The sequence below is a fragment of the Planomonospora antibiotica genome, assembly GCF_014647955.1.
Lineage (GTDB): Bacteria > Actinomycetota > Actinomycetes > Streptosporangiales > Streptosporangiaceae > Planomonospora > Planomonospora parontospora.
In genome coordinates, this window is record NZ_BMQE01000018.1 from 1 (window position 1) to 114,605 (window position 114,605).

General features: G+C 72.4%; 100 protein-coding genes and 1 pseudogene (1 of these 101 running past the window's edge). 66 read left to right on the top strand and 35 right to left on the bottom strand.

Annotation, left to right across the window (positions count from 1 at the left end; translation table 11 throughout):
* Nucleotides 1-402: 402 nt before the first annotated feature.
* From IEZ06_RS17870 to IEZ06_RS17900, 7 genes are all read left to right on the top strand, one after another.
* Nucleotides 403-1,722 carry an ammonium transporter gene (locus tag IEZ06_RS17870; RefSeq protein WP_189237847.1) on the top strand — a complete coding sequence of 440 codons (1,320 nt, stop codon included), beginning with the start codon at nt 403-405 and terminating at the stop codon, nt 1,720-1,722.
* On the top strand, nt 1,719-2,057 hold the full coding sequence (locus IEZ06_RS17875) for a P-II family nitrogen regulator (RefSeq protein ID WP_068895019.1): 339 nt from the start codon (nt 1,719-1,721) through the stop codon (nt 2,055-2,057). Before IEZ06_RS17870 ends, IEZ06_RS17875 begins: the two co-directional genes overlap by 4 nt.
* Nucleotides 2,058-2,060: 3 nt before the next feature.
* Complete coding sequence (locus tag IEZ06_RS17880) at nt 2,061-4,355, top strand: [protein-PII] uridylyltransferase (RefSeq protein ID WP_189237848.1); 2,295 nt, start codon at nt 2,061-2,063, stop codon at nt 4,353-4,355.
* A 221-nt stretch (nt 4,356-4,576) separates the two neighbouring features.
* Nucleotides 4,577-7,636, top strand: a complete 3,060-nt coding sequence (locus tag IEZ06_RS17885) for a nitrate- and nitrite sensing domain-containing protein (protein ID WP_189237849.1) — start codon at nt 4,577-4,579, stop codon at nt 7,634-7,636.
* Complete coding sequence (locus tag IEZ06_RS17890; protein WP_068895025.1) at nt 7,633-8,055, top strand: roadblock/LC7 domain-containing protein; 423 nt, start codon at nt 7,633-7,635, stop codon at nt 8,053-8,055. Before IEZ06_RS17885 ends, IEZ06_RS17890 begins: the two co-directional genes overlap by 4 nt.
* Nucleotides 8,056-8,139: 84 nt before the next feature.
* Nucleotides 8,140-8,502: a DUF742 domain-containing protein gene (locus IEZ06_RS17895; protein ID WP_189237850.1), complete on the top strand. Its 363-nt coding sequence runs from the start codon at nt 8,140-8,142 to the stop codon at nt 8,500-8,502.
* The gene (locus IEZ06_RS17900) at nt 8,483-9,070 is read left to right on the top strand and encodes a GTP-binding protein (protein WP_373293877.1); all 588 of its coding nucleotides are present in this window, start codon (nt 8,483-8,485) and stop codon (nt 9,068-9,070) included. The genes IEZ06_RS17895 and IEZ06_RS17900 overlap by 20 nt, the downstream gene beginning before the upstream one ends.
* Before the next feature lie 75 nt (nt 9,071-9,145).
* On the opposite strand, the gene betA is transcribed toward IEZ06_RS17900, so the two are convergent.
* From betA to IEZ06_RS17925, 5 genes are all read right to left on the bottom strand, one after another.
* On the bottom strand, nt 9,146-10,774 hold the full coding sequence (gene betA, locus IEZ06_RS17905) for a choline dehydrogenase (RefSeq protein WP_189237851.1): 1,629 nt from the start codon (nt 10,772-10,774) through the stop codon (nt 9,146-9,148).
* Nucleotides 10,771-11,733, bottom strand: a complete 963-nt coding sequence (locus IEZ06_RS17910; RefSeq protein WP_189237852.1) for an ABC transporter substrate-binding protein — start codon at nt 11,731-11,733, stop codon at nt 10,771-10,773. The genes betA and IEZ06_RS17910 overlap by 4 nt, the downstream gene beginning before the upstream one ends.
* Before the next feature lie 73 nt (nt 11,734-11,806).
* A complete protein-coding gene (locus tag IEZ06_RS17915) occupies nt 11,807-12,799 on the bottom strand; it encodes an ABC transporter substrate-binding protein (RefSeq protein WP_189237853.1) in 993 nt (330 codons plus the stop codon).
* Nucleotides 12,800-12,827: 28 nt separating this feature from the next.
* On the bottom strand, nt 12,828-14,840 hold the full coding sequence (locus tag IEZ06_RS17920; RefSeq protein ID WP_189237854.1) for an ABC transporter permease: 2,013 nt from the start codon (nt 14,838-14,840) through the stop codon (nt 12,828-12,830).
* A complete protein-coding gene (locus IEZ06_RS17925; protein WP_189237855.1) occupies nt 14,837-15,880 on the bottom strand; it encodes a quaternary amine ABC transporter ATP-binding protein in 1,044 nt (347 codons plus the stop codon). The genes IEZ06_RS17920 and IEZ06_RS17925 overlap by 4 nt, the downstream gene beginning before the upstream one ends.
* 377 nt (nt 15,881-16,257) lie before the next feature.
* Between IEZ06_RS17925 and IEZ06_RS17930 the strand changes: the two genes are divergently transcribed.
* A complete protein-coding gene (locus IEZ06_RS17930; protein WP_229798297.1) occupies nt 16,258-19,146 on the top strand; it encodes a sensor histidine kinase in 2,889 nt (962 codons plus the stop codon).
* A gap of 3 nt (nt 19,147-19,149) precedes the next feature.
* Nucleotides 19,150-19,662: a DUF742 domain-containing protein gene (locus tag IEZ06_RS37490; RefSeq protein ID WP_189237856.1), complete on the top strand. Its 513-nt coding sequence runs from the start codon at nt 19,150-19,152 to the stop codon at nt 19,660-19,662.
* 582 nt (nt 19,663-20,244) lie between these two features.
* On the opposite strand, the gene IEZ06_RS17940 is transcribed toward IEZ06_RS37490, so the two are convergent.
* The 4 genes from IEZ06_RS17940 to IEZ06_RS17955 form a co-directional block, all read right to left on the bottom strand.
* The gene (locus tag IEZ06_RS17940; protein WP_189237857.1) at nt 20,245-20,670 is read right to left on the bottom strand and encodes a cytotoxic translational repressor of toxin-antitoxin stability system; all 426 of its coding nucleotides are present in this window, start codon (nt 20,668-20,670) and stop codon (nt 20,245-20,247) included.
* A complete protein-coding gene (locus tag IEZ06_RS17945; RefSeq protein ID WP_189237858.1) occupies nt 20,667-21,083 on the bottom strand; it encodes a RelB antitoxin-like protein in 417 nt (138 codons plus the stop codon). The genes IEZ06_RS17940 and IEZ06_RS17945 overlap by 4 nt, the downstream gene beginning before the upstream one ends.
* A 163-nt stretch (nt 21,084-21,246) precedes the next feature.
* Complete coding sequence (locus IEZ06_RS17950; RefSeq protein ID WP_189237859.1) at nt 21,247-22,203, bottom strand: SIS domain-containing protein; 957 nt, start codon at nt 22,201-22,203, stop codon at nt 21,247-21,249.
* Nucleotides 22,204-22,363: 160 nt separating this feature from the next.
* On the bottom strand, nt 22,364-23,527 hold the full coding sequence (locus IEZ06_RS17955; RefSeq protein WP_189237860.1) for a hypothetical protein: 1,164 nt from the start codon (nt 23,525-23,527) through the stop codon (nt 22,364-22,366).
* 139 nt (nt 23,528-23,666) lie between these two features.
* Between IEZ06_RS17955 and IEZ06_RS17960 the strand changes: the two genes are divergently transcribed.
* The 4 genes from IEZ06_RS17960 to IEZ06_RS17975 are packed head-to-tail and all read left to right on the top strand — an operon-like array spanning nt 23,667 to nt 27,475.
* The gene (locus tag IEZ06_RS17960) at nt 23,667-24,794 is read left to right on the top strand and encodes a polyamine ABC transporter substrate-binding protein (RefSeq protein WP_189237861.1); all 1,128 of its coding nucleotides are present in this window, start codon (nt 23,667-23,669) and stop codon (nt 24,792-24,794) included.
* Nucleotides 24,791-25,669, top strand: a complete 879-nt coding sequence (locus tag IEZ06_RS17965) for an ABC transporter permease (RefSeq protein WP_189237862.1) — start codon at nt 24,791-24,793, stop codon at nt 25,667-25,669. Before IEZ06_RS17960 ends, IEZ06_RS17965 begins: the two co-directional genes overlap by 4 nt.
* Entirely contained in the window at nt 25,662-26,435 is a 774-nt protein-coding gene (locus tag IEZ06_RS17970; RefSeq protein ID WP_189237863.1) for an ABC transporter permease, read from the top strand. The genes IEZ06_RS17965 and IEZ06_RS17970 overlap by 8 nt, the downstream gene beginning before the upstream one ends.
* Nucleotides 26,435-27,475, top strand: a complete 1,041-nt coding sequence (locus IEZ06_RS17975) for an ABC transporter ATP-binding protein (protein WP_189237864.1) — start codon at nt 26,435-26,437, stop codon at nt 27,473-27,475. The genes IEZ06_RS17970 and IEZ06_RS17975 overlap by 1 nt, the downstream gene beginning before the upstream one ends.
* Here the strand turns inward: IEZ06_RS17975 and IEZ06_RS17980 are convergent.
* The gene (locus IEZ06_RS17980) at nt 27,469-28,047 is read right to left on the bottom strand and encodes a TetR/AcrR family transcriptional regulator (RefSeq protein ID WP_229798299.1); all 579 of its coding nucleotides are present in this window, start codon (nt 28,045-28,047) and stop codon (nt 27,469-27,471) included. The two genes, IEZ06_RS17975 and IEZ06_RS17980, sit on opposite strands and share 7 nt — an antisense overlap.
* A 155-nt stretch (nt 28,048-28,202) precedes the next feature.
* Here IEZ06_RS17980 and IEZ06_RS17985 point away from each other — a divergent pair, with 155 nt between their 5' ends.
* The 6 genes from IEZ06_RS17985 to IEZ06_RS18010 all read left to right on the top strand — a co-directional run bounded on the left by IEZ06_RS17985 (nt 28,203) and on the right by IEZ06_RS18010 (nt 35,691).
* Nucleotides 28,203-29,480, top strand: coding sequence for a glycosyltransferase (locus tag IEZ06_RS17985; RefSeq protein ID WP_189237866.1), 1,278 nt, complete (start codon nt 28,203-28,205; stop codon nt 29,478-29,480).
* A 29-nt stretch (nt 29,481-29,509) separates the two neighbouring features.
* Nucleotides 29,510-30,916 carry an aminobutyraldehyde dehydrogenase gene (locus tag IEZ06_RS17990; protein ID WP_189237867.1) on the top strand — a complete coding sequence of 469 codons (1,407 nt, stop codon included), beginning with the start codon at nt 29,510-29,512 and terminating at the stop codon, nt 30,914-30,916.
* Nucleotides 30,917-31,051: 135 nt separating this feature from the next.
* Entirely contained in the window at nt 31,052-34,300 is a 3,249-nt protein-coding gene (locus IEZ06_RS17995) for a sensor histidine kinase (protein WP_189237868.1), read from the top strand.
* Nucleotides 34,297-34,719 (top strand): roadblock/LC7 domain-containing protein, encoded by a 423-nt coding sequence (locus tag IEZ06_RS18000; RefSeq protein ID WP_068895050.1) that lies wholly within the window; start codon nt 34,297-34,299, stop codon nt 34,717-34,719. The genes IEZ06_RS17995 and IEZ06_RS18000 overlap by 4 nt, the downstream gene beginning before the upstream one ends.
* 56 nt (nt 34,720-34,775) lie before the next feature.
* Complete coding sequence (locus tag IEZ06_RS18005; RefSeq protein ID WP_068895052.1) at nt 34,776-35,144, top strand: DUF742 domain-containing protein; 369 nt, start codon at nt 34,776-34,778, stop codon at nt 35,142-35,144.
* Between the two features lie 7 nt (nt 35,145-35,151).
* Entirely contained in the window at nt 35,152-35,691 is a 540-nt protein-coding gene (locus IEZ06_RS18010; protein WP_068895054.1) for a GTP-binding protein, read from the top strand.
* Between the two features lie 71 nt (nt 35,692-35,762).
* On the opposite strand, the gene IEZ06_RS18015 is transcribed toward IEZ06_RS18010, so the two are convergent.
* Genes IEZ06_RS18015 through IEZ06_RS18025 form a run of 3 tightly spaced genes read right to left on the bottom strand, consistent with a single transcriptional unit; the run spans nt 35,763 to nt 38,328 of the window.
* Nucleotides 35,763-36,581: an ABC transporter permease gene (locus tag IEZ06_RS18015; RefSeq protein WP_189237869.1), complete on the bottom strand. Its 819-nt coding sequence runs from the start codon at nt 36,579-36,581 to the stop codon at nt 35,763-35,765.
* Nucleotides 36,578-37,345, bottom strand: a complete 768-nt coding sequence (locus IEZ06_RS18020) for an ABC transporter permease (protein WP_189237870.1) — start codon at nt 37,343-37,345, stop codon at nt 36,578-36,580. Before IEZ06_RS18020 ends, IEZ06_RS18015 begins: the two co-directional genes overlap by 4 nt.
* A complete protein-coding gene (locus IEZ06_RS18025; protein ID WP_189237871.1) occupies nt 37,342-38,328 on the bottom strand; it encodes an ABC transporter substrate-binding protein in 987 nt (328 codons plus the stop codon). Before IEZ06_RS18025 ends, IEZ06_RS18020 begins: the two co-directional genes overlap by 4 nt.
* An 849-nt stretch (nt 38,329-39,177) precedes the next feature.
* Between IEZ06_RS18025 and IEZ06_RS18030 the strand changes: the two genes are divergently transcribed.
* Genes IEZ06_RS18030 through IEZ06_RS18045 form a run of 4 tightly spaced genes read left to right on the top strand, consistent with a single transcriptional unit; the run spans nt 39,178 to nt 43,055 of the window.
* Nucleotides 39,178-40,173: an ABC transporter substrate-binding protein gene (locus IEZ06_RS18030; protein WP_229798301.1), complete on the top strand. Its 996-nt coding sequence runs from the start codon at nt 39,178-39,180 to the stop codon at nt 40,171-40,173.
* Nucleotides 40,170-40,949: an ABC transporter permease gene (locus tag IEZ06_RS18035; protein ID WP_189237872.1), complete on the top strand. Its 780-nt coding sequence runs from the start codon at nt 40,170-40,172 to the stop codon at nt 40,947-40,949. The genes IEZ06_RS18030 and IEZ06_RS18035 overlap by 4 nt, the downstream gene beginning before the upstream one ends.
* Nucleotides 40,946-41,770, top strand: coding sequence for an ABC transporter permease (locus IEZ06_RS18040; protein WP_189237873.1), 825 nt, complete (start codon nt 40,946-40,948; stop codon nt 41,768-41,770). Before IEZ06_RS18035 ends, IEZ06_RS18040 begins: the two co-directional genes overlap by 4 nt.
* A gap of 25 nt (nt 41,771-41,795) precedes the next feature.
* Nucleotides 41,796-43,055 carry a flavin-dependent oxidoreductase gene (locus tag IEZ06_RS18045; RefSeq protein WP_189237874.1) on the top strand — a complete coding sequence of 420 codons (1,260 nt, stop codon included), beginning with the start codon at nt 41,796-41,798 and terminating at the stop codon, nt 43,053-43,055.
* A gap of 620 nt (nt 43,056-43,675) precedes the next feature.
* Here the strand turns inward: IEZ06_RS18045 and IEZ06_RS18050 are convergent.
* From IEZ06_RS18050 to IEZ06_RS18070, 5 genes are read right to left on the bottom strand one after another with little or no spacing between them, the layout of a single operon-like run.
* Complete coding sequence (locus IEZ06_RS18050) at nt 43,676-44,680, bottom strand: methyltransferase (RefSeq protein WP_189237875.1); 1,005 nt, start codon at nt 44,678-44,680, stop codon at nt 43,676-43,678.
* A 50-nt stretch (nt 44,681-44,730) separates the two neighbouring features.
* Entirely contained in the window at nt 44,731-45,513 is a 783-nt protein-coding gene (locus tag IEZ06_RS18055; protein WP_189237876.1) for an ABC transporter ATP-binding protein, read from the bottom strand.
* A 9-nt stretch (nt 45,514-45,522) separates the two neighbouring features.
* Complete coding sequence (locus IEZ06_RS18060) at nt 45,523-46,311, bottom strand: ABC transporter permease (RefSeq protein WP_189237877.1); 789 nt, start codon at nt 46,309-46,311, stop codon at nt 45,523-45,525.
* Nucleotides 46,311-47,102, bottom strand: coding sequence for an ABC transporter permease (locus tag IEZ06_RS18065; protein WP_189237878.1), 792 nt, complete (start codon nt 47,100-47,102; stop codon nt 46,311-46,313). The genes IEZ06_RS18060 and IEZ06_RS18065 overlap by 1 nt, the downstream gene beginning before the upstream one ends.
* Nucleotides 47,102-48,094: an ABC transporter substrate-binding protein gene (locus IEZ06_RS18070; protein WP_189237879.1), complete on the bottom strand. Its 993-nt coding sequence runs from the start codon at nt 48,092-48,094 to the stop codon at nt 47,102-47,104. The genes IEZ06_RS18065 and IEZ06_RS18070 overlap by 1 nt, the downstream gene beginning before the upstream one ends.
* Nucleotides 48,095-48,648: 554 nt before the next feature.
* Between IEZ06_RS18070 and IEZ06_RS37220 the strand changes: the two genes are divergently transcribed.
* The 16 genes from IEZ06_RS37220 (at nt 48,649) to dprA (ending at nt 63,737) form a co-directional block, all read left to right on the top strand.
* Nucleotides 48,649-51,693 (top strand): sensor histidine kinase, encoded by a 3,045-nt coding sequence (locus IEZ06_RS37220; RefSeq protein WP_189237880.1) that lies wholly within the window; start codon nt 48,649-48,651, stop codon nt 51,691-51,693.
* A gap of 34 nt (nt 51,694-51,727) precedes the next feature.
* Nucleotides 51,728-52,150: a roadblock/LC7 domain-containing protein gene (locus IEZ06_RS18080; RefSeq protein WP_068895081.1), complete on the top strand. Its 423-nt coding sequence runs from the start codon at nt 51,728-51,730 to the stop codon at nt 52,148-52,150.
* 329 nt (nt 52,151-52,479) lie between these two features.
* A complete protein-coding gene (locus tag IEZ06_RS18085) occupies nt 52,480-52,866 on the top strand; it encodes a DUF742 domain-containing protein (RefSeq protein ID WP_229798314.1) in 387 nt (128 codons plus the stop codon).
* Nucleotides 52,847-53,440 (top strand): GTP-binding protein, encoded by a 594-nt coding sequence (locus tag IEZ06_RS18090; protein ID WP_189237881.1) that lies wholly within the window; start codon nt 52,847-52,849, stop codon nt 53,438-53,440. The genes IEZ06_RS18085 and IEZ06_RS18090 overlap by 20 nt, the downstream gene beginning before the upstream one ends.
* A 128-nt stretch (nt 53,441-53,568) precedes the next feature.
* Nucleotides 53,569-55,113 carry a signal recognition particle protein gene (gene ffh, locus IEZ06_RS18095; protein WP_189237882.1) on the top strand — a complete coding sequence of 515 codons (1,545 nt, stop codon included), beginning with the start codon at nt 53,569-53,571 and terminating at the stop codon, nt 55,111-55,113.
* Between the two features lie 381 nt (nt 55,114-55,494).
* The gene (gene rpsP / locus IEZ06_RS18100) at nt 55,495-55,959 is read left to right on the top strand and encodes a 30S ribosomal protein S16 (RefSeq protein WP_189237883.1); all 465 of its coding nucleotides are present in this window, start codon (nt 55,495-55,497) and stop codon (nt 55,957-55,959) included.
* A gap of 1 nt (nt 55,960) precedes the next feature.
* Nucleotides 55,961-56,203 carry an RNA-binding protein gene (locus tag IEZ06_RS18105; RefSeq protein ID WP_068895088.1) on the top strand — a complete coding sequence of 81 codons (243 nt, stop codon included), beginning with the start codon at nt 55,961-55,963 and terminating at the stop codon, nt 56,201-56,203.
* 95 nt (nt 56,204-56,298) lie between these two features.
* Nucleotides 56,299-56,814, top strand: coding sequence for a ribosome maturation factor RimM (rimM, locus tag IEZ06_RS18110; protein WP_189237884.1), 516 nt, complete (start codon nt 56,299-56,301; stop codon nt 56,812-56,814).
* Nucleotides 56,815-56,816: 2 nt separating this feature from the next.
* On the top strand, nt 56,817-57,605 hold the full coding sequence (gene trmD / locus IEZ06_RS18115) for a tRNA (guanosine(37)-N1)-methyltransferase TrmD (RefSeq protein ID WP_189237885.1): 789 nt from the start codon (nt 56,817-56,819) through the stop codon (nt 57,603-57,605).
* Between the two features lie 159 nt (nt 57,606-57,764).
* Nucleotides 57,765-58,118 (top strand): 50S ribosomal protein L19, encoded by a 354-nt coding sequence (rplS, locus tag IEZ06_RS18120; RefSeq protein WP_068895094.1) that lies wholly within the window; start codon nt 57,765-57,767, stop codon nt 58,116-58,118.
* 200 nt (nt 58,119-58,318) lie between these two features.
* The gene (lepB, locus tag IEZ06_RS18125; RefSeq protein WP_189237886.1) at nt 58,319-59,188 is read left to right on the top strand and encodes a signal peptidase I; all 870 of its coding nucleotides are present in this window, start codon (nt 58,319-58,321) and stop codon (nt 59,186-59,188) included.
* 9 nt (nt 59,189-59,197) lie between these two features.
* Complete coding sequence (gene lepB, locus IEZ06_RS18130; protein ID WP_189237887.1) at nt 59,198-59,872, top strand: signal peptidase I; 675 nt, start codon at nt 59,198-59,200, stop codon at nt 59,870-59,872.
* A 120-nt stretch (nt 59,873-59,992) separates the two neighbouring features.
* On the top strand, nt 59,993-60,316 hold the full coding sequence (locus IEZ06_RS18135) for a DUF2469 domain-containing protein (protein WP_068895098.1): 324 nt from the start codon (nt 59,993-59,995) through the stop codon (nt 60,314-60,316).
* A 108-nt stretch (nt 60,317-60,424) separates the two neighbouring features.
* Entirely contained in the window at nt 60,425-60,778 is a 354-nt protein-coding gene (locus tag IEZ06_RS18140; RefSeq protein WP_068895100.1) for a YraN family protein, read from the top strand.
* Between the two features lie 122 nt (nt 60,779-60,900).
* The gene (locus IEZ06_RS18145; protein WP_189237888.1) at nt 60,901-62,553 is read left to right on the top strand and encodes a YifB family Mg chelatase-like AAA ATPase; all 1,653 of its coding nucleotides are present in this window, start codon (nt 60,901-60,903) and stop codon (nt 62,551-62,553) included.
* On the top strand, nt 62,550-63,737 hold the full coding sequence (dprA, locus tag IEZ06_RS18150; RefSeq protein WP_229798304.1) for a DNA-processing protein DprA: 1,188 nt from the start codon (nt 62,550-62,552) through the stop codon (nt 63,735-63,737). Before IEZ06_RS18145 ends, dprA begins: the two co-directional genes overlap by 4 nt.
* Nucleotides 63,738-63,875: 138 nt before the next feature.
* Here dprA and IEZ06_RS18155 read toward each other — a convergent pair whose 3' ends face one another.
* Nucleotides 63,876-64,523: a M23 family metallopeptidase gene (locus tag IEZ06_RS18155; RefSeq protein WP_229798306.1), complete on the bottom strand. Its 648-nt coding sequence runs from the start codon at nt 64,521-64,523 to the stop codon at nt 63,876-63,878.
* A gap of 490 nt (nt 64,524-65,013) precedes the next feature.
* Here IEZ06_RS18155 and rpsB point away from each other — a divergent pair, with 490 nt between their 5' ends.
* The 5 genes from rpsB (at nt 65,014) to IEZ06_RS18180 (ending at nt 69,406) form a co-directional block, all read left to right on the top strand.
* Nucleotides 65,014-65,946, top strand: a complete 933-nt coding sequence (rpsB, locus tag IEZ06_RS18160; protein ID WP_189237890.1) for a 30S ribosomal protein S2 — start codon at nt 65,014-65,016, stop codon at nt 65,944-65,946.
* Nucleotides 65,947-66,090: 144 nt separating this feature from the next.
* Complete coding sequence (gene tsf, locus IEZ06_RS18165) at nt 66,091-66,924, top strand: translation elongation factor Ts (RefSeq protein ID WP_189237891.1); 834 nt, start codon at nt 66,091-66,093, stop codon at nt 66,922-66,924.
* Nucleotides 66,925-67,046: 122 nt separating this feature from the next.
* Nucleotides 67,047-67,745 carry a UMP kinase gene (gene pyrH / locus IEZ06_RS18170; protein ID WP_068895108.1) on the top strand — a complete coding sequence of 233 codons (699 nt, stop codon included), beginning with the start codon at nt 67,047-67,049 and terminating at the stop codon, nt 67,743-67,745.
* A gap of 214 nt (nt 67,746-67,959) precedes the next feature.
* Nucleotides 67,960-68,517: a ribosome recycling factor gene (frr, locus tag IEZ06_RS18175; RefSeq protein ID WP_189237892.1), complete on the top strand. Its 558-nt coding sequence runs from the start codon at nt 67,960-67,962 to the stop codon at nt 68,515-68,517.
* A gap of 67 nt (nt 68,518-68,584) precedes the next feature.
* On the top strand, nt 68,585-69,406 hold the full coding sequence (locus IEZ06_RS18180) for a phosphatidate cytidylyltransferase (protein WP_189237893.1): 822 nt from the start codon (nt 68,585-68,587) through the stop codon (nt 69,404-69,406).
* A 103-nt stretch (nt 69,407-69,509) separates the two neighbouring features.
* Here the strand turns inward: IEZ06_RS18180 and IEZ06_RS18185 are convergent, their stop codons facing one another.
* Complete coding sequence (locus IEZ06_RS18185; protein WP_189237894.1) at nt 69,510-70,592, bottom strand: suppressor of fused domain protein; 1,083 nt, start codon at nt 70,590-70,592, stop codon at nt 69,510-69,512.
* 72 nt (nt 70,593-70,664) lie between these two features.
* Between IEZ06_RS18185 and rlmN the strand changes: the two genes are divergently transcribed.
* The 3 genes from rlmN to IEZ06_RS18200 all read left to right on the top strand — a co-directional run bounded on the left by rlmN (nt 70,665) and on the right by IEZ06_RS18200 (nt 74,956).
* The gene (gene rlmN, locus IEZ06_RS18190; RefSeq protein ID WP_189237895.1) at nt 70,665-71,789 is read left to right on the top strand and encodes a dual-specificity RNA methyltransferase RlmN; all 1,125 of its coding nucleotides are present in this window, start codon (nt 70,665-70,667) and stop codon (nt 71,787-71,789) included.
* A gap of 95 nt (nt 71,790-71,884) precedes the next feature.
* Nucleotides 71,885-72,481 (top strand): hypothetical protein, encoded by a 597-nt coding sequence (locus IEZ06_RS18195; protein ID WP_189237896.1) that lies wholly within the window; start codon nt 71,885-71,887, stop codon nt 72,479-72,481.
* Nucleotides 72,482-72,595: 114 nt separating this feature from the next.
* Complete coding sequence (locus IEZ06_RS18200) at nt 72,596-74,956, top strand: serine/threonine-protein kinase (protein ID WP_189237897.1); 2,361 nt, start codon at nt 72,596-72,598, stop codon at nt 74,954-74,956.
* Between the two features lie 99 nt (nt 74,957-75,055).
* Here the strand turns inward: IEZ06_RS18200 and IEZ06_RS18205 are convergent, their stop codons facing one another.
* Both IEZ06_RS18205 and IEZ06_RS18210 read right to left on the bottom strand, forming a co-directional pair.
* A complete protein-coding gene (locus tag IEZ06_RS18205; protein WP_189237898.1) occupies nt 75,056-75,730 on the bottom strand; it encodes a hypothetical protein in 675 nt (224 codons plus the stop codon).
* A 148-nt stretch (nt 75,731-75,878) separates the two neighbouring features.
* Complete coding sequence (locus IEZ06_RS18210) at nt 75,879-76,589, bottom strand: ABC transporter ATP-binding protein (RefSeq protein ID WP_189237899.1); 711 nt, start codon at nt 76,587-76,589, stop codon at nt 75,879-75,881.
* Between the two features lie 102 nt (nt 76,590-76,691).
* Between IEZ06_RS18210 and IEZ06_RS37225 the strand changes: the two genes are divergently transcribed.
* Complete coding sequence (locus IEZ06_RS37225) at nt 76,692-77,546, top strand: DivIVA domain-containing protein (RefSeq protein WP_189237900.1); 855 nt, start codon at nt 76,692-76,694, stop codon at nt 77,544-77,546.
* A 57-nt stretch (nt 77,547-77,603) separates the two neighbouring features.
* Here IEZ06_RS37225 and IEZ06_RS18220 read toward each other — a convergent pair whose 3' ends face one another.
* Nucleotides 77,604-78,098 carry an Lrp/AsnC family transcriptional regulator gene (locus IEZ06_RS18220; protein WP_068895123.1) on the bottom strand — a complete coding sequence of 165 codons (495 nt, stop codon included), beginning with the start codon at nt 78,096-78,098 and terminating at the stop codon, nt 77,604-77,606.
* 195 nt (nt 78,099-78,293) lie between these two features.
* On the opposite strand from IEZ06_RS18220, the gene IEZ06_RS18225 reads away from it, so the two are divergent.
* From IEZ06_RS18225 to IEZ06_RS18260, 8 genes and pseudogenes are all read left to right on the top strand, one after another.
* Entirely contained in the window at nt 78,294-79,727 is a 1,434-nt protein-coding gene (locus IEZ06_RS18225; RefSeq protein WP_189237901.1) for a gamma-aminobutyraldehyde dehydrogenase, read from the top strand.
* Nucleotides 79,728-79,752: 25 nt separating this feature from the next.
* Nucleotides 79,753-80,873 (top strand): annotated as a pseudogene (locus IEZ06_RS18230) (ABC transporter ATP-binding protein).
* An 8-nt stretch (nt 80,874-80,881) separates the two neighbouring features.
* Nucleotides 80,882-82,123: a polyamine ABC transporter substrate-binding protein gene (locus tag IEZ06_RS18235; protein WP_189237902.1), complete on the top strand. Its 1,242-nt coding sequence runs from the start codon at nt 80,882-80,884 to the stop codon at nt 82,121-82,123.
* Between the two features lie 7 nt (nt 82,124-82,130).
* Nucleotides 82,131-82,982 (top strand): ABC transporter permease, encoded by an 852-nt coding sequence (locus IEZ06_RS18240; protein WP_189237903.1) that lies wholly within the window; start codon nt 82,131-82,133, stop codon nt 82,980-82,982.
* Nucleotides 82,979-83,812: an ABC transporter permease gene (locus tag IEZ06_RS18245; RefSeq protein ID WP_189237904.1), complete on the top strand. Its 834-nt coding sequence runs from the start codon at nt 82,979-82,981 to the stop codon at nt 83,810-83,812. The genes IEZ06_RS18240 and IEZ06_RS18245 overlap by 4 nt, the downstream gene beginning before the upstream one ends.
* Nucleotides 83,813-84,009: 197 nt before the next feature.
* Nucleotides 84,010-85,404 carry an NAD(P)/FAD-dependent oxidoreductase gene (locus IEZ06_RS18250; protein WP_189237936.1) on the top strand — a complete coding sequence of 465 codons (1,395 nt, stop codon included), beginning with the start codon at nt 84,010-84,012 and terminating at the stop codon, nt 85,402-85,404.
* Nucleotides 85,405-85,567: 163 nt separating this feature from the next.
* Complete coding sequence (locus IEZ06_RS18255; RefSeq protein WP_189237905.1) at nt 85,568-86,455, top strand: alpha/beta hydrolase; 888 nt, start codon at nt 85,568-85,570, stop codon at nt 86,453-86,455.
* 197 nt (nt 86,456-86,652) lie between these two features.
* Nucleotides 86,653-87,852, top strand: a complete 1,200-nt coding sequence (locus IEZ06_RS18260) for a DUF418 domain-containing protein (RefSeq protein ID WP_189237906.1) — start codon at nt 86,653-86,655, stop codon at nt 87,850-87,852.
* Between the two features lie 27 nt (nt 87,853-87,879).
* Here the strand turns inward: IEZ06_RS18260 and IEZ06_RS18265 are convergent, their stop codons facing one another.
* A complete protein-coding gene (locus IEZ06_RS18265) occupies nt 87,880-89,760 on the bottom strand; it encodes a propionyl-CoA synthetase (RefSeq protein WP_189237907.1) in 1,881 nt (626 codons plus the stop codon).
* Nucleotides 89,761-89,993: 233 nt separating this feature from the next.
* Here IEZ06_RS18265 and IEZ06_RS18270 point away from each other — a divergent pair, with 233 nt between their 5' ends.
* Both IEZ06_RS18270 and IEZ06_RS18275 read left to right on the top strand, forming a co-directional pair.
* On the top strand, nt 89,994-90,563 hold the full coding sequence (locus IEZ06_RS18270; RefSeq protein ID WP_229798308.1) for an RNA polymerase sigma factor: 570 nt from the start codon (nt 89,994-89,996) through the stop codon (nt 90,561-90,563).
* Nucleotides 90,563-91,243 (top strand): hypothetical protein, encoded by a 681-nt coding sequence (locus IEZ06_RS18275; protein WP_189237908.1) that lies wholly within the window; start codon nt 90,563-90,565, stop codon nt 91,241-91,243. Before IEZ06_RS18270 ends, IEZ06_RS18275 begins: the two co-directional genes overlap by 1 nt.
* 53 nt (nt 91,244-91,296) lie before the next feature.
* On the opposite strand, the gene IEZ06_RS18280 is transcribed toward IEZ06_RS18275, so the two are convergent.
* The 4 genes from IEZ06_RS18280 to IEZ06_RS18295 all read right to left on the bottom strand — a co-directional run bounded on the left by IEZ06_RS18280 (nt 91,297) and on the right by IEZ06_RS18295 (nt 97,095).
* Nucleotides 91,297-91,794 (bottom strand): NUDIX domain-containing protein, encoded by a 498-nt coding sequence (locus IEZ06_RS18280; protein WP_189237909.1) that lies wholly within the window; start codon nt 91,792-91,794, stop codon nt 91,297-91,299.
* Between the two features lie 153 nt (nt 91,795-91,947).
* Nucleotides 91,948-92,919, bottom strand: a complete 972-nt coding sequence (locus IEZ06_RS18285; RefSeq protein ID WP_189237910.1) for a zinc-binding dehydrogenase — start codon at nt 92,917-92,919, stop codon at nt 91,948-91,950.
* A 127-nt stretch (nt 92,920-93,046) separates the two neighbouring features.
* Nucleotides 93,047-96,010, bottom strand: coding sequence for a PEP/pyruvate-binding domain-containing protein (locus IEZ06_RS18290; RefSeq protein WP_189237911.1), 2,964 nt, complete (start codon nt 96,008-96,010; stop codon nt 93,047-93,049).
* Nucleotides 96,011-96,150: 140 nt separating this feature from the next.
* Entirely contained in the window at nt 96,151-97,095 is a 945-nt protein-coding gene (locus IEZ06_RS18295) for an endonuclease/exonuclease/phosphatase family protein (RefSeq protein WP_189237912.1), read from the bottom strand.
* A gap of 265 nt (nt 97,096-97,360) precedes the next feature.
* Here IEZ06_RS18295 and IEZ06_RS18300 point away from each other — a divergent pair, with 265 nt between their 5' ends.
* On the top strand, nt 97,361-98,587 hold the full coding sequence (locus tag IEZ06_RS18300; RefSeq protein WP_189237913.1) for an MFS transporter: 1,227 nt from the start codon (nt 97,361-97,363) through the stop codon (nt 98,585-98,587).
* A 68-nt stretch (nt 98,588-98,655) separates the two neighbouring features.
* Here IEZ06_RS18300 and IEZ06_RS18305 read toward each other — a convergent pair whose 3' ends face one another.
* The 5 genes from IEZ06_RS18305 to IEZ06_RS18325 all read right to left on the bottom strand — a co-directional run bounded on the left by IEZ06_RS18305 (nt 98,656) and on the right by IEZ06_RS18325 (nt 103,609).
* Nucleotides 98,656-99,588, bottom strand: a complete 933-nt coding sequence (locus IEZ06_RS18305) for an acyl-ACP desaturase (RefSeq protein WP_189237914.1) — start codon at nt 99,586-99,588, stop codon at nt 98,656-98,658.
* A gap of 109 nt (nt 99,589-99,697) precedes the next feature.
* Nucleotides 99,698-100,495, bottom strand: coding sequence for a DUF998 domain-containing protein (locus IEZ06_RS18310; RefSeq protein ID WP_189237915.1), 798 nt, complete (start codon nt 100,493-100,495; stop codon nt 99,698-99,700).
* Complete coding sequence (locus tag IEZ06_RS18315) at nt 100,492-101,739, bottom strand: glycosyltransferase (RefSeq protein WP_189237938.1); 1,248 nt, start codon at nt 101,737-101,739, stop codon at nt 100,492-100,494. Before IEZ06_RS18315 ends, IEZ06_RS18310 begins: the two co-directional genes overlap by 4 nt.
* Before the next feature lie 124 nt (nt 101,740-101,863).
* Nucleotides 101,864-102,694 carry a DMT family transporter gene (locus IEZ06_RS18320; protein WP_189237916.1) on the bottom strand — a complete coding sequence of 277 codons (831 nt, stop codon included), beginning with the start codon at nt 102,692-102,694 and terminating at the stop codon, nt 101,864-101,866.
* A 273-nt stretch (nt 102,695-102,967) separates the two neighbouring features.
* The gene (locus tag IEZ06_RS18325; RefSeq protein ID WP_189237917.1) at nt 102,968-103,609 is read right to left on the bottom strand and encodes a DedA family protein; all 642 of its coding nucleotides are present in this window, start codon (nt 103,607-103,609) and stop codon (nt 102,968-102,970) included.
* Nucleotides 103,610-103,872: 263 nt separating this feature from the next.
* Here IEZ06_RS18325 and IEZ06_RS18330 point away from each other — a divergent pair, with 263 nt between their 5' ends.
* The gene (locus IEZ06_RS18330) at nt 103,873-105,237 is read left to right on the top strand and encodes a sensor histidine kinase (RefSeq protein ID WP_189237918.1); all 1,365 of its coding nucleotides are present in this window, start codon (nt 103,873-103,875) and stop codon (nt 105,235-105,237) included.
* Nucleotides 105,234-105,899: a response regulator gene (locus IEZ06_RS18335; RefSeq protein WP_189237919.1), complete on the top strand. Its 666-nt coding sequence runs from the start codon at nt 105,234-105,236 to the stop codon at nt 105,897-105,899. Before IEZ06_RS18330 ends, IEZ06_RS18335 begins: the two co-directional genes overlap by 4 nt.
* Before the next feature lie 114 nt (nt 105,900-106,013).
* Here the strand turns inward: IEZ06_RS18335 and IEZ06_RS18340 are convergent, their stop codons facing one another.
* Both IEZ06_RS18340 and leuE read right to left on the bottom strand, forming a co-directional pair.
* The gene (locus tag IEZ06_RS18340) at nt 106,014-106,670 is read right to left on the bottom strand and encodes a VC0807 family protein (protein WP_189237920.1); all 657 of its coding nucleotides are present in this window, start codon (nt 106,668-106,670) and stop codon (nt 106,014-106,016) included.
* Nucleotides 106,671-106,950: 280 nt separating this feature from the next.
* Nucleotides 106,951-107,616 (bottom strand): leucine efflux protein LeuE, encoded by a 666-nt coding sequence (gene leuE / locus IEZ06_RS18345; RefSeq protein ID WP_189237921.1) that lies wholly within the window; start codon nt 107,614-107,616, stop codon nt 106,951-106,953.
* A gap of 643 nt (nt 107,617-108,259) precedes the next feature.
* Between leuE and IEZ06_RS36395 the strand changes: the two genes are divergently transcribed.
* The 5 genes from IEZ06_RS36395 to IEZ06_RS18375 form a co-directional block, all read left to right on the top strand.
* Nucleotides 108,260-109,858: a chitinase gene (locus tag IEZ06_RS36395; RefSeq protein ID WP_203871997.1), complete on the top strand. Its 1,599-nt coding sequence runs from the start codon at nt 108,260-108,262 to the stop codon at nt 109,856-109,858.
* A gap of 8 nt (nt 109,859-109,866) precedes the next feature.
* Nucleotides 109,867-111,276 (top strand): carbohydrate-binding protein, encoded by a 1,410-nt coding sequence (locus IEZ06_RS18360; protein ID WP_189237922.1) that lies wholly within the window; start codon nt 109,867-109,869, stop codon nt 111,274-111,276.
* An 83-nt stretch (nt 111,277-111,359) separates the two neighbouring features.
* On the top strand, nt 111,360-113,159 hold the full coding sequence (locus IEZ06_RS37230) for a chitinase (protein ID WP_189237923.1): 1,800 nt from the start codon (nt 111,360-111,362) through the stop codon (nt 113,157-113,159).
* Nucleotides 113,160-113,277: 118 nt separating this feature from the next.
* Nucleotides 113,278-114,468 (top strand): MFS transporter, encoded by a 1,191-nt coding sequence (locus IEZ06_RS18370; RefSeq protein WP_189237924.1) that lies wholly within the window; start codon nt 113,278-113,280, stop codon nt 114,466-114,468.
* Between the two features lie 90 nt (nt 114,469-114,558).
* Nucleotides 114,559-114,605, top strand: the 5' end (the start) of a protein-coding gene (locus IEZ06_RS18375) for a putative hexosyltransferase (RefSeq protein WP_189237925.1). Its footprint extends 1,399 nt past the window's final position; 47 of the gene's 1,446 nt are visible here — the first part of the coding sequence; it begins with the start codon at nt 114,559-114,561; its stop codon lies off the right edge, out of view.

Sequence of the window (114,605 nt, forward strand, 5' to 3'; positions counted from 1 at the left end):
GAAAAACCACCGCACGAACGGGACCCGGCCGAACCACCGCACGAACGGGACCCGGCCGAACCGCCGCTGAGCAAGGACCCGACCATGTCCGGATGTGGTTCCGGGTGGTTGTCCTTTGGCGTGTGAGCTGTCCGAAACAAGGTCGAAACACCATCCCGGCGGGTTTCACAGATGTGAAACATGCGCGGTCGCGCCCCGAAACGGCGGACGAAGACGCTGTGGCGCACGGAAGGGAAAACCTTGGCGGAACCGGTCGGGACGCGTGAGCGGACCGGGGCCCGCGGGGCGAGGCGGACCCCGTCCGTCAGGTACGTCAGTGCGCGGCCGGTCGACGAAGCCCTGGAAGCGCCCACTGCGACTGCACAACCGGCCACACGCCAATCGGAAGGAGGGTCGCATCAGATGAAGATCGATGGCGGCTCCACTGCCTGGATGCTCATGAGCACCGCGCTCGTACTGCTCATGACGCCGGGCCTCGCGTTCTTCTACGGGGGCATGACCAGGGCCAAGAGCGTCCTCAACATGATGATGATGTCGTGGGTGAGCATCATCGTGGTGACGGTCGCCTGGGTCCTCTACGGACACTCGCTGGCCTTCGACGCGGTCGGCGACGGAAGCGGCGTCATCAACAAGCTCGTCGGCGGCCTCGACAACCTCGGGCTGAGCGGGCTCGTCGACACGGCGACCAAGGACGACGGCACGGGCATGCCCAGCCTCGTCTTCTCCGCCTTCCAGATGACCTTCGCGATCATCACGGTCGCGCTGATCAGCGGTGCGCTCGCCGACCGGGTGAAGTTCGGCGCCTGGGTGGTCTTCGCGCTCGTCTGGGCGACCCTCGTCTACTTCCCGGTGGCCCACTGGGTCTGGGGCGGCGGCTGGCTGAGCAACCTCGGCATCGAGGACTTCGCCGGCGGCACGGTCGTGCACATCAACGCCGGCGCCGCGGCCCTGGCGGTCGCGCTGGTCATCGGCAAGCGCGTCGGGTGGCGCAAGGACCCGATGCGCCCGCACAACCTCACGCTCGTCCTGCTCGGCGCGGGCCTGCTCTGGTTCGGCTGGTTCGGCTTCAACGCGGGCTCCGAGCTCGCCGTGGACGGCACCACCGGCCTGGCGTTCATGAACACCCAGATCGCCACCGCGGTGGCGGCCGGCGCCTGGCTCCTGGTCGAGAAGCTCCGCGACGGTCACTCCACCACCCTCGGCGTCGCCTCCGGCGCGGTGGCCGGCCTGGTCGCGATCACCCCGGCCTGCGGCTTCGTCGACCCCTGGGCCGCGTTCGTCATCGGCGCGCTCGCCGGTGTCGCCTGCGCCTACGGAGTCGGCCTGAAGTACCGGCTCGGCTACGACGACTCGCTCGACGTGGTCGGCGTGCACATGGTCGGCGGTGTCGTCGGCGCGGTGGCGCTGGGCTTCGTCGCCGCCTACCCGTTCGCCGACGGCCAGGAGAAGGGCCTGCTCTACGGCGGCCCGATCTCCCAGCTCGGGGTGCAGGTGCTCGGCCCGGTCGCGGTCGGCGCCTACTCCTTCGTCATCTCGTGGATCATCGCGAAGGTGATCGACAAGACGATGGGCTTCCGGATCTCCGCCGAGGACGAGGTCGCGGGCATCGACATCACCACCCACGCCGAGACCGGCTACGACCTCGGCACCGTCCACTCCTCCGGGGTGGCGTCCCCCAACGGCCCGGCCGTGGTCCCGGCGGCCAAGAAGGTGGAAGCATGAGACTCATCACCGCGGTCATCAAGCCCTTCAAGCTCGACGACGTGAAGGCGGCCCTGGAGCAGTTCGGCGTCAAGGGCATGACGGTCAGCGAGGCCAGCGGCTACGGCCGCCAGCGCGGGCACACCGAGGTCTACCGGGGTGCCGAGTACCAGGTGGACCTGGTGCCCAAGGTCCGGCTGGAGGTGCTCGCCGAGGAGGAGGACGCCGAGGACGTGATCGACGTCATCGTCAAGGCGGCGCAGACCGGCAAGATCGGTGACGGCAAGGTCTGGTCCGTCCCGGTGGACACCGTCGTCCGGGTCCGCACCGGCGAGCGCGGCCCTGAGGCGCTCTGACCGGTGAGAGGCGAGACTCGCTCGTACGCCGCGGCCCGCAGGGAGCGGGCCGCGGACGTCGACCGCTGGCTGACGGACCTGCTCCGCACCGCCTGCGGCACGCCGTACGGGCGTCCCGGGAGGGGGCCGGATCCCAAGGACGGCAGGAACGGCGACGAGCGCGGCGCCCCGGGCGGGGTCGCGCTCGTCGCGGTCGGGAGCCTGGGCCGCTCGGAGCTGGCCCCGGGCAGCGACCTCGACCTGGTCCTGCTGCACGACGGGCGCGACGACATCGCCCGTGTCGCCGACCGGATCTGGTATCCGGTCTGGGACTCCGGGGTCCGCCTCGACCACTCGGTCCGGACCGTGGAGGAGGCGGCCAAGGTCGCCCGGGAGGACCTCAAGGCGGTGCTCGGGCTGATCCAGGCCCGGCACGTGGCCGGGGACCCCGAGCTGACGCGCGCGGCGCGCGAGACCGTGCTCTCCGAGTGGCGGGCGGACTCCCGGCGCCGCCTGGGCGAGCTGCGCGAGGCCGCGGACCGGCGGACGGAGACCAGCGGGGAGCTCGCCTTCCTGCTCGAGCCCGACCTGCGCGACGCGCACGGCGGGCTCCGCGACGTCCAGGCGATGCAGGCCGTGGCCGCCGCCTGGGTCGCCTCGGCCCCGGGCCCCCGGGTCCGCGAGGCCTACGAGCTCCTGCTCGACGTCCGGCACGGCCTGCACCTGGTGACGGCGCGCGGCACCGACCGGCTCGTCCTGCAGGAGCAGGACGCGGTCGCCGGGATGCTGGGCCTGCTCGACGCCGAGGCGCTCATGCGCAGGCTCGCCGAGGCGGGCCGGACGATCGCGCACGCCTTCGACGGCACCTGGCGCACCGTGGACCGGCTGCTGTCGGGGCCCGCGCCGCGGGGGCGCCGGCCGCTCGCCGACGGCGTCGTCGAGCACGGCGGGGAGGTCGTGCTCGCCCGCGGGGCCGATCCGCGCAAGGACCCCGTGCTCGTGCTCCGCGCGGCCGCCGCCGCCGCCGAGGCGGGGCTGCCGCTCGCCCCGGCCACCGTGGCCGCGCTGGCCGCCCAGTCCCCGCCGCTCCCGGTGCCCTGGCCGGACGAGGCCCGCGACGCGCTGGTGGCGCTGCTCGGCGCCGGGCGCGCGGCCGTGCCGGTCTGGGAGGAGCTGGACCAAGCCGGGGTGCTGGTCCGGCTGCTGCCCGACTGGGAGCGGGTGCGGCACCGCCCGCAGCGCAACCCCGTGCACCGCTACACGGTCGACCGCCACCTGATCGAGACCGCGGCCGGGGCCGCCGCGTCCACCCGTGAGGTCTCCCGGCCGGACCTGCTGCTCATCTGCGCGCTCCTGCACGACATCGGCAAGGGCTATCCCGGCGACCACTCCGACACCGGCGCGGTCGTCGCCCGCGACATCGGCGCCCGGATGGGGCTGCCCCCGGCGGACGTGGAGATCCTGGAGAGGGTGGTCCGCCACCACCTGCTGCTGCCCGAGACCGCCACCCGGCGCGACCTGGACGACCCGGTGACGATCTCCCGGGTGGCCGAGGCGGTCGGCTCGCGCGAGGTGCTGGAGCTGCTCGCCGCCCTGGCCGCGGCCGACGGCAACGCCACCGGGCCCGCCGCGTGGAACGCCTGGAAGGCCTCACTGGTCACGGACCTGGTGCGGCGGGTGCGCTCGGTGCTGTCCGGGACCCCGCCGCGGCCCGCGCCCTCCCTCTCCGCCGGGCAGGCGGCCCTGGCCAGGCACGGCGGGGGGGCGGTCCGGGTCAACGGCGGGGCGGTCACCGTGGTCGCCCCCGACCGGTCGGGGCTGCTCTGGAGCGCGGCCGGGGTGCTCGCCGCGCACCGGATGGTGGTCCGCGCCGCCTCGGCGGCCTCGGCGGGGTCCACCGCCGTGATCGAGTTCTCGGTGGTCCCGGAGTACGGCTCGCCGCCCGACCCGGCGACGCTGGAGGCCGACCTGCGGCTCGTCCTGGCCGGCCGGCTCGACATCGAGGAGCGTCTGGCCCGCCGTACCCGCTCGCTGAGACCGGCCCGGGTGCCGGTCGCGCCGCCCCGGGTCACCCTCGTGGACGACGCGTCCACCACGGCGACCGTCGTGGAAGTACGCGCTCATGACCGTCCGGGGCTATTGTGGCGGATTGGTAGAGCATTTGGTGAGTGTGGTCTTGACGTGCGCGCTGCGCGTGTGGAGACTCTCGGCGCAGAGGCGGTGGACGTCTTCTACGTGGTTGACAGGGCTGGACGTCCTCTGACGGACCGGGCCCAGCGTGCGCAGGTACGGGATCAGGTCCTCAGCGCTCTGAGATAACCATCGGAAATCAGTCTTTCGTCGCATCCGTAACGATTAAGTCCGTTTTGTCGGATATGTCGCTTCTGTCCCGTGGGTCTATGGTCTGATGATGGCCACTTGTGTCGTGATGGTGAAGGGTAGCTAGAGCGGTGACGACGGGACCTACCGATAGCGAGACCGCATCGGTGCGCGACCGCGGCAAGCGGCCTGCCGCCCGATTCGGTTTGCGAAACTGGCGCGTGCGAACGCGTCTCACGGCGCTGATCCTGGTGCCGACCGCGGTGGGCGTGCTGCTCGCCGGAGCGCGCGTGGCCGCCTCCGTCGAGGGTGTCACCGTGCACCAGCGCACGGCGGCCGCGGCGGAATACTCCGGCCGGCTGCGCGACCTCGCGCAGGCCATCGGCCTGGAACGTGACCGAGGGGCCTGGGCGGCGTTCCAGCCTGCGAACAAGGGACTGGAGAGCAGTTTCACCACCCAGCGGAAGGTGGTCGACGATCTGCTGCTGGAGGTCCGGAGGGACCTGCGGGCGATCGACGACTCCTACGGCCCCCGAGCGGTCAAGGCCGCCCGTGACGCCGCGTACCAGCTCGACAGCCTCGGCAAGACCCGTGAGCTGCCCGGCACGGCCCGGGCCGAGCGCTACGTCTTCCTGATCAACCCGCTGCTCCAGCTGCACGAGGAGCTCACGCTGGTCAGCGACGACCCGGAGATCATCGGCAACACCCGGGGACTCAGCGCGCTGGCCTACGCCAAGGAGGAGGTCTCCCGGCAGCGGGCCCGCCTGCTGGCCGGGTACTACGCGCCCGCGCTGATCAACGCGCAGCAGGTCGAGGAGTTCATCGCCTCACGGTCGCGGCTGGAGGAGCGCAAGGCCGAGTTCGCCATCGAGTCGGGCGCCGAGAACGGCCAGCTCCTCAGCACCCAGCTGGTCGACGAGCGGGTGCACCGCGCCGAGCTGACGAAGTCCAAGGCGATCGCGCTGGCGGGCAGGCCGAACGCCTCCGGGCGCCTGCTGAGCGACCTGACCGAGGTCAAGCAGTGGTTCGGGGACAACACCGAGGTCCTCAACCGGATGAAGAAGGTCGAGACCAAGGTCGCCGGTGACGTGATCACCCGGGCCCGGGAGCTGGAGGACTCCGAGCAGCGCGCCGCGATCATCGCGGCCGGTCTGATCCTGACCCTGCTCCTGCTGGTCCTCGGCCTCACCGTCCTCATCGCGCGCTCGATGGTCCTGCCGCTGCGCCGCCTCCGGGTCGAGGCGCTGGACGTCGCGGGCAACCGGCTCCCCGACGTGGTGCGCAAGCTCCGGATCTCCGGAGAGACCCAGACCCCCGAGGTCGAGCCCATCTCGGTCGACAGCAGGGACGAGATCGGCGAGGTCGCCAAGGCCTTCGACGAGGTCCACCGCCAGGCCGTACGGCTCGCGGCGGAGGAGTCCGAGCTCCGGTCCAACATCAGCGCGATGTTCGTCAACCTCTCGCGGCGGACCCAGACCCTGGTGGAGCGGCAGATCTCGCTCATCGACGGTCTGGAGAAGGGCGAGCAGGACGGCGGCCGGCTGGGCGACCTGTTCAAGCTCGACCACCTGGCCACCCGCATGCGCCGCAACTCCGAGAACCTCCTGGTCCTCGCCGGCCACGAGCCGACCCGCAGGCGCAGCCAGCCGGCCAAGCTCGTCGACGTCGTCCGCGCCTCCCTGTCGGAGGTCGAGGACTACGAGCGGGTCCAGGTCAAGGTGCACCGTGCGATCTCGGTCGCCGGAAGCGCCGCCAACGACATCGTCCACCTGGTGGCCGAGCTGGTGGAGAACGCCATCCAGTTCTCCCCCCGGGCCAGCCAGGTCGTCGTCTCCAGCAGCATGATCGAGGGCGGCGGCGCGCTGCTCGCGGTCAGCGACGCGGGCATCGGCATGACCGCCGAGGAACTCGTCGAGACCAACCGGCGGCTGGCCGACCCGCCCGTCGTGGACGTGTCGGTGTCGCGGCGGATGGGCCTGTTCGTGGTCGGCCGCCTGGCCCTGCGCCACGGCATCCGCGTCCAGCTCCGCCCGCAGGAGACCGGTGGTCTCATCGCCATGGTCCTCTTCCCGCCGGAGCTCGTCGTCGAGGCGGCGAATCCGGTCCCGGCCGCTTCGTGGGGGTCGGAGTCGCTCACCTCGCAGAGCTCGTTCGGCCAGGCGTCGCTGGGCGCGAACCCGTTCAGCCAGGCGGCCCTGAGCCAGGGCTCGTTCGGCCAGGCGTCGATGGACCAGGGCCAGGCGCCCGCGGGCCAGAACCCCTTCGGCCAGATCCCCGGCCAGGGCGCGTACGGCCAGGCATCCATGGACCGGTCGGTGGACCGGGGCTCGTTCGGCCAGGCGTCGATGGACCAGCAGGCGGACCGGGGCCCGTTCGGCCAGGGCTCCGCGGACCAGGGCTCGTTCGGCCAGGGCTCCGCGGACCAGGGCTCGTTCGGCCGGCCTCCCGCGCCGCAGGCTCCGCCGTTCGGCTCCGCCGACCAGCCGCTCCCCGAGCGGCGGCCGGCGCAGGCGGCCCCCTTCGGCGCCCCGCCGCAGAGCACCGAGGCGCCCCTGCCGAAGCGCCAGGTCGGCGCGTCGAACGGCAACGGAGCCTCCGCGGGCGGCGGGGACGGCGCCGCGGGCGCGTTCTCGGCGTGGGGGCAGGCCTCCCATGACGACCCCGTCACCGCCTCGATGCCGGCGGTCGGGGTCTCCCCGCTCGAACCCGAGCAGGAGGAGTTCCTGCCGATCTTCGCCTCGGTCGAGTCGGCCTGGTTCCGCAGGGCCGACGGCCCCGTGGAGCCCGAGGACGCCGAGGGCGTCGAGGGCGTCGAGGACGCCGGGCGTCCGGACGGGGCGGAGCAGCACGTCGAGGCCGCCCCTCCCGCCGTGGAGCGCGTGCCCGAGGCCGCACCGGCTCCCGAACCGGTGTCCGCACCGGTCAGGGAGGCGGTTCCCGCATCGGTCCAGGGCCCGGCCGTCACCCCGCTCCGGCGGACGATCCCGGCCCGCCAGCCGGAGAACTGGCAGACTCCGGCGGACGCGGGTTGGCAGGCCGCCCAGGCGGCCAGCGACCCCAGCCTCGGCGGGATCACCGCCGCGGGCCTGCCCAAGCGGACCCCCAAGGCCAACCTGGTGCCGGGTGCCGCGGCCAGCGCACCGTCGACGCCGATGCCCCCGATCTCGCCAGAGCGGGTGCGGAACAGGTTGTCGAGCTTCCAGCAGGGCGTGCGGCGGGGCCGTGCGGAACTATATGAGGACACCGCCCAGAACGTGGCGGAAAAGGAGGAGGGCCAGTGACTACTCTGAGCCATGAGGCCCGCAGGTTCGACTGGCTGATCACCGAGTTCGTCCGGGGCACCCCAGGTGTCGCGCACGCGGTGGTCGTGTCGGCCGACGGTCTGCGGATCGCCAGCTCCGAGGGGTTCCCGGACGACCGGGCCGACCAGCTCGCCGCCGTGGCCGCCGGGCTGCTCAGCCTGACCGTGGGCGCGTCCCGCGTGTTCGAGGGCGGCGCGGTCACCCAGACGGTGGTCGAGATGGAGCGCGGGCTGCTGCTGGTCATGGCGATCAGCGACGGTTCCGTGCTCGCCGTGCTGGCCTCGCCCGAGTGCGACATGGGTCTGGTGGCCTACCAGATGACCCTGCTCGTCGACCGGGCCGGCCAGGTCCTCACGCCGGCGATCCGGGCCGAGCTGCAGTCCTCGCGGGGGCGCTGATGACCGGGTCGGCACACACTCGGCGAGCCGGGAGCGCGCGGACCGCCCGTCCGTCCGCCCCGGCGTCCGCACCTGGAGAGGGCCGTGCTGGGCGTTGACGGAACCGGGGACGAGGAGCCCCTGTTCCGTCCGTACGCGGTGACCGGCGGTCGCGCCGAGCCGCGCTATCACATGGCGATGGAGACCCTGGTCTCCTCCTCCCCCATCATGGACGAGGAGCTGGCCCTGCTCACCCCCGAGCAGGACGCCATCATGAGGCTCTGCCGCTCGTTCCGGTCGGTCGCCGAGATCTCGGCGCTGCTCCGGGTCCCGCTCGGCGTGGCCCGCGTACTGGTGGCGGACATGGCGGACGAAGGTCTCGTCCGCCTCCACCAGCCACGTCTCGACCAGGGACAACCGGATCTCAACATGCTCGAAAGGGTGCTCAGTGGACTTCGCAGGCTCTAACCGCGGCGGCCTGACATCGACGAAGATCGTCGTAGCGGGCGGGTTCGGCGTCGGCAAGACCACGTTCGTGGGCGCCGTCTCGGAGATCCTCCCGCTGACCACGGAAGCGGTCATGACGGAGGCGAGCGCGGGCGTCGACGACCTGGGTCTCACGCCGACCAAGTCGACCACCACGGTCGCCATGGACTTCGGCCGCCTGTCCCTGGACCAGGACCTGATCCTGTACCTGTTCGGCACGCCCGGGCAGCACCGGTTCTGGTTCATGTGGGACGACCTGGTCCGCGGCGCCATCGGCGCGGTGGTCCTGATCGACACCCGCCGTCTGGCCGACGGCTTCCCGGCGATCGACTACTTCGAGGAGGCCAAGCTCCCCTTCGTGGTCGGCATCAACGGCTGGGAGGGGCAGTTCCCGCACTCGGAGGACGAGGTGCGCGAGGCCCTGGCGCTCGCCCCGCACGTCCCCATCGTGCGCACCGACGCCCGCTCCCGCGACTCGGTGAAGAGCACGCTCATCACGCTGGTCGAGCACGTCCTGCGGGTGCGCGCCGCCTACGGCATGTCGGTCTGACGGTCTCAAGGCCCCGGCCGGTACGGCTCCCGCGGGAGCCGTACCGGCTTTCGGGCGTCTCCGGGCGCCGGGGGCTCAGCCGCCGTGGCGGTGGAACCCCACGGGCTCGGGCGGCAGCGGGGTGGCGCCGGTGATCAGGTCGGCGGCCTTCTCGGCGAGCATCATCACCGGGGCGTAGATGTTGCCGTTGGTGATGTACGGCATGGCCGAGGCGTCCACCACGCGCAGGCCCTCCACCCCGTGGACCCGCATCGTCGCCGGGTCCACCACGGACATCTCGTCGGTGCCCATCCGGCAGGTGCACGAGGGGTGCAGGGCGGTCTCGCCGTCGCGGGCGACCCAGTCGAGGACCTGCTCGTCGCTCTGCACGGCCGGTCCGGGGGAGATCTCGCCCCCGTCGAAGGGGGCGAAGGCCGGCTGGGAGAGGATCTCCCGGGCCTTGCGGACCGCCTCGACCCACTCGCGGCGGTCGGCGGCGGTGGACAGGTAGTTGAACCGGAGGGCGGGCTTGACGCGGGGGTCGGCGGACCTGATCCGCACGCTGCCGCGCGCGTCGGAGTACATCGGGCCGACGTGGACCTGGTAGCCGTGGCCGGTCGCCGGGGCCGAGCCGTCGTAGCGGATCGCGATCGGCAGGAAGTGGAACATCAGGTTCGGGTAGGCGACGTCGTCGTTGGAGCGGATGAACCCGCCGGCCTCGAAATGGTTGCTCGCGCCCGGTCCCGAGCGGCGCAGCAGCCAGTCCGCGCCGATGAGCGGCCGCCGCCACCAGGCCAGGGCCGGAGCCATGGAGACGGGCCGGACGCAGGCGTGCTGGATGTAGACCTCCAGGTGGTCCTGGAGGTTCTCGCCCACGCCCGGCAGGTGGTGCACGACCTCGATGCCCAGCCCCTTCAGCAGTCCGGCGTCGCCCACGCCGGACAGCTGGAGCAGCTGCGGGGAGTTGACCGCCCCGCCGCACAGGATCACCTCGCCCGCGCGGACCCGCTTGCCGTCGAACTCCACGCCGACCGCCCGGCGGCCCCGGAAGACGACCTTCGAGACGTGGGCGCGGGTCCGCACGGTGAGGTTGGGGCGGTCCAGCACCGGGTGCAGGTAGGCGCGGGCGGCGCTCAGCCGGCGGCCGCGGTGCAGGTTGCGGTCGAAGGCGGCGAAGCCCTCCTGGCGGTGGCCGTTCACGTCGTCGGTGAGCGGGTGGCCCGCCTGCCGTACCGCCTCGAAGAACGCGTCGTACAGCGGGCCCTGCGCCGGGCCGCGCTCCAGGACGAGCGGGCCGTCGTGCCCGCGGAACGGGGTCCCGGGGTCGGCCAGGCAGTTCTCCATGCGCTTGAAGTACGGCAGGCAGTGGGCGTAGTCCCAGTCCTCCATCCCGGGGTCGGCCGCCCACCGCTCGTAGTCCAGCGGGTTGCCGCGCTGGAAGATCATGCCGTTGATGCTGCTGGAGCCGCCGAGGACCTTGCCGCGGGCGTGGTGGACGCGGCGGCCGTGCATGTGCGGTTCGGGTTCGGACTCGTAGCGCCAGTCGTAGAAGCGGCTGCCGATGGGGAACATCAGCGCGGCCGGCATGTGGATGAACACGTCCCACCGGTGGTCGGGACGGCCCGCCTCCAGGACCAGCACGCGCACCGACGGGTCGGCGCTCAGCCGGTTCGCCAGGGCGGAGCCGGCCGAGCCGCCGCCGACGATGACGTAGTCGTAGCTCACCGCGGCATCCAGTCCTTCCAGACGATCCTGTTGGCGTCGACCCAGGCGCGGGCCGCCTCCTCGGCGGACATGCCGCCCTCGGTCATGTCCCGGGCCACGGCGTTCTGGTGCGCGTTGGTCCAGGAGAAGTTCCGGACCAGCTCGTAGGCCCTGCCGCCGGTGTCGGCGAACCGCCTGCTGACGATTTTGTCGAGCAGATAGGGCGGATAGTCGCAGGCGACCTTTTCGGCGTCGGCGTCGCAGCCGATCGCATAGGGGGGGAGATCGACCTTGACCAGTTTCACCTGGGTGAACAGCCACTGCGGTTCGTAGAAGTACATCAGCAGCGGTTCGCGCCGCTCGGTCGCGCGGCGGGCGGCCTTTATCAGGGCGTCCTCGCTGCCCGAGTAGACGACCTTGTAGTCGAGCCCGAGATTGCGCACCAGGGCCTCGTCGTTGGTGACGTAGGACGGGTCCCCGTCGAGGATCTGCCCCAGGTTCCCCGTTTTCGCGGTCCGGAAGAGCGGCGCGTACTTGTTGAGATTCCGCCAGTCCGTGATGTCGGGGTGTTCCTCGGCCATCCACTGCGGGACGTACCAGCCGATGATGCCCTTGTTGCCGTTCCGGCCGGCGGAGACCGCGACCTTCTTCTCCTCGATGTAGGTCTTCTTCTCCGCCTCCCGGCCCCAGTTCTCGACGATGACGTCGACCGTGCCCTTCTCGAAGGCCTCCCACGACTGCGCCTCGGTCAGCTCCACCTCCTGAACCTCGTAGCCGAGCTCGCGCTTGAGCAGCAGCGCCAGGACCGCGGCGCTGGCCCGGTAGCCGGCCCAGTCGTTGATCGCGATCCGTACGGTGCCGCCGGTCCGCTCCGGGGCGGGCTCCTGCGCGCTGCACGAGGTGAGCAGGAGCAGCACCGCGAGCCCGGCGGCGGGAACCCTGCTCCGTCGCCCGCCCGGCGGGACGTTCCTGCGTCTCATGTCGAACCTCATGTCGACCTCCGCGACTCGGGCCCGGCGGGGCGGCGGGACCGCTCCGCCGGGCCGGACCCGCCTACTGCGGGATCCAGGCGGCCCAGACCGACGGGTTGGCCTCGACCCACTTCTTCGCCGCCTCCTCGGCGGACATGCCGTTGCCGATGATGTCGTTGGCGACGGCGTTCTGGTGCTCGTTGGTCCAGGAGAAGTTCTTGACCAGCTCATAGGCCCTGCCGCCGGTGTCGGCGAACCTCTTGCTCACGATCTTGTCGAGGTCCAGCTCGGCGTAGTCGCAGGCGACCTTCTTGGGGTCGGCGTCGCAGCCCTCGGTGTACGGGGGCAGGTTCACCCGGGCCAGCTCGACCTTGCTGAACAGCCAGTGCGGGTCCCAGAAGTAGAACAGCAGCGGCTTCTTCTGCCGCTGCGCCTGGGTGGCGGACTCGATCAGCGCCGCCTCGCTGCCGCCGACGACCACCTTGTAGTCCAGCTTGAGGTTCTTGATGATCGCCTCCTCGTTGCTCACGTAGGAGGGGTCGCCGAAGAGCAGCTGGCCCTTGCCGCCCGACTCCGGGGTCTTGAACAGGCGGGCGTACTTGTTCAGGTTCCTGTAGTCGGTGATGCCGGGGTACTCGTCGGCCATCCACTTGGGGATGTACCAGCCGATGACGCCCTTGTTGCCGGTGGAGCCCGCCTCGACGGCGACCTTCTTCTCCTCGATGAAGGTCTTCTTCAGGTCCTCGTGGCCCCAGTTCTCCACGATGACGTCGACGTCGCCGGTCTCGAAGCCCTCCCAGGAGACCTGCTCGGCGAGCTCCTTCTTCTCGACCGTGTAGCCGAGCTCCTTCTCCAGCAGGTGGGCGATGACCGCGGCGCTGGCCTCGTAGCCCGCCCACGGGTTGACGGCGATCCTCACGGTGCCGCCCGCGGCGGGCGCCGACGATCCCGCCGCGCCCGCGGACGGCTGCGCCGGACCGGCGCCGGTCTCCACGGTGGCCCCGCCGCAACCCGCCGCGGCGAGCCCGAGTGCGAGCACACCGGCGAGCAGCCGGATCCTGGTTCCGATCCTCATGCGATCCTCTTCTTCTTCCAGGTTCTCTTCAGGTGGACGTGCGGGTGAGCGGGCGCCGGCCGGCGCCCTGGGTGATCCGGTCGAGCGCGATCCCGAGCAGCACCGTGGCCACCCCGGCGGCGAAGCCCATGCCGAAGTCGGAGCGCTGGGAGAACCCGGAGACGACGTCGTAGCCGAGCCCGCCCGCGCCGACCAGCCCGCCGACCACGACCATGGCGAGCGTCATGACGATGCCCTGGTTGGCGGCGAGCAGGAGGGCGGGCCGGGCCATCGGGAGCCGCACCTTCCACAGCAGCTGCCGCCCGGTGGAACCGCAGGACAGCGCGGCCTCGACCGCGGCCGGAGCCACGTTGCGGACGCCCTCCTCGACCAGGCGGGCGACCGCGGGCACCGCGTAGACCACCGAGGCGGAGATCGCGGTGAACCGGGTCGCGCCGAACAGCGCCAGCGCGGGCAGCAGGTAGACGAAGGCGGGCAGGGTCTGCGCGGCGTCGAGCAGCGGCCGCTGCACGGCGGCGAACCGGGACGAGCGGGCCGCCGCCACGCCGAGCACCAGGCCGGCGAGCAGGGTCAGCGCCACTGCCACCAGCACGGTGGTGAGCGTCTCCATGGTGTGCTGCCAGAGCCCCAGCAGGGCCGTGGCGAGCAGGCAGCCCGTGGCGACGGCCGCGGGCCGGGGTCCGCCGGTGCGCCAGCCGATCGCGAGCGCGACCGCCGCGACCAGCCACCAGGGCGCCTCGGTGAGCACGGTCTGCAGCGGGTTGAGCAGCCCCTCGGTGACGGCGCCCCCGACCGCCTGGGTCAGGTCGTACCAGGAGGTCTTCGCCCGGTCCACGGCCTCGTTCACCGGGCCGGCGAAGTCGAGCGCCCACGCGCCGGGGAACTCCGCGGGCAGCACGCGGCCCAGCAGGATCCCGGTGACCGCCAGCGCGCCCGCGGCCGCCCGCCGCACCCGGGCGCGGCGGGCGGCCGCCCCGGGTTCCAGGGCGTCCTCGTACGGCGGGCGCGCCGCGGCCATGACCACCCGGTCGAGCACGACCGCCATGGCGACGATGGCCAGGCCCGCCGGGAGCATCAGGCCCACGTCCGCCCGCGACAGGCCCCGGATGACGTCCGAGCCGAGCCCCGGGGCGGCGATCAGCGCCGCGATCACCACCATGGACAGCGCCATCATGATGGTCTGGCCGGCCGCCAGGCCGATGGTGCCGCGGGCCAGCGGGAGGCGGACCCCGCGCAGGGTCTGCGCGCGCGTCGCGCCCAGCGACTCCGAGGCCTCCACCGCGGCGGGGGAGACCTGCTCGACCGCGAGCGCGGTGATCCGGATCGCCGGGGGGATCGCGTAGACCATCGTGGCGACGGTGGCGGCGGCCGGGCCGATCTGGAAGAGCAGCACCATCGGCGCGAGGTAGGCGAACGTCGGCATGATCTGCATGACGTCGAGGAGGGGGGTGAGCAGGCGGCGCAGCCGCGGCGACAGGCCCGCCCAGACCCCCAGGGGCAGGCCGACCGCCAGGGAGAGCAGGACGGCCGCGAGCACGAGCGCGAGCGTGTCGACGCTCGCCTGCCACACCCCCAGCACCCCGAACGCACCGAACCCGGCCACGGCGAGCAGCCCGGTGCGCGCGCCGCCCGCGAGCCAGCCGAGCGCGCCCGCGCACCCGGTCAGACCGGTCCAGCCCAGGCCGTGCAGGACCAGGTGGAGCAGGTCGTGGACGCCGCCGACGCCGAGCCGTACGTAGTTGACGAGGAACAGGAAGAGCGGGCTCCGGTTGCGCTCGGCGTCCGCCCAGGCCCGCAGGTCGGCGACGATCCGGAACGGGGCGGCGTCGTCGTCGTGGGGGAGGGTCGCGGTGCCCTGGAAGGCGGCGTAGGCGGCGTAGGCGGCGACCGCCAGGACCGCCGCGGCGAGCGCCGGCGTCCAGCGGGGCAACCGTACGGCGCCGCGGCGGGCGGCGGGCGGGGCCGCGGACGCGGTCCGGCCCGAGGGCGGCCCTGTCGGCGGCCCGGCCGGCTCGGCCGCCCCGACCGTCCCGGAGCTCACGAGGCGGCTCCGGACAGGCCCGCCAGGGCGGACAGGACGTCGCGCCGGTCGACCACGCCGATCGGCCGGCCGTCCTGGACGACGCGGACCGGCAGGTCGGAGTGGAGTACGGCGGGCACCGCGTCGCGGATGACCGTCCCGGCGGGGAGCGCGGTCTCGCCGGGCCGCTCGCCGTCGGCGGGGTCGCGGCAGATCCAGCGGAGCGACAGGACGTCGCCGCGGGGGACGTCCCTGACGAAGTCGGCCACGTACTCGTCGGCGGGGGAGCCGACCAGTTCCTCGGCGGTGCCGGTCTGGACGATCGCGCCCGCGCGCATGACGGCGATGCGCTCGCCCAGTTTGAGGGCCTCGGACAGGTCGTGGGTGATGAACAGCATGGTGGTGCCGACCTCGCGGTGCAGGCGGACGACCTCGGCCTGCATGTCGCGGCGGATCAGCGGGTCGAGCGCGCTGAACGGTTCGTCGAGGAGCAGCACCTGCGGGCCGGTGGCCAGGGCGCGGGCCAGGCCGACCCGCTGCTGCATGCCGCCGGAGAGCCGGTCGGGCAGGGTCTCGGCGAAGCCGTCCAGGCCGACCAGGGTGAGCATCTCCCGCGCCCGCTCGTGCCTTCTCGCGCGGGGGACGCCCTGGATCTCCAGGCCGTAGGCGACGTTGTCGAGGACGCTGCGGTGCGGCAGGAGGCCGAAGTGCTGGAAGACCATGCTGACCCGGTGCCGGCGCAGGTCCCGGAGCCGGGCGGGGGAGGCGGCGCGCACGTCCTCGCCGGCGATGGAGATCTCCCCGGCGGTCGGCTCGACCAGCCGGGTGAGGCAGCGGACCAGGGTGGACTTGCCGCTGCCCGACAGGCCCATCACGACGAACACCTCGCCGGGCCGCACCGTGAAGCCGACGTCCCGGACGGCGGCGACGCAGCCGGTCCTCTCCCGGAGCGCCGCGGGGTCCAGCCCGGCGTCGGGACCGCCGAGGACGCGGTCCGCCCGGGGGCCGAAGATCTTCCACAGGCCACGAACCTCGATCGCGGCGCCGTCGGGTGAGGCCACTTTCTCCTCCAAAGCTCACCGCTCCGATGCGGATGAGGCTAGGGGCGCAAGGGGTCACGATATGGCGGAAATGTCAGGAATAACAATGCCGTGATCTTCTGGAGACGCTCGTGCTTCTGATGCGTTATCCCGGACTCCATGTTTTGGAACGATACAAACAACCATATCGGTATGACAAATACTTAATGCAGATATCGGAGGGTCCGAATTGGGGTGCCGGATTGAAATTGGAGCTCCAGGTTCTCGCCTCTCTTGTCTCATGAGTGAGCATTTGTGTGGCTATGGTCGGTGGTCTTGACTGGTTGAGATGTGCTCGAATAGCCGGGAACCATGGCGGATTCGGCCAGCGCGTTCGTCCACCGAGAGGGCAGCGGTCGGTGAGTACACAGAAGACCCGGGACGGCGGATTCCGTCTGCGCAACTGGCGGGTGCGTTCCAGGCTGATCGCGCTCATCCTGGTGCCGACCGCCGCCGCCGTGCTGCTGGGAGGCGTGCAGGTCTTCGGCTCCGTGCGCGCCGCGGCCGAATACCAGCGCGTCAACGACCTGGCCCGGCTCTCCGACCACATCGGCGCGCTCACCCACGAACTGGCCGGCGAACGCGACCGCACCGCCTGGTTCATCGCCCTCGGCCGGCCGGAACGCGGCGAGCAGGACGTGCGCGACCGGACGAACGCCGTGGACCGCGCGGCCGTGCGGGTGCGCGAGAGCGGCGCGCTGCTGCGGGACGCGATCGGCGGCCGCACCGGGGACGAGATCGAGGCCGCGCTGGCCCGCCTGGACGACCTGGCGCAGCTGCGGCGGCAGGCGCTGGAGGAGACGCTGCTGCCCGACGCCGCGATCGACGCCTACAGCCTGGTCATCGCCGACCTGCTCTCCCTCCACGACGAGCTGGGCAAGGGCAGCTCCGACGACCTGCTGTTCGGCCGGTCCCTCACCCTGGACGCGCTCGCCCGGGCCAAGGAGAGCCTCTCGCTCCAGCGGGGCCTGCTCTCGGTGGTCCTGGTCGCCGGACGCTTCGAACAGGAGCAGATGGAGCGGTTCCTCGGCGCGCTGGCCTCCGAGCAGAGCGAGCGCCGGGCGTTCGCCGCCGAGGCCGGAGTCGCCGAACGGCGCTTCTTCGACGAGGCGGTCAACGGCGGCGCCGACCGGGCCGAGTTCCTGCGGGAGCTGGTCCTGCTCCGCGCCGCCTCCGGAGCCCCGCTCCGGGGCCTGGACCTGGCCGAGAAGGACGACGCCGGGCAGTGGTACGAGGCGGTGTCGGCGACGATCGACCGCATGCGCGCCGTCGAGGAGCGGCACGCCCGGCAGATCGTCGCCCGCAGCGGGGAGCTCGGCGACGCCGAGCGGAACCGGGCCCTGCTGGCCGCCGGATCGGTCGCCGGGCTGCTGCTGGCCGTACTGCTGATCACCAGCGGGGTGGCGCGCTCACTGGTCCGGCCGCTGCGGCGGCTCCGCCGGGAGGCCCTGGAGGTCGCCGGTGAACGGCTGCCGCAGTACGTCCAGCGGGTGCGGGAGTCGCGCGACGGCGAGATCGGCGGACCCGGCGACATCGCAGCCGAGGTGCCCCCGATCGGGGTCCTGTCCCGCGACGAGATCGGCGAGGTGGCCCGGGCCTTCGACGAGGTCCACCGGGAGGCCGTACGGCTGGCGGGCGACGAGGCGAGGCTGCGCCACACGGTCAACGCGATGTTCGTCAACCTCTCCCGGCGGAGTCAGACACTGGTGGAGCGCCAGCTCACCCTGGTGGAGCGGCTGGAGCGCGGCGAACGCGACGACCGCCGCCTGGCCGACCTGTTCAAGCTCGACCACCTGGCCACCCGCATGCGCCGCAACAGCGAGAACCTGCTCGTCCTCGCCGGGCAGGAGGTGGCGCGCCGCTGGCGCAACCCGGTCGAGGTCATGGACGTCGTCCGCGCCGCGCTCTCGGAGGTGGAGGACTACGACCGGGTGGTCACCCGCGTCCAGTCGGAGGTGGCCGTCGCCGGGCCCGCGGTGAGCGACGTGGTGCACCTGCTCGCCGAACTGGTGGAGAACGCCCTGTCGTTCTCTCCCGGCGAGACCGAGGTCGTCGTCTCCAGCAGCCGCATCGACGGCGGCGGCGTGATGGTCTCGGTGACCGACCAGGGCATCGGCATGACCGCGGAGGAGCTCGCCGAGGTCAACCGGCGCCTGGCCGACCCGCAGCCGGCCGACGCCTCGGTGGCCCGCCGCATGGGCCTGTTCGTGGTCGGCCGCCTGGCCCTCAAGCACGGCATCCGGGTCCGGCTCCGGCCCCAGGAGTCCGGACTGACCGTCATGGTGCTCCTCCCGGAGGACCTCCTCGCCCCCCTGCCCGGCGCGTCCCCCGCCGCACCCGCCCAGGCGTCCCCGTTCGACCTGGCGAGCCGCTCCTTCCCGTCCTTCCCCGCCGCGGGACCGGACCAGGGGCCGGACCGGGGACCGGCCCGCCCCCGGACGCCCGCCACCCTGTCGGCGCCCCTGCCGGCGGGGGTGACCCCCGTGCCGCCGCAGACCTGGCGGTCCGGACCGGACGCGTGGAGGCCGCCCGCCCGCACCGGTCCTCCCGGATCGCCCGGTGAGTTCGGCGGGTCCCCGCCGCCGTCCCGCACCGGCTCCTCCGGCGGGTTCCCCTCTTCTTCCGGCGAGTTCCTCCCGCCGTCCCGCCCCGGTCCTCCCGGCGGGTTCCCCCCGCCGTCCCCGGGACCGCTCGACCCCCTCGGCGCTTCGAGCCCGGGGGCCGGGGACGGGCCGCTGCCGGGGACGGGCACCTCGCCTCTGGACGCCGGGGACGAGTACCTGCCGATCTTCGCCTCGGTCGAGTCCGGCTGGTTCCGCACGGGCACCCTCGAACCCCTGCGCAAGCCCGGACCCGTGAACGGGGAGCCCGCCTCCGCCGGAGAACCCGGTGAAGAGGCGCCCTCCGCCGCGCCCGAGCAGGACTGGTCGTCCCCGGCGGACAGCGGCTGGCAGGCGGCGCGGGCCGTGAGCGAACCCGCGCACGGCGGCCTGACCACCTCGGGGCTGCCCAAACGGACACCCAAGGCCAACCTGGTCCCCGGCTCCGTGCCCGCCTCCCCGGCCCAGGCCCCGGCGGGCCTGCGTCCCCAGGGTCCGCCGGGTTCCTCCGGGACCCCACCGCAGCCGCCCGCCCGGCCGCCGCGGCCGGTGGCGCCCCTGTCCGCCGAGCGGGTGCGCGACCGGATGGCGAGCTTCCAGGAGGGCGTGCGCCGGGCCCGCAACGAACTCCCGAACCGGGAGAGCTGAGCCATGACCGATCCCTACTGGAACGACCCCCGAGGCCCCGGCTACGGGCCCCCGTCCGGTCCGGGGTACGGCGGAGGCGGAGAGTACGGCCGGCCCCCGTCCGGTCCGGGGTACGGCGAGGAGCACGGCGGAGGATACGACCCGGACTCCGGCGCGGGGTACGGCCCGCCGCAGGAGGAAGAGGAGAGCTCGCTGGTGCGCATGTACGCCGTCACCGGCGGCCGGACCGCTCCCCGCACCCGGCTCGCGATGGAGGCGCTGGTCTCCTCGGCGACCTCCGGCCGGCTGGGGCTCTCCTTCACCCGGGAGTACCGCGCGATCAGCGAGCTGTGCCGCCAGGTCCGCTCGGTCGCGGAGATCTCCGCGCTCCTGGGCATCCCCCTGGGCGTCGCCCGGGTGCTCATCGCCGACATGGAGTCCGAAGGACTGGTCCGGGTCTACCACCCCCAGGTCCAGGAGAGCGGCCCCGGCCGAGACCTCCTCGAACGCGTCCTCGGCGGCCTCCGCCGACTCTGACCTTTGCGGTTTGTCCGGGTCCCTTGCTTCGTGCGGTGGTTGGTGTCGGTGCGCACTGCGGCGGGCCGGTGGTCCTGCCGGCCGTCGCAGTTGCTGTCCGGTGGTTTCGGCCTCCGGCCGGGGCGGGCGCGCGGGGTTGCGGTGCTTTATACGCCGGCAGGACCACCGGCCCGCCTCCGTACCCTTCTGCGCCGCCGTACCCATGCGGGCCGTAGCGTCTTGCTCTCCGGCCGCCCAGTGCTCCGTCTGCGGCTGAAGCGATCGGTACGGAAGCGTTCAGGGCGGATCGCCGTAGCTGAAGCCACCCTGTCGGAAAGGAGCGCAGGGCCGGGCGCCGCAGGGTGTGATCCGGGCGAGCAGCGGACTGGCAGAGGCCACTGTTTCGGCTTCGTTCTCTTGATATTGATGTGAGCGAATCGAAGGATTGCGGAGTGGCTGTCCGTGGCCGTCTCTTGCCGTTCATGACTGAACGCGCTTGCCTGATCACTTCTGGTGAGACACACTGAGGGAAGCCGCGCCCCTGGGAGTGCGGAAGTGAGGCCGGGACTACCGAGGGAAATCGGGTGCCCGGCCTTCGCGTTATCACGCGCCGTCGGTCCAGAAGAGCTGGAGCCTGGCGATGGCGGCTTCCCTGGTCATCCGCGCGATCTCGGTCTCGGCCAGGCCGACCTTGGTGATGAGCAGGTGGACGAGGTCGGCGGGAAGCGTCTCGGCGGGAACGGCCGGAACCCCCCGATCCGGTCTGCCGCCTTCCTTCACGCACTTCCAGAACTCCTCCTCGGTGACGGCGAGCTGGTCGAGGAGGACGTGGCGCCAGAGGCTGCGGCCGTACGAGGTGCGGTCGGGGGGATGGGAGATCCTGGTGCGCAGGATGCGGCCGTCGGGAAGGCGCAGCTCGTAGGTGACGTGGTGGGTGCCCGAGCGACCCCGGGCGTCCCTGACCGGAGTCCATCCCTCCACCAGGCAGAACCGCTCGTGCTCCGCTCTGGTCGCCTGGGGCCAGGTCATGCGGCCTGTCCGGTGAGCCAGTGGCGGAGCTCCTCGTCGTCGCTGAGGGCGATCAGCTGGACCAGGCCCCAGTTCTCCCGGTGGTTGGGGGCGTTGAGCAGATGATCCTGCCAGTCCTCGGCGTATTCGCGGAGGGCGTCGACCATCTCGCCGATCGCCTCTTCGAAGGTGGACCCGTCCGCGGCGACCGGGAGGCCGGGGATGAACACCGACCAGCCGCCGTCCTCGGCGACCACTTCGGCGCGTGAGGGGGTGACGGCGGACAGGAAGTGCTTCAGTCGTTCCGCGTCCACCACGACCGCCCGGCTCCCTTCGCGCCGGACGGTGGCGGTCCGGCCGAGTGCCGCCGCATCCAGGAGGTCTTTCAGATGCGCTCGTGCTTCGGTGTAGCTGTCGTAGTGGAGTGAGGTCATGCCGCCTTCTTCCGGGAACCGTCGGCCGTTTCCTCCGGCAGATGAGTACGTGACGTACTCAGAGTACGTCACGTACTCGACGCGGGGGGACTCTCGATGCCGTCCGGCGATCCGGAAACCGGTCGTCGAGGTGGTTCCTCGCGGCGCTCGGCCCTGAGCTCTCTCAGGGGAGCCACCAGTGGGCGGCGACGAGTTCGCAGACGAGGGTCTCGGTCAGCAGGGCCACGTCCGGGTCGTCGTCGTGGCGGTAGCGGAGGCAGGCGGCGGCGCCGGGGACGTCGCCGCCGACGGCCAGGACGGTGGAACCGCGCTGCCGGATCCAGTCCATGGCCTGCCCGTCGTAGCGGGAGCCGGGGAACAGCACGGCCCGGTAGTCGAGGGTCTTGGTGAGGTAGACGTCGACGTGCGCCCAGTCGCCGGTCTCGCAGGCGTCGGCGGCCCGGCGGGGGCCCTCGCGGAACATCAGGGCGGACTGCTCGGCGGACGACAGCCGCTCGGCCGGGGCGATCGTGTAGACGCCGGCCGGGCCGTCCAGCAGGGCCATGGCGGGCTCCAGCCATTCGCCGCGCCGGTCCAGCAGGTCGGCCGTGGCCTCCGCGCTCCGGCGCAGCAGCGCGGGTACGTCCGGGCCCGCGCCGGTGAGGCGGTGGTTCAGGGCCAGCAGCAGGGCGAGCGTGTGCTGGAAGGTGCGGCAGGCGACGCCGCCCCGCTCCTCGCCCGCGAGCATCGGCACGACCAGGTCGGCGCCCTCGGCGATCGGCGAGTCCGGCCGCTCGGTCACCGCGGCCACGAAGGACCGGCCCCGGTGCCGGGCGACCGCGTCCAGGGTCTCACGGCTGCCGCCGGTGGCGGAGACGGCCACGACCAGGGTCTTCGGGTCGGCCGGGTAGGAGAGCGAGGCCGAAGCGTACTCGGCGGCGGCGTCGATCCCGGCGGTGCGCAGGCGGAGCGCGGCCACCCCGGCGGCGTACCGGGAGCTGCCCATGCCGAGGAGGAGGACGCGCCGGATCCCCTCCGGCAGGAGCGCCCCGAACGGGTCGCCGGCCTCCAGGGCGTCGGCCAGGCCGGCCAGGGCGGCGGGCTTGGCCTCCAGGTCGGCGAGGTACAGCTCGGGGTTCACGTCGTCTCCTCGGTCAGGTCGAGTCAGGTCGGGGCGGTCGGGGCGGTCGGGGCGGTCGGGTCGGGACGCGGACGGACGGCGCCGGGCCCGGGTGTCGGCGCGCGTCGTCGTCCGGGATCGCCGGCGGGTCGGGTCTGTGCCGGCCGCGCGGCGGCGGGGGTCAGCCGTACCAGGAGCGCAGGACGCCCATGGGGGCGTAGCGCCAGCGGGGCAGGTGGCGGGCGGCGTAGACGAGCTCGCGGCACTCCTGTTCGAGGGCGAACGCGCTCAGCAGCCCGTCGTGGAGCAGGTGGGCGTGCCCGCGTTCGCGCAGCCGCCCGGTGTAGGCGTCCCGCAGGGAGAGGGTCGCCCGCGCGGCCCACCGCGCGGTCGCGGCGGGGTCGGCGCCCCGGCGCCGGATCGCGATCTGCCCGGCGTGCTCCAGGCTGGTGGACAGCTGGGCGAGGTCGCGGGCGGCCGGCTGGTAGGGGTCGGCGTCGGAGACCGTCGGGTTGCCGTCGAAGTCGACCACGGCGTAACCGCCGGACCAGCGGAGGACCTGGCCGACGTGCAGGTCGCCGTGGATGCGGATCAGCGGGGTCGCGTCGTGACCGGTCAGGACGCGGAACCTCTCCGCCATGAGGCCCGCGCGGGCGGCCAGCCACTCGCCGTCCTCGCCGCCGGTCAGCTCCAGCGCCTCGCGGAGCGCCGCCTCGGCACGGGCGGCCCACGGGCCCGGCGGGCGTGCGTCCGGTCCCGGGTCGCCGGGCCGATCGGGACTTCCGCTCCCCGGGCTGTGGGCGAACGGCCGTTCACGCCCGTCGGGCGGGAGCCGTACCGGGTCGGGGAAGGTCTCCGAGGGGGCGGCCAGCGCGACGTGCAGGTCGGCGGCGAGCACGCCCAGGTCGGCGGTGAAGTCCGTACGGCCCGCGGCGGCCTCGTCCACGCACCACTCCCAGCCGTCCCGGGCGTCCGGCAGGTAGGCCGTCACCAGGGCGAGGAGCTCGCCGCCGCGGGTGAGCGCCGCGTAGGGCTCGGCCGTGGCGGTGAAGCCGACCTCCGACAGGTGGGCGAACATCTCGGGGGCGGGCTGGGGGAGCGGGGCGGGAGGTGTGAGCCATTTCACTACGGCGGTCTCGCCGACGACCACCGAGTGGTTGGTCTGGTCGACGTCGAAGCCGCGTTCAGCCGCTCCGGCGGGCAGGGCGGGCAGCGGGTGGAAGCGGATGACGTCGTACGGTGCGGGAACGTGCCACGCCAGGGCGGACAGCAGCTCGGCGGTCCGGCCGTCGCCCGCGCGGGGGGCGCTGTCGAGGCGTTCCCATATTGAAGGTCCGTTCAGCAAACAGATCAAGCTTCCACGTGGTGATGTCACGATCAGTGTTGCTCAAGTTGATGTTGCCTGCAACACTCCTGCTTTGGTCTGTCACGTCCGAAACGACCGAACCACCCTCATACATCTGAATTATGAAGGAGTAGCGGCTGTGTCCCGTTCCCGGTACACCCGTCGTCTTCCGGCCGCCGCAGTGGCCGCCGGTCTCGCGCTCGCACTCTCGGCGTGCGGCGGGGAGGCCGCCGACACCGCCGCGTCCCCCGCGTCCGGCGCAGCCGTCGACCAGCTCGACCCCAACGCCGACCTGTCGAAGCAGAGCCTCACGGTGACCGTCTGGGACGGTTACACGCCCAAGGAACTGCCCCAGGAGATCAAGAGCAAACTCAAGTTCGACCTGAAGGTCACGCTGCACGACACCAACGAGGTCGCGATGGCGAAGCTCACCTCGGGCGCCGACACCGGCATCGACGTGGCCTTCGTCTCCGGGCAGTATGCCCAGGCGCTCAACGAGGCCGGGCTGCTGGAGCCGCTCCACCCCGAGCTGATCCCGAACCTGGCCAACCTCTACCCCGAGGCGAAGGAGCTGGCCTACGACAAGGGCAACACCTTCTCCGTCCCCTACACCTGGGGCACCACCGGCATCTGCTACCGCGAAGACCTGGTGAAGGCGAAGCCGTCCAGCTGGAACGACATCCTCGACCCGCCCGCCGAGGCCAAGAAGAAGGTCACCATGATGACCACCGAGCGCTGGCTGGCCCTGCCCGCCATCAAGGCGCTCGGCTACTCGGTCAACACCCGCAGCGACGAGGAGCTGGCCAAGGTCAAGGAGAAGCTGCTCGCGGCCAAGCCGAACCTGCTCGCCTACGACGACACGACCTTCGGCGACCGCCTGAAGAGCGGCGAGGCCGTCATGGTCGAGGCGTGGGACGGCTGGTGCCCGACCTCCGAGAAGAACATCAAGTTCGTGGTCCCCGAGGAGGGCAGCGACCTCTGGGTGGACACGATGGTCATCCTGAAGTCCTCCAAGAACAAGGAGGCCGCGCACGCCTTCATCAACCACATCCTGGACCCGAAGGTGCACGGCTGGGCCGCCTCGAACATCCTGTACAAGGTGCCGAACAAGGCCGCGATGGACATCGTCGACGCCGACCTGAAGGCGCAGAACACGCCGCTGCAGATGAGCCCGGCGGACCTGCTCCAGGGTGAGTCGATCATCGACCTGGGCGAGGACTCGGCCAAGTTCACCCGCCTGGCGACCGAGGTCGCGGCGAAGCAGTGACCGGTTCCACCGTCGTCTCCGGCGCGGCCGCGGCATCGCGGTCGCGCCGGTCGCGCGCGCTGGGGCGGCTGGTCTTCCTCGGGCCCGGCCTCGCCTACCTGGTCGCGTTCCTGCTGATCCCGCTGGCGCTTCTTCTCAGCTACACGCTGTTCCGCCGGGGCCGCTTCGGCGGTGTCGTCTACGAGGTGACGGGGGAGAACTTCACCCGGCTGCTGGACCCGCTCTACCTCGACGTCGTGCTCGGTTCGCTGAAGCTGGCCACGATCGCCACGGTGATCGCGCTACTCGCCGGGTATCCGACGGCGTACCTGATCGCCCGGCTGCCCCGCCGGTGGAAGACGGTCGCGCTGGTCGCGATCGTGCTGCCGTTCTGGACGAACTTCCTGGTCCGCGTCTACGCCTGGATCGTGCTGCTGAGCGGTCCCGGCCTGCTCAACGGCGTGCTGGAGAAGATCGGCCTGGGCCCGTACGAGCTGCTCTACGGCCAGGGCGCGATCGTCATCGGCCTGGTCTACGCCGAACTGCCGCTGATGGTGCTCCCGCTCTACGCCGCGATCGAGAGGCTCGATCCGCAGCTCCGCGAGGCCTCGGCCAACCTCGGCGCCTCGCCGGCGCGCACCTTCTTCTCGGTGACGCTGCCGCTGACCATGCCGGGTGTGCTCACCGGCTGCCTGTTCGTCTTCGTGCCGAGCTTCGGCAACTTCATCGTCCCCGAACTGCTCGGCGGCGGGCGCTCGATCATGGTCGGCAACCTGATCAGGGACCAGTTCCTCAAGGCGCGCGACTGGCCGTTCGGCGCCACGCTGGTGCTGGCACTGCTCGCCGTGCTGATCGTCCTGCTGCTGGCACAGGCCTGGAGCTCCCGCCGTGCGTAAGCCCCGACTGCTGTACGTGCCCTTCTGGGCGACCTACCTCTTCCTGTACGCGCCGATCGTGGTGCTGGTCGCCATGTCGTTCAACTCCGGCGGCTCGCCGTACTCCTTCGACGGCTTCAGCCTCAAGTGGTACGGCGAGCTGGCCGGCAACGCCGAGATCCGGCACGGCCTGGTCAACACCCTGATCGTGGCCGCCGGGGCCACGGCCCTGTCGACGGTGCTCGGCACGCTGCTGGCGGTGGGCATGGCCCGGTACAGCAGGTCGAAGCTGCTGGACGCGATCGGCGTGCTGCCGGTCGTGCTGCCGGACCTGGTGGCCGGCATCGGCCTGCTGATGTTCTACGTCTGGGTGAAGATGGCGCTGGGCCTGCACTCGGTGCTGCTGGCGCACACGGTGTTCGGCATGGCGCTCGTGGCCGCGGTGGTCCGCACCCGGCTCACCCACGCCGACACCTCGCTGGAGGAGGCCTCGCGCGACCTGGGCGCGACCCCGGTGACCACGTTCTTCCGGATCACCCTGCCCCAGCTCGCGCCGGGCGTCGCCGCGGGCGCGCTGCTGGTGTTCACGCTCTCCGTCGACGAGTTCGTCATCGCGTTCTTCACCTCGGCGCCGACCGAGCCGACCCTGCCCATCGTCATCTACTCAATGGTCCGCTTCGGGGTCACCCCGGAGATCAACGCGCTGGCCACCGTGCTGCTCGCGGTGAGCTTCACCGTGGTGATCGCGGCCCAGCGGATGACCCGACTGACGGAGTCCCTTTCCTGATGCTGCAGATCACCGGTGTCAGCCGCCGCTTCGGAGACGTCACGGCGCTGTCGGACGTCTCCCTGGAGATCCGCCAGGGCGAGTTCTTCGCCCTGCTCGGCCCGAGCGGCTGCGGCAAGACCACGCTCCTGCGGATCCTGGCCGGGTTCGAGTCGCCGGACGCCGGCTCCGTCACCCTCGACGGCGCCGACCTGCTGGGCAGACCCGCGCACCGCCGCCCGGTCAACCTGATGTTCCAGTCCTACGCGCTGTTCCCGCACATGACCGTGGCCAAGAACGTCGCCTACGGCCTGGAGCGGGAGCGGCTGCCGAAGGCGGAGGTCCGCACCCGGGTCGGCGAGGTGCTGGAGAAGGTGGGCCTGGCGGAGGCGGCCGGGCGCAGGCCGCAGCAGCTCTCCGGCGGCCAGCGGCAGCGGGTCGCGCTGGCCCGCGCGATCGTCAAGCGGCCGCGGCTGCTCCTGCTCGACGAGCCGCTGTCCGCGCTGGACAAGAAGGTGCGGGCGGAGATGCAGCTGGAGCTCAAGCGGCTCCAGCACGAGGTCGGCATCACCTTCGTCGTGGTCACCCACGACCAGGAGGAGGCCATGTCGCTGGCCGACCGGATCGCGGTCTTCAACGCGGGCCGGGTGGAGCAGGTGGACGAGCCGGTCGCGCTCTACGAGCGGCCGCGCACCCCGTTCGTCGCCGGGTTCGTCGGCGCGGGCAACCTCTTCCCGGGGCGGGCGTGCGCGGTGGGCCTGGCCGCCGACGGCCTCGGCGTGCTGCCCGGCTCCTCGGACCTGCCCGACGGGACGTCCGCGCTGCTGGCCGTACGGCCGGAGCGGGTACGGCTGGCGCCCGAGGGCGCGGAGGGCGCCGGCACGCTGCGGGGCGAGGTGGCGGACGTGAGCTTCTACGGCGGCGTCTCGCACGTCTCCGTCACCGTGCCGGGCTGCGAGCGGCCGGTCCTGGTGGCCGTCCAGGGCGCCACCCGGGCCCGGCCGGGCACACGGGTGGCGCTGTCCTGGGCGCCCGAGGACGGGGTCCTGGTGCCTCAGTGAGACGTCTTCAGCGGGTTGCCCGTGACCGTCCGGGCGTAGGCCAGGATCAGGTTCGCCGCCTCCTCCGGGCCGATCACCGGGTGGCGGGCCGTTATGCGGTAACCGTACGCGTCCTCCAGCGCGACGAGGTTGCGCGCGATGACCAGGGAGTCGTCGGCCAGCGTGAAGGTCCCCAGGGCGCTGCCGGTCTCCAGGATGCTCTGGTACATCGAGACCTGCCGGTCGTAGAGCGTGGTGAGCAGCAGGGCGTACATCCGGTTGCGGGAGGCGGCGCCGCCGAGCTCGTTGAGCAGGCGCACGTCCGGATCGTCCGGGCCGTGGGGCAGGCCGGAGCGGATGGTCACGATGAGCTTCTCGGCCGGGTCGCGCATGCCGCTGATCCGCTTGAGGCGCAGTTCGTAGAAGCGCTCCATCCCGGCGTGGTGGGCGTCCACCAGCAGTTCGCCGAGGTTGGGGTAGTGGTAGAGCACCGCGCCGGAGGTCAGTCCGGCCTCCTCGGCGACGTGGTTGAGGCCGACGCCGTCGGTGCCGTGCCGGATGATCGCCCGGCGCGCCGCGTCGATGAGATCCACCCGTCGGTCCGACCGGCTCTTGCGCGCCATATTTCCCCGTTCGTCACCCTTGATTTATGCCGGGGTCCATAGTGACTGCTGTCCGGCATTTCCGCTAGATCAATATTTAAACCAGTATTCACCAGATTCCAAAACCCCTGATCTCGGAGGACACGATGGCTCTTACGATCCTGTTCATGCCGGAGAGCGCCTACGGGCCGACGAACAACTGCATCGGCATCGGCGACATTCTTCGTAAGCGCGGCCACCGGGTCGTTTTCGCTGCTGAAGCCTCGTGGAAGGGGAAATTGACGGCGCTCGGCTTCGAGGAGGACCTGGTCGACCTCGCCCCGCCGGCGGAGGAGGAGCAGGACGCCGGGCAGTTCTGGAAGGACTTCATCCGCGACACCGCGCCGGAGTACCGCAAGTCCACCGCCGAGCAGCTGGAGACGGTGACCAAGCCGATCTGGGACGCGCTCATCGACGGCGCGAAGTACTGCGAGCCGCAGCTCAAGGAGATCATCGAGCGGGTGCGGCCGGACGTCATCGTCGAGGACAACGTCATCGCCTTCCCGGCGCTGGTGACCGCGGGCAAGCCGTTCGTCCGCATCGTCTCCTGCAACCCGCTGGAGGTCCGCGGCGAGGGCGTGGCGCCGGTCTTCTCCGGTCTGCCCGCGGGCGACCGCTCCGAGTGGGACGCCTTCCGCGCCGAGTACGACCGGACCCACCGCGAGATCTGGACCGCCTTCAACGAGTGGGTCGTCGAGCAGGGCGCCCCCGCCCTGCCGGACCTGGACTTCGTCCACGAGGGCGACCTGAACCTCTACGTCTTCCCGGAGATCGCCGACTACACCGACGCCCGGCCGCTGGGGCCGAGCTGGCACCGCCTGGACTCCTCGGTCCGCGAGACCGACGAGGAGTTCGAGCTGCCGGAGGCGCTGAAGGGCGGCGAGGGGTCGCTGGTCTACTTCTCGCTCGGCTCGCTCGGCTCGGCCGACGTGGAGCTCATGCAGCGGGTGATCGACGTGCTGGCCACCACCCCGCACCGCTACATCGTCTCCAAGGGCCCGCTGCACGAGGAGATCAAGCTCGCCGGCAACATGTGGGGCGCGGAGTTCCTGCCGCAGACCAAGATCCTGCCGCTGGTGGACCTGGTCATCACGCACGGCGGCAACAACACCGTCACCGAGGCGCTGCACTTCGGCAAGCCGATGATCCTGCTGCCCCTGTTCTGGGACCAGTACGACAACGCCCAGCGCGTCCACGAGCTCGGCTACGGCGTGCGCCTGTCCACCTACGGCTTCGCCGACTCCGAGCTGACCGGGGCGGTGGAGCGGCTGCTGGGCGACGCCGCCCTGCGCGAGAAGCTGGCCGCCGCCGGTGAGGAGATCCGCCGGCGCGACGGCCTGCGCCGCGCCGCCGACCTGATCGAGCAGGCCGGCACCGGGGCCTGACGGCCGACCACATCTACCAGGGACGTTCCATGGGCATTCTGATCAACCCGGCGACGGGCGAGCCGCTGCACGAGACGCCCGACACCCCGGTCGCGGAGGTGGCGTCGGCCGTACGGCGGGCGCGGTCGGCCTTCGCGGAGTGGGGTTCGGCGACCCCGGCCGAGCGGGCGCGGGTGATGCTGCGCTTCGCCGACCTCGTCGAGGCCGACGCCGAGGAGCTGACCCGGCTGGAGGTCGCCGAGACGGGCAAGCCCGCGGCGGTCTTCCGCGACGGCGAACTGCCCTTCGCGGTCGACAACCTCCGCTTCTTCGCCGGGGCGGCCCGCTCGCTGGACGGCACCGGGGCGGGGGTGCTCAGCGCCGGCTACACCTCGGTGCTGGTCCGCCGCCCGGTCGGCGTCGTCGCCTCGATCGCGCCCTGGAACTTCCCCCTGGTGATGGCGGTCTGGAAGGCCGGGCCCGCCCTCGCCGCGGGCAACGCGGTGGTGGTCAAGCCCGCGCCGCGGACGCCGGGCAGCACGCTGCGCCTGGCGGAGCTGTTCGCGGCGGCCGGCGCGCCCGACGGGCTGCTGCAGGTGGTCCTCGGCGACGCCGAGGTCGGCGGGGCGCTGGTGGACGACCCGGGCGTGGACATGGTGAGCGTCACCGGTTCCACCGAGACCGGCCGCGCCGTCATGCGCGGGGCGGCCGGCTCGCTGAAGCGGGTCCACCTGGAGCTCGGCGGCAAGGCCCCGGCCCTGGTCTTCGGCGACGCGGACCTGGCCGAGATGGCCCGGGGCGTGGCGATGGGCGCGACCTACAACACCGGCCAGGACTGCACGGCGGCCACCCGCGTCTACATCTCCCGCGAGATCTACGGCGAGGCCGTCGAAGCGCTCCGTGCGACGCTGGAGCGGATCAGGCCGGGCGACCCCTGGGACCCGGCGACCGACATCGGCCCGCTGATCTCCGCCGGGCACCGGGACCGGGTGCACGGCTTCGTCGAGCGCGCGGCGGCCGAGGGCGCCTCGGTGCTCTGCGGGGGCGCCCCGGCCGAGGGGCCCGGCTTCTACTACCCGCCGACGCTGATCGCCGGAGCCCGCCAGGACAGCGAGATCGTCCAGGGGGAGCTCTTCGGGCCGGTGCTGGTCGCACTGCCGTTCGACGGGGAGGACGAGGCGGTACGGCTGGCCAACGACACCCCCTACGGCCTGGCCTCCTCGGTCTGGTCGGCCGACGTCGCCCGGGCGCTGCGCGTCTCGCACCGCCTCGACGTGGGGGTCACCTGGGTCAACGACCACCTGCCGATCGCCTCGGAGGCGCCGCACGGCGGGGTCAAGGGCAGCGGCTTCGGCAAGGACATGAGCCAGGAGGCGGTCCAGGAGTACTCCGTGACGCGCCATCTCATGATCAAGCACCAGGCGCCGGAGGCGAGGGACTCCTTTCGGCCCGCCTGAAAATGATGGGTGATCAATGCCCCAACATCCCCTTTGAGGGGATTTGTCGATAGTTACGCCATTCGTAGTGACGATAAAGGATGTGCTCAAATTGCTTCCGCCGCTTCCCTACTCGGCGAGGGGTTACCTAGGCCAGTGAAGACACAAGACCGCCGGAGCCACCGGTCGGTGGGAGTGATCGGCAGCCTCCTGCCCGCCAACTGGCGCGTGCGTCCCCGTCTGGTCGCGCTGATCCTGCTCCCGACCGTGGCGGCCGTACTGCTGACCGGGCTCCAGCTGACCACCGCGCTGTCCACGGCGACGGAGTACCGGCGGATGTCCGAGGTCGCCTCGCTCGTCGAGCGGCTCGGCGTCCTCTCCCACGAGATGGCCCTCGAACGCGACCTCACCGCCTGGTTCATCGCCGACCAGCGCCGGCCCGCGCGCCTCGTCAAGGTCAGGGAGCAGCGCGAGGTCGTCGACCGGAGCGTCACCGAGACGCTGAAGACGGTGGCGGCCATCAGCGGCGAGCACGCCACCCGCGTCCGGACCGAGGCCTCCCAGATCCGCCGCTGGCTGCACGGCCTCCCCGGCCTGCGCCGGCTCATCACCGAGGGCAGCGTGCTCCCGCGCGCCGCCCTCGGCATGTACTCGCGGATGATCGCCGACTTCGTCACCCTCCACGACGACCTCGGCCGCAGCGGCGGCGACGAGCGCCTGACCGGTGACTCGCTGGCGCTGGGCGCGCTGTCCCGGGCCAAGGAGCAGGTGGCCAGGCAGCGGGGCATCCTCCTGGTCGCCCGCCTGGAGGGCGGCTTCGACTTCGACGACCCCGCCGACTTCCTGGGCGCCTACCGCAGCCAGGTGAGCGAGGTGGCGGCCTTCCAGGCGACCGCGAGCGCGGCGCAGAACAGGCGCTTCCGCGAGCTGGTCGGCGGCCCCGAGGTCGACCGGGCCGACGCCACCCGCGCCCTGGTCATGTCCCGGATGCGGGAGAACAGGACCCTGGGCACCGTGGGCATCCGCAGCTGGTTCGACTCCTCCAGCGCGATCGTGGACGGCATGCGGACGCTCGAGCGCGACATGGCCGCCGCGGTGGTCGCGCGCAGCCAGGAGCTGGAGGGCGCCGAACGGCGCAGCGCCATGATCTCCGGTGGCGCGATCCTGGTCCTGCTGGTGCTGATCCTGCTCATCACCGCCTGGGTCGCGGGCACGCTGGTCCGCCCGCTGCGCAGGCTGCGCAGCGAGGCCCTGGAGGTGGCCGGCAGCAAGCTGCCCGAGACCGTCCGGGTGCTGCGCGAGTCCGGAGACCTGGCCCCGAACATCGAGGTGCCCTCCATCGGCGTGCTCTCCCGCGACGAGATCGGGGAAGTGGCCCGGGCCTTCGACGAGGTCCACCGCGAGGCCATCCGGCTGGCGGGCGACGAGGCCCGGCTGCGGGCCAACGTCAACGCGATGTTCGTCAACCTCTCCCGGCGCACCCAGTCGCTGGTGGAGCGGCAGATCGACCTCATCGACGACCTGGAGCAGGGCGAGCAGGACGACGACCGGCTGGCCAGCCTCTTCAAGCTCGACCACCTGGCCACCCGCATGCGCCGCAACTCCGAGAACCTCCTGGTCCTCGCCGGCCAGGAGCAGAGCCGCCGGTGGAGCGAGCCGGTCCCGCTCGGCGACGTCGTGCGCGCCTCGCTGTCGGAGGTCGAGAACTACGAGCGGGTGACCCTCCGGGTGGAGGCCGGCACGCTGATCATCGGCCAGGCCGTCAACGACATCGTCCACCTGATCGCGGAGCTCGTGGAGAACGCGATCTTCTTCTCGCCGCAGGACACCAAGGTCACGGTGACCAGCAACGGCAACGAGATGGGCAGCGTCGTGCTGGCGGTCACCGACTCCGGCATCGGCATGAGCGACGAGGAACTGGCCGAGGCCAACCGGCGGCTGGCCGAGCCGCCCGCGGTGGACCTGTCGGTCTCCCGCCGGATGGGCCTGTTCGTGGTCGGCCGCCTGGCCCTGCGCCACGGCATCCGCGTCCAGCTCCGCCGTCCCGAGGCCGGCGGCCTCAGCGCCGTCGTCCTGCTCCCGCCCCAGGTGGTGGCCCAGTCCATGCGGCCCGACCCGGCGGCCCTGACCGCCGCGGCCGCGGCCGCGGGCCGAGCGACCACCCCGGAGGCGGACCCGTTCGCCGCGGGCCTGCGTCAGGACCCGTTCGGATCGGCGCCCGCGGGTGTGGGAGCCGGTACGAGGGCCGGTGCGGGGACCGGTTCGTTCGGTCCGGGGCACCCGTCGTTTGAGATGTCCTCCTTCGGGGCGTTCCAGTCGGCCGAGGCCCCGCTCGCGGCGCCCAGCCCGGCGGAGGCCCCGCCCGCCGTACCGCCGATGCCGCCGGTGCGCCGGCCGGGTGAGCGGCCCCCCTTCGGGATGCCTCCGATGGACGACACGCCGTTCGGCGCGCCGCCCGGGGCGAGGCCGGCCGCCGGCCCGGCTCCGGCCGAGACGGCCCCGCAGGCCCCCGCCGGGCCGCCGCCCAGCGTGGCGGACCTGTGGTCCAAGCCGGTGGTGTCGGCCTCGGAGGTGGAGAGCCTGTGGTCCTCGCCGCTGACCCCGACCCCCGCGCCGCCGTCCCGGCGTCCGGTCCAGCCGCCCCAGCCGCCCCAGCCGCCCCAGCCGCCCCAGCCGCCCCAGCCGTCCTGGCAGGACCAGCCCTCCTGGCAGGACCAGTCGTCCTGGCAGGACCAGTCGTCCTGGCAGGAGGCGTCGGCCGCCCCCGAGCCGCCCGCGGCCCCGGCGGCCCCGCCGTCCTGGCAGGACCGGTCGGCGCAGTCGTCCTGGCAGGAGGCGTCGGAGGCGGACCCGTGGTCGCCGCACCGGCTCGACCCGGGAGAGAACACGCAGACGCTGCCCGCGGTCGGGGTGTCGGCGACCGAGCCGGAGCCGGAGGAGTTCCTGCCCATCTTCGCGGCGGTGGGCTCCGACTGGTTCCGCAGCAGCATCCCCGCCGACAAGGCGGACGGGCCGGATGAGCGTTCCGGGTCCGAGCCGGCCGAGGCTTCCGGGACCGGGGCATCCGGAGCATCCGGGGCATCCGGGGCGGAGCACCGGTCCGCGCCCGCGGCCGAGCGGCAGCCCTGGAGCAGCACCCCCGCCGACCAGGGATGGGCCGCGGCCGAGGCGGCCAGGAAACCCGCCGAGGGCGGCCTGACCGGGGCGGGCCTGCCCAAGCGGGTGCCCAAGGCCAACCTGGTCCCCGGATCGGCTCCCTCCGCGCCCGCGGCGCCGGTCTCCCCGATGCCCCCGATCTCGGCCGAGCGGGTGCGCAGTCGTCTGTCCAGTTTCCAGCAAGGTGTACGGCAGGGTCGCGCCGAGATGAACGAGCGGTCCAACGCCGCCGAGGGAGAGAAGCAGTGAACCACCAACTCAGTCAGGCCGCCCGCGGCTTCAATTGGCTGATCACCGAGTTCGTCAAGGAGATGCCCGGCGTCGCGCACGCGGTGATCGTCTCCGCGGACGGTCTCCCGCTCGCCTACTCGCAGGGCTTCCCGAAGGACCGCGCCGACCAGCTCGCCGCGATCACCGCGGGTCTGATCAGCCTGACGCAGGGGGCCGCCCGGGTCTTCGAGGGAGGGCCGGTGGTGCAGACCGTGATCGAGATGCAGCGGGGCCTCCTGCTGACCATGTCGATCAGCGACGGCTCGGCGCTGGCCGTACTGGCCTCGCCGGACTGCGACATGGGCCTGGTGGCCTACCAGATGACGCTGCTGGCGGAGCGCGCGGGGCAGACGCTGACCCCGGCCCTGCGGGCGGAGCTCCAGGCATCTCAGCGGTAGGCGGCCGTCACTCGCGCAACAGCAGGACAATAACCGATAAGGAGGGATAGCATCCGATGAACGAGCCGCCGCCTCAGGCCAAGAGCGGGCGAGATCGTCTGATCCGTCCGTACGCTGTGACCGGGGGAAGGACCGCTCCTCGGACGCAGCTCGCGCTCGAGGCGCTGGTCTCCTCGGCGACCGCTCCGAGCGTGGATCCCTCCATGCTCTCCACAGAGTGTCAGGCGATCATCTCGATGTGCCGCCAGGTGCGTTCGGTCGCCGAGATCTCGGCTCTGCTGCGTATGCCGCTGGGCGTGACTCGGGTGTTGATCGCGGACATGTCGGCCGAGGGCCTGGTACAGATCCACCAGCCGTCGCTGAATGCCGGAAAGCCGGATCTCAACTTGCTTGAAAGGGTGCTCAGTGGGCTTCGCAGGCTCTGACGCCGGGATGACCTCGACGAAGATCGTCGTTGCCGGCGGCTTCGGCGTCGGCAAGACGACCTTCGTCGGAGCGGTCTCCGAGATCATGCCGCTGACCACGGAAGCGGTCATGACGGAGGCGAGCTCGGGGGTGGACGACCTCTCGCACATCCCGACGAAGCGGACCACCACCGTGGCGATGGACTTCGGCCGGGTCTCCCTGGACCGGGACCTGATCCTGTACCTGTTCGGTACGCCGGGCCAGCACCGGTTCTGGTTCATGTGGGACGACCTCGTCAAGGGGGCGATCGGCGCGATCGTCCTGGTCGACACCCGGAGGCTGGCGGACAGCTTCCCGGCGATCGACTACTTCGAGGAGGCCGGCCTGCCGTTCGTGGTCGCCCTGAACGGTTTCGGCGGCGCCCACCTCCACGGTGAGGAGGAGGTGCGGGAGGCGCTGACGATCTCCCCGCACGTCCCGATCGTCAGGACCGACGCCCGGTCCCGTGAGGCGGTGAAGTCGACGCTGATCACCTTGGTCGAGCACGTCCTCACCCTCCGCGTCTGACGGTTCCCGGCCGTTCCCCGACCGGCCGGCCTCCGGCGCGGACCCGCCCTCCCCGGCGGGCCCGCGCCGCGTCAGCCGGTGCGGCGGGCGCTCCGGTGCCAGGCGAGCACGCGCCGCTCGACCCGGAGGAAGAGGGCGTTGAGCACGAACCCCAGCACTCCGAGGAGCACGATGGCCGTCCACATGGACGGGATGTCCACCTGGCTCTGCGCCACCAGCATGTGGTAGCCGATCCCCTCCGTGCTGCCGACGTACTCCGAGATGATCATCATGATCAGGGCCAGCGCCACGCTGATCCGCAGGCCGGCGAAGACCTTGGGGGCCATCGCGGGCAGGATGACCCGGAGCAGCTGCGCGGTTCTGGAGACGCCGAACACCTCGCACGTCTCCAGATAGGCGCGGTCCACGTGCCGCGCACCGTCCAGCGTGTTGATGAGCACGGGCCAGACGACGCCGAAGACGATGGCGGCGAGCTGGAGGGGCGTGCCCACCCCGGTCAGGGTCATCGCGATCGGGATCAGCAGCGGCGGCGGGATCGACCGGAAGAAGTGGATCAGCGGGTTGACGCAGTCGTACGCCGAGGCGGAGCGGCCCAGCGCGACCCCGGCGACGACGGCGACCGCGCACGCCGCCGCCCACCCCAGCAGGAGGCGGCCCAGGCTGGGCAGCAGGTGGTCGACCGCCTCCTGGGTGAGGAAGAGGCGGCCGAGCGGTCCGGAGAACCACAGCTCGTGCAGGCGGACCAGGATCGCGGAGGGCGGCGGGAAGTAGACCGCGCCGGCGAGCCGGGCGGCCAGCTCCCACCCGAGGAGGGCGGCGGGGACGATCCACAGCCGGGCGATCCACGCCGCCGCCGAGGCCGCGCGGTTCCCGGCTCCGGGCGCGGTCATGCGGCTCCCTCTCCGACCTGGACCCGGTGCCAGCGGAAGGCCCGCCGCTCCGCCCCGCTGAGCACGGAGTTGACCAGCAGGCCGATGATCCCCGTCCAGGCGGTGGCCGCGATCATCAGATCCCGGCGGTTGCCCGACGCCGCGTCGGTGACGAAGGTGCCGATGCCGTCGCCCCCCGCCACGAGCTCGACGCTCACCGCGACGATGAGGGCGACCGAGGCGGCGATCCGCACGCCCGTGGCGATGAAGGGCGCGGCGCTGGGCAGGGACACCCGGCGTACGACGGCGTAGCGGCCGAAACCGAAGCTCTGCAGTGTCTCCTTGGCCAGCGGGTCGACGTCGCGCAGGCCGTAGAGCGTGTTGATCAGCACCGACCAGTAGGAGGTGTACACGATCAGCGCGATCTTCCCCTGGTCCGCCAGGGCGAAGAGCGCGAGGGGCAGCAGCGCCACCGAGGGGATCGGGCGCAGGAACTCCACCAGCGGCCGCACGGCGCGCTCGGCCCTGGGGAAGGTGCCCAGCACCAGCCCGGACGGTACGGCCGCCGCGGTGGCCAGCAGCAGTCCGGCCGCGGCGGAGAAGAGGGTGTCGCCCACCCCGGCGAGGAACTCTCCGTCCAGCAGGAGGCCGAACGCGCCGGAGAGGACGGAGGAGGCCAGCGGAACGGCGTACGGGTCGACGACTCCGGTCCTGCCCAGTGCCTCGGCGATGAGGAGGAACCCCGCGATGCCCAGGGCACCGCGGAGTGCCGTTCCGGTGTTCATTGCGGGGCTGCGGCCAGCAGGGAGGCGGCGTCCACCTTGTTCTTGGTGATCGCGAACTCGGAGAGCAGGTCGGCCACGCGCTGGACCCGGGTCGGGTTCAGCGAGGTGGAGAAGGTGCCCATCGCCATGGTCGCGGCCACGTCGGCGGGGATCTGCGTGAAGGTCGGGATGACCTTGTTGAGCGCCTGGCGGTCGGAGGCCGCGATCTGCTGCGCCTTGCCGATCGCGCGCTGGAAGGCCGCGGCGGTCTTGGGGTGCTTGGCGATCCAGTCGTCGGTGGAGGCCCAGCCGTCGAGCGGGAGCCCCTCCGTGGGGCCGGACAGGGTGTCGATCAGCAGGGTGGCGCCGAGGTCCTTCTGCGCGGCGGAGATGTAGGGCTCGGTGAGCCACGCCGCGTCGACGGTGCCCGCCTTGAGCTGGGCGAGCTGGTCGGCGAAGGGCACGGGCACGAACTTGACGTCGGACGGCGCCAGGCCGTGGACCTTCAGCTGGGCGCTGACGGTGACCTCGCCGAGGGCCTTGACCACGTTCACCGCGATGGTCTTGCCCTTGAGCTGCTTGGGTTCGCGGATGGAGGAGTCCTTGACGACGACGACCCCGTTGACGCCGGGCGCCCCCTGCTGGGACTCCGCGAGCATCTTGAGCTTGGCCGCACCGGAGTCGCTGATGGTGATCAGGGAGACGTAACTGGTCAGGAACGCGTCGATCTGACCGTTGAGGATCTTCGGCATGACCGCCTGCGGAGCCTGGATCGTCTCCGTCTTGATGGTCAGGCCCTCCTCTTTGAAGAAGCCTCTTTCCTGCGCGATGAAAAGCGGGGCGGAGGAGGGCACCGGCACGACGCCGATGGTCAGCTCGGTCTTCTCCAGGCCGCCGGCCTCCGCCGGTTTCGCCGTTTCGGTGCCGGAAGTGCCGCACGCGGCGAGTGTCAGAGCCGCGACGAGTCCGATTAGGGATCTGCGGATCACGCGTCTGTTTCCCATGGAACCTCCTTGACCGGGAGCCGCGTTCTCCCCCATCGGTCCCATGCGGGAGAAGGGCGCGGCATGACGGCGCGTCAGCCTAGCGGATGTGTGATCGTTAAGGCGAGACAGGAGATCTTATTTAAATAATGGCGTGTCCGAAAACAGATGAGCGAAATGCGCGGGATCCCGGCGGCCGCCCTCGGCCGCACCGCCCCCGGCCGCCGGGCCCCGTGGGCGCGGTGCCGTCCACGGCGGAGGGCCCGGCCGTTCCGGATGCCTCTTCAGCGGCGACCGCCGCCGGCGCTGCTCCTGCCGCCCTCACCAGCCGTTGCGTGAGGAGCGCGGGAATCGCCCCTGTTGAACGGTCGTCCAGGACGAGGCGGGGGATTTTCCGGCTTCGCAGGCGCCTGCGCCGTGCGGATTCCCGCCGGGGGGCCGTACGGCGTGCGGCGGAGGCCTCGGGGGAACGGGGCCGGAAGGCCGGGCCGCCCCGGGCGTGTCCGGCGCCGCCCGAGCCGGATGCCGGTGCATCAGGGCGCCGATCTGCGGTTCGACGGTGCGGGTCGGCGGAATGGCCGCCCGCTCAGGGAAAGGGACCGAGCCGGGGCGGAGGACCGGCGAGGCGATTTCGAGAGCCGTATTCGTTGAACCGCGAATGAAGAGCGGCCGGTCCACGGTTTGTCCATGGCGACTTGACCGATTTGGTGGTGTTTTATCCACATCACCCAGTTATGCACCAAAAGGGGGACTTGATACTGGAGTGGCAGGGGTAATTTAATCGACATTCCTCGCCCTGCGATCCCGCCATTTTCCGGAGGCCGCTGCCCTGTGCCGGACGGCCTTCTCCGCTTTCCTCCTGGAGGACGCATGAAACTCCGCTCGTCGTTCGTCGGTCTGCTGACGCTGGCCCTGATGGCGGTCGCCGGGTGCGGCGGCGCCGATGAGCCGACCACGGCCTCCGGGGGGTCCGGGGCCCCCGCGGGCGGCTCCGGCCTGGAGAAGACCACGATCAACATCGGCACGATGCCGGTCGTCGACACGGCCCCGCTGCAGATCGCGATGGAGAAGGGCCTGTTCAAGGCCGAGGGCCTCGAGGTCAAGCCGAGCGTCCTGGCGGGCGGCGCGGAGGCGATCCCCAAGCTCAAGGGCGGCAGCCTGGACATCAGCTTCGGCAACTACGTCTCGTTCTTCAGCGCGACGGCCAAGGGCGCCATCGACCTGAAGATCGTCTCCGACGGCTTCCAGAGCGCGCCGAAGACGCACGTGATCATGGTCCCCAAGGACAGCCCGATCCAGACGGTCGCCGACCTCAAGGACAAGACCATCGCGGTCAACACCAAGCGCAACATCAGCACGATGCTGATCCGCGTCGCGGGCAAGGCGCACAACATCGAGCTCGACGAGGACAAGAACTTCGCGGAGTTCCCCTTCCCGGAGATGGAGGGCGCGCTGAAGGCCGGCACGGTCGACGCGGCCCAGGTCGTCGAGCCGTTCGGCACCTTCATCGCGCAGAACATCGGCGCCCGGGTCGTCTGGGACACCTCCCAGGGCCCGACCGCGGACTTCCCGATCGCCGGCTACGCGGCGACCTCGGAGTTCGTCGCCGCCAACCCCAAGACCGTGGCGGCGTTCCAGCGGGCGATGAGCAAGGCCCAGGAACTGGCGGCCGACCGGGCCAACGTGGTCGCGGTCATCCCGAAGTACACCAAGATCCCCGCGGCCGCGGCCGGCAGCCTCGCCATCGGCGCCTTCCCCACCACGCTGGACGCCACCCGCCTGCAGCGCGTCGCCGACAGCATGCACGAGTACGGCCTCCTCGACGCGCCGATCAAGGCGCAGGACCTCATCTTCGCCGGCAGATGACCGGGACCCGTGTCGTCCGCGGGGTGACGGGGGTCTGCGCGGCGGTGGCGCTGGCCGAGGCGGTCGCCCGGCTGGAGGTCGTCGACCCGGAGCTGGTCCCGCCCGTGTCCGCGGTGCTGGTCCGCTCCGTCGCGCTGGCGGGGGACCCGGTGTTCCTCGCCGGCATGGCGGACACGGTGCTGGCCTGGCTGGTCGGGCTCGCCCTGGCCCTCGTGGCGGCGGTCGCGGCCGGCGTGGTGCTCGGATCGGTCCCGTGGCTGAGCACGCCGAGCCGGATCGTGGTGGAGTTCCTCCGCCCGATCCCCTCGGTGGCGCTGATCCCGCTGGCGATCCTGCTGTTCGGGTCGGAGACGGAGATGAAGGTCTCCCTGATCTTCTACGCCGCCACCTGGCCCATCCTGCTCAACACCCTCTACGCCCTGCGCGACGTGGACCCGCTGGCCAAGGAGACCCTGCGCAGCTTCGGCTTCGGGCCCCTGGCGGTGCTGTGGCGGGTCTCGCTGCCCAGCGCCGCACCGTTCGTCGCGACCGGCGTGCGCGTCGCCGCGGGCATCGCACTGGTCGTGGTGGTGGGCGCCGAACTGCTGAGCGGGGGGACGAGCGGCCTGGGCGTCTTCCTCATCGAGGCGGGCAGCGCCGGAGGCAACACCGACGTCACGCTGGCCGGCGCGGTCTGGGCCGGGACGCTCGGCCTCCTGGTGAACGCCCTGCTGGTCAGGGCCGAGCAGGGCGCCTTCCGCTGGCACTTCGCGCGCACCGGGAAGGCGGCGGCATGAGCCCGCGGCCCGGCGCGGCGGGCGGGACCGGTCAGGTCCTGCGGGGGTTGTTCTCCCGCCTCTGGCTCGCGGCGCTGCTGCTCGCCGGCTGGGAGGCGGTCACCCGGATCGTCGGGGAGAGCTACTTCCCCCCGCCGTCGGAGATCGTCGCCACGATGCACGACCTGTGGTTCTCCGGCCCGGCGAGCCGGCTCTTCCTCACCGAGGACGCGCTGGAGGACTTCGGGCACAGCCTGTACAACCTGTTCGGCGGCTGGGTGCTGGCCTGCGTCGCCGGGGTCGCGGCCGGCGTCGCGCTCGGGCTCTCGCGCCGGCTGTCCGACTACGTGGAGCCGATGGTCCACTTCGGGCGGGCCATCCCCCCGCCCACCCTGCTCTCCTTCTACGTCGCGGTCTTCAGCCTCGGCACGCCCATGCAGGTGGCGACCATCGTCTCCGGCGTCGTCTGGCCGGTGCTGCTCAACACCGTCGACGGCGTCCGCACGGTGGACCGGCTCCACCTGGACAGCGCCGAGGTCTTCGGCGTGCGGGGCGGCCGCAGGCTGCTGTGGGTCGTCCTGCCCGGCGCCGCACCGAAGATCGTGGCGGGCCTCCGGATCAGCCTGGGCATCGCGCTGATCCTGATGGTCCTGTCCGAGCTCGTCGGCAGTACGGCGGGCATCGGATCCCTCCTCATCGGAGCCCAGCGCAGCTTCGAACTGCCCGAGATGTGGGCCGGGATCATGCTGCTCGGCCTGCTGGGATACCTGCTCAACGCCGCCTTCGTGGCGGTGGAGCGGCGGGTGCTCGGCTGGCACCTGAACGCGAGGGAGGCGGCGTGAGCCTCCGACGGACACCGGGGGAGACATGCGAGTACTGATCGTCGGCGGCGGCATCGGAGGACTGGCCACCGCCCTGAGCCTGCACGCCGCAGGCATCGACTGCACGGTCGCCGAGTCGGTCACGGAGCCGCGCCCGCTCGGCGTCGGCATCAACCTGCAGCCCCACGCGGTGCGTGAGCTGACCGAACTGGGCCTGGGGGAGGAGCTCGCCGGGCTCGGCATCCCGATGGACTACTTCGTGTTCACCGACAGGTACGGCGGGGTGATCCTCCCGCTGCCCCGCGGGACGATCGCGGGCTACGACTGGCCCCAGTACGCCGTCCACCGCGGCGAGCTGCAGATGACGCTCCTGGCGGCGGTGCGCGAACGCCTGGGTCCCGGCGCGGTCCGCACCGGGCTCGCGCTGGAGGACTTCGAGCAGGACGGCACCGGGGTCACCGCGTCGCTGCGCGACGTGCGCACCGGCGAGACCCTGAAGGAGGCGGCCGACGTCCTGGTCGGCGCGGACGGCGTCCACTCGGCCGTGCGCGCCCGCCTGCACCCGGACGGCGGGCCGCTGCTGTGGAACGGCATCCGGATGTGGCGGGGCACGGCCGAGGGGGAGTCCTTCCTCGACGGGGCCACGCAGGTCGTCGCGGGCTCCAACCGGTCGGCCAAGTTCGTGGTCTACCCCATCGCCCGGCGGGGCGGCGGACGGGTGCTGATCAACTGGGTGGCCGAGGTGCTGACCGGTGAGCCCGGCCCCGTCACGGCGGCCGACTGGTCCCGGCAGGGCCGGCTGGAGGACGTGCTCCCGCACTTCGAGGGCTGGCGCTTCCCCTACCTGGACGTGCCCGCCCTGATCTCGGCCTCCGGGCGGATCCTGGAGTACCCCATGGTGGACAGGGACCCGCTCCCCCGGTGGGGCCGGGGCCGGGTCACCCTGCTGGGGGACGCCGCGCACCCGCTGTACCCGATCGGCGCGAACGGCGGTTCGCAGGCCGTGCTGGACGCCCGGGTCCTGGCCAGGGAACTGGCCGTCGCCGCCGATCCCGTCGCGGGGCTGGCCGCCTACGAGGCGGAGCGCCGGCCCGTCACCGGTGAGCTCGTGCTGGCCCACCGGGAGCTGCCGATGGAGAAGACCATCGCGATGGTCACCGAGCGGGCGCCGGACGGGTTCGACGACATCGCCGACGTGCTCACGCCGGAGGAACTGGCGGAGATGGCCGCCGCGCAGCGCCGGATCACCGACACGGACGTCAGGTTCCTCAACGAACGGGCCTCGTGGAGCGTCACCCGCGGCTGACCGGGTCCTCCCGGCGGACCCGCGAGCGCCAGGGAAAGGAAACAGGAGGTGCGCGGCCCTTTTCCAGCGCGCATTCGCCGCCCGATCCGGAATCGGGCTCCGGGCGGGCGGCGGCCCCGGAACGGGAAATCACGGTACGGCGGCCGCCCCCCGCCACCGGATTCCGCCGCTATTCCGCCGGACGGCACCCGATCCGTGAATCCATACGGTTCCGGATACGTGAATCCGTATGGATTCACGCATTCAAGCATCCGCGGATCCGGGCGGCGGGGGAATTCTCTTCCCGGACGCGGCGCCGGACGGGTGCGCGTCCGCCGGGCGTCCCGGAAGCGCGGGCGGCGGGCGCGTCCGCGCGGGGGCTCCGGTCCGCCGTCTTCCGTTCCGGAATGGCGGACGTTCTCCGGTCGTCCATTCCGGCCATTGGAAATGTTCGCGAATTCTCCGGGAGCGGTCGGCGCGTTCTCCGCAGGGAGGGCCGGCGGCGGGAGGCTCCCGCCGCCGGCCGGTGCCGTGGGGCCGTCCGGCTCACACGCGGCGGGCCGGAGTCCTCACACGGTCCCTCATGCGGTCCCTCATGCGGCCCCTCACGCGGTCCCTCACACGGAGCCTCACGCGGCCCCTCACACGGGCAGGGCCTCGACGACGGCGGCCCCGCCGGGCAGCTCGATCTGCCGCTCGAACCGGAGGGCGGCCTTGCCCAGCAGTTCGGCGTACTCGGACGTGCTGCGCTCCACCCCCTCGCCGAACAGGGCGAGCATCCGCATGTCCACGTCCTTGCTGATGTGCGGCCTGTCGTCGTCCGGCACGACCAGCTCCACCAGCAGCACCCGGCCGTCGTCGGCCATCGCGCTCCTGACGTTGCGCAGGATCCGCACCGCGTCCTCGTCGGACCAGTTGTGGATCACACTGCCCAGCAGGTAGGCGTCGGCGCCGGAGGGCACGGAGGCGAAGAAGTCGCCCGCGACGCATTCGCATCGGTCTTCAAGACCGGCCTCGGCGAAGAACTCCCGCGAGCCCGGGACCACGGCCTCCTGGTCGAACAGCACGCCGCGCACGTTTGAATGCGCCTTCAGGACGGCGGCCAGGATGTGCCCCTTACCGCCGGCCACGTCGACCAGGGTGCGCACGCCGGAGAAGTCGTAGCGCGAGGCGACGGCCTCGGCGAACGGCCAGGCGCGGGCCACCATGTACTCGTCGAACAGCCGCCCGGCGGCCGGGTTGTCCCTGAGGTAGCCGTAGAGCGGGCCGTGCCGCTCGGCGAAGGCGGAGCCGCCGGTGCGCACGGTCCGCGGAAGCGCGCCCATGCCGTACCAGAAACCCTCCTCGCCGATCATCCGGACGGCGGCCCGCAGCGAGTCGGGGGCGTCGCTGCGGAGTACGGCTCCCGCGGGGGTCAGCCCGTACACGCCAGGGGCGGCCACCGAGACGAATCCCATCGAGGCGAGCTGGCGGAGCACCCGGCCGAGGGCGGACGGGTCGGCGCCGCAGCGGGCCGCCAGCTCGCCCGTGCTCAGCGGGCCTTCGCACAGGTGGTCGGCGCAGCCCAGCTCGGCCATCGTGGCCAGGGCGGCGAAGCGGGACACCCCGCCGATCACGTCCCAGACCGGCGCCTGCGGGTCGTCCATTGACGGTCCTCTCTCTCGGAAGTCTCTCGGAAGCCGTACCGGGAAGCGGTTCAGGAGGCGGGGGCGGACTGGCTCCGCATGCCGCGGACCAGCCGGCCGACCTCGGCGCGCAGGTGCACGAAGTCGGGGTGCTCCCGGGTGGTGATCTGGTCGCGCGGCGCGGGCAGGTCGACCCGCAGGTCCCCGACGATCCGGGCGGGGGCCTTGGACAGGACCACGACCCGGTCGCCCACGTAGACGCTCTCGTCGATGTCGTGGGTGATGAGCAGGATGGTCATGTTGTGGTGGCGGCGCACGCGCAGGGTGAGGTCCTCGAGGTCCTCGCGGGTCTGCGCGTCGACCGAGCCGAAGGGCTCGTCCATCAGCAGCAGCGAGGGGCGGTAGGCCAGCGCGCGGGCGATGGACACCCGCTGCTGCATGCCGCCGGAGAGCTGCCACGGATACTTGGCGGCGGCGCCCTCCAGCCCGACCTGCTCCAGCGCCTCCATGGCGGCGCCCCGGCGCTGCTTCTTGTCCATGTTCTTGCGCCGCAGCGGCAGGGAGACGTTGTCGGCCACGGACATCCAGGGGAAGAGGGAGCGGCTGTAGTCCTGGAAGACCACGGCCAGGTCGTCCGGGGTCCGGTCGACCGCGGTGCCGCCCAGCACCACCTTCCCGCCGGTGGGCCGCAGGAGCCCGGCGATGGAGCGCAGCAGGGTGGACTTGCCGCACCCCGAGGGGCCGACGATGCAGACCAGCTCGCCCTCGGCGACCTTCAGGTCGATGCCGCCGAGGGCGTGGTGGGCGCCCGGTCCGCTGCCGTAGGTGTGGGTCAGGTTGGAGATCTCAAGCACGGCGGGTCCTCATATCGTCTGCTTGGCGGCCCGGTGCCAGGACAGCAGGCGTCGCTCGGCCACCAGGAAGGCCGAGTTGAGCACGTATCCCAGGACACCGAGGACCACGATGGTCCCCCACACGCCGGGCAGGTCGAACGACCGCTGGGCGTCGAGGAGCTGGAAGCCGATTCCGTTGGTGCTGCCCACCAGCTCGGAGATGACCATCAGGATCAGGGCCAGGGAGAGGCTGAGCCGCAGGCCGGCGAAGATCTTGGGCATCGCGGAGGGCAGGATGACGCGGAGCAGCCGCTGGCTCCGGGAGAACCCGAAGACCCGGGACGTCTCCAGGTGCTGCCGGTCGACGTGGCGGGCTCCGTCGCCGGCGTTGAGCAGGATCGGCCAGATGATGCCGAACACGATCGTGGCGATCTGCATCTGCGCGCCGGCTGCGAACAGGGCCAGGAAGAAGGGGAGCAGGGCGGGGGGCGGGATGGCCCTGCCGAACTCGATGAGCGGGTCCAGGAACCGGGAGAGCACCGGGGAGCGCCCCAGCATGAGGCCCAGGGTGATCCCGATCGCGCCGGCGAGCAGCCAGCCCGCGAAGAGCCTGCCCACGCTCGTCGGGATGTTCTCCACCGCCGCGTCGGTGAGCCAGAGCCGTTCGGGTGGGCCGGACAGCCACATCTCGTGCATGCGGACCGCGATCGCGGTGGGCGGGGGGAAGAAGTTGTCCTCGGCGGCGCGGGTGGCGGCCTCCCAGGCCACCAGCACGACGGGGACCAGCCAGAGGCGGCCGAGGCCGCGCAGGACGCGCATCACCGGGCGCCCTCCGTCCGGGCGAGGTGCCAGTGGAAGAGCCGGCGCTCCACCAGGGTGAACAGGGTGTTGGAGACGATCCCGATGACGCCTGCCCAGATGGTGGCGGCGACGATGAACTCCAGGGCGTCGGGACTGCTCCCGGCCTCGATGATGAACGTGCCGATGCCGCTGGCGCCGCCCGCGAGCAGCTCGGCGCTGATCGCCAGGATGAGCGCGATGGAGGCGGCCAGCCGTACGCCGGTGGCGATGAACGGCGCGGTGCTGGGCAGCGAGACCCGCCACAGCACCGCCAGCGGCCCGAAGCCGAAGCTGCGCAGGGTCTCCTTGGCCAGCGGGTCGACGTCCTTGAGGCCGTACATCGTGTTGATCAGGACCGGCCACGAGGCGGCGTAGACGATCACCGCGATCTTCATGTCGAACCTGTCGGAGAACAGCAGCAGCGCCAGCGGGATCAGGGCCACGGACGGGATGGGCCGGAGGAACTCCAGGACGGGCCGGAGCGCCGACTCCACGCGGGGCATGGTGCCGAGCGCGAACCCGGCGGGGACGGCGACCAGCACGGTGAGCAGGAGGCCGGCGGCCCAGGCGCCCAGGGTCGAGACGACGTCGGCGAGGAAGTCCCCGTCGGCGGCGAGCGCCGCCGCGCGGCCGGCGATCGTGGAGGCCAGCGGGAACACGATCGGGTCGATGAGCCCGGTCCGTCCGGCGAGTTCCACCAGGCAGAACAGCCCTGCGACGCCGGCGGCGCCGCAGAGCGGTCTGTTGTCGAGCAGGGAGCGCCCGGTCATCAGCCGTCGGTGCCCGGGAGGATGGTCTTGGCCTCGATCGGGCTCTTCAGGTAGCCCTGCTCCACCATCAGGTCGGCCACCCGCTGCAGGCGGGTCTCGTCGAGGCTGGTGGGGAAGGTGCCGAGGGTGATGACGGCCGCGGTGGCCGGGTCGATCTTGGTGTAGGTCGGCAGGATCTCCTCGACGGCCTTGCGGTCCGAGGCGGCGATCTGCTGGGCCTTGGCGACCGCGCGCTGGAAGGCGGCGACGGTCTTGGGGTTCTCGTTCACGAACTTCTCGGTGACGATCACACCGGCGATGGGGAAGTCCGCGGTGGGGCCGGTCATGGTGTCGGCCAGCTTCTGGGCGCCGATCTTGGTGGCGGCGGCGGTCAGGTGCGGCTCGGTCATCCAGGCCGCGTCGACGACGCCCTTCTCCAGCTGGCCCGCCATGTCGGGGAAGGGGAACTCCAGGAACTGCACGTCCTCGGCGGTGAGGCCGTGCGTCTTCAGCACCGAGGTGACGGCCAGCGTGCCGATGTTCTTGAGGCTGTTGACGGCGACCTTCTTGCCCTTGAGGTCGGCCGGGGTCTTGATGGGGGAGTCCTTGGCGACCATCAGGTTGAAGGAGTTCGGCGTCGCCTGGTAGAGGTCAGAGATGATCTTCATCTTGTTGCCGGCCGAGACGGCGAGGAAGGTCGAGACGTAGTTGGTCTGCGTCGCGTCCAGGGAGCCGCCGAGCAGGCTCTGCTGCGCCTGCGCGCCGCCCTGGATCGGCTCGATCTTCACGGTCAGGCCCTCTGCGGAGAAGAAGCCCCGCTTGTTGGCGATGTAGAGCGCGGCGGAGTCGGGGATGGGCAGGGCCCCGATGGTGAGCTGGGTCTTCTCCGGGCCGCCGGCCCCGCCGGGCGCCGCGGCGGCCGTGGTCTCCGGGTCCGATCCGCCGCAGGCGGCGAGCGCCAGCACGGCGGCGAGTCCCGCCGCGGCGGCCCGTCCGGCAAGTCTGAACCTCATGGGGTCTCCATTCACTGCGTTGATCCGCCCTGGCGGGACTCGCCGAAGCAGCGGGCGGCGCGGAGGTGGTCCCGTGAGGCAGGTGATCAAGGGGGATGTCGATCGCGGATCAGAGTAGCGGAGAGGATGAACCAAATAACAAATATCGGTCCATATGGTCAAATGGGCATAAATGGACTTTTTTCGACCTTATGGGTGCTTGCCGTGGTTTGGCGGAAGCGGATGGGGCGCCTGAAGGGGGGCAATTCTCGGTTCTGCCCGCCTCTGTCCGGCGAGACGGAGAGTTGTTGCCCGATTGTGGATGACATGTGGGGGTTACGGATAATCCGAGACTTATGCGCCGTTGGCCGAACTCATCCGGCTGTGCTCCAATAACCCCTACCCCATGGATGCGTCGGCGTCACATGCGTATCAACCGTTGTGACGCGATCCCCCCTCTAAGCAGACGATCCGAGGAGAGGCAGCGGAGGCCAGTGAGGACAGCGTCAACCCCCAGCGAACGCGAACCGAGGCCGGGCGCCGCCGCTCCGGGGGAACCGCCGCAGGGCGATCGGGTGCCCGGCACCGAGGCCGGCGGCACCGTGAAGAGAGGCAGGAAGCTGGCCCTCCGCAACTGGCGGGTGCGGTCGCGGCTGATCGCGCTCATCGCCATCCCGACCATGGCGGCGATCGTCCTGGGCGGTCTGCGGACGGTCACCTCGCTCAGCAGCGCCGCCGAGTACGAGCGGGTGCGCGCCGGCGCCGAGCTGACCGCCGAGATCAGCGAGCTCGCGCACGAGCTGGAGGAGGAACGCGACCTGTCCGCCCGCTTCGTGGCCCAGGGGCGCGGGAGCGCCGCCCTGGCGAAGCTGCAGGAGCAGTACGAGGCCGTCGACCGGGCGGCCGGTGACGTCGGCGACCGCGTCGACCTCATCCTCGGCGGCGGGCAGGCCGAGGACTTCGGCGACCGCGGCAGGGCCGAGCTCGCACAGATCCGCAACCGCATCGACGAGCTCAAGAGCATGCGCGAGACCGCGACGAAGACCCGGCTCCCCGCCCAGCCCACGATCGCCATGTACTCGCGGACGCTGGACAACCTGCTGGCCCTGCACGACGAGATCGTCCAGGGCGTCACGGACCAGGGGCTGGCCGGCAGCGCCAACGCGTTCGGCGCGCTGGCCCGGGCCAAGGAGCGGGCCTCCGCGGAACGGGCGATCCTCGCCGTGGCCCTCGCCGAGCGGAGGTTCACCTCCGAAGGCCTGGACGCCTTCGTCGCCGCCCGGGCCGAGCGGGACAGCGAGCTCGTGACCTTCCAGTCCGAGGCGACGGTGGCGCAGCGGCAGTTGTTCGACGACACCGTCAGCAGCCAGAAGAAGGACCGCGCGGAGTCGATGCGGCTGCGCGCCCTGGTCCTGGCGAACGAGCAGGCCCCGCTCCTGCGCGTCGACGTGTCCCGCTCCGGGGCCGGGGACCAGGCGATCTGGTTCGACGCCGCCTCCGACACGGTCGACCGCATGCGCGAGGTCGAGAAGCGGATCGCCGACACCGTCATCGCGCAGAGCCGCGCCCTCCAGGAGACCGAGCAGCGCGGCGCGCTGATCACCGCGGGCCTCACCGCGCTGCTGCTCCTCATGGTCCTGGCCGTCACCGTGATCGTGGCCCGCTCCCTCGTCAAGCCGCTGCGCAGGCTGCGCACCGAGGCGCTGTCCATCGCCGGAGAGCGCCTGCCGGAGACCGTGCAGGGCATGCGCGAGCGGGGCGAGGTCACCGCGGTGGAGGTCCAGCCGATCGGCGTGGCCTCGGCCGACGAGATCGGGGAAGTGGCCCGGGCCTTCGACGAGGTCCACCGCGAGGCCGTACGGCTGGCGGGCGAGGAGGCGACGCTGCGCAGCAACGTCAACGCCATGTTCGTCAACCTCTCCCGGCGCAGCCAGACCCTGGTCGAGCGCCAGCTGGCGCTCATCGAGAGCCTGGAGCACGGCGAGCAGGACGAGGGCCGCCTCGGGAGCCTGTTCCGGCTGGACCACCTGGCCACCCGCATGCGCCGCAACAGCGAGAACCTCCTGGTCCTCGCGGGGCAGGAGCCCGCGAGGCGGTGGAGCCAGCCGGTCCCGCTGATCGACGTGGTCCGCGCCTCGCTGTCGGAGGTCGAGAACTACGAGCGGGTGGACCTGCGGCTGTCCGGCGGGGTCTCCGTGGCGGGCACGTCCGTCAACGACGTCGTCCACCTGATCGCCGAGCTCGTCGAGAACGCGATCTCCTTCTCCCCGAGGGAGACGAAGGTCATCGTGTCGAGCAACCGCATCGACGGCGGCGGCGTGATGGTGTCCGTCACCGACCTCGGCATCGGCATGACCGCCGAGGAGCTGGCGCAGGCGAACTGGCGGCTGGCCAACCCGCCGGTGGTGGACGTCTCGGTCTCCCGCCGGATGGGCCTGTTCGTGGTCGGCCGCCTGGCCCTGCGCCACGGCATCCGGGTGCAGCTCCGCCAGCAGGACAGCGGGGGCCTGACGGCGATGGTGCTCCTCCCGGAGAACCTGCTCGCCCCCACCGGGCAGCTGCCGGGAGCGCAGCCCGGGGCGCACGGCGGCGACTGGGGCGCGCAGGCGCCCTCGGCGGAGCGGCCTCCGGTGATGGCCAGCCCGGTCTCGCTGGACTCCTCCCGGCCCGCGTTCGCCTCCTTCGAGGCGGCGCAGCAGGCCTTCAACTCCTTCGACGCGGGCGCGCGCTTCGGCTCCTTCGACGCCTCGCAGTCCTCGTTCGCGGGGGACGGGCGCTCGCCGTTCGACGCCGTGCAGTCCTCGTTCGACGCGGGGCAGTCCTCCTCCTTCGGCGGGGACGGGCGCTCCTTCACGACGGAGGGCCACCCCGGCCGGGCGCCGGTCGACACCCCCTGGCCCGGGCACGTGCCGGCGCCCGGCACCGGTCCGGCCTGGCCGGCGGCCTCCCAGGAGAACCCGGGATCCTGGCCGAGCGCGCCCATGCGCGGGGACACCGGCGTGTGGCCGGACCCGCGCCAGGAGACGCGGGCCGGCGCGGGAACGCAGGCGCGCCGCACGTTCGACACCGAGGCGGACAGCACGGGCCCCCTGCCGGTGGTGCGCGAGCCCTCCGCGCTGGAGGAGGAGCGGGAGGAGTTCCTGCCGATCTTCGCGGCGGTGGAGTCCGACTGGTTCAGGAAGGCCGAGCCGGCCGCTCCCGCGGCGGACTCCGCGTCCGGCCCGGGCGCGGACCTGCAGGAGACGGCCGCGCTCCAGTCCCCGGTGCCCGCGGCCCCCGCCCAGGCGGCCGGGTCCGCCTGGTCCTCGCCGGCGGACGCCGGCTGGCAGGCGGCCCGGGCGGCCAGCGAGCCGGCGCTCGGCGGGGTCACCGGCGCGGGCCTGCCCAAGCGGGTGCCCAAGGCCAACCTCGTGCCGGGCACGGTCGCCCCCGACGCGGGCGGTGCTCCGCCGGCCCCCGCCCTCCGGCCGACCGTCTCCCCGGAGGCGGTGCGCAACCGGCTGGCGAGCTTCCAGAAGGGAGTACGGCAGGGCCGGGCGGTCGCGAGGGGGGAGGCCTCCGAGGAGCAGGCGTATCCCGGCTTCGGCCGGGACGTTGAAGGAAGCAGGGAGGAGCGGTGAGCGAGCCCATGACGATGACCGAGGAGGATGACCGGTGCGCGAACTGAGCCAGGCCGCTCGGGGGGTCAACTGGCTGATCACCGACTTCGTGAACAACGTCCCAGGCGTTGCGCACACGGTCGTGGTCTCGACGGACGGCCTGCCGCTGGCGTACTCGGACGGGTTCCCCCGGGACCGGGCCGACCAGCTGGCCGCGGTCGCGGCCGGGCTGCTCAGCCTGACCCAGGGCGCCTCCCGGGTCTTCGAGGGCGGCGCGGTCACCCAGACCGTGGTGGAGATGCAGCGCGGACTGCTGCTCATCATGTCGATCAGCGACGGCTCCTGCCTCGCGGTGCTCGCCTCGCCCGACTGCGACATGGGCCTGGTGGCCTACCAGATGACCCTGCTCGTCGAGCGGGCCGGCCAGGTGCTGACGCCGGCCGTCCGCGCCGAACTCCAGGCCTCCCACCCCCGGTGACGACCCGAGCGGGCGCACCGGGGCACTTCCCTTTCGGAGCCGAAGGAGCCCGTGCATGAGAGACGAGGGAAGAGATCGGTCAGCATCCGGGCCGCGGCGCGTCGGCGCCGCGGCGGACACCGCCCTAGGAGGACGCCGTGGCAGGCCGCGGATGGCCAGGTGAGGGCGACCCGCTGGGCGGGCCGCCCCACCAGTCGACGGACGACGCCCGCATGCAACCGGGCGGCCCCGGTCACCCGGCGCAGCCGGGCATGCCCGCGCAGCACATGCAGCCGGGCGGTCCCGGCTATCCCGGGCAGCCGGGCGGTCCCGGCTACCCCGGGCAGCACATGCAGCAGCCGGGCGGCCCGTCGCATCACGTGCAGCCGGCGCCGGCGGAGCAGAGTTCCCTGGTCCGCCCCTACGCCGTGACCGGAGGGCGGACCGCCCCCCGGACCCAGCTCGCCATGGAGGCGCTGGTCTCCTCGGCGACCTCGATTCACCATGATCTATCCACCCGCACTCCGGAGTATCAGGCGATCAGCGCCCTGTGCCGGCAAGTGCGTTCGGTCGCTGAGATCTCCGCGATGCTCCGCATCCCCCTCGGCGTCACCCGGATCCTCGTCGCGGACATGGCGGCAGAGGGGCTGGTCCAGTTGCATCAGCCGCAGCTGAACGCGGGCAAGCCGGATCTCAACCTGCTGGAAAGGGTGCTCAGTGGACTTCGCAGGCTCTAGCCGGGGTGCCGGCCTCACCTCGACGAAGATCGTCGTCGCCGGCGGCTTCGGCGTGGGAAAGACCACGTTCGTGGGTGCGGTGTCGGAGATCCTCCCGCTGACCACGGAGGCGGTGATGACCGACGCCAGCGCCGGCATCGACGACGTCGGCCTCACCCCCAACAAGACCACGACCACGGTCGCCATGGACTTCGGCCGGGTCTCCCTGGACCGCGACCTGATCCTGTACCTGTTCGGCACGCCCGGGCAGCACCGGTTCTGGTTCATGTGGGACGACCTGGTCCGCGGCGCCATCGGCGCGGTCGTGCTGGTCGACACCCGCCGCCTGGCCGACAGCTTCCCGGCGATCGACTACTTCGAGGAGGCCAAGCTCCCCTTCGTGGTCGCGCTCAACGGCTGGGACGGCACCCACCCGCACGCCGAGGAGGAGGTGCGGGAGGCGCTGACGCTCGCCCCGAACATCCCGATCTCGCGGACCGACGCGCGCTCCCGGGACGCGGTGAAGAGCACGCTCATCACGCTGGTCGAGCACGCTCTGACGATGCGGATGGCCGTCCCGGGCTGGGGCCGCTAGGGGCGGGGGACCCCCTCCCTCGCCGCCGCGCGGCCCGGCGGCGCCTCACCGGGGCGCCGGGTACGGCCGTCAGCGGATAGGCTGGGAGGTCGAGTCGCAGACCTGTAGCGCAGAGGCTGGCCAATCACGTGTTCGAGACGCTTTCCGACCGGCTCACATCGGTCTTCTCCTCCCTCCGATCCAAGGGTCGGCTCTCCGACGCCGACATCGACGCGACGTGCCGCGAGATCCGCATCGCGCTGCTCGAGGCCGACGTCGCGCTGCCCGTGGTCAAGACGTTCGTCGCCCAGGTCAAGGAGCGCGCCCGCGGAGCCGAGGTCTCCCAGGCGCTGAACCCGGCCCAGCAGGTCGTCAAGATCGTCAACGACGAGCTGATCGAGATCCTCGGCGGTGAGACCCGGCGGCTCCGCTACGCGAAGACCCCGCCGACCGTCATCATGCTCGCCGGTCTCCAGGGAGCCGGCAAGACCACGCTGGCGGGCAAGCTCGCCCGCTGGCTGCGGGAGCAGAACCACACCCCGCTGCTGGTCGCCGCCGACCTCCAACGGCCCAACGCGGTCCAGCAGCTCTCGGTCGTGGCCGAGCGGGCGGGGGTCGCGGTCTACGCGCCCGAGCCGGGCAACGGGGTCGGCGACCCGATCGCCGTGGCCCGCCAGTCGATCGACCACGCCCGCCGGCAGCAGCACGACGTCGTCATCATCGACACCGCCGGCCGCCTGGGCATCGACCAGGAGCTGATGAAGCAGGCGGCGGACATCCGCGACGCGGTCACGCCCGACGAGGTCCTGTTCGTCGTCGACGCCATGATCGGCCAGGACGCCGTCTCCACGGCCCAGGCGTTCATGGACGGCGTCGGCTTCGACGGGGTGGTGCTCACCAAGCTCGACGGCGACGCGCGCGGCGGCGCGGCCCTCTCGGTCCGGCACATCACCGGCAAGCCGATCATGTTCGCGTCCACCGGTGAGAAGCTCGAGGACTTCGACGCCTTCCACCCGGACCGGATGGCCTCCCGCATCCTCGACATGGGCGACATCCTCACCCTGATCGAGCAGGCGCAGAAGACCTTCGACGAGGAGCAGGCCGCCAAGATGGCGGGCAAGCTCACCTCGGGTGAGGGCTTCACGCTGGAGGACTTCCTCGAGCAGATGATGATGGTCCGCAAGATGGGGCCCATCAAGAACCTCCTCGGCATGATGCCCGGCATGGGGCAGATGCGCGACCAGATCAACCAGGTCGACGACCGCGACCTGGACCGGATCGCCGCCATCATCCGCTCGATGACCCCGGGTGAGCGGCAGGACCCGAAGATCATCAAGGGGTCGCGCCGCGAGCGCATCGCCAAGGGGTCCGGCGTCACGGTGACCGAGGTGAACAACCTGGTCGTCCGGTTCTTCGAGGCCCAGAAGATGATGAAGCGGATGGCCGGCGGCATGGGCATCCCCGGGATGCCCGGCGGGCGCAAGGCCGCCAAGGCGGCCCAGAAGAAGTCCGCCAAGGGCCGCCGCGTCAGCGGAGACCCGCGCAAGGCCGCGCTCGGCAAGGGCGCCAAGACTCCTGACGCGGGCCCTGACATGAGCGGCGCCCTCGGCAACCTGGGCGCCGGCCAGCTCCCTCCCGGCCTGGAGCTCCCGCCGGGCTTCGACCCCTCCAAGTTCAAGCTTCCGGGTCAGTGATGAGTGACGACGGCGGCGACAGGTTCCACGGGCGCGCCCGCTGGATCTGGCTGGTCATCATGGTGGGCTTCATCACCATCGCGGCGCTGGAGCTCCTGGGCGTCCGGCCCAAGTGACGCCCGGATGACGCCCGGATGACGCGGTGCGGGCGACCCCACGGGGCGCCCGCCCGAGGACTTTCCCCTTTCCGGACACGGAAGAAGGGGATCGGTTGGCCGGGCATCCCCAGATGTCTGGCACAATTGCATGTTGGAACATCGTGGCCACGCGGGCGCCCTCTAACCCCCGCCGGTCGCGCCTGTCCCTGCAGCGGCCGGCTCTTCGCGCCCCACTCGACGAGACGCCGCTGACCCACGCTCTAATGCAGGAGAGACCACACCAGTGGCAGTCAAGATCAAGCTCAAGCGGCTCGGCATGATCCGCAACCCGCAGTACCGCGTCGTCGTCGCCGACAGCCGAACCAAGCGTGACGGCCGGGCGATCGAGGAGATCGGCCTGTACCACCCGAAGGAGAACCCCTCGCGCATCGAGATCGACGCCGAGCGGGCGGCCTACTGGCTGAGTGTCGGCGCGCAGCCGACCGAGCCGGTGCTGAAGCTCCTCAAGCTCACCGGTGACTGGCAGAAGTTCAAGGGCGAGCCCGCTCCGGCTCCGCTCCTGGTCGCCGAGCCCAAGGCCGACCGCCACGCCGCCTACGAGTCCGCGGCCAAGGAGGCGCTGTCCCTGGACGCCGCCACCACGCCGAAGAAGTCGGCCAAGAAGGCCGCTCCCAAGGCCGAAGAGGCCGCCGCCGAGACCCCGGTCGAGCCGGCCGCCGCCGAGGAGAAGCCGGAAGGCGAGGCCTGAGATGCTCGAGGAGGCCCTCGAGCACCTGGTGAAGGGCATCGTCGAGCATCCCGACGACATCCAGGTTCACGCCCGCCGCATCCGCAGCGGGCGGGTGCTTGAGGTCCGGGTCCACCCCGAGGACCTGGGCAAGGTCATCGGCCGCGGTGGCCGTACGGCGAAGGCGCTCCGCACGGTGGTGAACGCCCTCGGCGACGGCAAGTACATCCGGGTCGACCTGCTCGACCTGGACGAGGCCCGCTAGGCCCCGGCCGACACGAGATCCATCGAGCGGACGGGTCACCCACCGGTGTGGGTGACCCGTCTGCTTTCTTTCGACACGACACTCAGGAGACGGGCGTGCAGCTTGTCGTAGGCCGGATCGGCCGTCCGCACGGGCTCCGCGGCGATGTGACCGTCGAGGTCCGCACCGACGACCCGGAGAGCCGCTTCGCCTCCGGGGCGGTGCTCGCCACCGACCCCGCGTCCGCCGGTCCGCTCGTCGTCGCGTCCCGGCGCTGGCACTCCGGGACCCTGCTGGTCCGCTTCGCGGGCGTGGACGACCGCGACCGGGCCGAAGACCTCCGCGGCACCATGCTCGTCGTCGACTCGGCGGACATCCCGCCCTCCGACGACCCCGACGAGTTCCACGACCACCAGCTCATCGGCCTCACCGTCGTCACCCCCGACGGGGAGCGGGCCGGCGAGGTCGTCGACGTGCTCCACCACGGCCAGGACCTGCTGGTCGTACGGCGCGGCGGCGCGGACGTCTACGTGCCGTTCGTGAAGGCGCTGGTCCCGGAGATCGACCTGGAGGCGGGGACCCTGCTCGTGGACGGGCCGCCGGGACTGCTGGACCCGGACCAGATGGCCTGACCATGCGCATCGACATCATCTCGATCTTCCCCGAGTACTTCGCCCCGCTCGACGTCTCCCTCATCGGCAAGGCCCGGGAGCGCGGCATCCTCGACGTCCGCCTGCACCAGCTCCGCGACTGGACGCACGACGTGCACCGCACCGTGGACGACACCCCCTACGGCGGCGGCCCCGGCATGGTCATGAAGCCCGGCCCGTGGGGCGAGGCCATCGACGACGTGCTCGCCGCCGATCCGGGGTCCCGGCCGCGGATCATCGTGCCGACTCCGAGCGGCGTGCCCTTCACTCAGCGGCTCGCCATGGACTACGCCGCGGAGCCGTGGCTGCTGTTCACCCCCGCGCGCTACGAGGGCATCGACTCCCGGGTCATGGCCGAGTACGGCTCGCGCCTGCGGGTGGACGAGGTCAGCATCGGCGACTACGTGCTCGCCGGAGGCGAGGCCGCGGTGCTGGTGATGGTCGAGGCCGTCGGACGGCTGCTGCCCGGGGTACTGGGCAACGCCCGCTCCGCGGTGGACGACTCGTTCGCACCCGGGGCCATGGAGAACCTGCTGGAGGGCCCGGTCTACACCAAGCCGCCAGAGTGGCGGGGCAGGGAGATCCCCGAGGTCCTGCTCTCCGGCCACCACGGGAAGATCGCCCGCTGGCGCCGGGACGAGGCGCTGCGCCGGACCGCGAGGAACCGCCCCGAGCTGCTGGCCGCGCTCGATCCGGAGAGCACGGACAAGCACGACCGGCGGCTCCTGGAGGAGCTCGGATTTCCGGTGGAGCGCGAGAATATGGCACACTGAACCATTGCCGCCGACTGCCCGCAGGCCGGCGCGCGTCGCCGGGCCGCAGCTCCCGGCTTCACGACCGACACATCAGTCCAGCATGTGCGTCCATCACGATGCCGCCCCGGCGCGGCCGGGTGGACCTCCGCGTGCTCGCGTAAATGAGGTACCACTGTCATGCACACGCTGATCACCGAGCTCGAGAAGGCCACGCTCCGCAGCGACGTCCCGGACTTCCGGCCCGGCGACACGCTCGAGGTCCACGTCCGGGTCATCGAGGGCAACCGCTCCCGTGTCCAGATCTTCAAGGGCTTCGTGCTGCGCCGTCAGGGCGGTGGCGCCCGTGAGACCTTCACCGTCCGCAAGATCAGCTACAGCGTCGGCGTCGAGCGGACCTTCCCGGTCCACAGCCCGGTCATCGAGAAGATCAACGTCGTGACGCGCGGTGACGTCCGTCGCGCCAAGCTCTACTACATGCGCGACCTGCGCGGCAAGGCCGCCCGCATCCGCGAGAAGCGCGAAGCCCGCTAGTCGCACGCGGTGTCGCCCCGGCCCGCCTCCCTCTGGGAGGCGGGCCGGTCGCATGTCCGGGCATGCGGCCTGCGCGGGCGACCGTACCGCCGGGAGCCGGAGGAACGCGCGGAGACGGGACAACGCTGATGCAATCAGGGGCGGCCCTTAACCCGCGGCCTCGGCCATCGCGCCTCCGCCATCATCTAGGCTCGTCAGCGATGACTAACGAGGGCCAGGCAAGCGGCGGGGAATCGCCCCGGTCTGTCGAGGACGAGGTGGACGTGGTCGCGGAAGACACCAAGAAGACCGCCAAGGGCGGCAAGGACAAGAAGAAGGGCTCCTTCTGGAAGGAGTTGCCCGTCTTGGTGGTCGTCGCGCTGCTGCTCGCGCTCGTCATCAAGACCTTCATCGTCCAGGCCTTCTACATCCCGTCGGAGTCGATGGAGAACACCCTCCTGAAGAACGACCGGGTCCTGGTCAACAAGCTCGTCTACCACGTCCGCGACATCGAGCGCGGCGACGTGGTGGTCTTCTCCGGCGTGGACTCCTGGGACGGCGAGGTGCAGATCGAGGAGCCGTCCAACCCCTTCGCGGCCTTCTTCCACTGGGTCGGCACCGCCTTCGGCGTGGTGCCCGGTGAGAAGGACTACATCAAGCGGGTCATCGGCGTTCCGGGGGACGTCGTGAAGTGCTGTGACAAGCAGGGCCGGGTCACGGTCAACGGGGTGGCCCTCGACGAGAGGCAGTACCTCTACCCGCACGACCAGCCGGCCATGGACGACTTCGAGATCAAGGTCCCGCCGGGCCGGCTGTGGGTCATGGGCGACCACCGGGGGGTCTCCCTCGACTCCCGGGCGCACCAGGGCGATCCCGGCGGCGGGACGATCCCGATCGACCAGGTGATCGGCCGGGCGTTCGTCATCGTCTGGCCCTTCTCCAGGGCCACGACTCTCCCCATTCCTGACACGTTCAGCCAGCCGGCGCTGAACGCCGCCGCAGCCGTGGGAGGGGCGACCCCGCTCCTCGCGGGCTTCGCCGGGGCGGTTCCGCTGGTGCTGTGGCGTCGTCGCCGACGCGCGAGGCGGTAGCCGTACCCCATGACAGTCGAACCCGACAACAAGCAGGACGACGTGCCGGAGGACGAGGGCGGGCCCGGCCCGGACGACGGGCGGGACGAGGGCCCCGGCGGTGGCCGGGACGGGTCCTCCCGCAAGGGCAGCCTGCGTGAGACGCTGATCCTGCTGGTCTCCGGCGTCGTCGTGGCGCTGCTGCTCCAGGCGTTCGTCTTCCAGTCCTTCTGGATCCCCTCGGAGTCGATGGAGAACACCCTCGTCGAGGACGACCGGGTGGTCGTCAACAAGCTGCACGGCGCGACCGAGCGCGGCGACGTGGTGGTCTTCAAGGGGTGGGACGGCGAGGACACCATCAAGAGGGTCATCGCGATCGGCGGCGACACCGTCAGGTGCTGCGACGCCCAGAAGCGGATCACCGTGAACGGCGTGCCGATCGAGGAGAAGGACTACCTCCACCCTGACGACCTCCCCTCGGGGGACGCGTTCGAGAAGGTGGTCCCGAAGGGCCGCCTGTGGGTCATGGGCGACCACCGCTCGCAGTCCCGCGACTCCCGCAGCTGGGAGGAGCAGGCGGGCGACGGCACGATCTCGGAGGACGACGTGATCGGGCGGGCCTTCGCGATCTACTGGCCGTTCTCGCGGGCGGCGATCCTCTCCACTCCCGAGACGTTCACCAGGACGTTCACCAAGGGCGGATAGCCCGCTTCCGGTGGAGAGGGCGGTGAGGTCTGGCCGGACGGGACCGATGGGTGAGAATGAAGTGGGGGCCGGCGTCGCCTGATCGGGCGGGCCGGAAAGGCGTGTGACAGGAGGACCGGTATGAGCGCAGAGGATCTCGAGAAATATGAGACCGAGATGGAGCTGCAGCTTTACCGCGAATACCGCGACGTGGTCGGCCTGTTCACCTACGTCGTGGAGACCGAGCGGCGCTTCTATCTCACCAACTCCGTCGACCTGGACGTCCGCACGGCCGAGAACGGCGACGTGTTCTTCGACGTGAAGATGCAGGACGCCTGGGTCTGGGACATGTACCGGCCGGCCAGGTTCGTCAAGAACGTCCGCGTGGTCACCTTCAAGGACGTCAACGTCGAGGAGCTGGCCAAGTCCGACCTGGAGATGCCGAAGGAGGGCTTCTCCGGCTGAGGACTTCTCCACAGGCGCCCCCGCCTCCGGCCGGATGTCCACAGAGTCAGGCTCGGGCGGACCGTGAGGCCGTGAGCTGAGCGAAGGTCTGGAACCGGAGGTGGTTCCATGGCCGCGAAGGACGAGCTCGGCAGGCACGGCGAGCAGATCGCCGTCGACTATCTGCAGGCGCACGGCATGCAGATCCTGGATCGCAACTGGCGGTGCCGGGCCGGTGAGATCGACGTGGTCGCCCGGGACGGGCGGGCACTCGTCGTGGTGGAGGTGAAGACCCGCTCCGGGCGGAGCCACGGCACCGCCTTCGAGGCGGTGACCGGGGCGAAGCTGGCCCGGCTGCGCGGGCTGGCCGGTAGGTGGCTGGGCGGGCGGTGCGAGCGGTTCGACTCCGTCCGGGTCGACGTGGTGGCGCTGGAGCGCTTCGCGGGGGAGTTCGTCATCCGCCACGAGCGGGGGGTGTGCTGATGCCCTCCGAGCCGTTCTCCGCGTCCTCCGGGTCGTCCCGTGTGCCCTCCGGACCGTCAGCCGGGCGGCCGGACGCCCCCGGGCTGTCGTGGATCGTCCGCCCTGTCCCGGGGGTGGTGTGAGTGACCGTCGCACGCACGCACTGCGTCTGCCTGATCGGGGTCACCGGGCACGTGGTCGACGTCGAGGCCGACGTCGGCAGCGGTGTGGCGGGCACGCATCTGATCGGCATGCTCGACACCGCGCTGAGCGAGGCGCGCGACCGGGTCCGCTCGGCGGTGGTCAACAGCCGTCACGCCTGGCCGGACGCGCGCATCACCGTGAGCCTGTTCCCCGCGAGCCTGCCCAAGCGCGGCAGCATGTTCGACCTGGCGATCGCGGTGGCGCTGCTCGCCGCGGCGGGGATCGTGCCCAGGCAGCGGGTCGCCCCGCTGTTCTTCCTCGGCGAGCTCGGTCTCGACGGGTCGGTCAGACCGGTGCGGGGCGTGCTCCCCGCCGTGCTGGCCGCGGTCGCCGCCGGCGCCCGCACGGTCGTCGTCCCTGCGGGCAACGCGGCCGAGGCGGGCCTGGTGCCGGACGTGACGGTGGTCCCGGTCCGGGCGCTGGCCGACCTGGTGGGCTGGCTGCGTGCCGGCGACCCCGGCGGCCCGCCCCGTTCCGATGGTGTCCCGGCGGACGGCGGGACCGGATCCGGTCAGGGGAGCGGAGCCGGTGCCCCGGACGGTCCGGACGGCTGGGACGGTCCGGGGCCGCCGGACGAGCCGGACGGGCGGGGCGGCGCGGACCGGCCCGGAGGGGAGGGCTCCGCCGGGACCGCTCCCGACCTGAGCGACGTGGCAGGTCAGCCCTTCGCCCGCCGGGCCCTGGAGATCTGCGCAGCCGGAGGCCACAACCTCTGGATGCTGGGAGCACCGGGAACCGGGAAGACCATGCTCGCCGAACGGCTCCCGACCCTCCTCCCGGCTCTGGAACGCGACCAGGCGCTCGAGGTGACGGCGATCCACTCGGTCGCCGGGACGCTCCCGGCCGACCGGCCGATGCTGACCCGTCCGCCCTTCATGGCGCCCCATCACACGGCGACCATCGCGGCCGTCATCGGCGGCGGCAGCGGGACGATCCAGCCTGGTGCGGTCTCGCTGGCCCACGGAGGGGTCCTGTTCCTGGACGAAGCCCCCGAATTCGCGATGAGCGTCCTCGACGCGCTCCGCCAGCCCCTCGAGTCGGGCCGGGTGACGGTGTCCAGGTCGCTGGGCTCGGTCACGTTCCCGGCCAGGTTCATGCTCGTGCTGGCGGCCAACCCGTGCCCGTGCGCGCAGCCGTCCCGGCCGGGGGAGCCCTGCCGGTGCTCCCCCAGTGCCCGCCGCCGCTACCTGGCCCGGCTCTCCGGCCCGTTGCTGGACCGCGTCGACGTCAAGGTGACCTTGGTACGGGCGACCCGGCGGGAGCTGCTCGCCGACCGCCGGTTCATCGAGCCGAGCCGGACGGTGGCCGAGCGGGTGCTCCTGGCCAGAGAACGGGCCGCGAAGCGGTTCGCGGGCAGGCCCTGGAGACGCAACGCGGAGGTGCCCACCGGCGCCCTGCACACCGACTACCGGCTGTCGGCGAAGGTGATGTCACCGCTGCTGAGATGTCTGGACAACGGCGTGCTGAGCGCCCGGGGACTCGACCGGGTGCTCAGGGTCGCCTGGACGCTGGCGGATCTGAAGGACGGCGGCAGGCCCAGGGCCGAGGAGGTCAACGCGGCGCTCGGGTTGTGGCTGGGGGAGGAACGGTGAGGGAACGGCTCGCACGGGTCACATTGATGCGGCTGGCCGAGCCCGGTGACGCGGTGATGGGCAGGCTCGTGGCCTCCTGCGGTCCGGAGGCGGCCGTCGAGCAGGTCCGGCGGGGGGCTCTGGACCCGGAGTTCGTCCGGTGGTTCGCGAGCACCCGGCGCGGACGCTCGGCAGGCGGCACAGGGGAGGCGGACGTGCGGCTCGACCGGATCCTCGCCGCCTGGGCGGCCCGGCTGGAGGCGGCGGACCCCGCCGGAGACCTGGCCGCGGGCGAACGGGCGGGAGCCCGCCTGGTCGTGCCGGGTGAGCCGGAGTGGCCCACCCAGCTGGACGACCTGCTGGACTCCCGGCCCCATGCCCTGTGGCTGCACGGGCAGGCGAACCTGCGCTTCGCCTGCATCCGGTCGGTCGCGATCGTCGGCTCCAGGGCCGCCACCCCCTACGGGGCGCATGTCGCGGCGGAGTTCGGTGCGGGGCTGAGCGAGCGGGGACACGGGGTGGTCTCCGGGGGCGCGTACGGCGTCGACGGCGCGGCCCACCGCGGAGCCCTCGCGGGGGGCGCGCCCACCGTCGCCGTGCTCGCCTGCGGCACCGACGTCTCCTATCCCAGCGCGCACCACGACCTGTTCGAGGTCGTGCGGACTCGGGGTCTGATGGTGAGCGAGAGCCCCATGGGGGTGCGGCCCACCCGGCCGCGTTTCCTCGTCCGCAACCGGATCATCGCCGCGCTGGCCCGGGGGACGGTGGTCATCGAGGCGGCCGTGCGCAGCGGAGCGCTCAACACGGCCGGTCACGCGGTCGCACTGAACCGGATCCTGGCCGCCGTGCCGGGGCCGGTGACCTCCGACACCTCCACCGGGTGCCACCGGCTGATCCGCCAGGGCGCGGCGACCTGCGTCACCACCCCAGCGGAGATGGCCGAGCTGGTCGGAGCCATCGGAAGCGACCTGGCTCCCGAGCCGAGAGGCCCGGTTCTCCCGCGCGACCGGCTCGCTCCCGAGGTCCGCCGGGTCCTGGAGGCGGTGCCCGCGCGGATCGGGGCGGGCCCGGCGGTGATCGCGGTGGAGGCGGGCGTCGATCTGGAGACGGTGCTCTCCTGCCTGGGCGGGCTGGCCGCCGCCGGATACGTCGAGAAGACCTCCCGGGGCTGGCGCCTGTGCCCGGAGGAGCCTTCCAGCGGGTAGGCGGCCCGGAGAGCCTTCCGCCGTCAGGGGGCCCGGCGGAGCGGTGCCGCCCAGGGGACTTCACCGGTCCGGAGCGGTGCGTCAGGGAGCTCCGCCGGTCCGGAGCGGTGCCGTCAGGAGGCCCGGCGGAGCGGTGCGTCAGGGGGCTCCGCCGGTCCGGAGCGGTAGGAGCCGGACCTGACCGTGGCCCAGGAGGAGCAGCGGGTCGAGATAGCGCCGGCCGTGGAGCAGGCCCCAGTGCAGGCAGCCGGTCGGGCAGTGCCCGGCCGCGGCTTCGACCGTGCCGATGACCTCGCCCCGTTCGATCGCCTGGCCGTGCCGCACCGACGCGCGGACCGGGAGGTAGGTGGTGCGCAGGCCTGCGGAGTGGAGCACGGTGACGACACCGCGACCGGCGAGGGGGCCGGCGTAGCCGACCGTCCCCGGGCCCGCCGCGTGGACCGGGGTGCCGGAGGGTGCGGCGAGGTCGACGCCCCGGTGCCCGGAGAGCCAGGGCTGAGGGGGAGGGGCGAAGGCCCGCAGGATCCGGGGGCGTCCAGGGAGCGGCCACGCCCAGCGAGCCGCGGCCGCCGGCCCGCTCCGGGGCGTGTCCGCCGGCGTGGCGGGTGGTTCAGCGGCGGCGGGCTCCACGCCTGCGGGGCTCGGGGAGGGACGCCCGGACGCGGTCGCCCGGTCCATCACGCGATCTGCCGCGCGGTCCGTCGCACGAGTCGCGTCGGTGGGCTCCGGAGTCGCGGCCAGGAGCGCCGGCAGAAGGGCCAGGGCCGGGAGGGAACGGGAGGTCACAGGCGCAAGCATGAACGGCGGAGGTCCGCCCGCGCTGCGGCGAACGGGATTCTGTGGACAGACCGGCGGCGTTGCGAATGTGGCAGGGACAGACCGGCGGTGTTGCGGATGTGGCAGGGACAGACCGGCGGTGTTGCGGATGTGGCGGGGGCGGATCGGCGGATCGGCGGGTCGGTGGTGTTGCGGACGTGGCGGGGGCGGACGGCGGGTGCGCTCCGGCCTCCCGGACCGGGGGCCGACGGCCGCCTCCACGCGGTGGTCGGGCGTGGTTTGACCCTGAAAGGTCAGGGTGCGGCGCCGCGGCGGGTACACTTTCCGATGGCCTGTAACTCACGGGCTGACTTCGCATGCCCCATCCGGGGCCGTTTCCCTCGGTCCGGGCGAGAGCCCGGCTGGAGCGGTCCGGGGGCATCAGGGCGGTGGCCGAAGGCCGCCGCGTCAACCGAGAACAGCGCTCAGCGATGGGCGCCCCGACCTGGAGGACAATCACATGTCCACCCCCGTCGTCACCATGCGACAGCTGCTCGAGAGCGGCGTGCACTTCGGTCACCAGACCCGGCGCTGGAACCCGAAGATGAAGCGCTTCATCTTCACCGAGCGCAACGGCATCTACATCATCGACCTGCAGAAGTCGCTCGCCTTCATCGACCGGGCGTACGACTTCGTCAAGGAGACCGTCGCGCACGGCGGCACGATCATGTTCATCGGCACGAAGAAGCAGGCGCAGGAGGCCATCGCCGAGCAGGCCGCCCGCGTCGGCATGCCGTACGTCAACCAGCGCTGGCTGGGCGGCATGCTCACCAACTTCTCCACCGTGCACAAGAGGCTCCAGCGCCTCAAGGAGCTCGAGGAGCTCGACTTCGACAACGTCGCCGCGTCGGGGCTCACCAAGAAGGAGCTCCTCATGCGCCGCCGCGAGAAGGAGAAGCTGGAGCGCACCCTCGGCGGCATCCGCGACATGTCCCGCGTGCCCAGCGCGGTGTGGGTCGTCGACACCAAGAAGGAGCACATCGGGATCAGCGAGGCCCGCAAGCTCAACATCCCGGTCGTCGCGATCCTCGACACCAACTGCGACCCCGACGAGGTCGACTACCCGATCCCGGGTAACGACGACGCCATCCGCGCCGTCGGCCTGCTGACCCGCGTCGTCGCCGACGCCGTCGCCGCCGGCCTCATGGCCCGCGCCGGTGCGGCCCGCGGCGGCGAGGACAAGCCGGCCGTCGCCGGTGGCGCCGAGCCGCTGGCCGAGTGGGAGCAGGAGCTTCTCGCGGGCGCCCCCGAGGCCGAGGCCGCCCCGGCCGCCGAGACCGAGGCGGAGGCCGCCCCGGCCGCCGAGGCCGAGACCGAGGCGGAGGCCGCCCCGGCCGCCGAGAACGACGCCGACGCCGAGGCCGCCCCGGCCGCCGACGCCGAGCAGGCCTAGTTCCTCCTCGTACGGCGCAGCCGTACGACTCGCAAGGCTCTTTCCGGGTGGGCGTGCCCGTCGCGGGGACGCCCACCCGATCCACCCAGCCTGATCTCGTGCCGACTCTCTGAGATCAGTGACGACTCCCACGAGGAAAAGACAATGGCTTCCGTGAACATGGCCGACGTCAAGCGGCTTCGTGAGCTGACCGCGGCCGGCATGATGGACTGCAAGAAGGCTCTGGAGGAGTCCGAGGGCGACTTCGACCGCGCCGTCGAGCTCCTGCGCCTCAAGGGCGCCAAGGACGTCGGCAAGCGCGAGGCGCGCACCGCCTCCAACGGCCTGGTCGCCCTGAAGCAGGACGGCGACTCCGTCGCCGCGCTGCTGGAGCTCAACTGCGAGACCGACTTCGTGGCCAAGGGCGAGCGCTTCCAGGAGGTCGCGGCGCAGGTCGTCGAGCACGTCCTGGCGACCAAGCCGGCCGACGTCCCCACCCTGCTCGAGTCGCAGCTCAACGGCAAGACCGTCAAGGAGCTGCTGGACGAGACCAACGCCGCGCTCGGTGAGAAGATCGAGATCCGGCGCTTCGCGGTCCTCGAGGGCGGCTACGTCGGCGCCTACATGCACCGGACCGACCCGCAGCTCCCGCCGGCGGTCGGTGTCCTCGTGCAGCTCGACGCCGCCAACGCCCAGGTCGCCAAGGACATCGCGCAGCACGCCGCCGCGATGGCCCCGAAGTACCTCAGCCCTGAGCAGGTCCCCGCGGACGTCATCGAGAAGGAGCGCGCGCTCTTCGAGGAGATGACCCGCGAGGAGGGCAAGCCCGAGGCCGCCATCGGCAAGATCGTCGACGGCCGCGTCAACGGCTGGTACAAGGACTTCACCCTGCTCCAGCAGGCGTTCGTGAAGGACAACAAGAAGTCCATCCAGAAGTTCGCCGAGGAGAACGGCGTCAAGGTCGAGGCCTTCGTCCGCTTCAAGGTCGGCCAGGCTTAGGCTTAGACCAGCTTCTCTCAGCAGAACACCCCTACGAGGAGGCCGCCGTCGTGCAGGAGAATCCAGAACCCGCTGCGTCGGCGGTTTCGTCGTATGCGGGCACGCTTCGCTGGAAGCGCGTCATGCTGAAGCTGTCCGGCGAGGCCTTCGCCGGCAGCGAGCCGATGGGCATCGACCCGGTCGTGGTCGGCCACCTGGCCGACTCGATCGCGGAGGCGGTCCGCGGGGGCGTGCAGGTCGCGGTCGTGGTCGGCGGGGGCAACATGTTCCGCGGCGCGGCCCTGTCCGCGGGCGGCATGGACCGCGCCCGGGCCGACTACATGGGCATGCTCAGCACCGTCATCAACTGCCTGGCGCTCCAGGACTTCCTGGAGAAGCGGGGCATCGAGACCCGCGTCCAGACGGCCATCACCATGCAGCAGGTGGCCGAGCCCTTCCTGCCCCGCCGCGCCATCCGCCACCTCGAGAAGGGGCGGGTGGTGATCTTCGGCGCGGGACTGGGCTCGCCGTTCTTCTCCACCGACACCTGCGCCGCCCAGCGCGCGCTGGAGATCGGCGCCCAGGCGCTGCTCAAGGGCACCCAGGTGGACGGTGTCTACGACGCCGACCCCCGGAAGAACCCCGACGCCGTCAGGTTCGATCATCTCGAATATGGTGAGGTGCTGACCCGCGGCCTCGGCGTCATGGACGCCACCGCCATCAGCCTCTGCATGGACAACGGCCTGCCGATCGTCGTCTTCGACCTCATGGGCGAGGGCAACATCCTGCGGGCGGTGCACGGTGAGAAGATCGGCACACTGGTGAGTCCGGCAGGGAAATAGGAAGCGAACCTGACGAGCGAGCGGAGCGGTACGCGACGGAGGAGCGGCCCGCGAAGCGCGTGAGGAGGGCGAGTGACCAGAAGACAGGGAGCGAGCCCGACGGAGCGAGCGGAGCGGTACGCGGCACGGGTCCGCCGGAGGTGATCCTCCGGCGGGCGGCGGCCCGCGAAGCGAGTGAGGAATGGTGAGTGACCCAGAAGACTAGGGAGCCGCTGTGATCGACGAAACCCTCCTCGAAGCCGAGGAAAAGATGGACAAGGCCATCGGGGTGGCGAAGGACGACTTCGCCGGCATCCGCACGGGCCGCGTCACCCCGTCGATGTTCAACAAGATCAGCGCTGAGTACTACGGGACGATCACTCCCATTCAGCAGCTGGCCTCGTTCCACGTCCCCGAGGCTCGCATGGTCATCATCCAGCCCTACGACAAGGGCTCGATGGCCGCGATCGAGCGCGCGATCCGGGACTCCGACCTGGGCGTCAACCCGGGCAACGACGGCAATGTCATCCGGGTGGCCTTCCCCGAGCTGTCGGAGGAGCGCCGCAAGGAGTACATCAAGGTGGCCCGCACCAAGGCCGAGCAGTCCAAGGTCTCGGTGCGCAACATCCGCCGCCACGCCAAGGAGGTCCTCGACAAGCTGGTCAAGGACGGCGAGGCCGGCGAGGACGAGGTGCGTCGCGCGGAGAAGGAGCTCGACGACCTGACCCAGAAGCATGTCGCCAAGATCGACGAGCTGCTCAAGCACAAGGAAGCCGAGCTGCTCGAAGTCTGAGCCCGATCCTTGTCCTGCGCGGGCACTCCGCGCGGGACAAGGATTTTGTGTATGAGAGTGGGACCCCTTGGAATCTGCGGCGGGCGGTAGCCGTACCGGCCGGAATCTCCCCGCCGCGGTCGCGGTCGGGGCCGGTCTGGGAGCGGCGGTCATCCTCTCCCTCTACTACGTCGAGGAGCTCTTCCTCGCCGTGGTGCTCGTGGCGGTGGGCGCCGGGGTGGTGGAACTGGTCCGGTCGCTCGCGACCAGGGACATCCGCGTCCCGGTGGTCCCGGTGCTGGCCGCGCTGGCCGCGATGCTCGCCGGGGGCTACTGGGGCGGGCCGGTCTGGCTCGTCGGCGTCTTCGCTACGGCCCTGCTGGTCCTGATGATCTGGCGGATGTTCGCCGGAACCGAGGGCTACGTCCGCGACACCGCCGCGACGGTCCTGGTCACCGCCTACCCGGCGCTGCTCGCCGGGTTCGTGGCGCTGCTGCTCGCCCAGGACCAGGGGCCGGACCGGGTGGTGGTCTTCATCGCCACCACCGTCGCCAGCGACATCGGCGGCTACTTCGCCGGAGTGCTCTTCGGCCGGCACAAGATGTCCCCGGTGATCAGCCCGAAGAAGACCTGGGAGGGCTTCGCGGGGTCGGCCCTGGCCTGCATGGCCGTCGGCGGCTGGCTGACGGCGTGGCTGCTGGAGGCCGAGGTCTGGAAGGGCGTGCTGATCGGCGCGGTCGTCGTGGTCGCCGCCACGCTCGGCGACCTGGTCGAGTCGGTGATCAAGCGGGACCTCGGGATCAAGGACATGAGCAGCGTGCTGCCCGGTCACGGCGGGATGATGGACCGCCTCGACTCCCTGGTCGCCGCGCTCATCCCGGTCTGGGCGCTGCTCACCCTGCTGGTCTGAGCGCTCTGCTGGTCTCTGAGGGCCCTGATGATCTGAGGGTCTTGCGGTCTTGAGCGCCTCATGGGCCCGGCCGCCCGCGGGTGCCCCGCGCCGGCGGCCGGGCCTAGCCCGTCCTCAGCAGCCGGTCGGCCGAGAGCCGGGGCGCCAGCGCCCGGTAGCCGTCCGACGCCGTCAGCCGGAGCTCGCCCGCGGTGACCGGGAGCAGCCAGAGCCAGCGCACGACGTCCCCGCCGAAGGTGAAGCCCGACAGGTCGGGCAGGCCGGGCAGCCGGGAGAGCAGGACGACGCCGCTGTAGTCCGGCCCCAGCGGGAACGTCTCCGGCCGGTGGTACCAGTGGGCGGTGTGCCCGTCGCCGAGCCAGGTGACCGAATGCCACGGATACTGGCCCAGCCAGACCAGCAGCCGGGCGGCCTCCCGGGGGTCCCCGCGGGTGGCGGTGGCGAGCTCGATCCTGGCGTAGGCGTCGGGCCGGTCGATGTACCGCTCGACCGAGGGCATGCGCTGGCAGCTCATGCCGACGGTGGACAGGATCGTGTGCCCGCGGCCCCGCTCCGGCGGGCGCTCGGTGATGCCCACGGCGGGGAGCCGCCCGCCGCCCGCGTCCCAGAACCGGCCCGCGGATCCGACGGCCCGGTCCAGGTGGCCCATCACGAACTGCTGGAACGAGGCCCAGGAGCCGTCGCCCGCGCGCCACTCCCAGTAGGACCGGGCCGCCGCCAGGCGCGGGGCCAGCTCGTCGCGGGCGTCCGCCAGCGACCAGGCGAACGGGGTCTCACCGATCATGTCGCGCGCGTATCCCGGCATGCCCCTGCCGATGTCGGCCCAGCCCGGAATGACCGCGAGGAGCTCGTCGTTCTCGTAGAGGGCGACGCCGTCGCCCTCCTCGAACCAGAGAGGCCGGAGGGATCCCAGCGGCGGTCTGCCCGAGGGGTGCCGGGTGTTCGCCCGGGGCACCACGGGAGGCAGCCCGGCGTCCAGGCGGACCGGATCGGCCGAGGGCGGGGCGGGCACGTGGTTGGCCAGCCAGACCGCTCCGTGCACGGTGCCGCCGGACGCGCACAGGTAAGCTACCGAGGACATCTCGTCGCGCTCGACCACCAGGGTCCGGCTCCCGTAGGGATTGACGTCGGTGAGCACGACCTCGACGCCGTCTCCCCTCGTCTCTGAGGGGCGGAATGTCGCCATACCTCCGGACTCTAGATCAGGGTCGAGCACCGCTTCGAGTATTCGCGCAACCGTCGAGAGAAGGCATTGGACGTGTCGACCACCAGCCAGACCGGGACCCCCGCCCCCGGCCAGCTCACCTTCGTGGCGCCCCGCCGGGCCAAGCCCGCGCGCCACCTGGCCGACCTGACCATGGCCGAGCGCCGGGCCGCGGTCGCCGAACTGGGGGAGAAGCCGTTCCGCGCCGACCAGCTCTCACGGCACTACTTCGACCGCCTCAACGGCGACCCGACCACGATGACCGACCTGCCCGCCGCGGCGCGCGAGAAGCTCGGCACCGCCCTGTTCCCGCGGCTGCTGACGCCGGTCCGGGAGATCACCTGCGACGGCGGCACCACCCGCAAGACGCTGTGGCGGCTCTTCGACGGCGCGCTGGTCGAGTCCGTGCTCATGCGCTACAGCGACCGCACCACGATGTGCGTCTCCTCGCAGGCGGGCTGCGGCATGAACTGCCCGTTCTGCGCCACCGGCCAGGCGGGCCTGACCCGGAACATGTCGACCGCCGAGATCGTCGAGCAGGTCGTCGCCGGGGCGCGCGAGCTGGCGAACGGCGAGGTCCCCGGCGGTCCCGGCCGGGTCGGCAACGTGGTCTTCATGGGCATGGGCGAGCCGCTGGCCAACTACAAGGCCGTCATCGGCGCGGTCCGCCGGCTGGTCGAGCCCGCCCCCGAGGGCCTGGGCATCTCCGCGCGCGGTGTCACGGTCTCCACCGTCGGCCTGGTCCCCGCAATCGGCAAGCTCGCCGCCGAAGGGCTGCCGGTGACGCTGGCGGTCTCCCTGCACGCCCCCGACGACGAGCTCCGCGACACCCTGGTGCCGATCAACACCCGGTGGAAGGTCGCCGAGGTGCTCGACGCGGCCTGGGACTACGCCGCCAGGACCAAGCGCCGCGTCTCCATCGAGTACGCCCTGATCAAGGACATCAACGACCAGGAGTGGCGGGCCGACCTGCTCGGCAAGCTCATCAGGAACAAGCTCGTGCACGTCAACCTGATCCCGCTCAACCCCACCCCCGGTTCCAAGTGGACGGCCTCGCGCCCCGAGGACGAGCGGGCCTTCGTCCGCCGCCTGGAGTACCACGGTGTCCCGGTCACGGTCCGCGACACCCGCGGCCGCGAGATCGACGGTGCCTGCGGCCAGCTCGCCGCCGCCGAGTAGGGGGGCGCGGCGGTCTTCCCGGACGGGAGGCCGGGGCGCGATCGTCACCAGAGGGATACAAGTGCCACACAAGTGCACTGCTGGATCCTCAGAGGGTGAACATCGTACGAATCTCCCTGACGGCGCTGATGGCAGGCGTCCTGACGGGATGCACCTATTCCGTTGAGGCCGACCTGACGGCCGGTTCCGCCGAGGCCGGCCCGACGGCCGGCACCGAGACGACCAAGGCACCCGGCTCCTTCGCCGAACCGTTCCCCGAGAGACTGTTCACGATGGACCGCGTCTCCGTCGAGCCCGCCGCGGGAGACGACGTGATCCCGGACGGACCGCACCACAAGTCCGCCGGTGGGCAGCTCACCGTGACCTACCGGAGCGGTTCGGGGGTCACCGCGGGCCAGCAGGTCACCGCCACCGGATCGCAGGCCCAGGTGAGCGACCTCAAGGGCGCCCTGGACTGGTTGACCGGGAAGGCGGGCAAGCCCGCCGGCGCGAGGACGGACTGGGTCCCCGTGAGCCCCGGCTCGTCCCCCGCCGCGGCCGCCTGCCAGAACCTCGCCGAGGGGGAGGGCACCCGCTGCTACTGGGTCGACGCCGACACCGTGGGCTACCTGCACATGTCGAAGGAGGCCGCGCCGTACATCCCCTTCGGCAAGACCAGGATCGCGCTGGAGGACCTGGAGGAGAAGCGGTGACGCGGCCCCGCCCCGCACTGTCCTGAGGCATGATCGGTCTGGGGGTTACGGGTGGATGTGTCCGTCATCCGCCCGCCGTACCGACTCGAGACCGCACGACGCCGGGAGACGCACATGCCGGGACCGCGACCGCCGCGTCCGGACGATCCGGTCCGGCTGGGGGAGTACCGCCTGCTCGGCCGCCTGGGCGAGGGCGGGCAGGGGGTCGTGCACCTCGGGGAGTCGCCCTCGGGGACGCGGGTCGCGATCAAGGTCCTGCACGCCCACGTCGCCGGTGACCCCGATGTCCGCAGGCGGTTCCTGCGCGAGGTGGAGGCGGCCCGCCGGGTGCCCCCGTTCTGTACGGCGCGCATCCTGGACGTCGGCACGGCCGGTGACCAGCCGTACGTGGTGAGCGAGTTCATCGACGGCGAGTCGCTGGAGCAGCGGGTCGGCTCGCGAGGGCCGCTCGATCCGCGCGACCTGGAACGGCTCGCGATCGGCACGGCCACCGCCCTGGCGGCGATCCACCGCTCCGGGATCGTCCACCGCGACTTCAAGCCCGCCAACGTCCTGCTCGGTCCCGACGGGCCGCGGGTGGTCGACTTCGGCATCGCGCGCAGCACGGACATGGCCACCACGTCCGTCAGCGTGATGGGCACCCCGCCGTACATGTCGCCCGAGCAGCTCTCCGGAGGGCGGCTGGGACCGCCCTCCGACCTGTTCAGCTGGGCCGGGACCATCCTGTTCGCCGGGACGGGCAGGACGCCGTTCGGCCGTGACGTCGCCCTGGCGGCGCTGATCTACCGGATCCTCCACCAGGAGTGCGACCTCACCGGCCTCCCGGCCGGCCTGCGGCCGGTCGTCGACCGGTGCCTGGCCAAGGCGCCCGAGCACCGGCCCACGGCCGAGGAGGTCCTGCTGGCGCTGATCACCGGTGACGGGGCGGTGCGTTCCGGTACGGCGGCGCCCGCCGGAGGAGACCTGCTGAGCACGGCCATGGGACGGCTCGGGCAGCCGCCTCCGCCGACCGGGCCGTCTTCGCAGGGACGGCCCCCGCAGGGCCCGGTCGTGCCGGTGGGCGCACCGCCGCCGTCGGCCTGGCAGGCCTTCCCGCCGGGGGCGCCGCCGTCTCCGCCGACCGGGCCGTCCTCTCCGCAGGAGGCATTCGGCCAGGGGTCGTTCGGCGCGGAGCCGCCCACCGGTCCCTCCTGGACCGCGCAGCCGCCCACCGGTCCCTCCCGGATGGCGGAGCCGTCGTCAGGCGGCGGGGGCCCGACCGCGCCGGCGGAGGGCGCCTTCCCCGCGGCGCCGCCCACCGGCCCCTTCCGGGGCGCGGAGGCCCCGCCGGGCGGGCTCTCCCGCCGGAGCCTGCTGATCGGCGGAGGGAGCGCGCTGGTCACCGGTGCGGTGACGGCGGCCGCGATCCTGCTCCCCCGCTATCTGCGGGAGGGGGCCGGGCCGGTCACCTCCTCGCCCGGCCCGGATCCGAGGGCCGCGAGCACCCCGCCCCCGTCTCCGTCGGCCTCTGCGGCGACCTCTGCGGCCTCGGCCGGGCCGACGGCGTCTGCGGCCGCCGCCACCCCGAGCCCGTCCCGGCTGATCCCGTCGGGTCCGGGCGAGCCGCTGGTGCTGCGGAACGGCAACCTGGTGCAGGGCCTCGCGATCTCCGCCGACGGCCGTACGGTGGCCGCCGGCTGCTGGGACGGCAAGGTCCGGCTGTGGAAGGTCCCGGCCGGTGAGGTGACCGCCGAACTGGACGACCGGGAGTTCTACGTCCAGGGGGTGGCGCTGAGCCCGGACGGCCGGAGGCTGGTCAGCGTCGGCGGGGTGCGCGACACCGAGGCGCACGTATGGGACGTGGCCTCCGGGCGGCGCGTCGGGAAGCCGGTGGTCGGCGCCTTCTTCGCGGGGTTCAGCCCCGACGGGGAGCGGTTCGTCACCGGCAGCGGATTCGAGTGGGTCCGGCTCTGGCGGACCTCCGACCGCCGGCAGGAGGGCGCCTCAATGCGCCACGGCCAGCTGGTCGCCGGTGCGGCGTTCAGCCCCGACGGGCGGCTGCTGGCCACCGCCGGATGGGACCGCGCGGTACGGCTGTGGCGTACCTCCGGCAAGGCCGCCGGAGTGCTGGACGGCCACAAGGACCAGGTCAACGCCGTCGTCTTCCTCGACGGCACCACCCTGGCGAGCGCGGGCTACGACAAGGTGGTGCGGGTCTGGGACGTGGCCTCCCGGAAACCGGAGGGACCGGTGTTCAAGGGGTCCGGTTCGACGGTCAACGGCCTGGCGTGCAGCCCCGACGGGACCGTCCTGGCCGCCGGGACCGACGAGGACGGCGTCTGGCTGTGGGACGTCGCCACCCGCCGGAGCCTGCGGCCGCCCCTGCCTCTCGGCCAGGTCCACGCGGTGGCCTTCAGCGGCGACGGGCTCGTCCTGGCGGTGGCCGCCGGCAACGACGTGCTGCTGTACGACGTCGGCGGCCTGCGCCCCGCCTGAGGGGTCGCCGGGAGCTGCGCGGTCGCCGGGCGCGGTCAGGACCGGGCTTGATCAGGAGCGACCGCGGTCAGGGCCGGGCGTGGTCAGGAGCGACCGCGGTCAGGGCCGGGTACGGCGGAGCCGCGCGTAGGCGAGGGTGCCGGCGGCGGCCCAGAAGAGGGTCGCGGCCGTGACCGGGAGCAGGACCGTGTCGAGGGTCCCGGCGTTGGCGGCGCGCATCCACGGCATGATCGGGACCGCGAACCCGGCGGCCGGGGTGAGGCTGAGCAGCAGCAGACCCAGGTAGCCGCCGAACAGCGCCAGCATCGAGGCCGCCGGGGAGGACAGGATCGGCCTGCTGGTCAGCGCGCCCAGGGCGGTCCCGGCGCTCAGTCCGATCAGGTGCAGCGCCGCCCCCCTGGCGAGGTCGCCGGAGGACGGGAGGACCGCGAAACCGTGGAGCAGCGGCAGCGCCACCGCGATCGCCGCCAGGCCGAGGTTGACGGCCAGCGCCGCGAGCAGCCCGGCGCGGACCTCCCGGCCGGGTCCTCCGGCCGCCGTCATCGAGACCACCCGCTGGGCGGCGGGCTCGGTGTCGAGCAGCCCCCGGGCGGCCCAGGCGAAGACGACGATCAGCAGCCCGGCCGAGTCGGCGTAGGAGGCCAGCTGCTTGCCGTCCGGGACGACCGTCGAGTAGAAGATCAGCATCATCGTGAACAGCGCGAGCAGCGGTTGCAGCAACCGGTGGGACCTGGCGTAGGCGGCCAGCTTGAACCGGGTGAGGGCGACGGTCACCGGGCGCTCCGAGGGGTGCGGGCGGTCGTGGGGGTCTTCTCCGGCCTGCGGCGGTCCTGTTCCCGCCGGGTGACGCGGGTCGCGGCGGGGGGCTCCCCCGGACCGTGGCGGTCCCGCCTCCGCCGAGGGGCGAGAGGGCCGCGGGCGCTCAGGAGATCCGCCTGGTGGTGTGGCCGTCGGCGCGGAGCTTCTGCTCGAGCTCGTCGGCATCGGCGGCGTCCACGGTCACCTCGATGACCGCCCGGCGCGACCGCTCCCCGTCCCGCGTGGTGACCGTGCCGTCCGTGACCAGCCAGCGGCCGGCGCCGGGGAAGTCGCGCAGTTGGTTCTGGTGGTCGCTGACCACGACCGCACCGCCGCGGGCGGCGATCTCGCCGATGATCACGGGAAGCTCGTCGCGGGTCGGCTCGTCGAGACCGGCGAAGGGCTCGTCCAGGATGAGCAGGCCGGGCGGGGCCAGCAGGGACTGGATCAGGCCGATCTTCTGCGCGCTGCCCTTGGACAGGTCGCCGAGCGGCCGGTCGAGCAGGTGGGTCGCGTCGAGCCGCTCGGCGAGCGCCGTACCGGAGGCGGGGGAGACGCGCCGGACCCCGGCCATGTGGGCGAGGTAGGCCGAGACGGTGAACGGCTGGTCCACCGGGAACACCTCGGGGGCGTATCCGACGACGGCGGGCCGCTCGGCGACCGAGCCCCGGGACGGCGGGACGACCCCGGCGAGCAGGCGCAGGAGCGTGGACTTCCCCGCCCCGTTGCGCCCGGTGACCTCGACGACGGACCCGGGGTGGAGGGAGACCCCGACGTCCCGCAGGATCCAGGGACCCCGGCGGGAGTAGCGGAAGGACACGTCGGAAAGCCGCATAGGCCCGTCACCCTACCGCCGGGCCTCGCCTTGCGGGCCCTCGTCCCGTCAGAATGGGGATCACACGAGAACGCCGTATACGGGGACGGAAAGGATGCGGGGTTGAACCGCTTTCCACGGGTGCTGGGCGTGCGCTACGGCTATGACCCGGACCAGGTGGACGCGCTGATCCACCGGATCGAGAGCACCCTCGGCAGGGGCGCGCCGACCGACGCGCCGATCACCGCCGACGAGATCCGCGAGGCCCGTTTCCGGGTGAAGCTCGGCGGTTACAACGAGACCGCGGTGGACTACGCGCTGGACGCCTTCATCGTGGCGGTGGAGACGCTCGCGGCCGGGGAGCGCGCGGTGGAGGCGCGTACGGCCGGTCACCACCCGGCCGAGGTCCCGGCGGAAGCGGAGAACGGCCCGCCGGACGGGACGCCGGACGAACAGGAAGCCGCCGTCGCCCCACCTGTCTCGGCCGCGGCTCCGCCTGCCCCGCCCGCTCCGCCCGCGGTGGAGGAGACGGCGACGGCTGCGCCGGCCGTCCAGGACCCGGAACGGGCCCGGACGCAGGACCCGGAACGGGGCCCGGAGCAGGACCGGGTGCAGGGCCCGGAACGGGACCGGACGCGGGACCCGGAACGGCGTCCGGGCGTCGAGGGGGATGGAGGACCGGGTGGTCCGGGAGGCGGGGAGCCCGTTCTCTCCGGGGAGGAGGAGGCCGCCAGGATCGAACGGGTCGCCTTCCGGGCGGGACGGCTGGGCATGGGCTACGACGAGGGGGAGGTGGACGTCTTCCTCGACCGGGTCGCGGCCACGCTGCGCGGGACCACCGACCAGCCGGTCACCCCCGACGACGTGCGCGAGGCCAGGTTCAGCACGGTCGTCTTCCGGCCGGGATACGCGGTGAGCCAGGTGGACGACTTCCTGCACGAGCTCGTCGGCGTCGTGGAGCGCCACCTCGGCCGCTGAGCGGCGGGCGTCCGGGCGCGTCCCGGGAGACCCGCCCGCGGGCGCCTCAGGAGACCGTCAGCGGGTGCCCCAGGAGTAGGTCTGCTTGTGGAGCTTGAGGTAGACGAAGGTCTCGGTCGCGCGGACGGTGGGGATGGCGCGGATCTTGCCGAGGATCTCCAGGAGGTGCTGGTCGCCCTCGCAGACCACCTCCACCATGACGTCGACGGACCCGGCGGTCAGCACGACGTAGTCGATCTCCTTGATGGCGGAGAGCTCGTCGGCCACCGTCTCCAGGTCGCCCTCGCACTTGATGCCGATCATGGCCTGGCGGGGGAAGCCGAGGGTCAGCGGGTCGGTCACCGCGACGATCTGCATGACGCCCGCGTCGAGCAGGCGCTGGACCCGCTGGCGGACCGCGGCCTCGGACAGGCCCACCGCCTTGCCGATCGCCGCGTACGGCTTGCGCCCGTCGCTCTGCAGCTGCTCGATGATCTGCTTGGAGATGTCGTCGAGCACGACGGGGCCGGGCCTGCCGTCGTGGTCGCGGCGGACCTTCGGTGGCGTCGTCATGCGCGCGCTCCCTCGCGTCTGGACTGCGGGGCTGTCGCCGTCGGGTTGCGGCTTCGATGCGACATGTTGTCAGCTATCGGCCTTCTGTCAAGCGATTCCGTAGCAATTTGGTATCTTCGCAACGAAATCCCTTGTCGTGATATCCCGGCTCTGTAAGAGTCGCGACAACTCAGCCCCCTTCACAGGAGGTCAACGGTGACCACCCGTCTGCAGAACTACGTCAACGGTGAGTTCGTGGACGCCAAGAGCGGCCGATTCTCCGACGTCATCGACCCGTGCACCGGGGAGGCCTACCTCCAGGCGCCGGTCTCCGGGGCGGAGGACGTCGATCAAGCCTACGCCGCCGCGGCCGCCGCGTTCGAGTCGTGGAGCCAGACCACCCCGGGCGAGCGCGCGAACCTGCTGCTCAAGGTCGCCGACGCGATCGAGGCGCGGGCCGGGGAGCTGAACGAGGCCGAGTGCCGCAACACCGGCAAGCCCCTGGCCCGGATGGCCGAGGACGAGACCCCGGTCGCCGCCGACCACTTCCGCTTCTTCGCCGGTGCCGCCCGCACCCTGGAGGGGCCGACGTCCGGCGAGTTCCTCGCCGACCACACCTCCGTCATCCGGCACGAGCCGATCGGCGTCGTGGGCCAGGTCACGCCCTGGAACTACCCGATGATGATGGCCGTCTGGAAGATCGCCCCCGCGCTCGCCGCCGGCAACACCGTGGTGCTCAAGCCGTCCGACACCACCCCGGTCTCCACGGTCAAGCTGGCCGAGATCATCGGCGAGGTCCTGCCGAGGGGCGTCTTCAACGTGGTCGTCGGCGACCGCGAGACCGGCGCCCTGGTCGTCGGCCACCCGGCCGCGCAGATGGTCGCGATCACCGGTTCGGTCGGCGCGGGCATGGCGGTGGCCAAGACCGCCGCCGAGGACCTCAAGCGGGTCCACCTGGAGCTCGGCGGCAAGGCCCCGGTCGTCGTCTTCGACGACGTCAAGGACCTGAAGGCCGCTGCGGAGTCCATCGCCACGGCCGGCCTCTACAACGCCGGGCAGGACTGCACCGCCGCCTGCCGGGTGCTGGTCCACGAGGACGTCCACGACGAGTTCGCCGCCGCGCTCGCCGAGGCCGCCGCGAACACCCGGACCGGCGATCTGTCCGACACCGAGGCCCTGTACGGTCCGCTCAACAACGCCCTCCAGCTGGAGCGCGTCGCGGGCTTCTTCGACCGGCTCCCCGGCCACGCCAAGGTCCTGACCGGCGGCCACCGGATCGGCGACCGGGGCTACTTCTTCGCCCCCACCGTCGTCGACGGCCTGCAGCAGGACGACGAGATGGTGCAGCACGAGGTCTTCGGCCCGGTGATCACCATCCAGACCTTCACCGACGAGGCCGACGCGGTGGCCAAGGCGAACGGCGTAAAGTACGGATTGTCTGGTTCGGTGTGGACCTCCGATCACGGCCGGGCGATGCGGATGTCGAAGCGGCTCGACTTCGGAGTCGTGTGGGTCAACACGCACATCCCGTTCGTCTCCGAGATGCCCCACGGAGGGTTCAAGCACTCGGGCTACGGCAAGGACCTGTCGGTCTTCGGCCTGCACGACTACCTCCGGGTCAAGCACGTCATGCACTACATCGGCGAATAGCCGCGAGACAGAGGGACAGCCTGGTATGACCGAACCCCAGGCGGGCACGGAGGCGGCCGCGGCCGCCTCCGACGCACCCCAGGTGCCCGCCATCGAACTCGACGGAGTCGTCAAGGAGTACCTCGCCCGCGGTGAGGTCGTCCAGGCGGTCAGGGGAGTCACCCTGACGATCGCCGAGGGCGAGTTCTTCTCGCTCCTCGGCCCCTCCGGGTGCGGCAAGACCACCACCATGCGCATGATCGCCGGCTTCGAGGAGCCGTCGCGCGGCACGGTGCGGCTGCACGGCCGGGACGTCACGGACGTCCCGCCCGACAAGCGCGACGTGAACATGGTCTTCCAGTCCTACGCGCTCTTCCCGCACATGAACGTCTGGGAGAACGTCGCCTTCGGCCTCAAGCGCAAGAAGGTCCCCGCGGCGGAGATCACCCGGCGGGTCGGTGAGATGCTGGAGATCGTCGACCTCACGGGCCGCGAGAAGCGCCGTCCCAGGGAGATGTCCGGCGGCCAGCGCTGGTCAACCGGCCCCGCGCGCTCCTGCTCGACGAGCCGCTCGGCGCTCTGGACCTCAAGCTCCGCCAGGCCATGCAGATCGAGCTCAAGCGCATCCAGCGCGAGGTCGGCATCACGTTCGTGTACGTCACCCACGACCAGAGCGAGGCGCTCACCATGAGCGACCGCATCGCCGTGATGAACGACGGCCTGGTCGAGCAGCTCGCCGGGCCCCGGGAGATCTACGAGCGGCCCGCCACCGCCTTCGTGGCCGGGTTCATCGGCACCTCCAACCTGCTGCGCGGCACCGTGGACCGGGTCGAGTCCGGCTCGGCGGTCCTGCGGCTGGGCGAGGAGGGCCGGGTCCTGGTCGCGGAGGCCCCGCACCGGGCCGGGGACGCGATCGCGGTCACCGTGCGCCCCGAGAAGATCACGATCTCCACCGAGGAGCCCGCCGGGGGCGTCAGCGCCGTGCGCGGGACCGTGTCCGAGGTGGTGTACCTGGGCCTGTACAACAGTTATGCGGTCAGCCTCGCCGACGGAGCCGAGGTCACCGTGTTCCAACAGAACGCGCTGGACAGCACGAGTACGGCGGAGCGTGGCGACGCCGTGTGGCTGTCGTGGCAGCCGCACCACTCGTACGCGATCGGAAGTTGAGCCCCCACATGGACCCCCGCACCACCCCCGCCTTCCTGCGCGGCATGACGCAGAGCCGCTCCGTGACCCGCCGCGACGCCTTCCGGCTGGCCGGGCTGTCGGCCGCGGGCCTGGCCCTGTCGGCCTGCGGCGTGCAGGGCAAGAAGGCCGCGCCGCCGAAGAAGGACGCCGTCGCCGACTACTGGGCGTCGAAGAAGAAGAACGGCACGCTGCGCTTCGCCAACTGGCCGCTCTACATCGACAAGGACGGCAAGAAGTACCCGTCGCTGGAGCTGTTCACCGCCGACACCGGCATCCAGGTGACCTACGCCGAGGCCATCCAGGAGATGCCCGCCTTCTTCGGCAAGATCCAGCCGCAGCTCGCCGCGGGCAACGACATCGGCCACGACCTGATGGTGCTGACCAACAGCATCCAGCTCAACCGGGCCATCGCCCTCGGCTACCTGGTCCCGCTCGACCACTCCAAACTGCCGAACTTCGCGGCCAACGCCGGCGCGCGCTTCAAGAACCCGGTCTGGGACCCGGGCAACACCTACACGGTCCCGTGGGCGGGCGGCATCACCGGCATCGCCTACAACCCCAAGTACGTCGACGAGGTCACCAGCATCGAGGACCTGTGGAACCCCAAGTACAAGGGGAAGGTCGGCATGATGAGCGACACCCAGGAGGTCGCGAACTTCGGCCTGTTCGCCCTGGGCATCGACCCCGACAAGTCCACCGAGGCCGACTGGCGCAAGGCCGGGGACAAGCTCCGGCAGCAGCGCGACGCGGGCCTGGTGCGCAAGTACTACGAGAACGACTACGTCGACGCGCTGGTCCGCGGCGACGTGTGGATCACCATGGCCTGGTCGGGCGACGTCTTCCAGCAGGTCGCCGAGGGCAAGGACCTGAGGTTCGTGGTGCCCGCCGAGGGCGGCACGATCTGGACCGACAACATGTGCATCCCCAAGACCGCGCAGAACCCGGTGGACGCGCTGACGCTGATGGACTACGTCTACCAGCCGAAGATCGCCGCGATGCTGGTGGAGTACATCAACTACATCGCCCCCGTCCCCGCCACCAAGGACATCCTCGCCGCCAAGGCCGCCACGGAGAAGGGCGAGGACAAGGAGTTCCTGGAGCAGGTGGCCGCCAGCCCGATGATCTACCCCTCCGACGCCGACATGGCGAAGCTGCGCTCGTACAAGGTGCTGAGCCCCGCGGAGGAGAAGGTCTTCGAGGACATCTTCCAGCCCATCACCCAGGGCTGAGCACCGCATGAAACGCCTCACCCCCTACCTGCTCGTCCTGCCGGGCGGCCTCTGGCTGGCGGTCTTCCTGGTGGTGCCGATGGTCTTCATGGCCTCGGTCTCCACCCAGGAGGGCGACCTGGTCAACGGCTTCGCCCAGACGTTCAACGTCGGCGTCTACGGCGACGTGCTGAGCCAGTACGGCACGCAGTTCCTGCGCTCGGCCGGGTACGGCCTGGCCGCCACGGCCCTGTCCATCCTGCTGGCCTACCCGGTGGCCTACTGGATCGCGTTCCGGGGCGGCGCCCGCAAGTCCACCTACCTGCTGCTGGTGCTGCTGCCGTTCTTCGTCTCGTTCGTGCTGCGCACGGTGTCGTGGAAGTTCCTGCTCGCCGACGACGGCATCCTGCTGGCGCCGCTGAAGTCGGCGGGCCTGCTCCCCGGGGACTTCCACGTCCTGCAGACGACCGCCGCGGTGATCGGCGGGCTGGTCTACAACTACCTGCCGTTCATGATCCTGCCGATCTACGTGGCGCTGGAGCGGGTCGACCCCCGGACGGTGGAGGCGGCGCAGGACCTGTACGCCTCCCGGCGCGAGGCGTTCACCAGGATCGTGCTGCCGCTCTCGCTGCCCGGGGTGTTCGCCGGGGTGCTGATGACGTTCGTCCCGATGACCTCGGACTACGTCAACGCCGCCATCCTCGGCGGGCCGGAGAACACGATGATCGGCAACATCATCCAGACCGAGTACCTGGTCAACAACGACTACCCGACCGCGGCCGCGCTCTCCTTCACGCTGATGGCGGCGATGCTGGTCGGCATCTTCGCCTACGCCAGGGCGCTCGGGACCGAGAACGTGCTGGAGGCGGCGGCCCGATGAGCGCGAGCGAACCCGAGAGCGCGGGCAGGGCGCGGACGAGGCCGCGGGGCCGGGCCGGCGACCGGCTCCTGCGGGTCTACGTCTGGCTGGTCATCGCCTGGCTGCTCCTGCCGATCGCGGTGATGATCGTCTTCGGCTTCAACGACACGCGGAGCAAGTCCAACGTGAGCTGGCAGGGCTTCACCGCCAAGTGGTGGGGCCGCCTGGACGAGTACCCCCAGCTGCTCGACGCGGTGGACTACTCGCTGAAGATCGCGTTGCTGAGCGTGCTCGTCACCACGGTGCTCGGCACGCTCATGGGCCTGGCCCTGGGCCGCCACCGGTTCCGCGGGCAGGGCGCGACCAACCTGATGATGTTCGCCGCGATCTCCTCGCCCGAGCTCGTCATGGGCGCCTCGCTGCTCTCGCTGTTCATCAGCACCGGGGTGGAGACCGGCTTCTGGACCGTGGTGATCGCGCACGTGCTCTTCTCGCTCTCGTTCGTGGCGATCACCGTGCGGGCCCGGGTGGTCGGCATGGACGCCTCGATCGAGGAGGCCGCCCGCGACCTGGGCGCCTCCGCCTGGACGACGTTCTGGCGGATCACCTTCCCGATGATCCTGCCGGGCGTCGTGGCCGGCGCGCTGCTCGCCTTCGCGCTCTCCGTCGACGACTTCGTCATCACCCAGTTCACCACCGGCGGGGACGTCCAGACGTTCCCGCTGTGGATCTGGGGCGCCACCCGGATCGGGGTGCCGCCGCAGGTCAACGTCATCGGCACGCTCATCTTCGCCGCGGGCGTCGCGATCGCCGTGCTCAACGCGGTGACCGCGCGCCGGCGCGGCACCTGACCACGCCGAGGCCCCGCGTCCCCCTCCTGCGCAGGAGGAGGAGGCGGGGCCTCGGCGCATCCGCGCCCGTGACAGGGCCCCGGCACGGAACAGGGAGGCGAGATCGGAATCAGGCGGGGGGAACCCGCGTGTGATCCCCCCAGATCACACGACACCACATACGAGAAGGACCTGACTCACGTAGGGAAGTGAGATCTGTGGATCCGCTGAAGGCTCTTGCTGATGCGGAGCGCAAGCCGTACTGGCTGGACAGTCCGGCGAAACCCGAGCCGCGACCGCGGCTCACCGGAGACACCACCGCCGATCTCGCGGTGGTCGGCGGCGGCTTCTCGGGGCTGTGGACGGCCCTGATGGCCAAGGAACGCGACCCGTCGCTCGACGTGGTCCTGCTCGAAGGACGCAGGATCGGCTGGGCGGCCACCGGCCGCAACGGCGGCTTCGCGATGGCGACCCTCACCCACGGCATCGCCAACGGGCTGGAACGCTGGCCCGAGGAGGTCCGGACCCTGGAGCACCTGGGCCTGCGCAACCTCGACGAGATCGGCGAGACCGTCGAACGGTACGGCATCGACTGCGGCTACGAGCGCACCGGCGAACTGCACGTGGCGACCGAACCCTGGCAGCTGGAGGAGATGCACCGCAACGCCGAGACCGCCCGCGAGATGGGCGTGCGGTTCGACGTGATGGACGCCGCACAGGTCAGGGTGGAGGTGGACTCGCCCACCTACGTCGGCGGCATGTGGGAGCGCGACGGCTGCGCGATGCTCGACCCGGCCGCCCTGGCGTGGGGCCTGCGCCGGGCCTGCCTGGAGAAGGGGGTGCGCATCCACGAGCGCACCCCGGTCCGCCACATGCGGGAGACCCCGACCGGCATGGAACTGCTGACCCGGGACGGCACCGTCAGGGCGCGCGCGGTCGCCCTGGGCACCGGCGTCTTCCCGCCGCTGCTGCGGCGGCTGAAGCACTTCGTGGTCCCGGTCTACGACTACGCGCTGGTCACCGAGCCGCTCTCGGCGGAGCAGCTGGCCTCGATCGGCTGGCGCAACCGGCAGGGCGTCGGAGACTCGGCCAACCGGTTCCACTACTACCGGCTGACCGCCGACGACCGCATCCTGTGGGGCGGCTACGACGCGGTCTACTACAACGGCGGCAGGATGAGGCAGGAGTACGAGCAGCGCGACGCGACCTTCACCACGCTCGCGGAGCACTTCTTCACGACCTTCCCCCAGCTGTCGGGCCTGCGCTTCACCCACCGGTGGGGCGGCGTCATCGACACCTGCAGCCGCTTCAGCGCCTTCTACGGGCGCTCGCACGGCGGGCGCGTCGCCTATGCCGTCGGCTACACCGGCATGGGCGTCGGGGCGACCCGCTTCGGCGCCAACGTCATGCTCGACCTGCTGGCCGGCCGGCAGACCGAGCGGACGCGGCTCCGGATGGTCCGGGAGAAGCCGATCCCCTTCCCGCCGGAGCCGGTCCGCTCGGCCGGGATCCAGCTGACCCGCTGGTCGATCGCCCGGGCCGACCTCAACCAGGGCCGCCGCAACCTCTGGCTGCGGACCCTGGACCGGATGGGCCTGGGCTTCGACTCCTGACCGGGACGGGTCCGGCTTCCGGATGCGGGGTTCCGCACGGGTCCGGCTTCCGGATGCGGGGTTCCGCACGGGTCCGGCTTCCGGATGCGGGATCCCGCACGGGACCCCGTACGGCCCGCGCCTCCGGCTCGCGCCGGGAGGGCGGGCCGTACAGACTGGGGAGATGACCGAGAGGGTTGAGTTCACCGCCGACGGCGTCACGCTCGTCGGCGACCTGCGGGGCCCGGGAGGGCCGGGGCCGCATCCGGCGCTGGTCCTCACCGGGCCGTTCACCGGCACCCGCGACCAGGTCACCGGCCGGTACGCCGCCCGGCTGGCCGAGGCGGGATACGTGACGCTGGCGTTCGACCACCGCAACTGGGGCGAGTCCGGCGGGCAGCCCCGCTGCGACGAGGATCCGCAGGGCAAGCTGCGCGACCTGCGGGCCGCCGTCTCGCTGCTGCGGGCGCGGCCCGAGGTGGACGGCGGCAGGATCGGCGCGGTCGGGATCTGCCTCGGCGCGGGCTACGCGCTGAAGTTCGCCGCGTTCGACCCCCGGGTGCGGGTCTTCGCCGGGATCGCCGGGGCCTACAACAACCCCTACACGATGCTCGCCGGGATGTCGCCCGCCGGATACCAGGAGGCGCTGGCCTCCTTCGCCGAGGTCCTGGAGCGCCAGGACCTCGGCGGCCCGGTGGAGTACATCCCGGCCGTCGCGGAGGAGGGCGAGGCGGCGATGCCGGGAGACGAGCCGTTCGCCTACTACGGCACCTCCCGCGGAGCCTCGCCGCACTGGCGCAACGAGGTCACCCGGGCGTCGGTCCGCGAGCTGATCACCATGGACAACATGACCGGCGCCGACTTCCTGGGGCCCCGTCCCGGGCTGATCGTGCACGGCGTCGTCGACCGGTTCTGCTCGCCGGAGGGGGCCGAGGAGGCCTACAAGCGGATGGAGGGGCCCAAGCAGCTCGTCTGGCTGGACACCCGGCTGCACATCGACCTCTACGACGCCGAGCCGTACGTCACCCGGGCCGTCGACGCGGTGACCTCCTTCCTCGCCGACCACCTCTAGCGGGCCGGGCCGGGGCGGGCCGCGCGATCCGGTGCGCGGCAAGCCGGGGTCCGCCGGAGGCCGGGGTCCGCCGAAAGTCGCGGTGCGCCGGAGGCCGAGGACCGACGAAGGCCATGGGCCGTACATCCATCGGTGTACGGCCCGGATGGGTCCGTACGACGATGTCCGGCGCCGCTGCGGCCGGGATCGTGGAGGGCATGACGAGTCAGCGTATCGACGCGCTCGACGTGCTCCGCGGAGTCGCGATCATGGGCACGCTGGGCACCAACATCTGGATCTTCACCAGCCCCGCCGGGCCGGCGGGGGCCCTCGCCGCGCTGGAGCCGGCGGGCGTCCTGGAGACCCTCCTGCGGTTCCTGACCAACGGCAAGTTCCTGGCCCTGCTCACCCTGCTGTTCGGGGTCGGCCTGGAGCTGCAGTACCGCTCGGCGCGGCGGCGGGGCACGCCCTGGCCCGGCTGGTACCTGTGGCGGGCGGCGCTGCTGTTCGCCGAAGGGCTGATCCACTACCTGCTGATCTTCGAGTTCGACGTGCTGATGGGCTACGCCGTGACCTCGATGATCGTCGCCTACCTGATCGGCCGGAGCGACCGCGCCGTCCGGTGGTGGATCATCGGCGTCGGATCGGCGTTCACCGCGGTGGTCGGCCTGCTCACCGCCGCGCTGCTGAGCGCGCCGGAGCAGCAGGCGGGGCCGGCGGACGGGCCGGTCACGCTGTTCACCGAGGGGAGCTACCCCGACCAGGTCGCCGCCCGGATCGAGTCCTTCGCCTTCTACCGGCTGGAGGCGGTGTTCATCGTCCCGCTGGGCATCGTGCTGTTCCTGCTCGGCTCGCGGCTGATGCGCGCCGGGGTCTTCGAGGGTTCGGAGCGGGGTACGCGGCTCCGCCGCAGGCTCATGCACCTCGGGTTCGGCGTCGGCGCGCCGCTGAACCTGCTCACCTCCTTCGCCGGGGAGGGCTGGTTCCTGGTGGACCGCTACCTGCTGCCGCCGCTGGTGGCCCTCGGTCTGCTCGCCCTGGTCACGACCGTCGCGCACCGCCTGTCCGGGACTCCGGGCCTCCTGCGCCGCGGCCTGACGGGCGTCGGCCGGACCGCGCTCAGCTGCTACGTGCTGCAGAACCTGGTGGCGGCGGCGCTCTGCTACGGCTGGGGACTCGGCCTGGCCGCGCGCCTGGCCGACCAGCGGCCGTGGTGGCCGGTGGCCGCGTGGGCGGGCATCTGCACCCTGTTCACCGTCCTGGCCGCGCTCTGGCTGCGCCGCTTCGACCGGGGACCGCTGGAACTGGTCTGGCAGTGGGCCTACCGGGCGCCGCAGCGGTCCCGGAGGTCCGGCGGATCCGGTGGTCCCGGCGCGGACGGCGCCGAGCGGTCCCGCGACGCGGTCCGGAGCCCGTGAGCCTCGGCCTGCGGGTCTCACGGCGCCTCAGGACCGGCGGGGCGGGGCGATGACCGGCCGGAGGGCGTCCAGCACGGCGGGGTCCTCGATCGTCGAGGGCGCCGGCTCGTCGGCGCCCTCGGCCATGCCCCGCATGGTCTTGCGCAGGATCTTCCCGGACCGGGTCTTCGGCAGCGCCGGGACCACGTCCACCCGCTTCAGCGCCGCCACCGCCCCCACCTCCTCCCGCACCGCCCGGACCAGCTCGGCCCGGAGCGCCTCCGGGTCGGCGTCCACGCCGCTCTTGAGCACCACGAAGCCGCGCGGCACCTGGCCCTTCAGCTCGTCGGCCACGCCGATCACCGCGCACTCGGCCACCGCCGGGTGCGCGGCCAGCACCGCCTCCATCGACCCGGTGGAGAGCCGGTGCCCGGCCACGTTGATCACGTCGTCGGTGCGGCCCATCACGTACAGGTAGCCGTCGGCGTCCCGGTAGCCGCCGTCGCCGGTCAGGTAGTGGCCGGGGAAGGCCGACAGATAGGACTTCACGTAGCGTTCGTCGTCCTGCCAGAGCGTGGGGAAGGCGCCCGGCGGGAGCGGGAGCCGGATGCAGATCGCGCCCTCCTCCCCGGGGCCGCACTCCGACCCGTCGGGGCGGAGCACCCGCACGTCGTAACCGGGCACGGGCACCGTGGGGGAGCCGGGCTTGACCGGCATCGGCTCCAGGCCGCGCAGGTTCGCCGCGACGGGCCAGCCGGTCTCGGTCTGCCACCAGTTGTCGATCACCGGGACGCCGAGCCTCTCCGCGGCCCAGCGGTAGGTGTCCGGGTCCAGCCGCTCCCCGGCCAGGAACAGCGTCCGCAGCGACGAGACGTCGTGGGCGCCCAGCAGCGCCGCGTCCGGGTCCTCCCGCCGGATCGCCCGGAACGCCGTCGGCGCGGTGAACAGCGCGTTCACCCGGTGCTCGGCGACCACCCGCCAGAACGCGCCCGCGTCCGGCGTGCCCACCGGCTTGCCCTCGTACAGCACTGTCGTCGCGCCCAGCAGCAGCGGGCCGTACACGATGTAGGAGTGGCCGACCACCCAGCCGACGTCGGAGGCGGCCCAGAACACCTCGCCGGGCCGCACGCCGTAGACGTTCTTCATGCTCCACAGCAGGGCCACCGCGTGCCCGCCGTTGTCGCGGACCACGCCCTTGGGCGGGCCGGTGGTCCCGCTGGTGTAGAGGACGTAGAGCGGGTCGGTCGCCCGCACCGGCACGCACCCGGCCGGTTCGGCCCGCGTGGAGGCCCAGTCGACGTCCCGGCCCTCGACCAGCTCCGCCGGGGCCTGCTCGCGCTGGAGGATCACGCAGTGCTCCGGCCGATGCTCCGCCAGGTCGAGCGCGGCGTCCAGCATCGGCTTGTACGGCACGATCCGCGTGGGCTCGATCCCGCAGGAGGCCGAGACGACGACCCGGGGCCGGGCGTCGTCGATCCGGACCGCCAGTTCCTTCGGCGCGAACCCGCCGAACACCACCGAGTGCACCGCCCCCAGCCGCGCGCAGGCGAGCATGGCGACCACCGCCTCGGGGACCATCGGCATGTAGACCACCACCCGGTCGCCCCGGGCCACACCCAGGTCCCGCAGGACCCCGGCGAAGCGGGCGACCTCCTCCAGCAGCTCGGCGTAGGTGATCCGCCGGCACGTCCCGGTGACGGGACTGTCGTACACCAGCGCGATCCGCCCGCCGTGCCCCGCCTCGACGTGCCGGTCCAGCGCGTTGAAGCAGGTGTTCAGCTCCCCGTCGGGGAACCACCGGTAGAACGGCGGGTCCGCGTCGTCCAGCACCCGCTCCGGAGCCCTGCCCCAGGCGACGGCCCGGGCGGCCTCTCCCCAGAAGCCCTCGGGATCGGCGATGCTGCGGGCGAAGACCTCGGCGTACGGCATCCCGCCATCATGCATCGCCGCTGGCGCTCGGTCGAGGAGCCTTCCCGCGGCCGTCCGTCGTCTTACGGCGGCCTGACGGAGAGGGGCTGGCGGAGGACACGCTCAGAGACGGCACCTGCACTGAACGAACCATGCGCAGGACCGTTCCGGGTCTGTGCCGCAGCGTGTAACGCTTCGGCCGCCTCCTTCCAAGCAGAGGTGTATTCGGGAGGACGAGGAAGGGAGCACGACCGGTGCGCCTCAGACGAAGCGGGCCGGTGGAGATATCCATCGACCCCGAGGCTTTCGAAGCCTTCTACCGGCGCCACATCGAGACGGTCACGAGGTTCCTGGCCCGCCGGGTCGACGACCCGCACACGGTCGCCGACCTGGTCGCCGAGGTGTTTCTCGCGGTGCTCGACTCAGCGCACACCTACCGGCCCGACCTGGGCAGCGAAGTCGGCTGGCTGTACGGCGTGGCGCGCAACACGCTCTCCGCGGAACGGCGCCGGGCGACACGCGAGCTGCGGCTGACCGACCGCGTCAGCGGGCGCCGGCGCCTCGACGGGGACGATCTGGCACGTATGGAGGAGCGCTTGGACGCCGGGAGCGCGGCCCGGCGGGCCTTCCAGGCCATGGCCGAGCTGCCGGACGGTGAACGTGCCGTGCTGGAGCTGATGGTGGTCGACCAGTTGTCGCTCACCGAGGCCGCCGCCGCTCTCGGCATCCGGCAGGGGACCGCCCGGGTCCGGCTGCATCGCGCCCGCCGCCCCCTACGCGAGGTTCCCGGTGTCGTCCCGCCCGTCGTGATGGAAGGACTGTGATGAACTTCGAGGAGACGCTGCTCATGGAGCTCAAGGAAGAGATCGGTGCACGGGCGGTGCGAGCCCGCAGCCGCTCGCGACTGCGACGCCGTCTGCTGGTGGGTGCCGGGGCGACCGGGATCGCGGCGGCGCTGATCATCGTGCCGACGGTCACCGGCACGGAGAACCCGGCCTACGCGGTGGCAAGACAGGCGGACGGGTCGATCACGGTCAAGATCAATGAATTCCGGGATCCCGAACTGCTGGAGCGGGACCTGGCCGCTCTCGGAGTGAGGGCCGAGGTCCGCTACAGCCCGCCTGGCAAGACATGCTCAAGGGATTTCGCCGGTGCGGACCCGAAGATTCCCTGGAAGGAGCTGACGAGCACGGATCCGAAGGTGAAAGCCGAGGTACGGCGGAAGCTGGACGGCTCTCCCTCGGCGCGGGCGTTCGACCTGGAGAGAGGAGGAAGCATCCGCATCTTCCCCGACCGCATCGGGCGGGAGCAGACGGCGGTCATGGAGGTCGCGGAGAACTCCGATCAGACATCGGGCCCGGAGAAGCCGCGGACGCTCTGGTCGTTCTCCTTCGAACTGGCGAACGGACCGGTCGGCGAGTGCGTGCTCGAAGACCTCCCCGGGTGGAACGACATCGGCGACCCCGAGAAGAATCCAGAGGCGTTCCCCCCGGCGGGCAGCTGATCCGCCGGCTCCTGATAGCTGGTCCGGGTGCCGAGCACGGTCGCGCACCCGGATCACAGGCCGAGCGGCACGGGCCCGGCCGGGACCCCTCCGGTGATCAGCGCTGCCAGCGGGGTGGCAAGGTCGCGCGGTGAGAACAGGTCGGGGCCGCGGTAATCCGCGATCTCGGGCAGCCGCCACCAGCGGAAGCCGGTGAGGTTCTCGGCGGCGAGTTCGGCGTCGGACATCGCGCCGCGCGGATCGAACGACGCGGTGCGGATGAGGAAGTGGTCGTTGACCACGCCGTCGTAGCCCACCGCGTGCCCGGGTTCGACGACCTCCTGACGCCAGACGTGCGGCGGGTCGGCGTCGACGGCGAGTCCCACCTCCTCGCGCAGTTCCCGGCGCAGGGCGGCGAGGGCGGTCTCGCCGGGCTCGACGCCCCCGCCGGGCGCCGCCCACACGACGATCGTCCCGGCCGGCTTGGGGATGACGAACCGGCACAGCAGGATGCGGTCCTCCTCATCGAGGATGATCGCGCGGACCGAACGACGCAGACGCACCCGGGACATGCGCGCATGCTACCCGTCCGCCCCGGCCGGGACGATCTCCTGGAACCGGCCCCGCGGGACCGGCCGTTCACGCCCCCGGCCTGTTTCCGACGGTCCGTCCGCGCCTCGTCGGGATCCGTTCCGGACGGCTCCCGACGAGGCCCGGGACGACGCTCAGACCACCAGCAGGGTCTTGCCGACCACGTCGCGGGCCTCGATCGCGGCGTGCGCGTCGGCGGCCCGCTCCAGCGGGAAGCTCCGCCCGACCACCGGCCGGAGGCGTCCCGCCGCGGCCTCGGCCAGCGCCCGTACGGTCAGCCGCTCCGCCTCCTCGGGCGCGAACTGCACGTCCCGGATGCCGCGCAGGCTCACCCCGCGTTCCCGCGCCTCCTCCGGGTCGATCTCGGCGAAGCCCCCGGTGGGCGCGCCGTGCGCGGAGAACCGGCCGCCGCGCGCCGTCACCCCGAACGCCTCACCGCCGATCCGCCCGCCGACCCCGTCGAAGACCACGTCGGCTCCGGCGCCACCGGTCAGCTCGCGCACCCGCTCCACCCAGCCCTCCTCGGAGGGGTCGACCACGGCCTCTGCGCCGAGCTCCCGGACCAGGTCCGTCTTCCGTGCGCCGCGGGCGGTGCCGATGACCCGGGCTCCCGCCGCGTGCGCCAGCTGGACGAGCAGGAACCCCATGCCGCCGCTCGCCCCGGTCACCAGCACCCGTTCCCCTGCCCGGACCTGCGCCGCCTCGAAGACGCCCAGCGCGGTGACGCCGTCGTGCACGAGGGCCGCGGCGTCGGGCAGGTCCAGGCCGTCGGGCACGGGGACCAGCGCCTCCACCGGGACCGCCGCCCGCTCGGCGTAGCCGCCCGCCGCGCCGGTCTTGGCGACGACGCGCCGCCCGGTCCAGGCGGGGTCCACCCCCTCCCCGGTGGAGAGCACCCGCCCCGCGATCCCTCCGCCCGGCACGTACGGCGGCCGCACGTCGAAGTACCCGCCCATCTCCCCGCCGCGGATCTGGGTCTCCACGAACAGGGTGTCCACGACGGCCACGCCGACCACGACCTGCCCCGGCCCGGCGAGCGGGTCCGGAACCTCGCGCACCGCCAGCACCTCGGGCCCGCCGAACGCCTTCGCCTCGATCACTCTCATGGCCGCTCTCCTCACGTCGTGCCCACTCGCATCCGTCAGAAGCAGTCTCGAACCTCGACTTTGCTTGAGGTCAACCGGAAGTGACCGGCGTCACGCGGCGCCGACCGGGGCCGTACGGCGCCCCCGCTCAGGACGCGGCGGGCGAGGCGGAGACGGTGACCGTGCCGGAGGTGCCGTCCACGGTGATCTCCTGGCCCGTGACGATCCGCCCGGTCGCGCGGGCCACTCCGACGACCGCCGGGATGCCGTACTCGCGGGCGACCACCGCGCCGTGCGAGTTGGCCCCGCCCATCTCCATCACCAGGCCGCCCGCGGTCAGGAACAGCGGGGTCCAGCCGGGGTCGGTGGACGGGCAGACGAGGATCTCGCCGGGCTCCAGGTGTGCGCCCACCGGGTCGAGGACCACCCGGGCGAGGCCGGTGACGCCGCCCGCCGAGGCCGGGGTCCCGGTCAGCGCGCCGTCCGCGGCGACGGCGGCGCCGGCGACCGCCTCCGGCTCGGTCCCATCGGACAGCAGCACGCGCGGCACGTGCCTGCGGCGGCGCTCGCGGGCGGCCTCCTCGCGCCGTCCGGCGACGAGCGCGCGCAGCGCCTCCGGCCCGGCGGACGGCCGGGATCCGCCCGGAGTCCGGATGCCGGCCGACGGCGCGGATCCGGCCGGCGCGTTCGCCCCGGCCGGGGCGCCGAGCCCGGTCGGCGCGTCGGGCCCGGTCAGGGCGGTGCGGGCCTCCCGCAGGGTCAGGAAGAAGACGTCGTCCGGGGATGCGAGCAGGCCGCGCCCGGCCAGCTCGCCGCCGACGGCGGCCAGCTCCGCGCGGGCCGCGGCCAGGGACGTGACCAGCAGGAACTTGGGGAACTCGCGCAGCCCGCCCAGCGCGCGGGCGCGGCCGAGGGCGAAGCGCACCACCCGGCCCCGCAGCCCCCCGGCCCGGGCCGCCAGACCCTCCACCACGGCCTCCGCCTCGACGGCGCCCCGGGCGAACTGCACGTCGGGGGCCAGGGCCGGGTCGTCCAGCCGCAGGTAGTTGGCCAGCACGCCGATGACGTGCGCCGGGTCCTCCGACCAGCGGGGCACCCCGAGATCGATCTCGGCGACCGCGCGCACGCCGTACTCCCGCAGGAACTCCCGCAGGCCCTCCTCCACCACGGCGGGCAGCGCCCCCGCGTGGAAGCGCGCGGCGAGCTCGGCGGCGGGGGTGCCCAGGAGCAGGGCGGCAGCGGGGGCGTCCCGGCGGATCCGGGCCGCCAGGTGCCACAGGGCCAGGTCCATCTCGGTGGTCACGTTGCGCGGCAGGCCGCGCAGCACGGTCGGGAGCTCGCCGGGGCGGGCGCGGCCGCCCAGCAGCCGCACGGCCAGGCCGAACATGGCGAACCCGGCCAGCGGGCCCGGAGCCACCTCCGGGACGAGCCGGAACGTCCAGCGGCTCAGGATCAGCTCGGCCCGGTCGAGGCGCTGGAGCGCGGTGGCGTCCGGCGGGGAGGCGAGGTGCGCCCGCAGAGCCGACTCGGTCGCCCGTGCGTGCCGGTGCGCGCTCTCGGGCCGCAGCAGCGCCCGCAGCGCGCGCGGCAGGACCCGGTGGCGGCCCGCGACCCGCAGGACCCGGCGCAGGGCGGGGCGTACGGACCGCCGGGTCACGCCGAACCGGGGATCGGCCGCCAGGGTCCGCAGAACCACCGCCGACCTGGCCTCCATCACGTCGAGCACCCGGGGGAGGAGGGCCCGGCCCACGCGGCTGCGCATGATCCCGGTGACGTCCAGGAAGAGCCGCCCGCCCGCCTCGGCGAACCGCGGCGCCCCGGCCCGGGGATCGGCCACCGGATGGCCCAGCAGGCCGAGCGCGGCCGACGACATCAGCCGGAAGGCCGCCATGCCCATCGGGGTGATCGGCTGGTGGAGGCCCTGGGCGAGGCTGAGGCAGACGTGGATCCGGAGCCCGTCGTCGAGGTCGTCGGAGGCGCCCGCCGCCTCGTCCGGACCGGCGTGGCGGGGGATCGGGTGCAGGGTGGTGATCGGGCGCGACTGGGTGAGCCAGAGGGCGCCGCCCGGGTCGACGGCCCACTCGATGTCCTGCGGCGCCCCGTAGTGCCCCTCGACCCGGTCGCCCAGCTCGGCCAGGGCCCGGACCTGCCCGTCGGTGAGGCAGAACGCGCCCCCCGCCCCGTCCGGGGTCTCCTCCGCCGCCGGGCGCGCCACCCCGGTCGCGATCCCGTTCATCCCGCCCGCGGTCCCGCCCGCCGTTCTCCTGCCGGCCGTTCCGGACGCCGCCCTCTCGTCCGCCGTTCCGGACGCCGCCCTCTCGTCCGCCGTTCCGGCCGCCGGGGTCTCGACGCGCTCGACGCCGCCGCCCGCCAGCGACCGTACGGCCAGCCGCTTGTCGCCCGCCCGCCGGTCGGTGATCCGCCCGGTCGCGATGTCCACCGTGAAGCGGTCGGGGTTGACCGCGCCGGAGACGACCGCCTCGCCCAGCCCGGGAGCGGCGTCGATCACCGCTTGGCGGCGCCGCCCGGTGACCGGGTCGGCGGTGAACATCACCCCGGCGACCTCGGCCTGCACCATCTCCTGGATCACGACGGCCAGCCGCACGCTGCGGTGGGCGATGCCGTTCGCCGCCCGGTAGGCGACGGCCCGGTCGGTCCAGAGCGAGGCCCAGCAGTGCCGGACCGCCTCCAGCACGGCCTCCGGCCCGACCACGTTCAGGAAGGTGTCCTGCTGCCCGGCGAAGCTGGCGTCCGGGAGGTCCTCGGCGGTGGCGGAGGAGCGGACCGCGACGGGGCCGTGCGCGCTGCGTCGTACGGCGTCGGCGACCTCCTCGGGGACCGGGGCCGAGAGCACGGCCGCGCGGGCGGTGCCGGCCAGCTCGGCCAGGGCCCGGGTGTCGGTGGGGGACGTCACCTCCAGGGCGTCGAGCACGGCCTCCAGCGCCCCGGACCGCCCGGTGACCCGGCGGTAGGCCTCGGTGGTGAGGCAGACGCCGGCCGGGACGGGGAACCCGGCCGCGGTGAGCACGCCGAGGTTGGCCGCCTTGCCGCCGACGAGCGGCAGCATCCCGGCGTCGATCTCCTCGAACCTCAGGACCAGCGGAATCTCCATGGCACGCCTCCTGGAAGCAACGGTAAGCCTGCCCCGCACAATAAATCAACAAGTGATGAAATATGGTCTTTTTGCGTTCTTCCAGGCGTGCTGGATCAGCGGAAGGGGCGGGGCGGGTTCCCGGAGGGCGGGGCGGTGGGTCAGGGCAGCCGCAGGTCGGCGAAGACCGGGCGGTGGTCGGTGCCCGGCAGCGAGTGCACGCTGAAGGCGTCCACCGCCATCCGGGAGTCGGCCAGCACGTGGTCGAGGGTGACGCCGGGGACGGGCTCCCAGCCCTGCTGCGGCCAGGTCGGTGTCAGTCCTCGCCCGGTGGCGTCGGCCGCGTCGCGGTAGCCGCTGTCCAGCAGGTCGCGCACCGGACCGTGGTCGAGGGTGGCGTTGAAGTCCCCGGCGAGCACCCGCAGCTCCCCGCCCGCGCGGGGCAGGGCCCGGAGCCCGTCGAACCAGCAGGGCACCTTGTAGTCGTAGCGCGGCGCGCACGGATGCACCGAGACGACCTCGATCCGGCGTCCTCCCGGGTGCTCGACCGCGGCCCGGGCCTGCCGGAACCTGCCCTCCTCGATCAGCGGCAGCTCGGAGAGGCGGTACCGGGAGTAGACGCCCGATCCCCACACCCCGTTCTTCGAGCGGTCGACGGTGTGCGGGAGAAGCCTGCGCAGCCCGGCCGCCTCCAGGCGTGCGACCGCCTCCGGGGTGAGCTCCTGCAGTGCGAGCACATCGGGGTCGAGGGCCCGCACCAGCTTCATCAGGGCCGCGGTGTCGCCCGCGCCCACCGCCAGGTTCGCGGCGAGCACCCGCAGCCGCTGCGGCCCGGCGGGCGGGTCTCCGTCGGCGAAGTGCCGGGGGAGCACGGCCAGCGCGAGGACGAGGCTCACCACGAGGGCGGCGGCCGCCGCCGCCCGGCGGCGCAGCCCCAGGGCCAGCAGCAGCGGCGCCCCCGAGGCCGCGGCCACGTAGGGGGTGAACGCCACCAGCGCCACCCACTGCCACACGGGGGTCCAGCCGGTGACCCGGAGCACCGCCCAGCCCGCGAACGGCAGCAGCGCCGCCCAGACCAGCGCGCCCGCCCACCTCGATCGGATCATGGAGCGGAGCGTATCGGCCGCCCGTGCAGATTCCATGAAGATCCACCGCGGATCCGGACTATCCGCTGGCCGCGGACGATGAGCGAAGAGTCCGTTTCATGGCATAACATGACTCTCCGGTGCGTTGTGAACGCATACACGTAATGACCGCCCGGCGGCCGCCACCTGAAAGGGGCGGTATCTACCTCGGTCGAAGCCCACCATGACGGTGCGCTCCCGGGTCCGGGCCGCGTCCTCCGTCTGGAATCTCGACGGAGACGTCTCAGTGAAGTCCTACCTCGCGGTGCTCGGCACGCCCGGAGCCTGGCGGTTCCTCGCCCCCGCACTCGTCGCCCGCCTGCCGTACGCCATGCTGCAGCTCGGCATCCTGCTGCTCGTGGAGTGGTCCACCGGCTCGTACGGCGCTGCGGGCATCGCCTCCGCGGCCGCCGCCGTGGCGCAGGCGCTGATCGGCCCGCAGACCGGCCGCCTCGCCGACCGGTACGGCCAGGCGAAGGTGCTCGTCCCCCAGGTCCTCGCGCACGCCGCGGCACTGGGCGGCCTGCTGGCGCTCGCCGCCGCGCACGCGCCGGGCGCCCTGCTGGTGGCCGTGGCGGCCCTGGCGGGCGGTTCGATGCCGCAGGTCGGCTCCATGGTCCGGACCCGCTGGGCCCACGTGCTCGGCGGCTCGGAGGGTTCGGCGAAGCTGGGCACGGCCTTCGCGCTGGAGTCGATCACCGACGAGCTGACCTTCACCGTCGCCCCGGTGCTGCTGGTGGCGCTGTCGACCGGCTTCTCGCCCGTCTGGGCGCTGCTGGCGGCGCTGGTCATGGTGGTGGCCGGCACCCTGGCGTTCGCCGCGGTCCGCAGGGGGGCACCCGAGCCGATGCCGGTCCGGGTCCGCTCCCAGCACGGTGTGCTCCGGCTGCGCGGCGTGGCCGTGCTCGCGACCGCGTTCGTCGCGCTCGGCACGGTCTTCGGCAGCCTCCAGGTCGGCATCACCTCGACGACCGCCGCCCTCGGCCAGACCGGTGCCGCGGGCCCCGTCTACGGGACGTTCTCCGCCGCCAGCATGGTCGGCGGCATCCTCTACGGGCTCATCCGCTGGAAGACCGGGGCCGCGCACCGGCTGGCGGCCGCCGTCGGCCTGCTCTCCGCGGCGACGATCGCGCTCACCTTCGCCGGATCCGTCCCGGTCCTGTACGGCACGGCGGCCCTGGCCGGGTTCGTCATCGCCCCCGCGGTGATCACCGGATACACCCTGGTGGAGCAGCTGGTCCCCACCGAGGTCAGGACCGAGGCGTTCACCTGGCTCAACGGCGCGATCGGCCTGGGCATCGCCACCGGCGCGGCGGTGGCGGGCCAGCTGGTGGACCGGTTCGGCACCGGCTTCGCGTTCCTGGTCCCGCCGGTCACCACCGGCCTGGCCGCCCTGCTGGTCCTGGCCTTCCTGCGGCGCCTCGCCCCCGCGGGCGGCGCCTCCCCGGCCCGGGAGCTGGTCGCGGCCTCCTGACCGGATCCCGCGCAACGCCGCAGGGCCGTCACCCCCCACGGGTGGCGGCCCTGCGGCGTACGGGACGTTCAGGCGCGGGCGGCCTGGGCGGCGCGGCGGGCCTCGCGGCGCTCGACGAAGCGCGAGGCGGTGACCTCGGTCCGGGCCAGGAAGTCGGCGAGCTCCTCGCGGGCCTTCTCGCCCTCGGCGTCGAGCCCGCCCATGTCGAAGACGGCCCACTGGCGCAGGACCGGCATGAGCACGTCGTCGAGGTGCAGGCGCAGGTCGTAGATGCCGGCGTTGGCGATGACGAGGGCCTTGCGGGTGAAGCCCTCGATGCCGGTGCCGGGCATCTGGAAGGTGGTGACCACGTCGGTGACGGCGCGCATGGTCTGGCTCGGGGTGAGCTGGAAGGCCGCGTTGAGCAGGTTGCGGTAGAAGAGCATGTGCAGGTTCTCGTCGGCCGCGATCTTGGCGAGCAGGCGCTCGCAGTTCGGGTCCTGGGAGGCCTTGCCGGTGTTGCGGTGGGAGATGCGGGTGGCCAGCTCCTGGAACGAGACGTAGGCCAGCGAGTGGAGCACGCCCTCGTAGGAGTTGGTGAAGCCCTCGCCCATGTGCGTCATCCGGGCCCGCTCCAGGGCGACCGGGTCCACGGCGCGGGTGACCGTCAGGTAGTCGCGGATCGCGGTGCCGTGGCGGCCCTCCTCCGCGGTCCAGCGGTGCACCCAGGTGCCCCAGGCCGCGTCGCGGCCGAAGGTGGTGGCGATCTCGTGGTGGTAGCTGGGGAGGTTGTCCTCGGTCAGCAGGTTCACGATGAGGGAGATGCGCGCCTCCTCGGGGATCTCCGAGTCGGTCGGCGACCAGGGCTCGCCGCCGAACAAGCCGTCGTAGTCCCTGCCCTCGGACCACGGGATGTACTCGTGCGGGAACCACTCCTTGGCGACCTTCAGGTGCCGGTCCAGCTCCCCGGCGACGACGGGCTCAAGCTCAAGCAGCAGCTCGGTCTGACTGAACTCTCGCATGGGGCTTCTCCCTCGCAGATTACGGAACCGTAACCTACGTTAGCGTAGGTAAAAGTGCGCCCGGTTAGTGTGAACGACCCTATTTATTGACCGATGGTTTGTGGTTTTCCTACTTGTGCTGGAGGATCGGCGCCCCGGACCCGTGCCGGGCGGAGTCCGGACGCCGCGGCGGGTGCCCGGCGGCCTCCGGCAGGGCCCTGCCGGAGGCGTGTCCCGCGGCCAGGAAGACCAGGGCGATCTCGGCCAGCAGCAGCAGGCGCTCCACCAGGCCGTAGTAGCCCGGCCCGCCGAGCAGCCCGGCGACCGGGGAGCCCGGGTGCGCCGCCAGGAACACGGCCAGCAGCGCCACGCAGGCCGCGCTCACCGCGGGCAGCGCGACCCCGCCGGACCGGCGGCCGAGCAGCCGGCCCGCGCACGGCAGCGCGGTGAACACCACGGCCGCCGACCAGCGGTGGATCTCCCCGGCGATCGAGGTGACCCCCGGCGCGGCGTCGGTGGGGAACGCCGCGCTCAGCAGCAGGCCGAGCGCGCCGGCGACGAGCAGCACCCGGGCGGCCGCGCTGCGGGCCGGATCCGTCCGGGCCAGGCCGTACGCGGTCCACAGGCAGGCCGAGGCCAGCGCGAGCGTGCCGCCGACCAGTGCCCAGGCGGTGGCGTCGTGCAGCGCGTAGTCGCTGACCAGGTCGCCCATCGGGTCCACGGCCCCGCCCGCGGCCAGGTGCGCGTAGCCCATCGCCACCGCGGCGAGCACGGCCCCGCCCCTGCCGAGGTTCGCGCCCCTGCCGAGATCCACGCCGCCGGGGCTCCCGATCCCGTCCGGGGTGCCGCCGGGGCTCCCGCTCCCGCCGGAGCCTCCGTCCTCGCCCGGTCCCTCACCGGGCCGGTGCCGTACGTCCCGGCCGCTCACCGCGCGACCTCCCGGTAGATCTCCTCGAACCGGGCCAGGGAGGCCTGGTGGTCGTGGGTCAGGGCGATCTCGCGGCTCGCCGCCCCCATGGCGGCGCACAGGTCCGGGGACTCGAGCAGCGCGGTCAGGTGGCGGGCCAGGCCGTGGACGTCGCCGGGACGGTACAGGTGGCCGTTCTCCCCGGGCCGCACCAGGTGGGGCAGGGCCATCGCGTCGGCGGCGACCACCGGCAGCCCGGCGGCCATCGCCTCCAGCGTGGCGATGCTCTGCAGTTCGGCCGTGCCCGGCATGGCGAACACGTCGGCGGCGGCGTAGGCGTCGGGCAGCATGTCGTCCGGGACGAACCCCAGGAAGGTGACGCGGTCGCCGACGCCGATGCGCCGCGCCAGCCGCTCCAGCGAGGCCCGCCGCCCGCCGGTGCCGGCCAGCGCGAGCTGCGCGTCGGTCCCGTTGAGGACGTACGGCAGCGCGCGGATGAGCTCGTCCAGCCGCTTCTCCTCGTCCAGCCTCCCGACGAAGAGCACGGTCCGGCGGTCGGACAGGTCCATGGCCTTGCGCGCCCACGCCCGGGGCTCCCTGCGAGGCCGGAACCGGCCGAGGTCGATGCCGCAGGAGACCGGCTCCACGGGACGGGTGAAGCCCTTGTCGGTGAGCAGCCCGGCCGCGATGCGGGTCGGGGTGGTGATCCGGTCCGCCCGGGAGAAGACCCGGTTGAAGTCGCGCCAGGCGAGGTCGCCGGCCCGGTCCCGGAGCGGCTCGGGCACGTGCGCGAACTGGAAGAGGTTGTCGGGCATGAAGTGGTTGGTGGCGACCACGGGCACGCCCGCCCGCCGGGCGGCCGAGATCGCCGCGCGGCCGACCACGAAGTGCCCCTGGACGTGGACCACGTCGGGGGCGATCTCGGCGACCAGCCGGTCGAGCCTGGCCGGCACCGAGATCCGCATGGTCGGGTGGACGAGCACCGGTGCCGAGCGCAGCCGGTGCACCGTCACCCCGTCGACGCGGTCGGTCCTGGCCGGGCCGGTCTCCGAGGCGCAGACCACGTGCACGTCGTTGCCCCGCCGGGCGAGGCCCCGGGCCAGCCGGTGGGTGAAGTAGGCGGCGCCGTTCACATCCGGCGGGTAGGTGTCGGTCCCGATCAGGACCCGGCACGGCCGGGTGCCGGAGGACCCCGGCGCGGAGGGGGATCCCCCCGGAAGGGGCTCGGCGGCGGACACGGCGGAGGGGGACATCGAGGGGGTCATGACCATGGGGAAGGCTTCCGTTCGTCGTGGTTCGTCGTGGTTCGTCGGGGTTCAGCCGAGCCGGGTCAGCCCGGCCGGGCCGGGCCGGGTCTGACCGGGTCGGGTCCGGCCGGGTCCGCCGGGGTCATCGGGCCGCCGGGTCGGGTGCGGGGGTCATCGGGGTGGTCCGGGCCAGGGCGACCGTCCCGGCGGCGGCGAGCGCTCCGGCCCCCAGGGCGACGAGCGTGCTCACCGCCCCGGTGGGCAGCGGCTCACCCAGCAGGAGGGCTCCGAAGGCGACGGCGGTGAGCGGGTCGGTCACCTGCAGCGCGGCGAACGCGACACCGAAGTGGCCCACGGCGTAGGCACGCTGCAACAGGACCAGTGCGAGCAGGGCGGGCACCGGGACGGCCGCCAGGAACCAGGGCTCCCAGTTGCCGTCGACCAGCACCCGGGCGAGCGTGGCGGTCGCGCCGTACAGCACGCCCGCCGCGGTCGCGAGCAGTGCGGCCCGCGCTGCGGGGGAGGACCGCCGCCCGACGGCCCACAGCACCAGGGACACGGCGGCCGCGCCCCCGAGCAGGACCGCCGCCTCGCCGGTGCCGAGGTACGGCGAGCCGGTGTGCTCGGGCACCACCAGGACCAGGCCCATCAGCCCGATCGCGATCACCGCGGCGGAGGCGAGCTCACCGGGCCGGGGCCTGCGGTGCCGCAGCGCGGCGGCGCAGGGCAGGGCGAACAGGAGGCTGGCCACACCCATCGGCTGGACCACCGTGAGCGGGCCGTACTTCAACGCGACGATGTGCAGTGCCGTGCCCGCGCCGATCGCGAGCCCGCCGAGCAGCCACCGGGGGCGGCGCAGCAGGCGGCGGAGGCCGGGCCCGGAGGCGTGGGCCGCCTCGAACTGCTGCAGCGCCGCGCCGAGGGCGAAGAACAGCGATCCCACCAGTGCCAGTCCGGCCGCGAGCACAGTCATGCGCACTCCTCCCAGAGCAGATCAAGACATGGCGAGATGACCGTGACGTCTCGTGGAGGCGTCCGGATGAGGTCTTCCGGTGAACCACTGGCAGCGTCCCGCGGCCGGGACACCGGAACCATGGGGGATCTCCCTGAGTTTCACGGGAGATCCCCGGGATCCGCCCCGAGGGGGCGAGGGCCCGCCGGGCCGCCACGCGGCCCGGCGGTGCCGGCCGTCACCGCCACCGCCGGTGACCGGAGGCCGGCACCCGGCGGAGCCGGCGGGCGCCGGTCAGTCGGAGGCGGCCAGGACCGGCTCGGACTCCCGGGTCTCCCCCCGGGAGGAGGCCCGGCGGTGCCGCACGTACCGGACCGCCTCGACGACCACGGTGATCGTCACGGCGATGCCGAGGCCGAGCAGCAGGCCCTTGACCGGGTCGTGCTCGAAGGCTGCACCGCCCACGTAGCCGATCAGGGCGGAGTAGACGGCCCAGGAACCGGCGGCGAGCGCGTCGAAGAGGGCGAAGGAGCGGCGGGGGTAGGCCACCGCGCCCATGGTCAGGGTGCAGGCCGTCCGGCCGCCGGGGATGTAGCGGGCGACCACCAGGACGAGTCCGCCCCGCTCGGCCAGCGCCCGCTCCGCCCAGGCGAAGGCCTTGCCCGTCCGCCTGCCGCCGCGCAGCCGGCCGTTGGCGGTCCGGCCGATGGCGTAGGAGATGTGGTCGCCGGCGAAGGCGCCCAGCGCCCCCACCGCGATCACCAGGGGCAGGTCCGGCGCACCGGTCGAGGCGGCGAACACGCCCGCCGTGATGAGGGACGTCTCGGCGGGCACGATCGGGAAGAAGCCGTCGAGCACCGCCAGCGCGAACAGCGCCAGATAGATCCAGGGCGAGGCCATCGCCTGCTGGACCGCGTCGAGGATGGCTTGGGTCACGGCGAAGCTCCATGCGTAGGGGGATCTGCCAAGGCACACTGACGGCCCGCGGTTCCGCCGGCAACCAGGATGATCCCTGAACCGGCGGCGCGGCGCCCCTGAGATCCCTCAGGGTTTCCGTCGTGGCGACCGTATGGATTCTGCCGGTTCCGCCGGCGCGCGGGCATCGCACGAACGGCCCCCTCCCACCCCTGACTTTCGTCAGGGGGAGTCCGGCACCTCCGGCGGAGGAGACGTGATCGGCGCGCCTGTACCGTCGCAGGATGACGATTCCCCGGTCGGTCCGGCGGGACCTGCTGCTCTGGGCGGTCCTGTGCGCTCCGCTGCTCGCGTCTCCGCCGTTCATCACCTGGTGGGAGGCCTCGGACGGCTGGGTGCGGGGGGTCTCGGCGGGCGCGGTGACCGTGGCGGCCGCGGTGCTCGCCCGCCGCCGGGCCCCGCTCGCCGCGGCGCTGGCGGTCCTGGCCGCGGGCTCGCTGGACCTCGGGTACGGGGTGGCCACCGTCCAGCTCTCGTGGGTCGGCGAGTCGGTGAAGCTGGGCCCGCTGAACGGGTTCACCCTCGCGATCGCGGTCCTCAGCTTCCGGGTCGGCCGCCGGACGCCCCGCGCCCGCCCGGCCGCGCTGGCCTACGCCGCGATCCTGGGCACGGGAGTCCTGTGCGTGCTGGCCGTCTCCTGCGGGCCGGAGCCCGACCCCTCGATTCCCGGGTTCTGGTTCCCCGTCCTGTCCGGTGTGCTGTTCAGCGCGGTCCTGCCCTGGTCGGGCGGCCTGCTGCTGCGCCAGCGCGCCGAGGCGCACGACCGGGAACGGCGCCTGGTGGCCGGTCAGGTCCGGCTCCGCGAGCGCAACCGGATCGCCCAGGACATGCACGATTCGATCGGCCACGACCTGGCGCTGATCGCCCTGCGGGCCGCCGCCCTGGAGATGGCGCCCGACCTGGACGAACGGCACCGCCGGGCGGCGGGGGAGCTGCGGGCCGCCGCCGCCGACACCACCGAGCGCCTCCGCCGGGTCATCGGCGTCCTGCGCGAGGACGGGGAGGCGCCGCTGATCCCGGCGGCGGAGAGCGTCGCCGGGATCGTGGACCGGGCGCGGGACTCGGGCATGCGGGTGGAACTGCGCGGTGAGGGCGGGCTCCGCGACCGCACGGCCTGCCGGATCGTCCAGGAGGCGCTGACCAACGTCGCCAAGCACGCGCCCGGCGCCCCGGTGACGGTCGAGGTGGCCGCCGGGCCCGGCGGGATCGAGCTGGCCGTGGCCAACCCCGCGCCCGGCGGCGCGACGGCCCCCGCCGGGCGGTCGTCCGGGGGCGGGCTGGGCCTGATGGGGCTGCGCGAGCGCGTACGGCTCGCGGGCGGCACGTTCGAGGCGGCCCCGCACGCGGGCGGTTTCCGGATCATCGCGCGGTTCCCCGAGGAGGACGCCGCCGCGGCACGCCCTCCGGAGGAGGGCGCGGGGACGGACCTCCGCGGAGCGGACCTCGGCGGGCAGAACGCCCGTGAGGAGAGCGCCCGCGAGGAGAGCGCCCGCGAGGAGAGCGCCCGTGAGGAGAGCGCCCGCGAGGAGAGCGCCCGTGAGGAGAGCGTCCATGAGGAGAACACCCGTGAGAAGGACGGAGCGCGATGATCCGGGTGCTGCTGGCCGACGACGAGGCCATGATCCGGGCGGGGGTGCGGGCCATCCTGGCCGCCGCCCCGGAGGTCGAGGTGGTCGCCGAGGCGGGCGACGGGAGGGAGGCGGTCGACCTGGTGCTCGCCCACCGGCCCGACGTCGCACTGCTCGACATCCGGATGCCCCGCCTGGACGGCCTCGCGGCCGCCGCGGAGCTGCGCCGGGTCGCGCCGGAGACGGCCGTGCTGATGCTGACCACGTTCGGTGAGGACGAGTACATCGCCCGGGCGCTGAGCGGGGGCGCCGCGGGCTTCCTGCTCAAGGCGGGGGACCCGCGCGAGCTGCTGGCCGGGATCCGCGCCGCCGCGGAGGGCGCGGCCTACCTCTCGCCGCGGATCGCCCGCCGGGTCATCGCCGAGCTCGCCGGCGGCCGGCTGGCCCGAGCGGCGGCGGCCCGCGACCAGATCGCCGGGCTCACCCCCCGTGAGCGGGAGGTGCTGACCCTGCTCGGGGCGGGCCTGTCCAACGCGCAGATCGCCCGCCGCCTCCACCTGGTGGAGGGGACCGTGAAGGCGCATGTGAGCGCGATCCTCACCCGGCTGGGCGCCCGCAACCGGGTGCAGGCGGCGATCCGGGCCTACGAGGCGGGACTGCTCGACCCGGAGGCGGCCGGCTGACCGGACGGGCCGGGCCGTACGGGACCGGGGCGGCGGGCCTCGGCGGCGACCAGCTGATCGCACCGGACCGGACGTAACAGAACAGGATGGGACCGGACGGGCCGGTCCGGGTGCTCAGACGGAGGGGGCCGGATCCTGCTGGAGCCGGCGCAGCACCCGGCGGAAGGCGTAGACGGAGACGGCCGCGGCCAGGCCCGTGATCACGGCGACCGTCGTGGTGCGGATCAGCAGGTAGGGGCCGACCAGCAGCTGGCTGCCGACCGACTGCTGGATCAGCAGCCAGATGCTCACCGTGGAGTTGGCCAGCAGGACGAAGGCCCAGAGCAGGGTGATCCGGGCGAAGAACCGGCGGACCCGCTCGTGCTTCAGCACCACCGCGGGCAGATGGACGTAGTCGAGCGTGAGCTTCTGCACCAGCGGCCGGCGGAGCCGTACCGAGGCGAGGAAGACCATGCTGAGGCAGATCGTGCCCAGCTCGGGCTGGAGGAAGTAGAACTGCGCCCCGCCGAACCAGATGCTGACCAGCACGCGCAGGGTGATCGCCAGGGAGGCGAGGTACATCGTCGCGGGCACCGGGACCCGCCGGACCAGCCGCCAGCCCACTCCCGCGTACACCCAGGTCATCGCCGCGGCCATGCCGCCGACCTCGCCGAGCAGGGCGAAGGCGGTGTAGAAGACGGCGAGGGGGGCGACGACGCCCTCCAGCAGGCGCGGCACCGCCTGCCGCAGGAGCGCGGTGAGACGGGGCAGGGTGACGGGCTGGTGGTTCATCACACTCCACTGGACGGCGGAATGACGACGCTGGAGGACCGGCGTCTACCCCGGCACACGACTGCCAGACATGCCGGGAATGTCACATGGGCTTACGGAAGGGTCACTCCCGTGTGGATCGGCGACTCACGCTACCTGACGGCCGTGAGTGCAAAGGAGGCGATGAGGCAACCATGCCCGATGGGTGACGGTTCCGGAACCGGTGCTTTCCGGAGGGGCCCGCACCGGCGGGGGCCTTCCGCGGGCCCGGCGGACGGTCCGGCTGAAGGCCCGGCGCGCGTCAGCCGAGCGACGCGGCGGCCAGCCTCGCGCCGAAGCCGACGAACAGGACGCCCGCGGCGGCGGTGAGGATCGCGGCCAGCCGCCGGCGGCGGCGGAACTGCGCGGCGAGGTAGGTGCCGCCGAAGATCAGCGCGGTCAGGTACAGCATGCTGAAGACCTGCAGGATGGCGCCGAGGACCAGGAACGACAGGGCGGGGCTGGCGTAGGCGGGGTCCACGAACTGGATGAAGAAGGAGATGAAGAAGAGGATCGCCTTCGGGTTCAGCAGGCTGACGACGAGCGCCCTGCGGAACGGGTCGGCCTCCCTCCGCGCCTCCGCCACCGCCTGCGCGGTCTCCTCGGCCTGCACGCTCTCCGGGGCCCGCCGCGACCGCCAGGCCCCGCGCAGCATCTGCAGGCCCATCCACGCCAGATAGGCCGCGCCCGCGTACTTGACGACGGCGAACAGCAGCGGCGTCGTCCTCAGCACCGAGGCGGCCCCGGCCGCGGCGAGGGCCATCAGGACCGTGTCGCCCACGAACACCCCGGCCGCGCCGCGGTAACCCTGCGCCACCCCGTGCCGGGCGGCGGTGGCCAGCACGTACAGGGAGTTGGGGCCGGGCAGCAGGATGATGAAGAACGCGCCGGCGACGTAGGTCCAGAGGTCGGTGATGCCGAAGAACATGCGGTGCTCCAGGGGGCGAAGCGGAAGGCGTCATCACCGTACTGCCACCGCGGCGCTCACCGATCCGGCGGGCCGGGCGCCCCGGCCCGCCGGCGGAACCGGGCGGAACCGGGCGGCGCCCTTTGGAACGCGTCTTGCTGGGCCGTTGAAAGCCGCCTCCTTTGGGTCTTGTGGAGGCCTGGTGTCAAGGCTACGATCACCACAACTCTTAGGAAACTTTCCTAAAAGAAGAACCGAATGGGAGGCACCATGACCCGTTCGCATCCCCCGTAACCCTGGAAGAGCTGCGAAAACCCGACGCCGAGGGCAGTCGTCCTCCGACGCCCGGCAGACCGTGCGACCCGGCCGCCCGGTTTCGGGGCGGCGGAACCGGACGGGTCGCGCCCTCCTGCCCCACTCGTCCTGACAGGCGTGGAAAACCTCCCCGGTCGCCGCCGACGCCGACCGGATCGGCCCGGCCGGACCGACCCGCCTGTCACCCGGACCACGGCTCGCATCCGCCCTCCTGCATCCGCGGAGGCGAGCCCTCCCCGCCGTACGGCCCGCGCCCCGCCCCTCCCCGACCCCCGACCAGGGGGACTCCCGGCGGGGCGCAAGCCGTACGGCCACCCCCCACCGAACCACCGAGGTCATCGAGGTCAACGTGAGATTCCGCCTCATCACCCGATCCGCCGTCGCCCTGGCGGCGCTCCTGCTGGGCACGGCGGTCGCGCCACCGGCCCAGGCCGCCGAGCCCGCCGCGGTTACCGCCGCCTTCACGAAGACCGCCGACTGGGGCTCCGGCTTCCAGGGCGGATACACGATCAAGAACGGGACCTCCGCCGCGATCAACTCGTGGAAGGTCGAGTTCGACCTCCCGGCGGGAGTGAACGTCGGCTCCTTCTGGGACGCATCCCTGACCCGCAGCGGCCAGCACTTCACCTTCTCCAACCTCGGCTGGAACGGCACCCTGGCCCCCGGCGCCAGCGTGAGCTTCGGCTTCCTCGGCTCACCCGGCGGGGCCGCGGCCGTACCCGCGAACTGCAAACTCAACGGCGCCGACTGCGGCGGCGACGACGGCGGCCCGACCGACCCCGTGCTGCCCGGCAGGCCCGGCACCCCGAGCGCGACCGGCGGCAGCAAGAGCATCGCCCTGACCTGGGGCAAGTCGTCCGGCACCGTGACCGGCTACCGCGTCTACGAGGGCGGCACCCGCAAGGCCGAGGTCACCGGGACCAGCGCCACGATCTCCGGCCTGGGCGACTGCGAGACGCACACCTACACCGTCAAGGCCTACAACGCCGAAGGCGAGTCGCCCGCCAGCGACGAGGCGACCGGCACCACCACCGGCTGCACGCCGAGCCCGCTGCCCAAGCACTTCCTCACCGGCTACTGGCACAACTTCGACAACGAGGCCGTCGAGCTCAAACTCTCCGCGGTGCCGACCTCCTACGATCTGGTCGCGGTCTCCTTCGGCGAGGCCACCTCCACTCCCGGCGAGGTCACCTTCGCCGTCGACCCGGGCCTGTCGGCCTCCCTCGGCGGCTACACCGATGCCCAGCTCAAGGCCGACGTCAAGACCCTCCAGTCGCGCGGCCAGAAGGTCATCCTCTCCGTCGGCGGCGAGAAGGGCCGCGTGCAGGTGGCCAGCGCCGCCGCGGCGACCAAGTTCGCCGACACCGTCCACGCCATCATGCAGTCGTACGGCTTCGACGGCGTGGACATCGACCTGGAGAACGGCCTCAACGCCACCTACATGGGCCAGGCGTTGCGCTCGCTACGCGCCAAGACCGGCCCCGACCTGATCATCACGATGGCCCCGCAGACCATCGACATGCAGTCGACCGGCGCGGAGTACTTCAAGCTCGCGCTGAACATCAAGGACATCCTCACCGTCGTCCACACCCAGTACTACAACTCCGGCGCCATGCTCGGCTGCGACCAGATGGCCGCCTACTCCCAGGGCACGGTCAACTTCCTCACCGCGCTGGCCTGCATCCAGCTGGAGAACGGCCTGCGCCCCGACCAGGTCGCGCTCGGCCTGCCCTCCGGGCCCGGCGCGGCCGGCGGCGGCATCGTCTCCCCATCCGTGGTCAACCAGGCGCTGACCTGCCTGGCCACCCGGACCGGCTGCGGCAGCTTCGTCCCGCCGCGCGCCTACCCGGGGATCCGCGGCGCGATGACCTGGTCGATCAACTGGGACGCCTCGAACAACTGGAACTTCTCCAAGACCGTCAAGCCGCACCTCGCCACCCTCCCCTAGGAATGATCATGAGACTACGCCGTACGGCCGTCGCCGTACTCTCCGCCGTGGCAGTGACGTCCGCCGGGCTGACCGCCGCGGCCGCCGCCGCCACCGCCGCCCCCCACGCGAGCGCCGTGTTCGCGGCCCCGGCCTGGCAGGCCTGGACGGCATACGCCGTCGGCGCCCGGGTCGGCTACAACGGGTCCGAGTACGAGGCCATCCAGGGCCACACCTCCCTGCCCGGCTGGGAGCCGCCGAATGTCCCGGCCCTGTGGAAGCTCGCCACCGGCGGCCCCACCACGCCGCCCGGCACGCCCGGCCGGCCCGGCGCCCCCTCGGTCACCGGCACCACGAACTCCGCGATCTCCCTGACCTGGGGCGCATCGTCCGGCACCGTGACCGGCTACCGCGTCTACGAGGGCAGCGCCCAGAAGGCGCAGGTCGCCGGGACCAGCGCCACGATCTCCGGATTGGGCACCTGCGAGACGCACACCTACACCGTCAAGGCCTACAACACGCAGGGCGAGTCGGTCGCCAGCAGCCAGGTCACCGGGACCACCACCGGCTGCACCAACCCCGACCCGCCCGGCAAGCTGCCCGGCGCGCCGTACCTCTACATGGGCTGGGGCAACCCGCCGAGCCCGGCCACGGTGATGGACGCGACCGGCGTCAAGTCCTTCACGATGGCGTTCATCCTGGCCCAGAACGGCTGCAACCCGGCCTGGGACGGCCAGCGCCCGCTGACCGGCGGCACCGACGCCTCCGCGATCAACACGATCAAGTCCAAGGGCGGGAGCGTCGAGATCTCCTTCGGCGGCTGGAGCGGCAACAAGCTCGGCCCGAACTGCTCCACCCCGCAGGCCTTCGCCGGCGCGGTGCAGAAGGTCATCGACGCCCACGGCCCGGCGGTGGTCGACTTCGACATCGAGAACACCGACGAGTTCGAGAACTACACCGTCCAGGACCGCATCCTCAACGGCCTGAAGATCGTCCGGCAGAACAACCCGAACGTGAAGATCGTCGTCACCATCCCGACGTTCAAGACGGGCCTGAGCGCCGCGGGCATCCGGCTGGTCAACCAGGCCAAGGCGCTGAACGTCCCGATCGACAACTACACGATCATGCCGTTCAACTTCGGCGGCACCAACATGTACCAGGACACGGTCAACGCCTCCGAAGGGCTGAAGAGCTCGCTGAAGAGCGCGTTCGGCTGGAGCGACGCCGAAGCTTACGCGCACATGGGCATCTCCGGCATGAACGGCAAGTCCGATCAGGGGGAGACCACCACCCCGGCCACGTGGACCCAGATCCGCGACTGGGCCAAGTCCAAGGGCCTGACCAGGCTCTCCTTCTGGTCGACCAACCGCGACCGGGTCAACGGCGGCGGCGCCCCGCAGGCCGAGTGGGAGTTCACCAGGATCACCGCGGGCTTCTAGCCGGTACGGCCCGCGCCCCCGCCCCCCGGGGGGTGCGGGCCGTACACCTCCGACACCCCCAGCAGAGCCTCGTGAGGCAGGTCATGAACCAACGATCGGCGCGGATGCGGCTGGCGGCGCTCGCCGTCCTGGCGCTGGGCGGAGCGACGCTCTCCGCCTCGCCCGCCCATGCCGCGAACATCACCACCAACCCCGGGTTCGAGGACGGGCTGGCCGGGTGGAGCTGTTCGGCGTCCTCGGGCGCGGCGGCGGTCTCCTCTCCGGTGCACGGCGGGTCCAAGGCCCTGCAGGCCACGCCCGCCGACAGCGACACCGCGCGCTGCCAGCAGACCGTCACCGTCGAACCCTCCTCGTCCTACACGCTGTCGGGGTGGGTCCGTGGCGGCTACGTGTTCCTCGGCGTGAGCGGCACCGGCACGACCGACACCAGCACCTGGGCCTCCTCCCCCTCCGCCTACACGCAGCTGACCCGGACCTTCACCACCGGCGCGTCGACCAGGTCGGTGACGATCCACGTCAACGGCTGGTACGGCCAGGGCGCCTACCAGGCCGACGACATCGTGCTGGACGGCCCGCCCGGACAGAGCCTCCCGGCCGTCCCCGCCATCCTGTCCGCCACGGGCACCGACACCGCCGCCACGGTGAAGTGGACCGCCGCCGAGCGGGCGACGGGCTACAACGTCTACCGCGACGGCGCCAAGGTGGCGTCGACCACGTCGACCACCCACATGGAGAACCTCCCGCCCGGCGCCTACGGCTACCAGGTGACCGCCCTCAACGCGGCGGGCGAGACGGCCAGGTCCGCGCAGGTCTCCGTCGTGGTCGGCGACGACAGCCCGCCGCCTCCGCCCGACCCGCCGCCGGCCGACCGCCTCCTGGTCGGCTACCTGCACGCCTCGTTCGCCAACGGCTCCGGCTACGTCCGGATGGCCGACGTGCCGGACGAATGGGACATCATCAACCTCTCCTTCGGCGAACCGACCTCGGTGACCTCCGGCGACATCCGCTTCACCCGCTGCCCGGCCGCCGAGTGCCCGAACGTCGAGTCCGAGGCCGAATTCACCGCCGCGATCAGGGCCAGGCAGGCCGCCGGGAAGAAGGTGCTCATCTCCATCGGCGGCCAGAACGGCCAGGTCCAGCTCACCACCGCCGCCGCCCGCGACGCGTTCGTGCGCTCGGTGAGCGCGATCATCGACAGGTACGGCCTCGACGGGCTGGACATCGACTTCGAGGGCCACTCCCTCTACCTCGACGCCGGCGACACCTCGCTGCGGGCCCCGACCACCCCGGTGATCGTCAACCTGATCGCCGCGCTGAAGGCGCTCAAGGCGAAGTACGGCGCGAAGTTCGTGCTGACCATGGCCCCGGAGACGTTCTTCGTCCAGCTCGGCCACCAGTTCTACGGCCCCGGCGCGAACGGCTCCGCCGACCGGCGGGCCGGGTCCTACCTGCCCGTCGTCCACGCGATGCGCGACGACCTGACCCTCCTGCACGTCCAGGACTACAACTCCGGCCCGATCATGGGCCTGGACGGGCAGTACCACACCATGGGCACGCACGACTTCCACGTGGCCATGACGGACATGCTGCTCGCGGGCTTCCCCATCGCGGGGAACCCGGCCAACGTCTTCCCCGCCCTGCGCCAGGACCAGGTCGCCATCGGCCTGCCCGCCGCGCCCTGGGCCGGGAACGGCTTCACCACGGTGGCCGAGGTGCACAAGGCCCTCGACTGCCTGACGAAGGGGGCGAACTGCGGGCCGTACCGGCCGAAGGCGACCTACCCGCACCTGCGCGGCCTGATGACCTGGTCGATCAACTGGGACCGGTACAACGGCCACGAGTTCTCCCGCAGCCACCGGGCCTACCTCGACCGGCTCGGCTGACGATCCCCTCGCCGCCGGGGAAGACGGATCCCCGGCGGCGAGGCCCCGCTCTCACTCTCCGTCGCGCTTCCGCTTCTCCGGTCACATGAAGTCACGACATCGCGGGTAGTACGGCCGCATGCCGGACGGAACACGCAGCGGCCAGACGCCGAACCTCGTCCTCGCCACGGCCGCGTTCGCGGTCACCTTCTGGGCGTGGAACCTGATCGGCCCCCTGGCCAGGACCTACAGCGGGCAGCTCGGCCTGTCGCCGACCCAGACCTCCATGCTGGTCGCGATCCCCGTGCTGGTCGGCTCGCTCGGCCGCATCCCCGTGGGCATGCTCGCCGACCGCCTCGGCGGCCGCCTGATGTTCGCCGTCGTCTGCTTCGTCTCGATCATCCCGGTGCTCGGCGTCGGCTGGTCCGACTCGTACGGCGCGCTGCTGCTGTGGGGCTTCCTGCTCGGCGTCGCCGGCACCTCCTTCGCCGTGGGCGTCCCCTTCGTCAACGCCTGGTACGAACCGGCCCGCAGAGGCTTCGCCACCGGCGTCTTCGGAGCCGGGATGGGCGGCACCGCGCTGTCGGCCTTCCTCACCCCGCGCCTGGTCGAGGCGGTCGGCCGGACCCAGACCCACCTGCTGATGGCCGCGGCCCTCGCGGTCACCGGCGTCGTGATGCTGCTCCTCAGCCGGAACTCGCCCGACTGGAGGCCGTCCACCGAGCCCGCGCTGCCCCGCATGCGCGACGCGATGAGGATCAAGGCGACCTGGCAGTGCGCCTTCCTGTACGCCGTCGCCTTCGGCGGGTTCGTCGCGTTCTCCACCTACCTGCCCACCCTGCTGCAGAGCGTGTACGCGTTCGCGCAGACCGACGCGGGACTCCGCGCCGCCGGGTTCTCCGTCGCCGCAGTGCTCGCCCGGCCGGTCGGCGGGATCCTGTCCGACCGGATCGGCCCGGTCAGGGTGCTGACCGCCTCCTTCGCGGGCACCGTGGTGATGGCGCTCGTCCTGGTGCTCGAACCGCCCCCGGAGATCCCCGCCGGGCTCACCTTCGTGGTGATGGCGTTCTTCCTCGGCCTCGGCACCGGCGGCGTGTTCGCCCTGGTCGCCAAGCTCGTCGAACCCTCCCGGGTGGGCACCGTGACCGGCCTGGTGGGCGCCGCCGGAGGACTCGGCGGCTACTTCCCGCCACTGGTCATGGGCGTGGTCTACTCCGCCTTCGGGGCCTACACGGTCGGCTACGTCCTGCTCGCCGCGACCGCGCTGGCCGCCCTGGTCTACACCCGCAGGGCGTTCCCCGCCGCCGCCCGGCCCGGCGCACGGACCTGACCGCACGGGACGCGCCAGGCCGGCAGACAGGTCTCGTTTCCCCGTCCGGGTGGTTGTCCGCTCCCCGGATCAGGCAGGCTAGGGGCCGCCATGGACAACGCAATTCTCACGGGGATCGTCCTCGTCACAGGTGTCGT

Bases quoted from the DNA above. Each gene is read 5' to 3' on its own strand.
- IEZ06_RS17870 (WP_189237847.1), top strand. From the start codon at position 403: ATGAAGATCGATGGCGGCTCCACTGCCTGGATGCTCATGAGCACCGCG.
- IEZ06_RS17875 (WP_068895019.1), top strand. From the start codon at position 1,719: ATGAGACTCATCACCGCGGTCATCAAGCCCTTCAAGCTCGACGACGTG.
- IEZ06_RS17910 (WP_189237852.1), bottom strand. From the start codon at position 11,733: ATGAGACGCAGGAACGTCCCGCCGGGCGGGCGACGGAGCAGGGTTCCC.
- IEZ06_RS17915 (WP_189237853.1), bottom strand. From the start codon at position 12,799: ATGAGGATCGGAACCAGGATCCGGCTGCTCGCCGGTGTGCTCGCACTC.
- IEZ06_RS37490 (WP_189237856.1), top strand. From the start codon at position 19,150: ATGACCGATCCCTACTGGAACGACCCCCGAGGCCCCGGCTACGGGCCC.
- IEZ06_RS17940 (WP_189237857.1), bottom strand. From the start codon at position 20,670: ATGACCTGGCCCCAGGCGACCAGAGCGGAGCACGAGCGGTTCTGCCTG.
- IEZ06_RS17945 (WP_189237858.1), bottom strand. From the start codon at position 21,083: ATGACCTCACTCCACTACGACAGCTACACCGAAGCACGAGCGCATCTG.
- IEZ06_RS17975 (WP_189237864.1), top strand. From the start codon at position 26,435: ATGCTGCAGATCACCGGTGTCAGCCGCCGCTTCGGAGACGTCACGGCG.
- IEZ06_RS17985 (WP_189237866.1), top strand. From the start codon at position 28,203: ATGGCTCTTACGATCCTGTTCATGCCGGAGAGCGCCTACGGGCCGACG.
- IEZ06_RS17990 (WP_189237867.1), top strand. From the start codon at position 29,510: ATGGGCATTCTGATCAACCCGGCGACGGGCGAGCCGCTGCACGAGACG.
- IEZ06_RS18005 (WP_068895052.1), top strand. From the start codon at position 34,776: ATGAACGAGCCGCCGCCTCAGGCCAAGAGCGGGCGAGATCGTCTGATC.
- IEZ06_RS18010 (WP_068895054.1), top strand. From the start codon at position 35,152: ATGACCTCGACGAAGATCGTCGTTGCCGGCGGCTTCGGCGTCGGCAAG.
- IEZ06_RS18015 (WP_189237869.1), bottom strand. From the start codon at position 36,581: ATGACCGCGCCCGGAGCCGGGAACCGCGCGGCCTCGGCGGCGGCGTGG.
- IEZ06_RS18020 (WP_189237870.1), bottom strand. From the start codon at position 37,345: ATGAACACCGGAACGGCACTCCGCGGTGCCCTGGGCATCGCGGGGTTC.
- IEZ06_RS18025 (WP_189237871.1), bottom strand. From the start codon at position 38,328: ATGGGAAACAGACGCGTGATCCGCAGATCCCTAATCGGACTCGTCGCG.
- IEZ06_RS18030 (WP_229798301.1), top strand. From the start codon at position 39,178: ATGAAACTCCGCTCGTCGTTCGTCGGTCTGCTGACGCTGGCCCTGATG.
- IEZ06_RS18035 (WP_189237872.1), top strand. From the start codon at position 40,170: ATGACCGGGACCCGTGTCGTCCGCGGGGTGACGGGGGTCTGCGCGGCG.
- IEZ06_RS18040 (WP_189237873.1), top strand. From the start codon at position 40,946: ATGAGCCCGCGGCCCGGCGCGGCGGGCGGGACCGGTCAGGTCCTGCGG.
- IEZ06_RS18045 (WP_189237874.1), top strand. From the start codon at position 41,796: ATGCGAGTACTGATCGTCGGCGGCGGCATCGGAGGACTGGCCACCGCC.
- IEZ06_RS18050 (WP_189237875.1), bottom strand. From the start codon at position 44,680: ATGGACGACCCGCAGGCGCCGGTCTGGGACGTGATCGGCGGGGTGTCC.
- IEZ06_RS18060 (WP_189237877.1), bottom strand. From the start codon at position 46,311: ATGCGCGTCCTGCGCGGCCTCGGCCGCCTCTGGCTGGTCCCCGTCGTG.
- IEZ06_RS18065 (WP_189237878.1), bottom strand. From the start codon at position 47,102: ATGACCGGGCGCTCCCTGCTCGACAACAGACCGCTCTGCGGCGCCGCC.
- IEZ06_RS18070 (WP_189237879.1), bottom strand. From the start codon at position 48,094: ATGAGGTTCAGACTTGCCGGACGGGCCGCCGCGGCGGGACTCGCCGCC.
- IEZ06_RS18085 (WP_229798314.1), top strand. From the start codon at position 52,480: ATGCAGCAGCCGGGCGGCCCGTCGCATCACGTGCAGCCGGCGCCGGCG.
- IEZ06_RS18105 (WP_068895088.1), top strand. From the start codon at position 55,961: ATGCTCGAGGAGGCCCTCGAGCACCTGGTGAAGGGCATCGTCGAGCAT.
- trmD (WP_189237885.1), top strand. From the start codon at position 56,817: ATGCGCATCGACATCATCTCGATCTTCCCCGAGTACTTCGCCCCGCTC.
- rplS (WP_068895094.1), top strand. From the start codon at position 57,765: ATGCACACGCTGATCACCGAGCTCGAGAAGGCCACGCTCCGCAGCGAC.
- lepB (WP_189237886.1), top strand. From the start codon at position 58,319: ATGACTAACGAGGGCCAGGCAAGCGGCGGGGAATCGCCCCGGTCTGTC.
- lepB (WP_189237887.1), top strand. From the start codon at position 59,198: ATGACAGTCGAACCCGACAACAAGCAGGACGACGTGCCGGAGGACGAG.
- IEZ06_RS18135 (WP_068895098.1), top strand. From the start codon at position 59,993: ATGAGCGCAGAGGATCTCGAGAAATATGAGACCGAGATGGAGCTGCAG.
- IEZ06_RS18140 (WP_068895100.1), top strand. From the start codon at position 60,425: ATGGCCGCGAAGGACGAGCTCGGCAGGCACGGCGAGCAGATCGCCGTC.
- rpsB (WP_189237890.1), top strand. From the start codon at position 65,014: ATGTCCACCCCCGTCGTCACCATGCGACAGCTGCTCGAGAGCGGCGTG.
- tsf (WP_189237891.1), top strand. From the start codon at position 66,091: ATGGCTTCCGTGAACATGGCCGACGTCAAGCGGCTTCGTGAGCTGACC.
- pyrH (WP_068895108.1), top strand. From the start codon at position 67,047: ATGCTGAAGCTGTCCGGCGAGGCCTTCGCCGGCAGCGAGCCGATGGGC.
- IEZ06_RS18185 (WP_189237894.1), bottom strand. From the start codon at position 70,592: ATGGCGACATTCCGCCCCTCAGAGACGAGGGGAGACGGCGTCGAGGTC.
- IEZ06_RS18200 (WP_189237897.1), top strand. From the start codon at position 72,596: ATGCCGGGACCGCGACCGCCGCGTCCGGACGATCCGGTCCGGCTGGGG.
- IEZ06_RS18210 (WP_189237899.1), bottom strand. From the start codon at position 76,589: ATGCGGCTTTCCGACGTGTCCTTCCGCTACTCCCGCCGGGGTCCCTGG.
- IEZ06_RS18220 (WP_068895123.1), bottom strand. From the start codon at position 78,098: ATGACGACGCCACCGAAGGTCCGCCGCGACCACGACGGCAGGCCCGGC.
- IEZ06_RS18235 (WP_189237902.1), top strand. From the start codon at position 80,882: ATGGACCCCCGCACCACCCCCGCCTTCCTGCGCGGCATGACGCAGAGC.
- IEZ06_RS18240 (WP_189237903.1), top strand. From the start codon at position 82,131: ATGAAACGCCTCACCCCCTACCTGCTCGTCCTGCCGGGCGGCCTCTGG.
- IEZ06_RS18245 (WP_189237904.1), top strand. From the start codon at position 82,979: ATGAGCGCGAGCGAACCCGAGAGCGCGGGCAGGGCGCGGACGAGGCCG.
- IEZ06_RS18255 (WP_189237905.1), top strand. From the start codon at position 85,568: ATGACCGAGAGGGTTGAGTTCACCGCCGACGGCGTCACGCTCGTCGGC.
- IEZ06_RS18260 (WP_189237906.1), top strand. From the start codon at position 86,653: ATGACGAGTCAGCGTATCGACGCGCTCGACGTGCTCCGCGGAGTCGCG.
- IEZ06_RS18265 (WP_189237907.1), bottom strand. From the start codon at position 89,760: ATGCCGTACGCCGAGGTCTTCGCCCGCAGCATCGCCGATCCCGAGGGC.
- IEZ06_RS18275 (WP_189237908.1), top strand. From the start codon at position 90,563: ATGAACTTCGAGGAGACGCTGCTCATGGAGCTCAAGGAAGAGATCGGT.
- IEZ06_RS18280 (WP_189237909.1), bottom strand. From the start codon at position 91,794: ATGTCCCGGGTGCGTCTGCGTCGTTCGGTCCGCGCGATCATCCTCGAT.
- IEZ06_RS18285 (WP_189237910.1), bottom strand. From the start codon at position 92,919: ATGAGAGTGATCGAGGCGAAGGCGTTCGGCGGGCCCGAGGTGCTGGCG.
- IEZ06_RS18290 (WP_189237911.1), bottom strand. From the start codon at position 96,010: ATGGAGATTCCGCTGGTCCTGAGGTTCGAGGAGATCGACGCCGGGATG.
- IEZ06_RS18295 (WP_189237912.1), bottom strand. From the start codon at position 97,095: ATGATCCGATCGAGGTGGGCGGGCGCGCTGGTCTGGGCGGCGCTGCTG.
- IEZ06_RS18305 (WP_189237914.1), bottom strand. From the start codon at position 99,588: ATGCGAGAGTTCAGTCAGACCGAGCTGCTGCTTGAGCTTGAGCCCGTC.
- IEZ06_RS18315 (WP_189237938.1), bottom strand. From the start codon at position 101,739: ATGACCCCCTCGATGTCCCCCTCCGCCGTGTCCGCCGCCGAGCCCCTT.
- IEZ06_RS18320 (WP_189237916.1), bottom strand. From the start codon at position 102,694: ATGACTGTGCTCGCGGCCGGACTGGCACTGGTGGGATCGCTGTTCTTC.
- IEZ06_RS18330 (WP_189237918.1), top strand. From the start codon at position 103,873: ATGACGATTCCCCGGTCGGTCCGGCGGGACCTGCTGCTCTGGGCGGTC.
- IEZ06_RS18335 (WP_189237919.1), top strand. From the start codon at position 105,234: ATGATCCGGGTGCTGCTGGCCGACGACGAGGCCATGATCCGGGCGGGG.
- IEZ06_RS18340 (WP_189237920.1), bottom strand. From the start codon at position 106,670: ATGAACCACCAGCCCGTCACCCTGCCCCGTCTCACCGCGCTCCTGCGG.
- leuE (WP_189237921.1), bottom strand. From the start codon at position 107,616: ATGTTCTTCGGCATCACCGACCTCTGGACCTACGTCGCCGGCGCGTTC.
- IEZ06_RS18360 (WP_189237922.1), top strand. From the start codon at position 109,867: ATGAGACTACGCCGTACGGCCGTCGCCGTACTCTCCGCCGTGGCAGTG.
- IEZ06_RS37230 (WP_189237923.1), top strand. From the start codon at position 111,360: ATGAACCAACGATCGGCGCGGATGCGGCTGGCGGCGCTCGCCGTCCTG.
- IEZ06_RS18370 (WP_189237924.1), top strand. From the start codon at position 113,278: ATGCCGGACGGAACACGCAGCGGCCAGACGCCGAACCTCGTCCTCGCC.